100 protein-coding genes and 5 pseudogenes (2 of these 105 only partly in view) are annotated in these 115,343 nt (G+C 61.0%); 41 read left to right on the forward strand and 64 right to left on the reverse strand.

The features are described from left to right. Positions 1-1,103, reverse strand: the 5' portion of a protein-coding gene (locus J3P84_RS15640; protein ID WP_434624203.1) for an acyclic terpene utilization AtuA family protein. The gene continues 313 nt to the left of window position 1, outside the view; 1,103 of the gene's 1,416 nt are visible here — the first part of the coding sequence; its start codon is at positions 1,101-1,103; its stop codon lies off the left edge, out of view. Positions 1,104-1,364: 261 nt separating this feature from the next. Between J3P84_RS15640 and J3P84_RS15645 the strand changes: the two genes are divergently transcribed. After that, positions 1,365-2,234 carry a helix-turn-helix domain-containing protein gene (locus J3P84_RS15645; protein WP_434631351.1) on the forward strand — a complete coding sequence of 290 codons (870 nt, stop codon included), beginning with the start codon at positions 1,365-1,367 and terminating at the stop codon, positions 2,232-2,234. Positions 2,235-2,265: 31 nt separating this feature from the next. Here J3P84_RS15645 and J3P84_RS15650 read toward each other — a convergent pair whose 3' ends face one another. Beyond that, positions 2,266-3,168: a LysR substrate-binding domain-containing protein gene (locus tag J3P84_RS15650; RefSeq protein ID WP_434605113.1), complete on the reverse strand. Its 903-nt coding sequence runs from the start codon at positions 3,166-3,168 to the stop codon at positions 2,266-2,268. A 325-nt stretch (positions 3,169-3,493) separates the two neighbouring features. Between J3P84_RS15650 and J3P84_RS15655 the strand changes: the two genes are divergently transcribed. The 3 genes from J3P84_RS15655 to map all read left to right on the forward strand — a co-directional run bounded on the left by J3P84_RS15655 (position 3,494) and on the right by map (position 6,118). Beyond that, on the forward strand, positions 3,494-5,050 hold the full coding sequence (locus J3P84_RS15655; protein WP_434624204.1) for a TerC family protein: 1,557 nt from the start codon (positions 3,494-3,496) through the stop codon (positions 5,048-5,050). A gap of 79 nt (positions 5,051-5,129) precedes the next feature. Next, entirely contained in the window at positions 5,130-5,342 is a 213-nt protein-coding gene (locus tag J3P84_RS15660) for a ParD-like family protein (protein WP_434568766.1), read from the forward strand. Continuing rightward, entirely contained in the window at positions 5,339-6,118 is a 780-nt protein-coding gene (gene map, locus J3P84_RS15665) for a type I methionyl aminopeptidase (protein ID WP_434624207.1), read from the forward strand. The genes J3P84_RS15660 and map overlap by 4 nt, the downstream gene beginning before the upstream one ends. 148 nt (positions 6,119-6,266) lie before the next feature. Here the strand turns inward: map and J3P84_RS15670 are convergent, their stop codons facing one another. The 7 genes from J3P84_RS15670 to J3P84_RS15700 all read right to left on the reverse strand — a co-directional run bounded on the left by J3P84_RS15670 (position 6,267) and on the right by J3P84_RS15700 (position 12,417). After that, positions 6,267-7,586, reverse strand: a complete 1,320-nt coding sequence (locus tag J3P84_RS15670; RefSeq protein WP_434624209.1) for an NTP/NDP exchange transporter — start codon at positions 7,584-7,586, stop codon at positions 6,267-6,269. A 69-nt stretch (positions 7,587-7,655) separates the two neighbouring features. After that, the gene (locus J3P84_RS15675) at positions 7,656-8,711 is read right to left on the reverse strand and encodes an SDR family oxidoreductase (RefSeq protein ID WP_434624211.1); all 1,056 of its coding nucleotides are present in this window, start codon (positions 8,709-8,711) and stop codon (positions 7,656-7,658) included. Between the two features lie 44 nt (positions 8,712-8,755). Next, positions 8,756-9,016: a DUF2790 domain-containing protein gene (locus J3P84_RS15680; protein WP_434568770.1), complete on the reverse strand. Its 261-nt coding sequence runs from the start codon at positions 9,014-9,016 to the stop codon at positions 8,756-8,758. 296 nt (positions 9,017-9,312) lie between these two features. After that, a complete protein-coding gene (locus J3P84_RS15685) occupies positions 9,313-10,686 on the reverse strand; it encodes a heavy metal sensor histidine kinase (protein WP_434624213.1) in 1,374 nt (457 codons plus the stop codon). Further along, positions 10,686-11,390: a heavy metal response regulator transcription factor gene (locus J3P84_RS15690; RefSeq protein WP_434568772.1), complete on the reverse strand. Its 705-nt coding sequence runs from the start codon at positions 11,388-11,390 to the stop codon at positions 10,686-10,688. Before J3P84_RS15690 ends, J3P84_RS15685 begins: the two co-directional genes overlap by 1 nt. A 170-nt stretch (positions 11,391-11,560) precedes the next feature. Next, a complete protein-coding gene (locus J3P84_RS15695; protein WP_434624215.1) occupies positions 11,561-11,968 on the reverse strand; it encodes a VOC family protein in 408 nt (135 codons plus the stop codon). A gap of 23 nt (positions 11,969-11,991) precedes the next feature. After that, positions 11,992-12,417, reverse strand: a complete 426-nt coding sequence (locus J3P84_RS15700; RefSeq protein ID WP_434624217.1) for a YciI family protein — start codon at positions 12,415-12,417, stop codon at positions 11,992-11,994. 227 nt (positions 12,418-12,644) lie between these two features. On the opposite strand from J3P84_RS15700, the gene J3P84_RS15705 reads away from it, so the two are divergent. Together J3P84_RS15705 and J3P84_RS15710 are read left to right on the forward strand one after the other, a co-directional pair. Further along, entirely contained in the window at positions 12,645-13,541 is an 897-nt protein-coding gene (locus tag J3P84_RS15705) for an alpha/beta fold hydrolase (RefSeq protein WP_434624219.1), read from the forward strand. Between the two features lie 161 nt (positions 13,542-13,702). Further along, positions 13,703-15,646: a sigma-54-dependent Fis family transcriptional regulator gene (locus J3P84_RS15710; protein ID WP_434624221.1), complete on the forward strand. Its 1,944-nt coding sequence runs from the start codon at positions 13,703-13,705 to the stop codon at positions 15,644-15,646. A 225-nt stretch (positions 15,647-15,871) separates the two neighbouring features. Here J3P84_RS15710 and aldA read toward each other — a convergent pair whose 3' ends face one another. The 6 genes and pseudogenes from aldA to J3P84_RS15740 form a co-directional block, all read right to left on the reverse strand. Next, the gene (gene aldA / locus J3P84_RS15715) at positions 15,872-17,308 is read right to left on the reverse strand and encodes an aldehyde dehydrogenase (protein WP_434624223.1); all 1,437 of its coding nucleotides are present in this window, start codon (positions 17,306-17,308) and stop codon (positions 15,872-15,874) included. A gap of 66 nt (positions 17,309-17,374) precedes the next feature. Continuing rightward, a complete protein-coding gene (locus J3P84_RS15720; RefSeq protein ID WP_434624225.1) occupies positions 17,375-19,552 on the reverse strand; it encodes a PQQ-dependent dehydrogenase, methanol/ethanol family in 2,178 nt (725 codons plus the stop codon). A 302-nt stretch (positions 19,553-19,854) separates the two neighbouring features. Further along, the gene (locus J3P84_RS15725) at positions 19,855-22,008 is read right to left on the reverse strand and encodes a glycosyltransferase (protein ID WP_434631355.1); all 2,154 of its coding nucleotides are present in this window, start codon (positions 22,006-22,008) and stop codon (positions 19,855-19,857) included. Next, a complete protein-coding gene (locus J3P84_RS15730; protein WP_434624227.1) occupies positions 22,001-22,687 on the reverse strand; it encodes a 2OG-Fe(II) oxygenase in 687 nt (228 codons plus the stop codon). Before J3P84_RS15730 ends, J3P84_RS15725 begins: the two co-directional genes overlap by 8 nt. Then, complete coding sequence (locus tag J3P84_RS15735; RefSeq protein ID WP_434631358.1) at positions 22,681-24,201, reverse strand: polysaccharide pyruvyl transferase family protein; 1,521 nt, start codon at positions 24,199-24,201, stop codon at positions 22,681-22,683. The genes J3P84_RS15730 and J3P84_RS15735 overlap by 7 nt, the downstream gene beginning before the upstream one ends. Beyond that, positions 24,175-25,404: pseudogene (locus J3P84_RS15740) on the reverse strand (ABC transporter ATP-binding protein); the annotation flags it as partial. The gene J3P84_RS15735 and the pseudogene J3P84_RS15740, both read right to left, overlap by 27 nt. 182 nt (positions 25,405-25,586) lie before the next feature. On the opposite strand from J3P84_RS15740, the gene J3P84_RS15745 reads away from it, so the two are divergent. From J3P84_RS15745 to J3P84_RS15760, 4 genes are all read left to right on the forward strand, one after another. Then, complete coding sequence (locus tag J3P84_RS15745) at positions 25,587-26,405, forward strand: ABC transporter permease (protein WP_434624229.1); 819 nt, start codon at positions 25,587-25,589, stop codon at positions 26,403-26,405. Between the two features lie 146 nt (positions 26,406-26,551). After that, positions 26,552-29,002 (forward strand): glycosyltransferase, encoded by a 2,451-nt coding sequence (locus J3P84_RS15750; RefSeq protein WP_434624231.1) that lies wholly within the window; start codon positions 26,552-26,554, stop codon positions 29,000-29,002. A gap of 318 nt (positions 29,003-29,320) precedes the next feature. Continuing rightward, positions 29,321-31,630, forward strand: a complete 2,310-nt coding sequence (locus tag J3P84_RS15755; protein ID WP_434624232.1) for a phospholipid carrier-dependent glycosyltransferase — start codon at positions 29,321-29,323, stop codon at positions 31,628-31,630. Between the two features lie 11 nt (positions 31,631-31,641). Next, entirely contained in the window at positions 31,642-32,661 is a 1,020-nt protein-coding gene (locus J3P84_RS15760; RefSeq protein ID WP_434624234.1) for a glycosyltransferase family 2 protein, read from the forward strand. Between the two features lie 8 nt (positions 32,662-32,669). Here J3P84_RS15760 and J3P84_RS15765 read toward each other — a convergent pair whose 3' ends face one another. Beyond that, positions 32,670-33,143, reverse strand: coding sequence for a hypothetical protein (locus J3P84_RS15765; RefSeq protein ID WP_434624236.1), 474 nt, complete (start codon positions 33,141-33,143; stop codon positions 32,670-32,672). On the opposite strand from J3P84_RS15765, the gene J3P84_RS15770 reads away from it, so the two are divergent. The 6 genes from J3P84_RS15770 to J3P84_RS15795 are packed head-to-tail and all read left to right on the forward strand — an operon-like array spanning position 33,138 to position 38,930. Continuing rightward, positions 33,138-33,440 carry a hypothetical protein gene (locus J3P84_RS15770; protein WP_434624238.1) on the forward strand — a complete coding sequence of 101 codons (303 nt, stop codon included), beginning with the start codon at positions 33,138-33,140 and terminating at the stop codon, positions 33,438-33,440. The genes J3P84_RS15765 and J3P84_RS15770 overlap by 6 nt on opposite strands. 59 nt (positions 33,441-33,499) lie before the next feature. Further along, a complete protein-coding gene (locus J3P84_RS15775) occupies positions 33,500-33,850 on the forward strand; it encodes a GtrA family protein (protein ID WP_434624240.1) in 351 nt (116 codons plus the stop codon). Further along, entirely contained in the window at positions 33,847-35,130 is a 1,284-nt protein-coding gene (locus tag J3P84_RS15780; protein ID WP_434624242.1) for an NAD-dependent epimerase/dehydratase family protein, read from the forward strand. The genes J3P84_RS15775 and J3P84_RS15780 overlap by 4 nt, the downstream gene beginning before the upstream one ends. Next, a complete protein-coding gene (locus J3P84_RS15785) occupies positions 35,120-36,706 on the forward strand; it encodes an FAD-dependent oxidoreductase (RefSeq protein ID WP_434624244.1) in 1,587 nt (528 codons plus the stop codon). Before J3P84_RS15780 ends, J3P84_RS15785 begins: the two co-directional genes overlap by 11 nt. Continuing rightward, the gene (gene wecB, locus J3P84_RS15790) at positions 36,703-37,806 is read left to right on the forward strand and encodes a non-hydrolyzing UDP-N-acetylglucosamine 2-epimerase (protein WP_434624246.1); all 1,104 of its coding nucleotides are present in this window, start codon (positions 36,703-36,705) and stop codon (positions 37,804-37,806) included. Before J3P84_RS15785 ends, wecB begins: the two co-directional genes overlap by 4 nt. Further along, positions 37,803-38,930, forward strand: a complete 1,128-nt coding sequence (locus J3P84_RS15795; protein ID WP_434624248.1) for a glycosyl transferase — start codon at positions 37,803-37,805, stop codon at positions 38,928-38,930. Before wecB ends, J3P84_RS15795 begins: the two co-directional genes overlap by 4 nt. Before the next feature lies 1 nt (position 38,931). Here the strand turns inward: J3P84_RS15795 and metC are convergent, their stop codons facing one another. The 9 genes from metC to J3P84_RS15840 are packed head-to-tail and all read right to left on the reverse strand — an operon-like array spanning position 38,932 to position 49,052. After that, entirely contained in the window at positions 38,932-41,679 is a 2,748-nt protein-coding gene (metC, locus tag J3P84_RS15800) for a cystathionine beta-lyase (RefSeq protein ID WP_434624250.1), read from the reverse strand. A 45-nt stretch (positions 41,680-41,724) separates the two neighbouring features. Continuing rightward, positions 41,725-42,321, reverse strand: a complete 597-nt coding sequence (locus tag J3P84_RS15805; RefSeq protein ID WP_434624252.1) for a cysteine dioxygenase — start codon at positions 42,319-42,321, stop codon at positions 41,725-41,727. 13 nt (positions 42,322-42,334) lie between these two features. Next, positions 42,335-43,174, reverse strand: coding sequence for an amino acid ABC transporter ATP-binding protein (locus J3P84_RS15810; RefSeq protein ID WP_434624254.1), 840 nt, complete (start codon positions 43,172-43,174; stop codon positions 42,335-42,337). Beyond that, entirely contained in the window at positions 43,161-43,949 is a 789-nt protein-coding gene (locus J3P84_RS15815; RefSeq protein ID WP_434624256.1) for an amino acid ABC transporter permease, read from the reverse strand. Before J3P84_RS15815 ends, J3P84_RS15810 begins: the two co-directional genes overlap by 14 nt. Then, positions 43,939-44,673, reverse strand: a complete 735-nt coding sequence (locus tag J3P84_RS15820; protein ID WP_434624258.1) for an amino acid ABC transporter permease — start codon at positions 44,671-44,673, stop codon at positions 43,939-43,941. Before J3P84_RS15820 ends, J3P84_RS15815 begins: the two co-directional genes overlap by 11 nt. Further along, positions 44,670-45,881 carry an aminotransferase class I/II-fold pyridoxal phosphate-dependent enzyme gene (locus J3P84_RS15825; RefSeq protein WP_434624260.1) on the reverse strand — a complete coding sequence of 404 codons (1,212 nt, stop codon included), beginning with the start codon at positions 45,879-45,881 and terminating at the stop codon, positions 44,670-44,672. The genes J3P84_RS15820 and J3P84_RS15825 overlap by 4 nt, the downstream gene beginning before the upstream one ends. Next, the gene (locus J3P84_RS15830; protein ID WP_434624262.1) at positions 45,878-47,302 is read right to left on the reverse strand and encodes an FAD-binding oxidoreductase; all 1,425 of its coding nucleotides are present in this window, start codon (positions 47,300-47,302) and stop codon (positions 45,878-45,880) included. Before J3P84_RS15830 ends, J3P84_RS15825 begins: the two co-directional genes overlap by 4 nt. Continuing rightward, positions 47,299-48,150, reverse strand: a complete 852-nt coding sequence (locus J3P84_RS15835; RefSeq protein WP_434624264.1) for a transporter substrate-binding domain-containing protein — start codon at positions 48,148-48,150, stop codon at positions 47,299-47,301. The genes J3P84_RS15830 and J3P84_RS15835 overlap by 4 nt, the downstream gene beginning before the upstream one ends. 59 nt (positions 48,151-48,209) lie before the next feature. Beyond that, complete coding sequence (locus tag J3P84_RS15840; RefSeq protein ID WP_434624266.1) at positions 48,210-49,052, reverse strand: transporter substrate-binding domain-containing protein; 843 nt, start codon at positions 49,050-49,052, stop codon at positions 48,210-48,212. Positions 49,053-49,294: 242 nt separating this feature from the next. Between J3P84_RS15840 and J3P84_RS15845 the strand changes: the two genes are divergently transcribed. Then, a complete protein-coding gene (locus J3P84_RS15845; RefSeq protein ID WP_434568800.1) occupies positions 49,295-50,146 on the forward strand; it encodes a LysR substrate-binding domain-containing protein in 852 nt (283 codons plus the stop codon). A gap of 193 nt (positions 50,147-50,339) precedes the next feature. Here J3P84_RS15845 and J3P84_RS15850 read toward each other — a convergent pair whose 3' ends face one another. The 10 genes from J3P84_RS15850 to J3P84_RS15895 form a co-directional block, all read right to left on the reverse strand. Continuing rightward, positions 50,340-50,726, reverse strand: a complete 387-nt coding sequence (locus J3P84_RS15850; protein WP_434624268.1) for a hypothetical protein — start codon at positions 50,724-50,726, stop codon at positions 50,340-50,342. Positions 50,727-50,736: 10 nt separating this feature from the next. Further along, positions 50,737-51,969: an SfnB family sulfur acquisition oxidoreductase gene (locus J3P84_RS15855; RefSeq protein ID WP_434624270.1), complete on the reverse strand. Its 1,233-nt coding sequence runs from the start codon at positions 51,967-51,969 to the stop codon at positions 50,737-50,739. A 168-nt stretch (positions 51,970-52,137) separates the two neighbouring features. Beyond that, complete coding sequence (locus tag J3P84_RS15860) at positions 52,138-52,914, reverse strand: ABC transporter ATP-binding protein (RefSeq protein ID WP_434624272.1); 777 nt, start codon at positions 52,912-52,914, stop codon at positions 52,138-52,140. A 25-nt stretch (positions 52,915-52,939) separates the two neighbouring features. Beyond that, positions 52,940-54,274, reverse strand: coding sequence for an ABC transporter substrate-binding protein (locus J3P84_RS15865; RefSeq protein ID WP_434624275.1), 1,335 nt, complete (start codon positions 54,272-54,274; stop codon positions 52,940-52,942). A gap of 86 nt (positions 54,275-54,360) precedes the next feature. After that, complete coding sequence (locus J3P84_RS15870) at positions 54,361-55,425, reverse strand: branched-chain amino acid ABC transporter permease (protein ID WP_434624277.1); 1,065 nt, start codon at positions 55,423-55,425, stop codon at positions 54,361-54,363. 4 nt (positions 55,426-55,429) lie between these two features. Next, a complete protein-coding gene (locus J3P84_RS15875; protein ID WP_434624279.1) occupies positions 55,430-56,311 on the reverse strand; it encodes a branched-chain amino acid ABC transporter permease in 882 nt (293 codons plus the stop codon). After that, positions 56,308-57,078, reverse strand: a complete 771-nt coding sequence (locus J3P84_RS15880) for an ABC transporter ATP-binding protein (protein WP_434624281.1) — start codon at positions 57,076-57,078, stop codon at positions 56,308-56,310. Before J3P84_RS15880 ends, J3P84_RS15875 begins: the two co-directional genes overlap by 4 nt. Further along, positions 57,075-58,046: an AMP-binding protein gene (locus tag J3P84_RS15885; protein WP_434624283.1), complete on the reverse strand. Its 972-nt coding sequence runs from the start codon at positions 58,044-58,046 to the stop codon at positions 57,075-57,077. The genes J3P84_RS15880 and J3P84_RS15885 overlap by 4 nt, the downstream gene beginning before the upstream one ends. A 4-nt stretch (positions 58,047-58,050) precedes the next feature. Further along, on the reverse strand, positions 58,051-59,466 hold the full coding sequence (locus tag J3P84_RS15890; protein ID WP_434624285.1) for an LLM class flavin-dependent oxidoreductase: 1,416 nt from the start codon (positions 59,464-59,466) through the stop codon (positions 58,051-58,053). A 253-nt stretch (positions 59,467-59,719) separates the two neighbouring features. After that, positions 59,720-60,667 (reverse strand): ABC transporter substrate-binding protein, encoded by a 948-nt coding sequence (locus J3P84_RS15895; protein ID WP_434624287.1) that lies wholly within the window; start codon positions 60,665-60,667, stop codon positions 59,720-59,722. Positions 60,668-60,969: 302 nt separating this feature from the next. On the opposite strand from J3P84_RS15895, the gene J3P84_RS15900 reads away from it, so the two are divergent. From J3P84_RS15900 to J3P84_RS15910, 3 genes and pseudogenes are all read left to right on the forward strand, one after another. After that, positions 60,970-61,962, forward strand: coding sequence for an aliphatic sulfonate ABC transporter substrate-binding protein (locus J3P84_RS15900; RefSeq protein WP_434624289.1), 993 nt, complete (start codon positions 60,970-60,972; stop codon positions 61,960-61,962). 63 nt (positions 61,963-62,025) lie between these two features. Next, the gene (locus J3P84_RS15905) at positions 62,026-62,868 is read left to right on the forward strand and encodes an ABC transporter permease (RefSeq protein WP_434624291.1); all 843 of its coding nucleotides are present in this window, start codon (positions 62,026-62,028) and stop codon (positions 62,866-62,868) included. Positions 62,869-62,871: 3 nt separating this feature from the next. Further along, positions 62,872-63,585 (forward strand): annotated as a pseudogene (locus J3P84_RS15910) (ABC transporter ATP-binding protein). A gap of 54 nt (positions 63,586-63,639) precedes the next feature. Here the strand turns inward: J3P84_RS15910 and J3P84_RS15915 are convergent. The 6 genes and pseudogenes from J3P84_RS15915 to J3P84_RS15940 form a co-directional block, all read right to left on the reverse strand. Then, positions 63,640-64,404, reverse strand: coding sequence for an amino acid ABC transporter ATP-binding protein (locus J3P84_RS15915; protein WP_434624293.1), 765 nt, complete (start codon positions 64,402-64,404; stop codon positions 63,640-63,642). Positions 64,405-64,462: 58 nt separating this feature from the next. Continuing rightward, positions 64,463-65,193: pseudogene (locus J3P84_RS15920) on the reverse strand (amino acid ABC transporter ATP-binding protein). A 2-nt stretch (positions 65,194-65,195) separates the two neighbouring features. Beyond that, positions 65,196-66,698 carry an argininosuccinate lyase gene (argH, locus tag J3P84_RS15925; protein WP_434624295.1) on the reverse strand — a complete coding sequence of 501 codons (1,503 nt, stop codon included), beginning with the start codon at positions 66,696-66,698 and terminating at the stop codon, positions 65,196-65,198. Beyond that, positions 66,668-67,387 (reverse strand): amino acid ABC transporter permease, encoded by a 720-nt coding sequence (locus J3P84_RS15930; RefSeq protein WP_434624297.1) that lies wholly within the window; start codon positions 67,385-67,387, stop codon positions 66,668-66,670. Before J3P84_RS15930 ends, argH begins: the two co-directional genes overlap by 31 nt. Before the next feature lie 7 nt (positions 67,388-67,394). Continuing rightward, the gene (locus J3P84_RS15935; RefSeq protein WP_434624299.1) at positions 67,395-68,057 is read right to left on the reverse strand and encodes an amino acid ABC transporter permease; all 663 of its coding nucleotides are present in this window, start codon (positions 68,055-68,057) and stop codon (positions 67,395-67,397) included. A 12-nt stretch (positions 68,058-68,069) separates the two neighbouring features. Then, positions 68,070-68,915 (reverse strand): transporter substrate-binding domain-containing protein, encoded by an 846-nt coding sequence (locus J3P84_RS15940; RefSeq protein ID WP_434624301.1) that lies wholly within the window; start codon positions 68,913-68,915, stop codon positions 68,070-68,072. A 239-nt stretch (positions 68,916-69,154) separates the two neighbouring features. Here J3P84_RS15940 and J3P84_RS15945 point away from each other — a divergent pair, with 239 nt between their 5' ends. Continuing rightward, positions 69,155-70,057, forward strand: coding sequence for a LysR substrate-binding domain-containing protein (locus J3P84_RS15945; RefSeq protein ID WP_434624303.1), 903 nt, complete (start codon positions 69,155-69,157; stop codon positions 70,055-70,057). Here J3P84_RS15945 and J3P84_RS15950 read toward each other — a convergent pair. Continuing rightward, positions 70,029-71,300, reverse strand: coding sequence for an MFS transporter (locus tag J3P84_RS15950; protein WP_434624305.1), 1,272 nt, complete (start codon positions 71,298-71,300; stop codon positions 70,029-70,031). The two genes, J3P84_RS15945 and J3P84_RS15950, sit on opposite strands and share 29 nt — an antisense overlap. 101 nt (positions 71,301-71,401) lie before the next feature. Here J3P84_RS15950 and J3P84_RS15955 point away from each other — a divergent pair, with 101 nt between their 5' ends. Continuing rightward, positions 71,402-72,367, forward strand: a complete 966-nt coding sequence (locus J3P84_RS15955) for an AraC family transcriptional regulator (protein WP_434624307.1) — start codon at positions 71,402-71,404, stop codon at positions 72,365-72,367. Positions 72,368-72,500: 133 nt separating this feature from the next. Then, positions 72,501-73,403, forward strand: a complete 903-nt coding sequence (locus J3P84_RS15960) for a bestrophin family protein (RefSeq protein WP_434568826.1) — start codon at positions 72,501-72,503, stop codon at positions 73,401-73,403. Between the two features lie 30 nt (positions 73,404-73,433). Here J3P84_RS15960 and J3P84_RS15965 read toward each other — a convergent pair whose 3' ends face one another. Beyond that, positions 73,434-74,450, reverse strand: coding sequence for a LysR substrate-binding domain-containing protein (locus J3P84_RS15965; protein WP_434624309.1), 1,017 nt, complete (start codon positions 74,448-74,450; stop codon positions 73,434-73,436). A gap of 79 nt (positions 74,451-74,529) precedes the next feature. On the opposite strand from J3P84_RS15965, the gene J3P84_RS15970 reads away from it, so the two are divergent. Then, complete coding sequence (locus J3P84_RS15970) at positions 74,530-75,492, forward strand: DMT family transporter (protein WP_434624311.1); 963 nt, start codon at positions 74,530-74,532, stop codon at positions 75,490-75,492. A 134-nt stretch (positions 75,493-75,626) separates the two neighbouring features. Beyond that, positions 75,627-77,612, forward strand: a complete 1,986-nt coding sequence (locus J3P84_RS15975; RefSeq protein ID WP_434624313.1) for a M10 family metallopeptidase C-terminal domain-containing protein — start codon at positions 75,627-75,629, stop codon at positions 77,610-77,612. A gap of 140 nt (positions 77,613-77,752) precedes the next feature. Here J3P84_RS15975 and J3P84_RS15980 read toward each other — a convergent pair whose 3' ends face one another. Then, entirely contained in the window at positions 77,753-78,997 is a 1,245-nt protein-coding gene (locus J3P84_RS15980) for a serine hydrolase domain-containing protein (RefSeq protein ID WP_434624315.1), read from the reverse strand. Between the two features lie 524 nt (positions 78,998-79,521). Between J3P84_RS15980 and J3P84_RS15985 the strand changes: the two genes are divergently transcribed. After that, a complete protein-coding gene (locus J3P84_RS15985) occupies positions 79,522-80,205 on the forward strand; it encodes a calcium-binding protein (RefSeq protein WP_434624317.1) in 684 nt (227 codons plus the stop codon). A 44-nt stretch (positions 80,206-80,249) separates the two neighbouring features. Further along, positions 80,250-80,660 carry a hypothetical protein gene (locus J3P84_RS15990; protein ID WP_434624319.1) on the forward strand — a complete coding sequence of 137 codons (411 nt, stop codon included), beginning with the start codon at positions 80,250-80,252 and terminating at the stop codon, positions 80,658-80,660. A 199-nt stretch (positions 80,661-80,859) separates the two neighbouring features. Here J3P84_RS15990 and J3P84_RS15995 read toward each other — a convergent pair whose 3' ends face one another. The 4 genes from J3P84_RS15995 to J3P84_RS16010 form a co-directional block, all read right to left on the reverse strand. Next, positions 80,860-82,179, reverse strand: a complete 1,320-nt coding sequence (locus J3P84_RS15995) for a dicarboxylate/amino acid:cation symporter (RefSeq protein ID WP_434624321.1) — start codon at positions 82,177-82,179, stop codon at positions 80,860-80,862. Positions 82,180-82,406: 227 nt separating this feature from the next. Beyond that, positions 82,407-83,069 (reverse strand): HAD family hydrolase, encoded by a 663-nt coding sequence (locus tag J3P84_RS16000; protein WP_434624323.1) that lies wholly within the window; start codon positions 83,067-83,069, stop codon positions 82,407-82,409. Between the two features lie 24 nt (positions 83,070-83,093). Beyond that, positions 83,094-83,465 carry a RidA family protein gene (locus tag J3P84_RS16005; RefSeq protein WP_434624325.1) on the reverse strand — a complete coding sequence of 124 codons (372 nt, stop codon included), beginning with the start codon at positions 83,463-83,465 and terminating at the stop codon, positions 83,094-83,096. A gap of 42 nt (positions 83,466-83,507) precedes the next feature. Beyond that, entirely contained in the window at positions 83,508-84,638 is a 1,131-nt protein-coding gene (locus tag J3P84_RS16010; RefSeq protein ID WP_434624327.1) for an alanine racemase, read from the reverse strand. 87 nt (positions 84,639-84,725) lie between these two features. Here J3P84_RS16010 and J3P84_RS16015 point away from each other — a divergent pair, with 87 nt between their 5' ends. After that, the gene (locus tag J3P84_RS16015) at positions 84,726-85,631 is read left to right on the forward strand and encodes a LysR family transcriptional regulator (protein WP_434624329.1); all 906 of its coding nucleotides are present in this window, start codon (positions 84,726-84,728) and stop codon (positions 85,629-85,631) included. A 56-nt stretch (positions 85,632-85,687) separates the two neighbouring features. Here the strand turns inward: J3P84_RS16015 and J3P84_RS16020 are convergent, their stop codons facing one another. The 5 genes and pseudogenes from J3P84_RS16020 to J3P84_RS16040 all read right to left on the reverse strand — a co-directional run bounded on the left by J3P84_RS16020 (position 85,688) and on the right by J3P84_RS16040 (position 91,872). Then, positions 85,688-86,548: a sensor histidine kinase gene (locus J3P84_RS16020; protein WP_434631361.1), complete on the reverse strand. Its 861-nt coding sequence runs from the start codon at positions 86,546-86,548 to the stop codon at positions 85,688-85,690. Then, a pseudogene (locus J3P84_RS16025) lies at positions 86,549-87,154 on the reverse strand (ATP-binding response regulator); the annotation flags it as partial. It lies immediately after the preceding gene. After that, positions 87,146-89,410, reverse strand: a pseudogene (locus J3P84_RS16030) (ATP-binding protein); the annotation flags it as partial. The pseudogenes J3P84_RS16030 and J3P84_RS16025, both read right to left, overlap by 9 nt. A 28-nt stretch (positions 89,411-89,438) precedes the next feature. Next, on the reverse strand, positions 89,439-90,479 hold the full coding sequence (locus J3P84_RS16035) for an ABC transporter substrate-binding protein (protein ID WP_434631364.1): 1,041 nt from the start codon (positions 90,477-90,479) through the stop codon (positions 89,439-89,441). A gap of 226 nt (positions 90,480-90,705) precedes the next feature. After that, positions 90,706-91,872, reverse strand: a complete 1,167-nt coding sequence (locus J3P84_RS16040; RefSeq protein ID WP_305495217.1) for an MFS transporter — start codon at positions 91,870-91,872, stop codon at positions 90,706-90,708. 95 nt (positions 91,873-91,967) lie between these two features. Here J3P84_RS16040 and J3P84_RS16045 point away from each other — a divergent pair, with 95 nt between their 5' ends. From J3P84_RS16045 to J3P84_RS16060, 4 genes are all read left to right on the forward strand, one after another. Next, complete coding sequence (locus J3P84_RS16045) at positions 91,968-92,861, forward strand: LysR family transcriptional regulator (protein WP_434624331.1); 894 nt, start codon at positions 91,968-91,970, stop codon at positions 92,859-92,861. Positions 92,862-93,004: 143 nt separating this feature from the next. Then, on the forward strand, positions 93,005-93,529 hold the full coding sequence (locus tag J3P84_RS16050) for a transporter suffix domain-containing protein (RefSeq protein ID WP_434624333.1): 525 nt from the start codon (positions 93,005-93,007) through the stop codon (positions 93,527-93,529). A gap of 71 nt (positions 93,530-93,600) precedes the next feature. Then, the gene (locus J3P84_RS16055) at positions 93,601-94,722 is read left to right on the forward strand and encodes an HlyD family secretion protein (RefSeq protein WP_434624335.1); all 1,122 of its coding nucleotides are present in this window, start codon (positions 93,601-93,603) and stop codon (positions 94,720-94,722) included. After that, positions 94,712-95,758, forward strand: coding sequence for a DUF2955 domain-containing protein (locus J3P84_RS16060; RefSeq protein ID WP_434624337.1), 1,047 nt, complete (start codon positions 94,712-94,714; stop codon positions 95,756-95,758). Before J3P84_RS16055 ends, J3P84_RS16060 begins: the two co-directional genes overlap by 11 nt. Before the next feature lie 48 nt (positions 95,759-95,806). On the opposite strand, the gene J3P84_RS16065 is transcribed toward J3P84_RS16060, so the two are convergent. Beyond that, on the reverse strand, positions 95,807-97,129 hold the full coding sequence (locus tag J3P84_RS16065; RefSeq protein WP_434631367.1) for an APC family permease: 1,323 nt from the start codon (positions 97,127-97,129) through the stop codon (positions 95,807-95,809). A 277-nt stretch (positions 97,130-97,406) separates the two neighbouring features. On the opposite strand from J3P84_RS16065, the gene J3P84_RS16070 reads away from it, so the two are divergent. The 4 genes from J3P84_RS16070 (at position 97,407) to J3P84_RS16085 (ending at position 101,731) form a co-directional block, all read left to right on the forward strand. Continuing rightward, the gene (locus J3P84_RS16070; protein WP_434624341.1) at positions 97,407-98,384 is read left to right on the forward strand and encodes a helix-turn-helix transcriptional regulator; all 978 of its coding nucleotides are present in this window, start codon (positions 97,407-97,409) and stop codon (positions 98,382-98,384) included. Between the two features lie 131 nt (positions 98,385-98,515). Further along, positions 98,516-99,397 (forward strand): transporter, encoded by an 882-nt coding sequence (locus J3P84_RS16075; protein WP_434624343.1) that lies wholly within the window; start codon positions 98,516-98,518, stop codon positions 99,395-99,397. A gap of 22 nt (positions 99,398-99,419) precedes the next feature. Continuing rightward, the gene (locus J3P84_RS16080) at positions 99,420-100,583 is read left to right on the forward strand and encodes an MFS transporter (protein ID WP_434624345.1); all 1,164 of its coding nucleotides are present in this window, start codon (positions 99,420-99,422) and stop codon (positions 100,581-100,583) included. Positions 100,584-100,618: 35 nt separating this feature from the next. Next, positions 100,619-101,731 carry a class II histone deacetylase gene (locus J3P84_RS16085; RefSeq protein WP_434624347.1) on the forward strand — a complete coding sequence of 371 codons (1,113 nt, stop codon included), beginning with the start codon at positions 100,619-100,621 and terminating at the stop codon, positions 101,729-101,731. Positions 101,732-101,839: 108 nt separating this feature from the next. On the opposite strand, the gene J3P84_RS16090 is transcribed toward J3P84_RS16085, so the two are convergent. Together J3P84_RS16090 and J3P84_RS16095 are read right to left on the reverse strand one after the other, a co-directional pair. After that, complete coding sequence (locus tag J3P84_RS16090) at positions 101,840-103,231, reverse strand: ATP-binding protein (protein ID WP_434624349.1); 1,392 nt, start codon at positions 103,229-103,231, stop codon at positions 101,840-101,842. Beyond that, positions 103,228-103,890: a response regulator gene (locus J3P84_RS16095; RefSeq protein ID WP_434624351.1), complete on the reverse strand. Its 663-nt coding sequence runs from the start codon at positions 103,888-103,890 to the stop codon at positions 103,228-103,230. Before J3P84_RS16095 ends, J3P84_RS16090 begins: the two co-directional genes overlap by 4 nt. A gap of 145 nt (positions 103,891-104,035) precedes the next feature. Here J3P84_RS16095 and J3P84_RS16100 point away from each other — a divergent pair, with 145 nt between their 5' ends. Together J3P84_RS16100 and J3P84_RS16105 are read left to right on the forward strand one after the other, a co-directional pair. Then, positions 104,036-104,302: a PepSY domain-containing protein gene (locus tag J3P84_RS16100; RefSeq protein WP_434624353.1), complete on the forward strand. Its 267-nt coding sequence runs from the start codon at positions 104,036-104,038 to the stop codon at positions 104,300-104,302. Beyond that, positions 104,302-104,847 carry a cytochrome b/b6 domain-containing protein gene (locus tag J3P84_RS16105; protein ID WP_434624355.1) on the forward strand — a complete coding sequence of 182 codons (546 nt, stop codon included), beginning with the start codon at positions 104,302-104,304 and terminating at the stop codon, positions 104,845-104,847. The genes J3P84_RS16100 and J3P84_RS16105 overlap by 1 nt, the downstream gene beginning before the upstream one ends. Positions 104,848-104,876: 29 nt before the next feature. On the opposite strand, the gene J3P84_RS16110 is transcribed toward J3P84_RS16105, so the two are convergent. From J3P84_RS16110 to J3P84_RS16130, 5 genes are all read right to left on the reverse strand, one after another. Next, on the reverse strand, positions 104,877-105,176 hold the full coding sequence (locus J3P84_RS16110) for a hypothetical protein (protein WP_434624357.1): 300 nt from the start codon (positions 105,174-105,176) through the stop codon (positions 104,877-104,879). 114 nt (positions 105,177-105,290) lie between these two features. Then, complete coding sequence (locus J3P84_RS16115) at positions 105,291-105,710, reverse strand: group I truncated hemoglobin (protein WP_434624359.1); 420 nt, start codon at positions 105,708-105,710, stop codon at positions 105,291-105,293. Further along, on the reverse strand, positions 105,710-106,573 hold the full coding sequence (locus J3P84_RS16120; RefSeq protein WP_434568847.1) for a DUF3034 family protein: 864 nt from the start codon (positions 106,571-106,573) through the stop codon (positions 105,710-105,712). The genes J3P84_RS16115 and J3P84_RS16120 overlap by 1 nt, the downstream gene beginning before the upstream one ends. 5 nt (positions 106,574-106,578) lie before the next feature. Continuing rightward, positions 106,579-108,936, reverse strand: a complete 2,358-nt coding sequence (locus tag J3P84_RS16125; RefSeq protein ID WP_434624361.1) for a putative bifunctional diguanylate cyclase/phosphodiesterase — start codon at positions 108,934-108,936, stop codon at positions 106,579-106,581. Next, complete coding sequence (locus tag J3P84_RS16130; RefSeq protein ID WP_434624363.1) at positions 108,920-109,603, reverse strand: methylamine utilization protein; 684 nt, start codon at positions 109,601-109,603, stop codon at positions 108,920-108,922. The genes J3P84_RS16125 and J3P84_RS16130 overlap by 17 nt, the downstream gene beginning before the upstream one ends. Before the next feature lie 279 nt (positions 109,604-109,882). Here J3P84_RS16130 and J3P84_RS16135 point away from each other — a divergent pair, with 279 nt between their 5' ends. The 3 genes from J3P84_RS16135 (at position 109,883) to J3P84_RS16145 (ending at position 111,810) form a co-directional block, all read left to right on the forward strand. Beyond that, positions 109,883-110,425, forward strand: a complete 543-nt coding sequence (locus J3P84_RS16135) for a DUF3455 domain-containing protein (RefSeq protein ID WP_434624365.1) — start codon at positions 109,883-109,885, stop codon at positions 110,423-110,425. A 111-nt stretch (positions 110,426-110,536) separates the two neighbouring features. Beyond that, positions 110,537-111,091, forward strand: a complete 555-nt coding sequence (locus J3P84_RS16140) for a sigma-70 family RNA polymerase sigma factor (protein ID WP_434624367.1) — start codon at positions 110,537-110,539, stop codon at positions 111,089-111,091. Next, positions 111,088-111,810 carry an anti-sigma factor gene (locus J3P84_RS16145; protein ID WP_434624369.1) on the forward strand — a complete coding sequence of 241 codons (723 nt, stop codon included), beginning with the start codon at positions 111,088-111,090 and terminating at the stop codon, positions 111,808-111,810. The genes J3P84_RS16140 and J3P84_RS16145 overlap by 4 nt, the downstream gene beginning before the upstream one ends. Positions 111,811-111,895: 85 nt before the next feature. Here J3P84_RS16145 and J3P84_RS16150 read toward each other — a convergent pair whose 3' ends face one another. The 3 genes from J3P84_RS16150 to J3P84_RS16160 form a co-directional block, all read right to left on the reverse strand. Then, entirely contained in the window at positions 111,896-112,258 is a 363-nt protein-coding gene (locus tag J3P84_RS16150) for a response regulator (protein WP_434624371.1), read from the reverse strand. Positions 112,259-112,284: 26 nt separating this feature from the next. After that, entirely contained in the window at positions 112,285-113,727 is a 1,443-nt protein-coding gene (locus J3P84_RS16155) for an ATPase domain-containing protein (protein ID WP_434605097.1), read from the reverse strand. A 192-nt stretch (positions 113,728-113,919) separates the two neighbouring features. After that, positions 113,920-115,343, reverse strand: partial view of a RopAA-2 gene (locus J3P84_RS16160; RefSeq protein WP_434624373.1) — the 3' portion only. Its footprint extends 229 nt past the window's final position; the window shows 1,424 of its 1,653 coding nt (coding positions 230-1,653); the start codon falls outside the window, past its right edge — the gene reads right to left on this strand; it ends in the stop codon at positions 113,920-113,922.

Below are 115,343 nucleotides of genomic sequence, written 5' to 3' on the forward strand. Positions count from 1 at the left end.
CCGGTGACGCCGTTCCACCCATACATGCGCAGGGAAATATGAAACTCGCCCAGTTCCTCGACGGGGATGGATTGGCGGGTTCTTGTATAAAGCGCTTCAAGTAACCGATCATGGAAACCGTCGATATCCTTGAGTACATCGGGGTCTTGAATGCCCACCAGCATGATCGTTTGATATAAACCGGCCGCGGCGCCTTCCAACTTCATGGTGTACGGCATTTCCTCCCAGCGCGAACCTTCGACCCGGACAGCACGGCCATTGAGATCGGTGTAACGTGCCTCGGCTACATTCAAGATGCCACCGGGCTCGACCAACCGGAACGGGTCGCTGTTTTCGTAGAGCATGTGGGCCGAAACGCTATGGGGCGTGCACCGGTTATCCTGGCTCAACGGCTCGACTTCGAAGCCGTTCGCATCGACACTCAGCAGGATTCCCGAGCCTAGCGTGGGATTGACGGCACACTGTACGCCGCATTCGCCGGTCTTGCCAGCGTGCCACGAAGGCCCCCAAGGCGCGCCTTTCCAGATTGGATAACAGGCAATGACCGCGGTATCGGTGGAGCGGCCGGCCAATATGATATCGGCACCGGCCTCCAGCGCAGCGAGAAAGGGCTCCACCCCCAGCGCGGCGACAATATGTTCGCAAGCGTCCACCGTTGCGTCGTCCAACGCAGTATGTGGCGACAAGGGTTTTATACGCCTCTCGGCGTTCAAGTTCTTTATCGTGTCCTTGTCCTGCTCGCAATAAATGAGCGCAATCTTTGGCGCCACGCCCAACTCTTCGGCTATTTCCAAGGCGATATCACGCGTCCAGTTCAAATTAAGATCGCCTCCGGCCTGACCGGCGGTACCGACAATGATCGGCACTCCGGATTGCGCCTGGGCTTTCATCAATATCATCAAGTCACGCTTGACCGCGCCTCGGTTGTTCTTCGATTTACCCAGTGCAAGATAAGCCGCGCCACTGTCGGTTGAACCGGCATCGGTAGCGATAACTTGTGCACCGGCGGCCAATCCATAGGCTATTTCCTGTTCCCGAACGCCCGCGCCCAAAGAACCGCAGGGAACAATGACTTTTATACAATCTTGAAATACCGTTCGCATAAATCCCTCTTCTTTTTTACTTCTTCTTTGAGGCGATGATAAGGCTTGCAACGGTGTTGACAAGTGGACAGATTTTGTCCATATAACTACGCCAACGCTAACTTCGCCGCTTCGAAAAACTCGCAGCGAGTTGAGCGATATCAAAACTGTTTTCGGCGTGGACTCAGTAGGCAAAGGACTTCATTGATGGAGCAACACATGCGCCAGACCGGACCGGATGAACCGCCGCAGAACGCTCCCCAGCGCATCAGCGCCGAGTCGATGGCGCGTTTCATGCCGGGCACGCCGCAAGTCGTGCCGACGCGTGCGCAGGTCCAGGAAATGGTGGTGCAGCTGTTCAGCCACCCTACGGTAGTCGAGCCGATCCTGGTGCCCGCGGTGGTCGAGCCTCTGCTCGTCCTGGTGCTGACCGGGGGCGCCCGGATCGAGGAACGTTCGCTGGGCGGCGAATGGGAAGCCGTCGATGTTCAGGCCGGTGATTTCTACCTCACCAGCACGAACGAGCCTTACGAGATGCGCTGGCAAACGCAAGGTTGCGACACCTTTGAAGTCATGCACCTGTATCTCGGTTTGCCGTTGATCGAGCGCGCCGCGCGCGACGTGCTCGGGGAACGGGCCGGTCCTGTCACCTTTCGCGATATCTCCGGAGCCCGGGATCTGCGGGTGAGCTTCATGCTGGATCAGTTGCGCAACGAGCTGGTCGACGAACGCCAGCCCAGCCCACTGTTTGCACAGAGCCTGGCCCAGGCACTGGCGGTGCACCTGGTGCGTACCTACCTCGCGCCCCACAGCGGAGCCTCGCGCAGCAACGCGCTGCAGGCGTACAAATTGCGTCGGGTCCTCGAGACGATGAACCAGCGCCTCGCCGATGATTTCAGCCTTGCCCACCTGGCCCAGGTCGTGGAGCTGAGCGAGTATCACTTCAGCCGAATGTTCAAGCGCGCCACAGGCCTGTCGCCTTCGCAGTATTTCATACGCCTGCGCATGAGCCGGGCCCGGCAACTGCTGCTCGAAACGGACCGCAGCGTCATCGACATCGGATTGGAAGTGGGTTACTCAAGCCCGAGCCATTTCTCCCAGGTCTTTCGCCGGGAGATAGGCGTGACGCCCAGCGATTATCGCCAGGCGTGAGGCCTGTTTCAGCCACTGGCCAGCGCCCTGCTCACTCGTTGATGTAACGTTCACAGCGCGCAGACAGGAAGGCCCTGAGCACCTGGACCGACGGCGTCAGCGAGGTTCGATGGGCGCACACCAGTTGCAGCGGCGCTGGCTGGCCATACTCCGCTGGAAAAATCTCCACCAGGCGACCGCTGCGAAGGTCGTCCATTACATCGAGCTTCGATTTGTAGACGATCCCCTGGCCCGCCACGGCCCAACGCCTGGCAATATCAGCGTCATCACTGATGCGATCGCCAGCGACCTGAACCGTTTCCAGCCCATTCGCTGTCTGGAAGATCCAACGCTCGTAGGTTTGCTCACCCATCACGTAACGCAGGCAATTGTGCCCGCTCAGCTCACCCGGCGTCTTTGGCAGGCCGTGCCGCGCGATGTAGTCGGGTGAGGCACACACGGTCCTTCGGTTGGATGGAGCCAGCATCAGGGAGACGAGGCTCGAATCGGCCAACTGACCATAACGAATGCTCGCATCGAGATGCTCCCCGAACAGGTCGGCGACCTGGTCGCTGACCCGCAGCTGCAACAGTACCTTGGGGTGCATCTGCTGGAACTCGTCCAGCCACGGCAGCAGCAGGTTTCGCCCGATGTCCGAGGGCACCGACAAGCGCAGCGTCCCGGCCACTTCGTCACGTCCCTCGGCCAGGGCGAGCTCGCCATCCGCCAGTACCTCCAATGCCCGCCGGGCATGGGCCAGATAGCGCTCACCATCATCCGACAAACGCAGCCGCCGCGTAGAGCGCACGAACAGCCTCACCCCCAGGCTTGCCTCGAGTCGCTGTACCGCGACGCTGGCCAGCGCCGGAGAAATATCCAGCAAGCGCGCCGCCGCGGAAAAACTCCCGGCGTCAGTGGTCGTCACGAACACCTGTAGATCATCGACTCGAACTATCTTCTTCACGCTGCGCGATTCTTTACCTGGACAGGAGCTTTTCAGCGTAATGGGAAAAGCGCTCATTGCACAGGGCAGCCAGGCTCCGGCACGACGCAGCGCGTGACTTTTCCGCTCCGTCAGATCCTGTAATAAATCGCTTCATATGAAATGCTGGAAACCGTTGTAGGATTTCTTCCCCAATTATTGCCAGACCCGTATGAACACCCTTCAGGAACCTCCCAGTCGCTTTTCAAGAAACACGGTCTCCCCCGCTTCAGCGCCGCGCACATCGCGGCTGCAACCCTCTTCCCTCATATTGATCGCCCGAGGGAGCGAATAACCCATGGAATGGATCGTTGACCCCACGGCATGGCTCGGCCTGCTGACCCTGATCGTGCTGGAGCTGGTGCTCGGCATCGATAACCTCGTATTCATCGCCATCCTGGCGGACAAGCTCCCCCCCGCGCAGCGCGACCGTGCCCGAGTCATCGGCCTGTCCCTGGCGCTGCTGATGCGCCTGGGCCTGCTGGCGAGCATTTCCTGGATGGTGACCCTGACCAACCCGCTGTTCGAAGTGTTCGGCAAGACGTTCTCGGGCCGCGACTTGATCATGCTGTTTGGCGGCGTGTTCCTGTTGTTCAAGGCAACCATGGAGTTGCATGAGCGACTCGAGGGCCACGTGGCGCAACGTTCCGGCAACGCCGCCTATGCGCTGTTCTGGCCGATCGTTGCGCAGATCGTGGTGCTGGATGCGGTCTTTTCCCTGGATGCGGTGATCACCGCCGTGGGCATGGTTGAACATCTGTCAGTGATGATGATCGCGGTGATCTTCTCCATCGGCCTGATGATGATCGCGAGCAAGCCGTTGACGAAATTCGTCAATGGCCACCCTACCGTCATCATGCTGTGCCTGGGCTTTTTGATGATGATCGGCTTCAGCCTCACCGCCGAGGGCCTGGGTTTCCACATTCCTAAAGGTTACCTGTACGCCGCGATTGGCTTCTCGATCCTGATCGAGCTGTTCAACCAGTTGGCGCGCTCGCGGCGCAAGAAAAACCTGCAAGGTCTTCGGCCGATGCGCGAGCGTACCGCCCATGCGGTGCTGCGCCTGCTGGGCGGTCAAAAGCTGGGGGCCGATGAGGTCGGTGAAGAAATCGCCGACCTGCTGGAAGGCGAAAAAACCGAACAGGTTTTCCATCGACGCGAACGGGTGATGATCAGCGGCGTGCTGCAATTGGCGGAGCGCCCGATACGCAGTGTGATGACCCCTCGCGCGCAAATCGACCACCTCGACCTGGCGAACACGCCGGAAGACATCCGTACGACGCTGATGCACTCGTCGTATTCGCGCTTGCCGTTGATTCGCGACGGACGCGTGGATGAGCCGTTGGGTTTCGTCCACAAGAAGGAGCTGCTCAAGGAAATACTGGCGGGCAATCAACCGAATCTGGAAGCCATGGCGCGCAAAGCCATCAACCTGCTCGACAGCTTCACGATCCTCAACGCGCTGGAGCAAATGCGCAAGGAATCGACTCACATCGCCTTCGTGGTCAACGAGTTCGGTGACTTCGTCGGCTTGCTCACGATGACCGACATCCTCGAATCCATTGCCGGCGAATTGCCCGACGCCAGTGAAATCGACGGGCCGAATATTGTTGCGCAAGAGGACGGTTTCCTCGTCAGCGGGGCCCTGAACCTCAGCCAGGTTCGCGAACACATCGGTTTCCAGGCGTACGCGACGGAGGATTACCAGACCCTTGCAGGTCTGGTGATGAGCTTGCTGGATCGCTTGCCGATGATTGGCGATACCCTGAATTGGCAGGGATGGCGCATGACCGTCATGGAGGTTGAAGAGCGTCGGGTAACCAGGGTCTTGCTACGTATCGAGGAACAGGCGTGACCTGCTAGCTGCCAAATGGTGCTGGCGCCGCAGCATATGAAACGTATATCATCGATATACGAAACATATGGAGCCGCACATGGGCATTGTCAACATCGACGACGAACTTCACGACCAGCTACGCAAGGCCACCAAGGTCTCCTGCCGTTCGATCAACGCGCAGGCGGCCTTCTGGATCAAGGTCGGCATGCTGTGCGAGACCAACCCTACCCTCAGTTTCAACGAGATCATCCAGCGCGAACTCAGCGACGCCGGCGTTACGGCGCAACCGTTGGAGGCGAACTGGCAATGATCAAGCGACCCGAAGAACTGGCCCTGATGACCGAGTCTGGCCGACTGCTCGCCTTGGTGTTCGAACGGCTGGATCAAACCAATTTGATGGGGCTGTCAACGCTGCAGATCGATGCAATGGTCGAGGATTTCATCGTCCGTGATCTCCATGCGCGCCCCGCCAGCAAGGGACAGTACGGGTACGGTTTTGTACTCAACTGCTCGATCAACGAAGTGGTCTGCCATGGTGTGCCCTCGCGCTGGCGAGTGCTTCAAGACGGCGACATCGTCAATCTGGACATCACCCTGGAAAAGAACGGCTATATCGCGGATTCGAGCAAGACGTACCTGATCGGCAACGTCGACCCAGCCGCCAGGAAGCTGGTCCAGGTCACTTATGAAGCCATGTGGAAGGGCATCCGCGCCGTCCGCCCGGGCGCTCGCCTGGGCGACATCGGCTCGGCCATCCAAGGCCATGCGACACGCAACGGTTATTCGGTGGTCCGTGAATATTGCGGCCACGGCATCGGCCGGCAAATGCACGAGGAACCCCAGGTGTTGCACTTCGGCAAAGCGGGAACGGGCCTGGTCCTGCGCGAGGGCATGGTCTTCACCATCGAGCCGATGCTCAACCAGGGCACATGGGACGTCAGGACCGAAGCCGACGGCTGGACCGTGGTGACCCGGGACGGCGCGCTCTCCGCGCAGTTCGAGCATACCGTGGCCGTCACGGCGTCCGGTTTTTCGGTGCTGACGTTGCGGCCTGATGAATCGGACAAGATCACGGGCACGCTTTGAACTACTGCTTATTCATCTTGTGGGAGCGAGCCTGCTCGCGAATGCGGAGCCACAGCCGATAAAGATGCCGAATGTGCCGAACCCTTCGCGAGCAGGCTCGCTCCCACAGGGTCTTTCGAATCCGCCGGGCGAACAGCTCGATGGATGCCTAGGTTTCGGCAACGCCAGCTTCCAGCTCCAGTTCATCACGGCGATGGTCAGCCTGCCGTCCCAGCCGCCATCCAAGGCCGGCCCACAGCAACGCACACCCTGCGCCGATCAACGCGACCAGGCCGGCGCCCTGCCCCAGCATGTCGAGCGCCGTCTTGATCCAGCCGCTGACCGCATCACCGCCGCGATAGACCACCGTGTCGATAAAGTTCTTGGCTTTGTATTTATTTTCCGCATCCAACGGCGTGAACAGCATTTCCCGGCCCGGCCTCACGAACGCGTACTCGCCGATCCTTCGCACAATCATCAATGTCGCGAGGATCGCAAAGCCTGGCGCCAGTGCCAGACCGACGAAGCCGATGCACATGATCAGCGGGACGATCGCCAATAACGCACCGATGCCGAGCTTCGGGGCGATGCGCCCGGTGATGAACAGCTGGGACAGTAGCGCGCCCGCCTGCACAATAAAGTCGATAGTGCCGAAGACCCTTACCTGGGCCTGGCGGTCCGGAAACAGCTCGGCCACCAGACGTGCCTGCTCGAAGTAGAGAAAGGTGCTGACCGTTGCCAGCAGCACGACGAAACCGGCGATCCCCAGCAGGTACGGCGAACGGAACACCGCCGTCATGCCGCTGAACGGATTGCCAGTCAGGGGCCGCTGCGGGCTTTGCGTGGGTGCCGCGCCGGGACGCCCGGCCCCACCGGTTTCACGCCAACGCATCAAGGTTCGTTTCAATCCCAGCGTGGCCCCCAGCAACACGGCTGCCACGAACATCAACCCCGAGGCACCGAGGCTGTCGATCAGCAGCGCACTCAAGGCCGGCCCGAGCAGGCCACCGGTGCTGGCGCCGGCCGCGATGAAGGCGAACAGGCGCTTGGCCTGCTCGCTGTCGAATACATCAGCCATCAGGCTCCAGCCCACGGAGACGACGAACAGGTTATAGACCGAAATCCATACGTAAAAAGTACGCGCCAGCCAGACGTTGTCCGAATCGAACTGGAACAGCTCGACGAACATCAGCAAGTTCAAGACGAAGAAGCCATACACCCAATCGACGAGGCGCAGGCGCGGCACTCGCGCGCTGAGCCAGGCGAACAACGGCACGGCCACCAGCATGACGAGAAAGGTCGCGGTAAACAGCCATTGCAGATTCTCCACACCCGCGGCGATCCCCATCGACTCACGGATCGGACGCAACATGAAGTAGCCGGTGAACAGGCAGAGGAACAACAGGAACCCGCACATTGCCGGACGCAGTTCATCGTCACGGGCGTTGAGGGCCAGGCTCAGCCGATGCAAATAGGAAGGGGTACTCATGGAAACTCCTGGGAAACGGCAACAAGCCGGAGGTCGAGCGCGGGGACGAATGCCCGCGCCCAGGCTGCGTCAGCGATAGGTCACGCCGGTCAGTTGCTCGGAGATGGCCCAGAGCCGTTCGGCATCCGCCTGCGAGTTCGCGGCAGGCGGCGTCTTGGCGATACCCAACGGACCGCGCCTTTCATCGTCCCCAGTCGGGCCGTAATAAGCACCGCCCACGGCTCGCACAGCGGTAGCGGCATACAACGTGGGCAACGCGCCTTGCGCCGCCGAGTGGTACGCGTCGCGATCCTTTGCCCAGCGCTGGCCGAACTCGCTTTCGAGGCCGGGCCCGCGCGCGACCAACTCGGTGACCGCTACCCCGGGGTGCGCCGCCATGCTGCGAATACCCCAGTTTTCGGCGTCACTGCGCCGCTGCAAGGCAAACGCCCAGTGCAGGACCGCCAGTTTCGATTGCGCGTAGGCCGCGTACGGGTCGTATTTGCGCTCGAACTGCAGGTCATCGAAATTCATCGTGCCGCGCGTCGCCGCAATACTTGAAACGCTCACAACTCGGGCGTCCTGGCTCTGGCGCAAGAGCGGCACCAGCAGGCCGGTCAGCGCGAAGTGCCCCAGGTAATTGGTCGCCAGTTGCAGTTCGAAACCGTCGGCAGACGTACCGCGCTCTGGCGGCGCCATGATGGCGGCATTGTTGATCAACACGTCGAGGCGCGGCAGCTTGCTCTGGAGACGCTGGGCCAGCGCGCTTACCGATGAGAGATTCGCCAGGTCCACGGCCTCGAATTGCACCTTGGCATCGGGCACGGACTCGCGGATACGGGCGATGGCCTCCGCGCCGCGCTCCGGGTTGCGGGCGGCGATAATGACGTCGGCACCGGCACGCGCCAATGCCAGCGCATCTTCATAACCCATGCCGCTGGTGCCGCCGGTGATCAGGACAATCCGGCCTTTCTGCGACGGTATGTCGCTGGTGGACCAGTCGGGTTTGGGTGCAACGCGAGCCGATGCTTCGACGCTGATGGCGCTGAACAGCGCTACGCCCGCAGCGAGCGTCCGGGCCAGCGTGATGATTCGGCCCAGGTTGGGCGAAAGTCCGATTGCGGGGATTGTTGTTCTATTCCACATGACTGGCTTCTCTGTTGGGGGCGATGAAGGGGTATGGCCGGTGTTCACTGGATGGAGCACGCATCGGCCAGCTGCAGGAAGCTGACGTGCCGGAGTTCACCCTGGGTATCGACATAGGTCATCTTTGCCCGCACCACCTCGCACACCGACGGGCTCGGCGCCTCGATGCGAATGGCCTGGGCCACGTCCAGCGGCATGCCGTATTCGTAAGCCGGGGGATTGGTTTGCTCTTTCGCATAGAGCGGCGCACCGCCTAATGCGATGACGGCCAACAGACTGGCGATCGACAGGTTCTGAATGTTCATAGTGGTCTCCACAAATGCCCTTACCGGGATAGTGGTTGCACTTTATGAGGGGGACACTGACGTCAAGGTGACTGGCGCCTGACAGGAACATGTCAAACGCCGGCGCCGGGAAAAACGCGATGGCTCAGCCAACGGGATATTGATGTGCTGGCCTCTTCGCAAGCAGGCTCGCTCCCACAAGAAATCGATGGTTTACCTTGAATTTTGCGGCTACTGGAGATCCACTGTGGGAGCGAGCCTGCTCGCGAAAGCGCCAGTTTGGCTTACGGCGATGTTGAAGCTTCGCGAGCCAGTGACTAGCGCGCCGCCTGGCTCGTCAGGGAAAAGCCGAAGGTGTTGAGTCCGTCCTGGCTGTGGGCGAACACCCGCCCACCGTGCATCGACGCCACCGCCCGCACGATGGAGAGCCCCAGGCCATGGTGCGCGTCGCTTCGGGCCCTGGCGACGTCGGCTCGATAGAAGCGTTCGAACAAATGCTCCAGGTGCACGCTTTCGATCGGTTCGCCGGCGTTGGAAACGCTCACCCTGGCCTGCATCCCATGGTCTTCCAGGCTGACCGTGATGGTGCTTGCCGGCACCGCGTAGCGCGCCGCGTTTTGCAGCAGATTGGCCAGGGAACGGTGGAACAGACGCCGATCGATGCACACGCGCATGTCGCCCTGGATCACCACGCTCAGCTGTTTGTCGTGCAAGACCGGCTCGAGGTATTCCACGGTCTTCGACGCTTCCTCGTAAAGCGAGACATCGCTCAGCTCGGTTGCCCGCTGGCCGCTTTCGGCGCCCGCCAGGAACAGCATGTCGTTGACGATGGTGCCCATCCGTTCCAGTTCTTCGAGATTGGACTGCAACAGGTCCTGGAGCTCATTCACGTCCCGCCCGTGGGCCAACGCGACCTGGGTCTGCCCGATCAGGTTGGTCAGCGGCGTTCGCAGCTCATGGGCCACATTGGCATTGAACCCTTCGAGCTGGCACCAGGCGGCTTCCTGGCGCGCCAGGGCGCCGTTGAACGACACCGCCAGCTCCTGCAATTCGCCAGGCAGCGCCTGCGTGTCGAGTCGCTGCTTCGAATCCCCCGGCGGCAGACTGTTGGCCTGCCGGCTCAAGCGCCGGACCGGGCCCAGGCCAAAACGCGCGATCCAATAGCCGAGCAGCGCCACCAGCACGACCCCCAGCGCAGAAGTCAGAATCAATATCCGCGTAAAATCATCCAGTGTCTTCATGAACGGCGTCGAATCCAATCCCACGATAAAACGCAATTCCGGACGGCTGCCCATGGCCGCAATGGTCTCGACCATCAGCACCATAGGGCGGTCTCGGTCGGGCAGATCGAGGGTGGCGAAACCATCCGGGCGCTTCGACCAGTCCAGGCCGTCCGGCATCGGCCCGCCATAACTGTAGGCCGGGTCGTCGACCACCACCCAATAACGCACGCGCTCATCCGCGGGCGTCAGGCCATCGAGCTTTTGTCGCAAGCCGACCCAGAACGCCGGCGAATCGTATTTGGCGAGCACCGGATCGAGCACCGAATGGCGCAGGATCAACTCGTTCTGCATCTGCTCGTCGAGCGACTGCTTCAACGAACAGCGCAACAGCGTCGCACTGACCGCGGTGATCAGCGTGACTGCAAGCGCGAACATCAACGCCAGTCGCTTGGCTATCGATCCCTTCATCACGCTGTACCCGCTTGCCTGTCACTGAGTTCACGGCTCTCCAGCACATAACCCATGCCGCGCACGGTATGCAGCAACTTGCGCGGATACGGCGCATCCACCTTGGCCCGCACCCGCTTGATCGCGACTTCGACCACATTGGCGTCGCTATCGAAATTCATGTCCCAGACCTGCTCGGCAATCATCAACTTGGAGAGAATCTCACCCTGGTGTCGCGCCAGCAGGCTCAACAGGCAGAACTCCTTGGCGGTCAGGTCCAGGCGCAGCCCGGCCCGGGTTACCTTGCGCGCCTGCAGATCGACCTCCAGGTCATCGATGCGCAAATGCGTCGGGTCGGCGGCGTCATCGGCACGCCGTCGGATCAATGCCTGGACCCGCGCAACAAGCTCGGCGAAGGAAAACGGTTTGCCCAGGTAGTCGTCAGCACCCTCGCGCAGCCCCCGGACCCGATCATCCACCGTGCCCCTGGCCGACAACATGATCACCGGCGTCTTCTTGTGCAGGCGCAAGCCCTGCAACACGCCGTAGCCGTCCTTGCCCGGCAGCATCACATCCAGGATCACCACGTCGTAATCCATTTCCAACGCGTAATGCAGGCCATCGATACCATTGGTCGCGACATCGACAATGTAGCCAAGCTCGCTCAAGCCACGATGGACATAGGAAGACGTTTTTTCTTCGTCCTCGACGATGAGCAACCGCATCGGATATTTCCTCCAGCAAAGGGGTGCGCTGCACAGGCGCTCATGCATGTTTCAAGCGGCCCGGGCAGACGGGTACAGCGTCCAGCAGAGTATCGGGCCGAAGGTGTCCGCAGGCTGACCGCTTCCTGACATTCCTGTCAGAATTGGCGCGGCCGTGCCGGCGGTTCGACTTATGGCCGCCCCTCGAAATTGACCATCCAGGCGACCCCGAAACGGTCTTCGAACATCGCAAAGCGCTCCGCCCAGAAAGTCTTGCCCAAGGGCATCTGCACGCTGCCGCCGGCACTCAGGCCATTGAACAGCCGCTCGGCCTCCTCCGCGCTGTCGACATTGAGAGACACCGACACGCCTTGCGGCTTGCTGAACGGTTGGCCGGGCGCGCAGTCGGAAGCCATCAGGCTGAAGCCGCCCACGGTCAGGCAGGTGTGCATGATCAGATTGGGATCCTTGGGCATGCCGACGTCCTCGGGCGCCTCGGCAAAGGACATGGAAAAAAGCTCGCCGCCCAGCACCTCCTGGTACAACGCGAAGGCTTCCTTGCAGCGGCCGTTGAAGGTCAGGTAGGGAATGATTTTCATGTTCTGCTCTCCTGTCTGCGGTTTCACGATTGATCGGATATCTGCGCTCGCAAACGTTCTTCCTGCTCGCGCAACTCGGTGGTAAAAGACTCGCCGAAATCCTCAGCCTCGAAGATCTGGCGAATTTCAATCTCACTGTCGCTGACCATAGGGTTGGGGCAGCGCTTGACCCAGTCGACAGCTTCCTGCAACGACTGGACCTGGAAGATCCAGAAGCCGGCGATCAATTCTCCTGTTTGGGCAAACGGGCCCTGGACGACGGTCCGGTTGTTTCCGGAAAACTGTACGCGAGCACCCTTGGCACTGGGATGCAGGCCTTCACCGGCGAGCATCACCCCGGCCTTGACCAGTTCTTCATTGTAGGCGCCCATGGCGGTCAGCAGCTGCGCGCTGGGCATTTCTCCGGCTTCGGATTCGGGACTGGCTTTGACGATCACCATAAATCGCATGCTCATAGCTCCTCAGAATAGATGGATCAAGCCGTCCGTGTGGCGGCTCTGCAGGTTAATCGAATGGCGATGACGCAAATCGACAACCCGAGGCGATTTTTTTGAACCATCGCGTGTAGGGCGTCCAGTTACTCACGATTCGTGAAGAAAGCTTTCACGGGCCGTACCTTCGTACCACAGCGCGCTCGCCCTAGAATGGGTGCAACAACCAAAAGGAGTTTCGAGCGATGTTTGCCTCATTTGAATCGGGTCGATGCCACGTCAACGGTATCACCGTCAACTACCGAAAAGGCGGCAGTGGCCAAGGCTTGCTACTGCTTCACGGGCACCCTCAGACTCACGTGATGTGGCACAAGATCGCCGAGCCGCTGGCGCAGCATTTCACCGTGGTGGCGGCGGATCTTCGGGGCTACGGCGACAGCGAAAAACCGCCGAGCGACGCGCAGCACCTGGCCTACTCCAAACGCCAGATGGCGCTGGACGGGGTGAAGCTGATGCGCGAACTGGGATTCATAAAGTTTGACGTGTTGGCTCACGACAGGGGCGCACGAGTGGCCTGTCGGATGGCGTTGGATCACCCGGACGCAGTAAAACGCTTGATCGTTCTGGATATCGCTCCGACGCTGGCGATGTACGAGCAGACCAATGAAGCTTTCGCCCGAGCCTACTGGCACTGGTTCTTTCTGATTCGCCCAGCCCCTTTTCCCGAGACGCTCATTGAAGCGGATCCGCAGCTGTATCTGCGCAGCGTCATGGGTGCTCGCAGCGCGGGCATGGCGCCCTTCACCGAAGCGGCATTGGCCGAGTATCTGCGCTGCCTGAGACTACCGGGGGCAGCCCATGGTCTGTGTGAGGACTACCGGGCCAGTGCCAGTATCGATCTGGAGCACGACAAGAGCGACCTGCAAGCCGGCAGGAAACTCTCTATGCCTCTACTCGCCTTGTGGGGATCCGACGGCGTTGTGGGTCGCTGCTTCGATCCGCTTGGAGAATGGCAAAAGGTCGCTAGCGACGTCCGGGGAAAAGCCTTGCCGTCGGGGCATTACATTGCAGAGGAAGCGCCAGAGCTTCTGATTGACGAGGTGCTCGGGTTCCTGCTCCCACCGGTCCCCGGCGCCAGGTGATTTCACGCGGCGAAACTTCCGCGGCATCAATTGCGAACATTTCCAGAGGCTGAAAATTCACGCTCCAGCGTCTATGGTAGATACTTGCAACGGCGGCCATCGTCCAATAACAAGATCGCTGTGAAGGCCCTTCGCGGGCCTCACGCCTGATGGAGCAATTCATGACCCTGCATGACTCGCAGACGATCCCCGGCGAACTCGCGGCGTTCGTCAACGACCACTTTTCCGGGCGCGGCCTCAGGCCGGACGGGGTCATTGCGCAATCCTGGTACCGCAGCGTCGTGGAGCACCGGCTCGATCCTGGCGCGCCGAGCCGCAAGAATATCCTCAGCGCCGACGCCATACGGCGTCATCAGGAACAGCACCAGCAATATCTTTCCATCGCCAGCCAGGGCGTCAGCGGCCTGGCCCAGCGCGTGGTGCCAGCCGGTTTTGCCGTACTGCTGAGCGACGAGCATGGCATCACCCTGGATTCCCGGCTCCCCAGCCAGCACGACATCTACACCCGATCGGGGCTGGTAGTGGGCGCGCAGTGGGACGAGTCGGTGGTGGGCACCAACGGCATCGGTACCACCCTGGCGGCGGCGCAGCCGTTGATCATTCATCGTGAGGAGCACTTCCTGGCATCGAATTTCAGCCTGAGCTGCTCGGTGGCGCCGATCTTCGACGCCCAAGGCTTGTTACGCGGCTGCCTGAATGCGACCTGCATGAACAACGAGGGCCCTCGTGAAAGCCAGTACCTCACGCTGCAACTGGTGATCATGTACGCGCGGCTCATCGAGAACGCAGACTTTCGCCAGCGCTATCGCGACCGCTTGACCCTGTCCCTCAAACCCATCGATGAAATTGCCGACCTGGCCAACGAGCAACTGCTCGCGCTCGATGAAAGTGGTCGCGTCATCGGCGCCAACCGTGCCGCGTTTGTCGCGCTGGAGCTGGCAGATCAGCCGGCACTGCTCGGCACGCTCATCGACAGCCTGCTCCCGACTACGGTGGACGAACTGCTCCGGCTCACCAATGGCGGCGCCCAGGGTGTGCGCTTGCGCCGTCGTCAGGATGAAGCATTGCTGGACGTCGGCCTGCGTATCCCTTCCGAACGGCACCGCCCGCTGCCCGTCGCCCGCCCGGCCCCTGAGGCTCACCCGGATCTGCAGCAACTCGCCGGTCTCGACGCCCGGCTGCAACAAAACGTGCGACGCGTGCGCAAGGTGATCGACAAGGGCATCCCGATCCTGATTACCGGCGAGACCGGCACCGGCAAGGAGGCCTTTGCCCGTGCCATCCACCAGGCCAGCCTACGTCGCGCCGGGCCTTTCGTGGCATTGAACTGCGCGGCGATTCCGGAAACGTTGATCGAGAGCGAGCTGTTCGGCTATCGCGCCGGCAGTTTCACCGGCGCCAACCGCAAAGGCATGAAAGGCAAACTGGAGCTGGCGAACGGCGGAACCCTGTTCCTTGATGAAATCGGCGACATGCCCGCCCATTTGCAGACGCGTTTGCTGCGGGTGCTGGCGGAGCGTGAAATCTCGCCTCTGGGGGCCGAGGTGCCGGTGACTCTGGATGTCCAGGTGATTTCGGCTACGCACCAGGACCTGCAGGCGATGATCGGCGACAAGCGCTTTCGCGAAGACCTGTTCTATCGCCTCGCCGGCATGAACCTGGCGCTGCCGGCCTTGCGCGAACGCAGTGACCGGGCCGATCTGATCGACAAGTTGCTCGCCGCCCAACCTGGCGCCCGCGGGTTACGGCTGAACGCCGATGCGCGCCAATGCCTGATCGACTACCCGTGGCCCGGCAACATTCGCCAGTTGCTCAATAGCCTGCGCTACGCGGTGGCCCTGGCGGAAGACGGCGTGATCGACCTGGATTGCCTGCCCGGCGAATTACTCTCACCGCAGGCGCTGCGGTTGCCTGGCAGCGCCCAACCGTCGACCAGCAACCTGGGTGAACAACTCAGGAGCGAAGAGGCCCGTCAACTGCTGGGTACCTTGCGTCGGCTGCGCTGGAACATCAGCGCCGCTGCCACCGAACTCGGCGTTTCGCGCTCGACGCTGTACCGCAAGATGAAAAAGCACGGCGTCGTCACGCCCAACGATCAGCCCTGACGCTACTGGAAGGTTTTCGACAGCCCCGTGGCGAGGGAGCTTGCTCCCGCTCGGCTGCGAAGCAGTCGTAAACCAGCGGCTGCGGTGCATCTGATGCTCCGCGTTTCGCCAGGTTTGGGGTCGCTTCGCAACCCAGCGGGAGCAAGCTCCCTCGCCACGGGATCGCCGTTTTCCCTCGGACAGCATCAGGCGGGGAGCCGGCATTTTTCCAAGCACAGGTGATGATCAGATTTGGATGTAAACCACATGAGTATGGGTGTACTCATACAAACCGTGCTTGCCATCCGCGCCGCCGATACCGGATTTGCGCGCCCCCGCATGAAAACCCTGCATCGCTTCGAAATTCTCCCGGTTGATGTAGGTTTCGCCGAAATCCAGTTCATGGCTGGCGCGCATGGCCGAACTCAGGCTGCGGGTATAGATCGATGAGGTCAGGCCGTATTCGCTGTCGTTGGCCAGGGCGATGGCTTCGTCCAGGTCATCGACAATCTGGATCGGCAACACCGGGCCGAAAATCTCCTGGCGCATGATCGCCATGTCGCTGCCACACCCGGCCAGCACCGTCGGCTGGTAATGAAAGCCTTGGCCCTTGTCGGCCACCGCGCCGCCGGTGACCACTTCGGCCCCCTGCCCCGTGGCGGTCCGGACCATTTGTGCGACCTTGTCCAGCGCCGCCTGGTTGATCAGCGGGCCCATGTCCAGATTGTCTTCGGCCAGCGGGTCGCCGTAGCGGGTCGCGGCCATCGACGCGGCGATCTGCTCGATGAATTGATCCGCAACCTTGCGTTCGACGTACACCCGCTCGGCGCAGTTGCAGACCTGCCCGGTGTTGATCACTCGCGATGCGGTGACAGCTTTGACCGCCAGCGCCAGGTCGGCGTCCGCCAGTACGATCGCCGGGGCCTTGCCGCCCAGCTCCAGGTTGAGCTTGGTGATGTTCGGCGCCGCCGCGGCCATGATTCGCGAGCCGGTGCCGACGCTGCCAGTGAAGCTGATCAGGTCGATGCCGGCATGGCGGGTCAGGTCATGTCCCACGGTTGCGCCGGTGCCGCTGACCACGTTGAACACGCCTGCCGGCAAGTCGGTTTCGGCGACCAGGCGGGCGAACTCGAAGCAGTTGATCGGGGTTTCTTCGCTGGGCTTGATCACGATGGTGTTGCCGGTCACCAGCGCCGGCGCCATCTTGCGTGCGATCAGGAAGAACGGGAAGTTCCACGGCAGGATGCCGGCCACCACACCCAGGGGTTTGCGCAACAGGAAGATGCTTTCGCCGGCGCGATCGCTGGTCAGCACCTCGCCTTCAAGGCGCCGCGCCCATTCCGCCATGTAATCCAGATAGTCGGCGGTGAAGCTGACCTCCACCCGCGCCAGCCCCAGCACCTTGCCCTGTTCAGCGGTGATGATATGGGCGAGGCGCTCGGCGTTGTCGCGCACTTTGCTGGCGATCTTGCGCAGGTAACCAGCGCGTTCGATGGCCGGGCGGGCCGCCCAGCCTTTCTGCGCCTTGCGCGCCGCGGCAATGGCCGCTTCAACCTGTTCGCCGCTGGCTTGCGGCACCCGCGCCAGCAAGCGTCCGTTGGCCGGGTTGTGCACCTCGATGCTCGGTTCGCTGGGGACAAAGGCGTTGGCGATGAAGTTCTGGTAATCGATGATCTCGGTCATGGGTCTGCTCTCGCGGTCAGTGTCGAAAGCGATGCAGAGGCGCACCGGCCCCTGCGTCGCGGGCGTTCATTTGGCGCTGAAGGTTTTCCAGACGCCGCCTTCCTGCTGCAGGTCGTGGGCGCGCTTGATCAGGTATTGATGAATCTGCTCGACCTGTTCCGGCGTGAAGGCATCGGCAAAGGACGGCATGCCGTCAGGTACTCGGCCGCCATAAAGAATGCCGAGGAACATCTGGTGTTTTTCGCTGGTCAGCTTGCGCAGGTCCGGCAGCACGCCACCGCTGACGGCATGGATGCCGTGGCACTGCGAGCAGTAGCCGTCATAGAGCTTGCCGCCGGCGTCCACCGCCGCCATGTCAGCGGTTAGTGGCGGCGGTTTTGGCGTGTCGACAAGCGGCGCCGGCTCGTTGAGTTTCGCGGTGCCGCCCAGTTTGTAGGTCAGCACCTGGGAGAACGGCCGCACCCCGGCACGCAGGGACAAAGCCCCGGCAAACGTCGAGAAGGCTCCGCCCCAGCCGGCCATGAAGGTGACGTATTGCTCACCGTCCACGCTGTAGGTAATCGGCGCGGCCATGACGCCACTGGCCGCCGGCTGCTCCCAGAGTTTCTTGCCGGTGTCGGCGGCGTAGGCGATCACCCGGCCATCGGCGCTGCCCTCGAACACCAGGTTGCCGGCAGTGCTCAAGGTGCCGCCGTTGAAGATCGTCACATAGGGCACTTCCCAGGCCGGTTGCTGCTTGACCGGATCCCAGGCAATCAGTTTGCCCGACCAGCCCTTGGCCATTTCCAGCAGCCCGTCGGCATCCTCCGGCATCATCCCGGTGCGCAGGCCCAACTGGTACATGCTCTTGAACGGGTTGCGCTTCGGCGCCTCGGGGATGTGCTCGTAGTACGCCGACATGATGTGCGCCGGGATATACACCAGGCCGGTGTTGGGGTTGTAGGACATCGGCTGCCAGTCGTGGGCGCCCCAGAACGCCGGCGTGACCAGTTTGCGCTTGCCATCCTTCCAGTACGCAGCGTTCTCGTCGTCGACGATCGGCCGGCCGGTCTTCATGTCCATGCCCTTGGTCCAGCTTTGCGGCACGATCCCCTTGGCCGACAGCAGCTCACCCGTGGCGCGGTCGATCACGTAGAAAAAACCGTTCTTCGGCGCCTGCATCAGGACCTTGCGCGGCTTTCCATCGATCGGCAGTTCCGCCAGGATCATGTGCTGGGTGGCGGTGTAGTCCCAGGCGTCTCCCGGCGTGGTCTGGTAGTGCCAGGCGTACTCGCCGGTGTCGGCGTTGACCGCGACGATGGATGACAGGAACAGGTTGTCGCCCTTGGCCTGGCTACGCCATTTCGGGTCCCACAGCGAGCCATTGCCCACCCCGATGTACAGCAGGTTCAAGTCCGGATCGAAAGCGAAAGAGTCCCAGGCCGTACCGCCCCCGCCCTGGGCCACATAGGCATCGCCGTGCCAGGTCTTGGCGGCGATCGCCATGGCCTTGTCTTCGGGCGGCAGCTTGGGGTCACCCGGTACCGTGAAGAAACGCCAGGCCTGCTTGCCGGTTTCAGCGTCGTAGGCGGTGACGTAACCGCGTACGCCGAACTCGGCGCCGCCGTTGCCGATCACCACTTTGCCGTTGACCACCCGCGGGGCCCCAGTGATCGTATAGCTGCGCGAGTGATCGGCGCGGGTGTCCACCGACCAGGCGCGCTGGCCGGTCTTGGCATCGATCGCCTCCAGGCGCCCGTCGAGCACACCCACGTAGACCTTGCCCTTCCACACCGCCACACCCCGGTTGACCGCATCGCAACAGGCCTCGCCGGCGCGGTTGCGGTCAGACTTGGGGTCGTACTTCCAGATCAGCTTGCCGTCGCGCGCATCCAGGGCGTAGACCACGGAGAACGGACCGGTGGTGTACATCACGCCATCGACCACGATCGGCGTGGCCTCGACACCACGATCCAGGTCGAGCTTGTAGCTCCACGCGAGGCCCAGCTGGCCAACGTTCTGGTCGCTGATTTTGTTCAGGGGGCTGTAGCGCTGCTCGTCGTAGGTACGGCCGGTGCTCATCCAGTTACCCGGCTCCCGGTCGGCGGCAATGATGCGCTTGCCATCGACATTCGCCGGCATGTCCTGCGCCCAGCCTGGGGCGGCATTGAGGGTAAGCGCCAGCACGATAAATAACGTCTTGATGGGAACGCGCGGGCACGCGTTCGCAGAAGCAGTAGGCACGGCGAGGCCAATCTGTGTCATGGGAGACTCCTGGTTCTTATTAGTAGCGAAGCCATTGCGCTGCGCACCAGAAGAAGAGCAACCCCCATGCCACCGTTATGAATATCGCTGCAGGCCCCGCAGTACGGGGCCCTCATTCCTGGCCGCCGATTGCGTCGACGTGCGACAGCTGTCGCATTGGCCGCGACAGTTGTGCCGGACCTGACACAACGCAAGCCGACACTCAACGCTGTGGAGTATGACTGGCTCCAAGCGCACACCGGCCCAGAAACTGATCGAAGGTTACTGTCAACGAGGATGCCGAGGGGTGACCTTATCGCGCCCTACCCCTCCGCACCGGGCTCGTCGCGATGTACGTGGGTTTGCCACGCCCCCCATTTGCTTTCGAAATACGCCTGGTTTTTGTCCCAGAGCGCCTGGTATTCGCCGCTGGCGATCAGCTTGCTGAACGAGGCCTGCCCGTAGTGATGGATAAACGCATCTTCAGCGCAGACCGTGCGGTAGCCGGCAGCCTGAACACGACGGCTGTAGTCGTCATCTTCGAACAACCCGATACCGAACGTTTCATCCAGATACCCCACCTCATCGAAGGTGGTTCGGCGAAAGGCGACACAAAACATTGCGAGCATGGAGATATCGAACGACTGCCCCTTACGGGCTTCGGTGTAGTGGTCTGCAAACGCCTGCATCTGTTGGATGTCGGTATAGGAAATCTCGATCTTCGCTTCGTTTCCTACCGCATTCGTGACCGGCCCGACCAGGCCGATACTCGGGTCACGCAAATGCCTGACCAGCGGATCGAGCCAACCGCCCGGTACCACCGTGTCGTTATTGAGCAGTAGCAGGACGTCACCGTCGGCTTCTCGCAAACCCTGGTTGTTCGCCGTAGCGAAGCCCCGGTTGTCCGGGTTGAAGATGATCTTCGTGAACGGTACCTCACGGCCCAGGCGTTCAAGATAATCTTGCGTACCATCGTCCGAGCCGTTGTCGACGACAATCAGTTGGTAATTGGGCCAGGTGGTATTACGCAGAATGCTGTTGACACATTGAATCGTCAGATTGAGGTTGTCGTACGTCACGATGACGATGGAGACTTTCTCGTACAGCCCGACGATGGCAAGTTGCATGCTATTAAATCGATCCTTCCAATCGTTGGCCCGAGCGAGCTCCACACGCCGCTTGTAAAGGGCCAGATCGCGCTCGGCCAGGGCACGCTCGATCTGCTCGATGAACTCATCGACTCCGGTTGCGAAGTACAGCAGGTCCTTGTAGATGGCGATCTCCGCCAGTGGCGTGGAGATCACCGGTTTGCCGACGCTGAGGTACTCGTAGAACTTCACCGGATCGACCGCATGGGTCACGTTGTAGAGCCTGAAGGGAATCAGGCACGCATCGAAATGATCCAGGTACAGCGGCATGTCGGTGTACGGCTTGCGGCCCAACAACCGCACATTGGGCTTGTGCTCGAGCCCCGCCAGGTCCTCGACGAAAACATCCCCCACCAGGATGAAATTCCACGTCGGTCGCAGGTCCGCCAACGCCGCCAGCAGTGGATAATCGAGCCATTCAGCCAAGGCGCCGTAATAGCCAATCACCGGGCCGACCAGCCCGCTCAGCACATCGTTGGTAAAACAGTGCTGGTGGAAAAAAGCAAAATCCACAGCGTTTCGCACCAGCACGCAGCGAGGGTTATGAGCGCACCATTTCTGGTAAAGCACCGCCGCGGAAACGGTCACCAGATCGGCCTGGGCGACCAGCGTCTTTTCCTCGCTCAACAGTTGTTCGCCAATGTTCGGAAAACCATCCCAGTCATCCATGCAGTCATAGTGAATGCGCCAGCCATGCAGCGTACGCAGGCTCAGTACCACGGGACTCCAATAAGCAATATGCACCACCGAGAGGGCGGTTCTGATCTGCATGTCAGTGACCAATGCAGCAATCGCACGCAGCAACGCCTGATGGTTCTCAGGCGTCACTATCTTTTCGTAATAGGCCATTTGCACATCGCGATGCAGCGCCACCTCGAAAAGGTTGGACGCCACTGACGTCACTCGATAAAGCTGTCCCTGCTCCGGCACACTGGATGGAACGATATAAAACACCCGATAACCATTGCTCGCGAACTGGCTCATCAACTGCTGCGGTCGCTGGAAGCGCGCGGCCCAGTCGATATTGGCGAAGCAGAGAATATCCAGCTGCCCTCTGGTGGCGAAATCCGCTTGTACCTCAACGTTCGGCAACGGTTCCGGCGCTGCCGGGTAGACGATTGCCGGAGCCGTTTCGGGAAACTCCCGGTAGGCGGAAAATCCATAACGCAGCACCCGGAACAGCGTACGCAGTGGCCGGGTGAAACGCCACGAACGGGTGTTTTGCAGGAAGTCGACTTTCGCCAGCGCGGTATCGCGCTCATTGACGGCCGCATCTCGCTGAGCCAAGGCGGCGTTCCGGTCGAGCAAGGTGCTGTCGGGCTTAAGCATGCGGGTACCGATGCAGCGGCGTGCTGTCATCCGGCGGCCACATGGAACTGCGCGAGCCCGGCCGGTAGAACGTTGCGGTCAGGCTACGACGGGAAGAATGGCAGCCATTGACTACGGGCGTGACGGCATGCCAGGAATTATCCGAGCGCACCAGGATCGCCGAATTACCCACCAGGGGCTCGATCTCGGCCGCCACTGCGCTGGGATCGTTGCGGTGCAGGATGGTCAGGCAACCGCCGTCGTTGCGGTCCCAGGACTCATTGAAATAGAGGATATGGGTGACCAGTTTATCGGGCAGGTCCGGATGGGCGCCCAGGCTCGCACCCGGACCGTAATGAAAGACATTGACCTCCATCGGCACGCTGCGCAGATCGATTCCAGTCATTTGCGACATGGCTTCGCGATAACCAGCCGAGCCAAGATCCCGAGCCAGCCGCAACCATGCCTCGCTCAATTCCTGCGCATGAGCGATGGTATCGTCGCCCATGCCCAACAAGGCTCGTGCCTCGTAGTCATAGTTTTTTTCACCGCCATAACCACTCACGGTCTTGAAGTGATCATGAGGAAAAGACGCTGCCAACGCGGCGGCATCCTCGGCCGAGTAAAGGTTGCCGATTTCAGCCCATGAGAACGGCTGATCCTTTAGCGCCGCTGGCGTGAGACGAGAGAGATCTAGCATTGTCGGTCTTTGTTCGCTGTCAGGTTTCTGATACCACGGGCGATGGAACGCAGTGGCGCGGTCATTCGGAATGAATTGGAGTTCTGCAGCTCACGCATCCTGGCATCGCTGCGAGCCAGTTGCTCACGGAGCTGGATGATCCGTTGCTGTTGGGCAAGCTCTCGTGCTGCCAGGTCCTGCGCGGGTTCGTTGATCTGCGGCACAGGGATGACCGGACTCACCGGCGATTCAACTTGCACTGGGTCGCACGTCTCGGCCGCGGCTTCGAGCAGATTCGGCAGGTGCTGCAGAAAAGCCCCCAGCACCGGCTGTGACGCCGTTTTACCTTGGCGAATGATCTCAGCGACTCGGTCCCAATGCTCCACCAACTGATCCGCCGCCGCACGCGCCAAGGGCGATGGCTGAGTCTTGCCCACGCGGGCGAGGAACCATTGCGGATCGATCGTCGCGACGTTCGGCAACGCATGTAGCGTGTCGAACCCCGCCAGCGCCGTGTACTTGCCCGTGGTCAGGTCCGCCGAGCAAAACACCGGCACGCCAAACGCCAGGGCGGTGATCGCCAGGTGATAGCTATGGCCGATCACCGCTTGGGCCTGGCTGAGAATTTCGGCCATGAGCAACGGCTTCGGCCAGAACGGCAAGGTGATGGATCCGGGCAGCCGCCCGGCAATCACTGACGGATCGTCGCCCAGGACCGGTCCAATCGGCACCACCAGGAACTGGTAGCCCAGGAACGCCTCAGGGTGGTCTTCGAACAATTTTACAAAGGACTCCACCACATGAATGGCGTGGATCACGATGTAGGGCCCGGTCAGCCCGGCATGCTCGCGCAGCCGAACAAACTCGGCCGAGGGCCGTTGCTCATCGATCAGGCGCGGCAAGCCGAACGCGGTGTCGGGCAGCACTTCGATCTCGATTTGCTGGCTGAGCGCGCCGAGGGTATCGCGCGACAGGGCATCACGGACGCGCACGTACCGGCTCTGCTCAAGGGCCATCGTCAATAACGGCCTGGCCCAATCGGGGATACTGTTGCAATGCATCCCCGGTGCATTCCACATGACCGGAACCGCATGCTGCAGCGCGATGAGCGCGGGGGTCAGCCAATAACCGGTAGGGTGATGGATGTCGGCAGTGGTCGGACCATAGCCATGGGCAACGACTTTATCGAATCGGATCAGGAAACCACCGCCGATCAACACGCCATCCAGGCCTGCCGCTACAGCGGGCAGCTCTGTCAACGACGTCACCGCATAGGGCCATTCGGATGGGGTTTTCCCATGATAGGAAAACCGCTGCAGATTGACCGAACCCAAGCGCCGGGCCAGCTCTGCCTCGGCGATGATGGGGAACAGCAGGTCACCATAGTTTTCTACGTCGAAGGTGCCGAAGATAGCCACCTGCCACGTGCGCTCATCCAAGTGTTCCGCCAGGTCCTCCTCTGCTTGAATCCCGCAGGTCTTGGGAGGCGACTCGGCCGCTCGCGGGTCGACGCTCTGCAATCCCAGGTCAACCATACCCAGGAAATGCTTGTGGCTGGGCAACATGTCGAACGCCAAGGGCGCGACTTGCTTCTCGATCAGTTGCGAGGTGTCTTCCGTCGCGCCATGCAACAGCTTGAGCGTGACGTGGTAACGCCCCTCGGCGAGGTTGGCCGGGAAGCGCACCGTAATGGCCGTATGCCGCCAGCCGTTTTCGACCGGGCCCGGTTGCAGGGCGAAGTTGCCCCCGCCGATCACCAGCAGCCTCGCTTCCTGGATAGTGAAGCTGATGTTGGGCTGAGTGATCGACTCATGCAGTAACGCTTCAACGCGAATCTCGATGTCGTCGCCATACAGGTAACTCGAAGAAAGCTGCCGAGTGTTGGTGAAGCAGGCGGCGCTGATGTGTCCCTCCCCGGTTCCAAAGGCCATCCCCTGCTGACCGCCAATAAAGGATTTTTGTGTAACCGGTATGGCCCCGCCACTGGCCCAGCGACGTTGCTCGTCACGCATGTCGAGCAAGTGCAGCTCGGCCATTTCATCGGGCGAGCCGCTGGCAACGACGCGGCCTGCGCGCAGATAGATGACCCGGTGGCAAAACCGTTTGACCATGCTCATGTCGTGGGAGACGAACAGCAGCGTGGTGCCTTTGGCAGCCAGTTCTTCCAGGCGATTCAGGCATTTGAATTGAAAAGATGCATCGCCGACGGAGAGGGCCTCGTCGACGATCAGGATCTCCGGTTCCACACAGACTGAAACGGCGAAGGCCAGCCGTACCAGCATCCCGCTGGAATAGATTTTGGTGGGCTGGTCGATGAAGTCGCCGATGTTGGCGAAGGCAATGATGTCATCGAAACGAGCATCGATTTCCGCGCGACTCAAGCCCAGCACCGCCGCGTTCACATAGACGTTCTCGCGGCCGCTGAACTCCGGATTGAAACCCGACCCGAGCTCAAGCAACGCCGCAATCCGGCCATGCCCGCGAACACTGCCCCGGGTCGGCATCAACGTTCCGCAGATCAGTTGCAACAAAGTGGATTTGCCACTGCCGTTACGGCCGATTATGCCGACGGTCTCCCCCCTTGCGATGGTCAGGGAAACATCGTCCAGGGCCCAGAACTCGCGGTAGAAACGCTTCCTGCCGCGCACCAGCATCTGCAACAGGCGGTCCTTGGGCGCATCGTAGATCTGATAACACTTGCTCAGGTTCTCGGCGCTGATGGCCACTTCAAACGACATCGGCAAAGCCCTTCCATGAGTCACTTCCGTTAGCGGCACTACAGAATCACTCCTTCGCTGGGCACTGCCGATGAGTTAAGCACAAATGGGGAAAAAAACTTCGAATGCCCTGAACTTGGCCTACCCTCCATGAGGATGCGATTCACCGAGTTTCGATTTTTTGTCCTGAGGCCCCAGTACCAATGCAGTCGTTCAACACTTCCCCTGCCGCCATGATCAAGAGTGTGCTGGTCAATCGAATCCTGATCTACGTGTTGATCCGCAGGGAGATCATCGGTCGTTATAAAGGCTCGGTGCTCGGTATCCTATGGTCGTTCTTCACCCCGGCGTTCATGCTGGTGGTCTACACGTTCGTCTTCAGCGTGGTCTTCAAGGCCCGCTGGTCGGGTGGCGGCGAGTCCAAGAGCGAATTCGCCCTGGTGCTGTTCGCAGGCCTGCTGGTGTTCAACCTGTTTTCCGAATGCCTGAACCGCGCGCCGGGCCTGGTGCTGGCCAATACCAACTACGTCAAAAAGATCGTCTTCCCGCTGGAAACCCTGCCGATGGTGTCGCTCGGCGCTGCGCTGTTCCACATGGCGATCAGCATCCTGGCCTGGCTGCTCTTCTATATCGTGCTGTTCGGAACCCCTCCGGCAACCGCCCTTCTGCTGCCGTTGGTGCTGTTTCCGTTGGTGTTGTTGACGCTGGGTATTTCCTGGTTCCTCGCCTCGATAAGCGTATACCTGCGCGATATCGGCCAGTTCATTGGCATTGTCATCACGGCGATGCTCTTTCTCTCGCCGATTTTCTATCCCCTTTCGATACTTCCACAAAGCTACCAGGCGGCGTTGCAGGCGAACCCCCTGACGCTGCCGGTGGAAATGGTTCGTGACGTACTGTTCTGGGGCAGGACACCGCAATGGGCGCACCTGGCAACTTATTCGGCAATTTCCTTGTCGATTGCCTGTGCCGGATTCGCCTGGTTCCAGAGGACACGCAAAGGCTTTGCCGATGTCATATGAGTTTGTTGACGTGGCGCCTCGTCCAGCAGCCGCTATGCTGATGGATGGCACGGCTGGAACCTGGGCCTGCCTGGTTATTGAAGTCGACAACAAACCTGAACGACCCGGGGTGCGTTGCCGTAATGTCCAAGGGACTGGAAGAACGCATGGATCAGATCAACCGTCTTGTCGATCACATTGACAAACTGACTCGCTCAACACAGTCCAGATCCATTGAAGCCTTGCAGCTGGTCAAGGAAATCGAGAATCGGGACCGGCTGATCAAGCAACTGAACCTGGGCTCACAAGCGCTTCGCACTCGCCTGTCGCTTCAGGAAGGCAAGGCCGGGCGACTGCGCGAGCAATTGCAAGTGACCGAACGGCGCCTCAAAGACACCCAGGCATTACTTCGCGCAAAAGAACGGCAAGCGGTGGAGCTGTCCGATTGGGCGGTGGATCTGCGCGCACAACTGGCGGCGAAGCAGACTGAGCTGTTCAAGCTTTCTGACTGGGGCAACGCCATCGAACGCGCACCGCTGCGTTATTCGATACGCAAGCAGCTGTATAAATTATCGCGCCGGATCTACGCCTGGTTGCCGCTCACCGCACAGCAGAAAAGCAGGCTGGCCCAGCGGCTTCGAAGCTGGCTGAAACGCACCACGGCGACAGCCGGCGAATCATCGGCGTCCCCAAGCCTCGCGCCGCTGCAACCCCTGCCACCACCGATTGACCTTGCCGTGCCATCCGGTCACGGGCAGCCGACGATCCTGATGTTCGGCGTGATCGATTGGCACTTCCGCATCCAGCGCCCACAAAACCTGGCCAAGGAGCTGGCGCGGGCGGGACAAACGACGTTTTATATTTCCAACCACTTTATCGACGATGATGCCCCCGGCTTCGAGGCGGAGCGCCTGGAGGGCTCCGAGCGGCTGTTCCAGATCCGTTTCAAGGTGCGCGGGGCTCCGGCCATTTATCATGCCCCGCCTTCAGCGGCCGCGATCAGCCAGTTGCGCCAAGGCCTGGCCATGCTGCTGGACGCGGCGAACGTCGCCGCCGTGGATTGCATCGTCCAGCACGCCTACTGGTTCCCGCTGGCAAGACGTGTCCCCAACGCCACGCTGGTCTATGACTGCATGGATCATCACGAAGGTTTCGGCAATGTTGCCCAGGAACTGCTCGACCTGGAAATCGCCTTGATGCGCCGGGCCGATCTGCTGGTGGCGACTTCCGACTGGATCGAACAACACGGCAAGCGGGAAAACCGCAACGTAGAGGTGATCCGCAACGCCTGCGAATACGGTTTTTTCAGCCAACGTCCCGACAAGATCTACCGGGACCCGGCCAACAGAAAGATCATCGGCTATTACGGCGTCATCGCCGAATGGTTCGACCTGGAGCTGGTCAAACGCGTCGCCCAGTCCTTCCCACAGCAGCTGATCCTGTTGATCGGCAGCGATATCGTCCAGGCGAAAAAATATTTCAAGGCCTGCCCGAATGTGGTCCTGGAAGGCGAAGTCCCGTATGCCTCCCTGCCCTATTACCTCTACGCAATGGATGTTTGCCTGCTTCCGTTCAAGGTCATGCCCCTGACGCTCGCCACCAATCCGGTCAAGGTCTATGAATACCTGAGCGCAGGAAAACCGGTAGTGTCGGTGAAGCTGCCAGAGTTGAGCCAGTTCGGCAAACTGGTCTGGGCTGTTGAACAGCCGACTGAGTTCGTCTCGGCCATACGCGGTGTACTCGGTGCTCTGCCAGAGGTCGGCGCAACGCCAAAGGCGCGTCAATCGTTCGCCCAGGGCCAGACCTGGCAGCATCGGGCCGCCAGCCTGCGCAAGGCCATCGCGTCATTGCCCCTGCCCAAGGTCAGCGTCGTGGTGTTGACCTACAACAACCTCGAACTGACCAAGGCTTGCCTCGACAGTCTGTTGACCCAGAGCCAGTACCCGAACCTCGAAATCATCGTGGTCGACAACTGCTCCAGCGACCAGACCCCGGCCTATCTCACTGCCTGGGCCAAGGGACATCCCGAACGGATCGTCATCCTCAATCCGGACAACAAGGGATTCGCCGCAGGGAACAACCAAGGGCTCGCGGCAGCCAGTGGCGAGTACCTGGTCATCCTCAACAACGACACGGTCGTCACCGCCGGATGGATCAGGGGGTTGATCCGTCATCTGAAGGACCACGAGGAAATCGGCATCATCGGTCCGGTCACCAACAACATCGGCAACGAAGCCAAAGTCAGCACCCGTTATGGCCGGATGGAGGACATGCCCGCCGAAGCCGCGCAAATGACCCGTGCCCGAATGGGCGAGTGGTTCGAAATCAACACCCTGGCGTTTTTCTGCGTGATGTTCCCGCGCTCGACCTACGAGCAGATCGGCGGTCTGTGCGAGGAGTACGGCCTGGGGTTCTTCGAGGATGACGATTACTGCCGCCGCGTGCAGCGTCGCGGCCTGCGCGCGGCTTGCGCCGAAGACGTCTTCGTCCATCACCACCTGTCCGCCTCGTTCAACACCTTGGGTGCCAGGAAAAAACAGGCACTTTTCGAGAAGAACCGGGCGATCTACGAGAACAAATGGGGATCCTGGGTTCCGCACACGTACCGAGATGTATAGGCCCCTCTTGGATGCAACGCTGTTTACGAGCGTTGACCAACCGTGGCGAGGGAGCTTGCTCCCGCTGGGCTGCGAAGCGGCCCTGAACCCGGCCACCGCAGCGTGCCAGGTAGGTTGCATTCAGCTTTTGGGGCTGCTGCGCAGCCCAGCGGGAGCAAGCTCCCTCGCCACAATGGATCGAGAAAGCCTTAAGCGAGTTCCTTCAGCCGAGACGATATTTTGCCCGGATCAAGCCTGAAATACGCAGTGGTGCTGTTGGTTTTACTGGCGAGTACGGCGGTTGGCGTGTACGGTTTTTCGACGCTTGAACTGGCGTCCATGAACAGCAGTAGCCGCACGATACTGCTGTCAGTGGCAGTCCTGGCGGCCCTTACCGCTTTCACTCGCAAGCCGCCGATCATTCTTTGCCTCGGCCTGCTGGCGTGCCTGACCATTGCCTGCGCGCAGATCTGGCCGGTGGTTGTCGTCGCGGTCTTCGCGCTGTCTGCCACCGTGCTCGGCAGGTGGCTGCTCAGGCAAGAAAATCCGGCCGACTGGAGCATCCATCTGCTGATGGGCATCGGCACGTTCGGTACGCTGACAGGCCTGGCTGCGTATATGCCGATCAACTATCCCTGGCTGTATGGCGCGATGTTGGCACTGCCGCTTGTACTGGGGCGCAAACAGGTCCTGTCGATAGGTCGCGAACTGCTGGCACAAATCCAGGCCACCCGCTCGGCACAAACGCCCCTGCAAACCGGGCTCGATGTATTGATTGGCGGCTTCGCCTGCCTCTACGTGCTGGTAGCCTTCATGCCGGAGGTCGGCCACGACGCCTTGGCCATGCACCTCTTCGTCCCTTCACACCTGGCCCAGCGGCACCAATGGTCGTTCGATGCAAACACCTATGTGTGGGCCGTCATGCCCATGCTGGCCGACTGGATCTATAGCATCGTCTATATGCTGGCGGGCGAAACGGCGTCACGCCTGAGCAATAGCGCATTCGCCTTGCTGGTGGCGTGGCAGATTCGCAACATGACCCTCTGGGCCGGGGGCTCCGCCACGAGCGCTCGCGGGGCAAGCCTGATCTTTCTGTCGACGCCCCTCGCCTTCGCTGAAAGCAGCAGCCTGCACATAGAGTCGGCGTGGACCGCCTTCATGCTGGCCGGGACCCTGGCAATCCTGAAGGTCTCAGGCTTCACTGCGGATCCTCGGGAACGCCTGTCGCAACTGGTCCTGGCCGGTGTCCTGCTGGGCTTCGCCATGGCGACCAAGGCAGTGACCCTGAGTGTCCTGCCGGTCCTGCTGTTGGTCCTCTTGCTGCAGTACAAGGCCTGGGCCGTGCGAGGAATCGCCAAGACCCTCATGCTCGGCAGCGCCGGCCTGCTGCTGGCGGGCGCTACCCCTTACGTCTGCGCCGGGTACTTGACCGGTAATCCGGTGTTCCCGTTTTTCAATGGGGTTTTCCATTCGCCGCTCTGGCCGGACATGAACTTCGAACCGCCCGCCACTTTCGGTACCGGAATGACCTGGGACACCCTCTATCGAATGGTCTTCCAGTCGCCGCAGTTCATCGAGGGGCGGGTCGGCGCGGCGGGTTTCCAGTGGCTGCTGCTACCCACGGCGGCCGTCGCCGTGCTGCTGAGCGGCAACAAAAAAGCGCTGTGCATTCTCCTGGTCGGCGCCGGCGCGATGTTCATGACGTTCCAGTCAACGGCCTACCTGCGTTATGTGTTTCCCTCCTTTGCGCTGTTCTCGGTGATCCTCGCCCTGCCCTTTTCCGACGCCAGGGCCTTCCCCCGCAGCCTCGCCATCGCGGCCGGTGCCGTGTTGGTCCTGGCCAATACCCGCTTCATCCAGGCCGCGACTTACTATGGCGAAATCAAACCCTCGGCACTGTTGAGCCAGGCCGGTCGGGAGGCCTTTTTGCTGGAGCGCCTGCCGATCCGGAAAATGGTCGACACCGTCAACGCCTTGAACAGCGGTTATCAACCCGTGGCGGTTTTTGCGTCGCCCTTGATGGCGGGTTTGCATGGCGATGCCCTTTACGCATCGTGGTACAACCTGAAGTGGAAGGGCGAATTCGACGCAGCGACCTCGCCGGCGGAGCTTACCCGGCGCTTGCGCCAGCGCCAGGTGAACTGGCTGGTGATCGATCTCAAGTCTCTTCCCCAGGCGCAACTCGACCGCCTGCTCGCCGTGTCCACGTCATATTCCAGGCTGGGTAACCTGGACCTGCGCAAACTCAACGCCACCCACTACGAGCTCCTGCTCAATCCGGACCTGTCCAGCCTCGACGGCTGGAACCTGCTGTCGCCCTCGACCTATGACACCTCGCGCAAGATCCTGACCGTCAACGTCAACACACCCGCCACCCAGCGCGTCGACGTCACGCCGGGGCTGACCTACATCAACAGTGTGTCCGCACGCTGCGCGGAGGCAGCCACTACCGGAAGAATCCAGGCCAACTGGATTGACGACCAAGGCGACTTCATCAGCGCCAGCATCGCAACGTTTGATTGCACCACGCATTGGGAGACCCATGAGATGAGTGTCATCGCCCCGGCTAATGCCACGTCCGCGGTCATTTATGCGTCCGGGCATACCGACACTCCCCTGGAGTTCAAATCACTTTCATTCAGGCAATAGTTGGCGAGTCGATGAACACAACAACAGCGATTTTCACGGATGAACTACGCGTTGCCGTCGTCATCCCCAGCTATCGGGTCACCGCACACATCGTCGGCGTCATCGACGCCATCGGGCCGGAAGTCTGGCGCATCTATGTCATTGACGATGCCTGCCCGGACGGTTCGGGCGGGCATGTCCTGGCCTCCTGTGACGACCCTCGGGTCAAGGTGCTGCCCCATGACATCAACAAAGGTGTGGGGGGTGCGGTCATGACCGGCTATCGAGCAGCCCTCGCTGACGGCGCGAGTATCATCGTCAAGGTCGACGGCGACGGTCAGATGGACCCTACCCTGATTCCGCTGTTCATCGAACCGATCCTGGCGGGTGAAGCCGACTACACCAAGGGCAATCGGTTTTTCGACCTGGAGGAAGTCCAGTCGATGCCGCGAATTCGACTGTTCGGCAATGCCGTGTTGTCGTTGATGGCCAAACTGTCGACGGGTTACTGGGATCTGTTCGACCCGACCAACGGCTATACCGCGATTCACCGTGACGTCGCCAGGCTGCTGCCCCTGGACAAGGTCAGCCAACGCTACTTTTTCGAGACCGACATTCTGTTCCGCCTGAACACCGTGCGCGCCGTGGTGGTGGACATACCGATGGAAGCCCGCTACGGCGATGAGGTCAGTCACCTGAAGATCTCAAAAATCGTCGGCGAATTCCTCTTCAAGCACCTGCGCAACTTCACCAAGCGCGTGCTCTACAACTACTACTTGCGCGACATGTCCCTGGCTTCGATCGAGCTGCCGATCGGGATCCTGCTGTTCGTGTTCGGCATCCTGTTCGGCAGTTATCACTGGTTCGAGTCGGCGCAGCATGGCATCGCGACGCCAGCCGGCACCGTGATGCTCAGCGCATTGCCCATGCTCATGGGGCTGCAATTGATCATGGCGTTTCTCGGTTACGACATTGCCTCGGTCCCCAACAGGCCTCGGCATTCCAGGCGCAGGGCCACTTCATTGCGGGAAGAAAAGTCATTAAAGCGCTAAGAGATTTTTTATCGGACCCGTCGCTCAAGGCGCTGGATGTCGATGGCTGCGAACGCCTCGAACTTCACGGCAAGGTGCTTGAACGCAAGCAAATGCTCAGGGAAGTCTTCGTGGAATTCCACCACGCGTTCCGTCGACTGGCAGACCGCTATTTCCAGGTCGGGGGTCTGGAGGTGGAGTTGGGGGCGGGCATCGCGCCCATGCGCGATTCGTACCCTGAAGTCCTGGCCACGGACGTTGTCGCCAGCGAGAAACTCGACATGGCGCTCGATGCCCAGGCAATGAGCCTGGACGATGATTCGGTGAGAGCCTTTTATGGCCAGAATTGTTTTCATCATTTTCCTCACCCCGAGTGCTTTTTCACGGAGCTGGAAAGGACGCTCAGGATCGGCGGCGGGGCCATTTTGATCGAGCCCTTTCACGGCCCCTTTGCCGCGTTCCTCTATAGGCGCCTGTTCAAGTCCGAAGGCTTCGACATGCACTTCCCTTCTTGGCATACACCGTCAACCGGCCCCATGAACGGTGCCAACCAGGCCCTCAGCTACATCGTTTTCGTTCGCGACCGGCAGGCGTTCGAGCACAAGTACCCGGGCCTGGAGATCGTCCACCAGGAGATCTGTGGCAGCTACCTGCGTTACCTGATTTCCGGCGGCCTGAACTTTCGCCAGCTGTTGCCTGACGTATTCATCCCTGTGCTCAAGGTCATTGAAAAACTGCTGTATCCGTTGCACCGGATATTGGCCTTGCACCACATCGTGGTGATCCGGAGGACGTCTTGACCTTTATCCGATACGGCGCCATCCAACTCGTGGCCTATGGGTTGGACATGGGGACGTTTTTGCTGCTGCTCGCGCTATTCGATAATCAACCCGTGCTGGCCAACGTCGCTGGCAAAGTCGCGGCCGGGACGTTCGCGTTCTTTTCGCATCGGCATTTCACATTCCAGTCGACACGCGTTGGCAACAAGGCTCAAGCGCTGCGCTATTTTTCATTGCTCGCCATCAATATTCCGCTCGCTTCGGTGCTGCTCAGCGCGGGGCTGTACCTCATCGACAACCCTGTCCCGGTGAAATTTGTCAGCGACGTGATCTGCGTAGCGCTGACCTACTGGATCAGCAAGCGGTTCGTGTTTCGTACCGATACGCACCCGCCGGCTCCCGCTGACCGAGCCCAAGGCGCACGACCATGAAGCTACTGATCACCGGCGCGTCCGGCTACATCGGACGACGCTTGACTGCCCTCGCGGCGGCAAGCGGTCACGAAGTCATTTGCGCCACCCGCAAGCCGTGCCCTGCCCCCTATGCCTGGCTTCCTTATGACCTGCGGGGCCCGGCGCCCGAGTGCCCGGCCGGCACTCAGGCGGTGATCCATCTGGCGGCCGACACATCACCCGATACTGACACTAACGCGGACGCTGAAATAAACGCGGCCCTGGCGCTGATCGACGGCGCCCGACAAGGCTCGGCCAGGTTCATCTTCATTTCCAGCCAAACCGCCGTGGCCACGGCCCCGAGCGTTTATGGCCGGACCAAGTGGCGCATCGAGCAGCATGTGCTTGCCGCCGGGGGTACCGTGATCCGCCCCGGACAAGTGTACGGAGGCCCCGAATGCGGGCTCTTTGGCCTGTTGACCGGGCTGGTTCGCCGGAGCCCAGTCATTCCGATCCTCTTGCCGGCGCCCTGCGTGCAGCCCATCCATGTCGACGACCTCGCGGCCGCGATACTGGCCATCGCCGAGCGGGACGACATTCATGGCGAGGTCCTCAAGCTGGGTGCCGTAAAACCGATTGCCTTTGGGCGCTTCCTGAGCGCCATTGCGACGCACCGGGTCCGCGCCGTGCGCATGCCAATCCCTCTGCCGGTGGCATTGCTCAGGCTGTTGCGGCTGATACTCGGACGATCCTTGAACAGAAAACTGGGCCTGGAGCGGATCTTTTCCCTTATTCATCTGCCGCCCATGGACAGCGAGCGTTCCCTGGAAAAACTCGGCATCGCGTTGCGCCCTCTTGCCCACGGCATGCATCGCTCCGGCCATGGGCAACGTCGAGGCCTGCTTCAGGAAGCGGCGGTGCTCTTGGGCTACCTGCTCAAACGCCCGCCGCAAAAAAGCCTGGTAAGGCGCTATGCAAGGGCACTGGAGCGTGCGGGCAAAACCCGTCCTGTCATTCACTCACGCCTGCTGATGGGCCGGCCGATACTCTTGACGCTGCTGGACAACCCCGGCGTCCTGCGCACGCCCGAGGGCCAGGAACTGGCCTGGCGCCTGCAGGTTGCACTCGGTATCGCCGAAGCCAGCCCCCAAGGCGCGCAGGTATTTCTCGGCACCCGATGGCCGCGCAGCCTTGTCGCCACGCTGGCTGCGTTGGGACTCACCTCGGTCAAAGCGTTGGTGTGGAAGATAGCGGCGTTGTCGTGCCGTGCTTTTGCCCGCCCGCTGCTGCTTGGAAGTGAATCCCACCGTGAAGCCTGAGTTCGATGTGATCATTGTCGGCAGCGGCCCAGCCGGGACTTCAGCGGCCTTTCCGCTGGTCAAGGCGGGCCTGCGAGTGGTCATGGTTGATGCCCAGGCCAACAGCGACTCACCGGTGCCGCCGACCCGCCCATTCCTCAGTGCCAGGGCCGACGACGCGCATCAGTGGAAATGGATGATCGGCGAAAACTTCCACGCCCTGGACCAACTGGACGCCGTATCGCCCAAGCTGAAGACGCCGACCCACGCCCATGTCTTCGAAGGGTTCAGCGCCGGCAATCGCATCGAGACCAACAACTTTATCGGCATCGGATCACTGGCCACCGGAGGCCTGTCCAATGCCTGGGGTTGCGGCGTGGCAACGCTGGGCGCCGGTGACTTTGCCGGGCTGCCCATCGATTATTCCGAGATGCAGGCGTCCTACGAAACGGTCGCGCGCCGGATCGGTATCAGTGGCCGGTTCAACGACGATCTCTCCAGCTACTTCGGTCTGGATGAGTGGTCGCAACCGCCCCTGCCGCTGGACAGCCTGCATCAGCGCCTGCTCGACCGCTACACCCGGCGCCGAGCGGTGTTTCCCGACCTGGGGTTTCGTCTTGGCCGTTCAAGGGTCGCCGCCTTGAGCCAGCCCCTCGACGAGCGCAAGGCCTGCGATCTTTCTGGAAACTGCTTGTGGGGCTGTCACCACCAAGCCTTGTACAGCGCCTCGCAAGAGCTGCGAAAACTCAAGCAATACCCTGGGTTCCAGCACGTCCAGAATTTCCTGGTGGAGGATCTGCTGAAACAGGACGACTCCTGGACCATCACCGATCATCGCTCCGCCCGGCGCTTGCGCGGTGCGCGCCTGTTGCTGGCGGCGGGCACACTGGCCTCGACCCGGCTCGTCCTCAAGTGCCTGAACCATTCGGCACCGGTACCGCTGCTGTCATCGCCGACGGCGGCCTTCCTGCTATGGCTGCCAAGAATGCTCGGCACCCCGAGAGTGCCGGCATTTGGCCTGGGCCAGCTCTCGTTCACCCTGGAGTTGAAGTCCGGCGCCACAGCTTTCGGTTCGACGTTCAGCACCACGGGCTTACTCATGACCGAGTTCGTCAGCCGGATTCCCATGAGCAAACGCTACAGCATCGAATTGCTGAGGAACCTGCTCAGCGCGTGCGTCGTCGGCAACATCTTTCTTCCCGGGCAGCTGTCCAGCAACACGGCGGTGCTGCGCCTCGACGGTTCGTTGAGCATCACCGGCCAAGTGCATCCCGAACTCCCCGGGATCATGAAAGCCGCCGAGACCAGGCTGCGCCGGATCTATTGGAAGATGGGCGCGCTGTTGATGCCCATGAGCTTCACCGTCGGCAGACCGGGAGCAGATATCCACTATGCGGGAACCCTGCCCATGCACTCGACGCCGAAGATTGGCCAGACCGATCGCCTTGGCCAGGTCGCAGGCCTCGACGGCGTGCATGTCGTTGACGGCGCCTGTCTGCCCAGCCTTGCCGAGAAATCGCACACGTTGACCCTGATGGCCAACGCGGACCGGATAGCACGCTCTCTGACAACAATGATAGGAAATCAGCAGTCATGACCCGCAAAGTACTCTGCATCGTCGGTACACGCCCGGAAGCCATCAAGATGGCCCCGGTGATCAACGCCCTCAAGGCCGAGAAAAACATCGAGTGCCGGGTGCTCGCCACCGCCCAGCACCGCGGCCTGCTCGACCAGATACTGAAGGGCTTTGCGATCAATGCCGACCTCGACCTGGACATCATGCGTCCCAACCAGTCTCTGGCAGCGCTGACCTCACGCCTGCTGCGTGAACTCGACGGCGTTCTGCAAGCCGAGAAACCGGATGTCGTACTGGCTCAAGGTGACACGACCACCGTCATGAGCGCCGCACTGGCGTGTTTCTACCTGCGAATTCCCTTCGGCCATGTCGAAGCGGGCTTGCGTACCGGGGACCTGTACAATCCGTTCCCCGAAGAGGCCAACCGGGTCATCGCCGGCAAGCTGGCCCGCTGGCATTTCGCGCCGACCCAGGGCGCCGTGGCCAACCTGCTGGGCGAAGGTGTTGCCGCCAGTGATATCACCCTGACCGGCAATACCGTCATCGATGCCTTGCTGATGACCGCGGCACAGGACTCAGCCTTGACCGTCCCACTCGATGCGCACAAACGCATGGTGCTGGTGACCTGCCATCGTCGGGAAAACTTCGGCGAACCGTTCCAGGATATCTGCCAGGCACTCAAGCGCCTGGCAGAACGGAACCCGAACATCCAGATTCTCTATCCCGTCCACCCCAACCCGAACGTCAAGGACGTCGCGCATCAGTTGCTCGGCCGAACCCCGAACATCATCCTTTGCGCACCGCTGGACTACGCTCCGTTTGTCGCGGCAATCAAGCGCTCATACCTGATCATCAGCGATTCCGGGGGCGTGCAGGAAGAAGCCCCTGCCCTGGGTAAACCGGTGCTGGTACTCAGGACAGAAACCGAACGCCCCGAAGCGGTCGACCTCGGCGTAGTCAAGTTGGTGGGCGCCAATCGGGACACCATCGTTGAACAGGCACAGCATCTCCTGGATGACCCTGAGGCCTATCAGGGCATGGCGCGGGGCGTTTCCCCCTATGGCGACGGCAGGGCCGCAACGCGTATTGCCGACGTCCTGCGCCAGCACTTTCAGCCATGAGAATGATCTACCTGTCCCCGGTGCCATGGGCCAGTTTCAGCCAGCGCCCTCATCATTTCGTCAACTGGTATCACCACCAGACTGGCGCACAGGTGCTCTGGATCGACCCCTACCCGACGCGCTTGCCCATGCTGAACGATCTCAGACGAAAGGCGACTGCTGTCGATCAGCAAAGCGTCACCGTTCCGCCCTGGTTGAAGGTTTGCAGCCCGTTGAGTCTGCCCATCGAGCCCCTTCCAGGCTCGGCAATGCTCCTCAAGAGACTGTGGCGCAACGTGTTCAGGTTGGCCGCGGCATTTTCCGCGCAAGGGCCTTGCATGATCTGTGTGGGGAAACCTTCCGAACTGGCCTTGCAACTGCTGGCGCTCAACCCTGCAAGCCATGCCGTATACGATGCCATGGATGATTTCCCGGCCTTTTATCAGGGACTGTCACGCAGATCCATGGAGCGTCGCCAGGCGCAGCTCATTCAACGGGTAGACAAAGTGCTGGCCTCCTCCAGCCATTTGCGCGACAAACTCCTCGGCCTGACCGATCAGGTAGAACTTGCCCTCAATGCCTGTGACATGCACGGACTTGCGCCGGTCGAAAGCCTGGACCTGGCCGCCAAACAACAAGTACTTGGTTATGTCGGCACGCTCGGTCGTTGGTTCGACTGGGACATGGTCATCGCGCTGGCGCAGGCCAATCCTGGAAACCGCATCCGGCTGATTGGCCCCGTCTTCGCACCAGCGCCCTGCGTATTGCCTGCCAACATCGAGCTGCTACCCAGGTGTTCCCATGCCAGCGCAATCGCGGCCATGGCAACGTTTTCGGTAGGCCTGATTCCGTTCAAGCTCAACCGCCTGACCGCCTCGGTCGACCCGGTCAAATACTACGAGTACCGCGCCCTCGGCCTGCCTGTCATCTCGACCCGCTTCGGTGAAATGGCCCTGCGCGACCGGGAGCCGGGCATCTGGATCGTGGATCAGGGCACTGACCTGCGCAACACCGTCGTTGCAGCGCTCGCCAGTCAAAGCGACCATGCCACCGTTCAGCAATTTCGTCAGGCGCATCTCTGGGCCAAGCGTTTTTCGGCGGTCGACCTCATGCCTGCCTCATTGGAGAAACCAGAAGTCTGGTAAATCATCCGGCAGCCACAAAACCACGCTGCAGGTCCTCGATCAATACCTCGACATCCTCCAACCCCACATGCAATCGCACCACCGGGTTCAACGCCCGATCCTCGGCGCTCTGCCGATCCTGGGTATCGGCAACGGTCACCAGACTCTCGAACCCACCCCAGGACGCCCCCAACCCGAACACCTGCAACGCATCGATAAAACGCTCCAGGTACGCGTCGTCATTTTCGCGAAGCTCAAAAGACAGCAGTCCATTGCTGCCCTTGAAGTCCCGCAACCACAGACCGTGACCGGGATGATCGGGCAGTGCTGGATGGAAGACCCGTTTCACCTGCGGCTGCGCCTGCAACCAATGGGCGATCGCCAGTGCCTGGCGCTCATGAGTGTCGAGGCGTGGCGCCAGGGTGCGTGCGCCACGCAAGACCAGATAGGCGTCGTCGGGGCTGACGGTGTTGCCGAAGGTGTCGCTCATGGCCGCCAGTGCTGGCCAAGCCTCCTGGCGCGTGCACACGCTGCCCATGACCACGTCGCTGTGGCCGCTCAGGTACTTGGTCAGGGCCATGATCGAGATGTCTGCGCCCAACGCCAGCGGCCGGTACAGCACGCCCGAACCCCAGGTATTGTCCACCGCCAGCAGGATGCCGCGCGGCTTGCAGAGCGCGGCGATGGCCGGCAAGTCGCAGAGTTCGTACAGCAGTGAACCGGGCACTTCGGTGTAGACCATCCGAGTGTTGGCTTGCAGCCGTCCGGGCAGGTCACTGCCATCCGGGGCGAAATAGCCGACTTCTACGCCGAAGGCTTCGAGGAAATCCCGGGCCACGCGGCGTACCGGCGCATACACCGCATCGGTGATCAGGACATGATCGCCGGGCCGCAGGTAGGCCAGGAAGGTTTGCGCCACGGCAGCCAACCCGGTACCGAACAGCCGGGTCCGGTAGCCGCCCTCCAGTTCGGTAACGAGGTCTTCGAGGGCGAAGGCCGTCGGGTTGCCGCGAGCGCCATAGGTCAGCACTCGCTCGCTGTCGCGCCGGGAACGGGCGTCGCGCATCTGTGCGAGGTTGTCGAACAGCACCGTGCTCAAACGACTGACCGGCACATTGACGGTCCGGGCACCGGTGCCCTTTTCGCTGCGCGCGCCATGGACCAGGCGGGTGCGAAGCCGCTCATCGGCAGTGCCTTGAGGAGGGCCCTGCAGCGGCTTGAGGCTGGCGATCTCCGCTTCGTTCATCTGCGCCAGCAGGCCGATTTCCCACGCCAGATACTGGCGCGCCGCGTCCTTGTTTCCGGAATGGCGGTCGTGAGTGAAAAACAGGAAATCAATGCACTGTTCATCCGGCAACGTGTCGGCGCCTTCTCGTAGCGCCAGGCCGGCCGAGCGCCACGCATCGACCCCGCCATCGAGCCAATGAACATCGGTTCGCGATAGCTCCAGCGCCGCCACGGCCGCCAGCCGAGGATCATCGGCGACCAGCACCAGCGGCCGCCGCTCGCCCGCCAGCGCACCGGCCAGCAAGGGTCGGATCGACCAGCGCGCCCCGGCAATGTGACCTTTGCGATACGCGTTGCTCGAACGCAGGTCGATCAGCGCCACCGCGTCATCCCTCAGGGCATCCGCCACGGCCTGCGCGCTGATCCCGGGCAGTTCCGCAGGCGCGAAGACGGCTGAAAGCGGTAACGCCAGGCCACTGCTCAATCCGCCCGACAATACAAAAACTTCATGCCCGAGCTGCCGCAGCCAACTGGCGATGATCGGTGCACGCACGCCGTCGTTGTCAAACAGCACCACCCGCGCCTGACGAACGCCCACATACAGATCGGTGGATTGAATCAACTGTCCGCCCGGCGTGTGCTGCGCGCCCGGCAATGTGCCGGCGGCAAACTCCTCGGCGGTGCGCACGTCGCAGAGAAACAGGCTGCGCCCGGCCTCCGCCGCCCACCGCTCGACCTGGGCAGCCTCGACGGTCGGCACCCCGGCCCGCTCGGCCAGGCGTGTCGCCGCCAGACGCTGGGTCGGCAATGTGGCGCTCGACACTTGGTCGGCATAACGCCGTTGGCTGCCGTGCTCCAGGTGAAAATCTTCAAGATGCCAACCCTGCGTGCCGTTCTCCAGCGCATAGATCGGGTTTTTCAGACCAAGGTCGATCAGCGTCTGGGCGCCGATGATGCTGCGGGTCCGGCCGGCGCAATTGATCACGATGGGGGTTTGCTCGTCCGGCACCAGGTCATGCACGCGGTACCCCAGTTCGCCATTCGGGCAGCAGATCGAACCGGGAATGGTCATCTTGCGATACTCCTCCAGCGGCCGGCCGTCGAGGATCACCAGCGGCTCGCCCCGAGCCTGCCATTGCGCCAGTTGGCGAGCGCTGACGTGAGGCGTGTGACGGACCGCCTCCACCTGCTCGCCGAAAGCTTTGGACGGCACATGCACGCCAGCGAACAGCTGATAGCCGGCGGCCTGCCAACCGTCGGCGCCACCTTCCAGGATGTGCACGTTGGCGTAGCCCAGCGCGTGCAGGCGCTGCGCCGCGCGCTCCGCCAGGTCCCCGCCATCCTGGTCATGCAGCACCAACCGTACCTGAAGGTTTGGCGCCAGCCGTCGAGCCTCCAGCTCCAGGCGGCTATAGGGCAGGTTCACCCCGAAAAACAGATGGGCTTCGCCGTACTGGCCGTGCTCACGCACGTCAAACAGGGCGATTTCCTGCCCGTCGAACAACCACTGCTGCAGTTGCTGGGGAGTCAAGGTCTGGCTCATGGGAGTCCCGCTGGAAAAATTGAAAGACTGGAAGGCAAGAGGCCGTCAAGCGTAGGCCTTGATCGACGGCGCCATCTGCGAGGCGTTGTAGTTGAGGATTCGCCCATCGGCTTCGACGCCGTAACGGCCGTTGAGCGACTCCAGCGGCAGGCCATAAAGATGGAAATGCAGGGTCGGTTGCTCGCCTGCGACCCGAATGCCATGCAGGTCCTCGCCAAGGAAAGCGATGGAAGTTCCAGGCTCCACGATCACTTCCTTTTCCAAGTGCAGCGTGGTGAATCCGGGCTCGCGTCCTTCATCATCACGCTGGTAGACGTAGTTGATTTCCTGGCCTTCGATGGCGCTGATGATGGCCCAGGTCTCATGGTTATGGGGAATGGTGCTCTTGCCCGGCAGCAGCGAGTTCAGGTACAGCGTCGGGGTGTCGCCGTCATCGTTGAGGCGATAGCGAAACGCGGTGCTGCCCTGCCCCGGCTGCGGCGCCGGGAACGCCTCGAAATTGAACAGGTCGCGGCGTTCGGCCAGGTCTTCCAGCAGCACGACGATCTGCTTGAGCGCGGCGCGGTCGACGCCACGCTGATGAATGACGCGCACTTGCTTGAGGAAGTCCTCGATGACATCGACACGGTTACGGGTGTTCATGGCAGGCTCCTTTTCAGACGGACAGGCTGTAGCGGCTCAGGTTGGTCAACAGATATGGGTCGTCCTGGACGAGAGGCGGACGGCGCCCCGGGTCGCCCAGGGCGTGGCACAGGAATTCCCGGGTGCGCTCGCTGGCGGGATGCTGGAAGACTTGGGCGGCGCTACCGTGCTCGACGATCACGCCGTTCTCGGTGAAATAGACGACGTCGCTGATCTCTTCGGCGAAGCGCATTTCGTGGGTCACCAGCACGCAGGTCATGCCCTCCTCGGTCAGCTCGCGAATCACCGTCAACACTTCGCCGACGGTTTCCGGATCCAGGGCCGAGGTCACTTCATCGAACAGAATCAGCTCCGGGCGCATCGCCAGCGCGCGGGCGATCGCCACGCGTTGCTGCTGGCCGCCCGAAAGTTGCCCCGGATAGGCGTCGGCCTTGTGCTCCATGCGCACCTTGGCGAGCAAGGCCCGCGCGTCCTTTTCGGCATCGCTGCGGTTGCGGCCGAGCACCTTGCGCGGGGCGATCACCAGGTTCTCCAATACCGACAGGTGCGGGAACAGGTTGTACTGCTGGAACACGAACCCCACGCGCTTGCGCAGTTCGATGCGCTGGGCCTCCTGGGCCAGTGTATGAACCTCGGTGGCACCGACACGGATGCTGCCACGCTGGGGCTGCAGCAGCCCGGTGATGCAACGCAGGATTGTCGACTTGCCCGAGCCGGACGGACCGATGATCGACACGGCTTCGCCACGGCGTACGTCCAGGTCGATGCCCTTGAGCACCGGGTTGCTGCCGAACGACAGGTGCAGGTCGCGCAGGCTGACGAGGGGCTCGGCGACGGTTTCAGTAGAAGGCATAACGTCGCTCCAGGTATTGGGTAAGACGGGAAATCGGGTAGCAGTAGGCAAAGAACAGCACCAGCAGGCTCAGGTAGATCAGCACGGTGAAGCCCGTCAGGTTCACAGTGTTGCTGGCGATCTGCGCGGTATCGATCACGTCATGCACGCCCACCAGCGAGGCCAGCGCGGTGCCCATGGTGATCACCGCATAGAGGTTCATCCACGGCGGCAACATGCGCTTGAAGCACTGGGGCAGGATGATCGAGCGAAAAATCTGCCCACGGGTGAGCGCCAGGGATCGCGCGGCCTCCCATTGGGTGCTGGGGATCGAGGCGATGGCGCCACGGAAGATTTCCGCGACATTCGCGCTGGCTGGCAGGGCCAGGCCGAGGGTCACCTTGACCCAGTCGGGAAACGCGACATAGGCCGTGCCAATGCGAATCTCGAACGGGAACACATAGGTGGTGAAATAGATCAGCACCAGCCAGGGCGCATTACGAAAGACCTGCACCCAGATCCGCGCCGGCCAGCGCAACAGACGCAACGGCGACAGCACCATGGCGCCTACCAGCAGCCCCATCACCGAGCCGAGACCGATGGCCAGCAGGCTGATGAGAATGTTCTGGCCAAACCCTGCGACCAACGCCGGCGACCATTGCCACAGCGCCTTGAGCACCGGGCTGTTCGGCGCGAGATAAGCCAGCCAGCACAGCGCTCCCAGCCCCAGCAGCAATTTGCCGAGATGGCGACGCGGCCAGGCCACGGGCAGGACAGCGAAGGAATCAATGGCCATAACCGGGCATCCTCAGGCGGGCTTCGAGCCAGCGCCCGACGCAATTGACGGTAAAACTCAGCAGGCCGAAAAATGCCAGGATCAAAATCATCAGCTCCAGCACGTTGTCGCTCTGGGTCCAGATCATGATCGCCGCGTAGGTGATGTCGCCCACCGCGATGGCCGAGGCCACGGCGGTCATTTTCACCAGGTCGATCAGGTTGTTGATCAGCGACGGCAAGGCAAAACGCAGGGCCAGCGGCAGTTGCACGTTCCACAACAACTGGCGGTGGTTGAAAGCCAGTGAACTGGCCGCCTCCAGGGTCACCGTCGGCACCGCTTCGATGCCAGCACGCAGGGCCTCGGCGTGGAAGGCGCCTTTGTGCAGCGAGATCACGATCACCACCCACGCGAAGGGCGTCAGCGGGTTGGCCGCGCCGACGGCCTGGGTCAGCAGCATGTTCAGCACCAGGAAGGCGCAATACAGCTGCACCAGCGTCGGCGTGTTGCGGGTGACTTCGATAAACACTCGCGCAGGTCTGGCCAGCCAAGGCTTGCCGGAAGTCAACAGAGCGGCCAATCCGACACCCGCCAGCAAGCTTCCGGCAATCGTCAGCAGGCACAACCACAGGGTAGTCAGCGCGCCCTGCTCCAGCGTGCCGCGCTGATAGGCGTCGAGCAGAAAGTTGTAGTTGAGGCCGAGCCCGGCGCTCCACTGGACGAGTTGCTCCAGCCAATGGCTCATGGCTCGCGCCTCAATCGGCCGCAGGCGTGGGCGATACGCCGACCCGCTTCGACAACGGTTTCGGTCGCCGTGGCGATGGACAGGCGAAACCACGGCGACAAGCCATAAGCACGGCCCGCGACGCCGGCGACGCCCTCTTCCAACAGATACGCAACCACATCGGCGTCGTGCTGCAGGCACTGGCCGTCCGGGCGATAGCGCCCCAGTAGCCCGGCGCAGCAGACAAAAACGAAAAAGCCGCCTTGAGGCTCAAGTACTTCCAGGCCTGCGACATCGCGCAAGCGGCTCACCAGCACATCGCGGCGCTGACGATAGGCCGCGACCTGCTCCGGGAGAAAATCCAGGCCGCCCTCGAACGCCGCCAGCGCCGCCGCCTGGCCAACCGAGGAAGCGCCGGAGGTGGATTGCGATTGGACCACGCTCATGGCGTCGGTCAGCGCCTGCGGCCCGGCCCCGAAACCGATGCGCCAGCCGGTCATGGCATAGGTTTTCGAGACCCCGCCCACCATCAGGCACCGTGGTTGCAGATCCGGCGCGACATTGAGCAGGCTCTGGATGGCAAGCCCGTCGAAACGAATATGTTCGTAGAGTTCATCCAGCAGAATCAGCACGTCGGGATATCGGCGCAGCACCTGAGCCAGGCCTTGCAGTTCGGCTTCGCTGTACACCGCACCGCTGGGGTTGCCAGGGCTGTTGAGGATCAGCCAGCGAGTGCGCTCGCCGATATGCTGCTCAAGCTGTCGTGGCGTGAGCTTGCAGCCCTGCTCCAACCCGCACTCGATGAAGACCGGCTCGCCGCCATTAAAACGCACGCTGTCCGGAAAAGATGGCCAGTACGGCGTCGGTACCAGCACTTCGTCGCCGTCATCGAGGGTCGCGGCGAAAGCGTTGAAAATGATCTGCTTCGCACCGTTGGCAATCACGATGGAGGCCAGCGGATAGTCCAGTTGGTTCTCCCTGCGCAGCTTGTGTTGCACCGCCACACGCAAGGCTTTCACGCCCGACGTCGGGGTGTACTTGGTGGCCCCGGCTGCAATGGCGGCACAGGCCGCCTGTTTGATGTGCGCCGGCGTGTCGAAATCCGGCTCGCCGGTGGTCAGGTCGAGAATGTCCCGACCGGCTTCACGCAGGGCCGTGGCACGGGACTTGGCGGCGGCATTGGCGGACAGCGAGACACGCTGCACGCGCTGGGACAGATGAAGCGTCATGGCCGCGCCTCCTCCAGTACCTTGCCCGGATTGAGCAGATTGCGTGGGTCCAGCGCTTGCTTGATCCGGCGCATCAGGTCCAGTTCCACGGCACTTTTGTAGCGCCCCAACTCGTTCACCTTGCGCTGGCCGATGCCGTGTTCGGCGCTGATCGAGCCACCATGAGCATGGGCGCTGTCGTGCACCCGCTGACTGAGCGCGGCGTAATGGGCCATGTGTGCGTCAATCGTGGAGTCCAGCGGATGGGCAACGTTGTAATGCAGGTTGCCATCGCCCAGATGCCCGAAGGTGTAATGCCGCACGCCGGGAAAATGTTGCTGGAGCAACGCATCGGTATGGGCAACGAACGCGACGACCTGAGAAATCGGCACCGAAATGTCATGTTTCATGTTGCGACCGGCACGCTTTTGCGCATCGCTCATGTTCTCCCGCAGTTGCCAGAATGCCTGGCTCTGGACGAGGTTCTCGGCGATCAGCGCATCGGCCAGCAGCTGCTGTTCGAAGGCTTCGCCCAGCACCTGTTCGAAGATTTCCCGGGCATGGTTTTCGCTGTGGTTATCCGACAGCTCCAACAGCGCGAACCAAGGCTGGCGAGCATTGGCGAAGGGCCGCGGACCATCGGGAAACTGCTCGCGCAACAGCGCAAGACACTCGGCGCTGAGCAATTCGAACGCCGTCAGGCTGGCACCAAAACCGGCACGGGCATGGGACAACAACGCCACCGCCTGCTCTAGCGAGTCGAACGCCAGTAGCGCGGTGGCCTGGGCCTTGGGCAGCGGAAACAATTTCAGCGTCGCGGCGGTGATAATGCCAAGCGTGCCTTCGCTGCCGATGAACAGGTCCCGCAGGTCGTAGCCGGTATTGTCCTTGCGCAAGCCGCGCAAACCGTCCCAGATTTCACCCTCGGCGGTCACGACTTCCAGGCCCAGGGTCAATTCGCGGACATTGCCGTAGCGCAGCACCGCGGTGCCGCCGGCGTTGGTCCCCAGGTTGCCGCCGAGGGTGCAACTGCCTTCGGCGCCAAGACTCAAGGGGAACAGGCGTCCGGCCTGGCGGGCAACGTCCTGGACGGTTTGCAGGATGCAGCCCGCCTCGACGGTGAGGGTGTCGTTCTCGGTGTCCACGGCGCGGATCCGGTTCATCCGATCGAGCAACAGCAACACCGAGCAGCCACTGGCATCCGGGGTGGCGCCGCCCATCAATCCGGTGTTGCCGCCCTGCACCACCACCGGCATAGCCGTCGCGGCGCAAGCCCGGACCACCGCCGCGACTTCTTCGGTACTGCCCGGATGGACCGCGGCGATCACTCGCCCGACGTAACGCCCCTGTTTGTCGGTCAGGTACGGCGCGGCTTCCTCGCCGCGTTGCACATGCCTGGCGCCCAGCAGGGCCTGCAAGGTCGCAAAGAGTGAATGGCTCATGGCTGCGAGGCCAAGGGAGCCGCATCTTGATACCTGGCGTGCAGATCACGCAGGGCCTGGGACGGTGCCATGCCGGTGCGCTCGCCGAGTTCGATCAGCCAACCGCTGCGATGCCAGTCGCGCACGATAGCATCGAGTCTGGCCTGGGTGTCGTGCTCGCCCTTGCGCAGCCAGATCACCGAATTCGAAGGAATCAGGTCCCCCGGCAGCGGGATCTCAAAGCCTGACCACTCGGCTTCGCTCAACAGTGCGTGCATGGTCGGGCTCACGTGCACCGCAGCCACGCAGCCGTTGCCGCGAAGCGACAACAGCGACTCGGACTGGCTGCGAAAAGCCTTGATCTGTGCGCCATAGGTATCTTGCAGCGGCTTGATGAAATTGCTGCCCTGGGACACGCACACCGGTTTGCCCTTGAGGTCGGCCCATTGCGCTATGCCGGCCCCCTTGCGTATCAGCGCCGCGCCACCGACCTCTTCATAAGGTGTCGGCACGTAGTCGAGAATCTCGCCGCGTTCTTCGGTGAACTGCATGTTGGCGATCAGGATGTCGACTTTGCCCTGCTGCAAGAATTGCACGCGGTTCGGCGCAAGCACGGAAACAGTCTGCGTCGCCACCCCCAGCGCCTTGCCGATGCCCTGGGCCAATTCAACGTTGTAGCCCAGGTGCTCGCCGGTCTTGGGGTCGATGGTGCCGAACGGCGCGCCGCTGAGCATCACCCCGACGCTGATGGCGTGGCGCTGCTCGATCTTGTCCAGCGTGGCGTCCGCCTGGGCCAGGCTGGCAGCGCAGCCGGCGGCCAAGGTCAGGCACAGGGCGGCCAGCGTTCGAGGGGAGAAAAATGAAGACATGGGCGATTACCTTGCGCGTCGGTCGAGGGTCGTTGAGAAAGCTGCAAGTGCGCCGCTGCTCAGGCGCCGTTGGCCTGGAACTGCTTTTGCAATTCGACCAGGGCGGGTGACGCCGGGGTGATGCGATTGCGGGCCTGGGCGTCGATCAACCAGCCGCTGCGGTGCAATTGCTTGATGATCGGATCGAGCCTGGCCTGGGTATCGCTTTCGCCCTTGCGCGTCCAGATCACCGATGGGGCCGGGTTCAGCTCCGGGCTCAGGGCGCGGTAGCCCTGCCACTCGGCGTTGTCGGCAATGAGTGGATTGATCAACGTGGCGTCATGCACGGCGGCAACGCAGTTGTTGCCCCGTAACGCCAGCAGCGACTCCGAGGAACTCTTGAAGGCCTTGATCTGCACGCCCAATTCGGTGAGCGGCTTGATGTAGCTGCTGCCCTGGGAGGTGCATACCGGTTGATTCTTCAGATCTTCCCAGCGGCTGATCTGGCTGTCCTTGAGCACCGCCGCGGTGCCGCCGACACGGTAGAACGGCGTAGGCACGAACCCGAGGATTTCACCGCGCTCGGCGGTCCATTCCATATTGGCGATCAACAGATCGACTTTGCCCTGCTGCAGGAACTGCACGCGGTTGGCGGGCAATACCGGCACCAGTTGCACCTCGGCGCCGAGTTGCCGGCCCAGTTCTTGGGCGAGGTCAACGTTGAGGCCGCGAGGTTTCTGGGTCGTGGGATCGATGCCGCCGAACGGGCCGCCGGACAGCAACACGCCGACCACCAACTCGTGGCGCTGCTCGATCTTCTCCAGGGTGGCGTCGGCCTGGGCAATGTCGACGGCTGCCAACGAGACCAAGGCGCCCAGCAACACAGGCAGGAGATGTTTGACAGGTGAGCGCTCGAACAACATGGATTTCCCCTCATGGATGATCGGCGTACCCCGACCTGATGAGTGGGCATCCTAGGTACCGCTTGGAGCCAACGGAAATGCAAATATCTCATATCGTTATAACTCGCCTGGTTTGGTTTACAGGCGAAAAACATATAACCGTTATTTTATTAGCCCACAGCGAAGTTCACGTAAAGGAAATGCAATCAATACATAAAAAACTGTAATGTTTAGGTTTTCAGTCTTGATATGAAGCAATAGCCATGGCGACCCTGGATCTTGAATTGCTGCGCACCTTTATCGCCGTGGTCGATCACCACAGCTTTGCCGAAGCCGGCGCCCGACTAGCCCGCACGCAATCGTCGGTCACCCAGCACATGCAGCGCCTGGAACAGCAGGTCGGGGTCACGCTGTTTGAAAAACGTGGCCGGCAAAAGCAGCTCACCGAAGCGGGCCAGCAGTTGCTGCGGCATGCGCGGCAGATGCTGTCGCTCAACGACGATGCGCTCAATTCCCTGCGCGAAAGCAGCCTGAGCGGTGTGTTGCGTATCGGCTCGCCCCACGATATTGCTGACACGATCCTGCCGCCGATCCTCAGCCACATCGCCCGCTCGGCCCCGCGCCTGCGCCTGGAAATCGATGTCGGCCGCAGCCCGTTCCTGATGGACGACCTGCATCGCGGCAAGGTCGACATGGTCATTTCCACCCGCCAGGATCCGAACCTCGAAGGCTTCGCCTTGCGCACCTCACCAGTGTGGTGGATCTGCTCGGCGCAATACCTCCACAACCCCGCCGAACCGCTGCCGCTGATCCTTGTGGACGAGCCGAGCATCTATCGTCGCTATGCCCTCGAAGCCCTGGAACGCGCCAATATCCCCTGGCGCCAGGCCTACCTGGCCTCGAACCTGATCGGCATCAAGGCCGCGACCCGCGCCGGCCTGGGCGTCACGCCCCGCAGCATGGAAATGCTCGGCCCGGACATGCGTGTGCTCGGCGAGAACGATGGGCTGCCGCGACTGCCGGATGTGACCTATCACCTGTGGATCCGGCCGAATACCGTCAACGCACTGGTGCGCCGGGCTTATGAGCTGATCAGGAACAATCAGGGGCATTGAGTCATCGCTGCGCAGGCTCAGCACAATCACCCTATCCAGCGGGCAGCCAGGCACGTTCAGTTGGTTGCCGGAGCCCAATCAGTTCTGCTGGACATGCCTGCGCGGTGGCTACGCCTTGGACAGTGCCAGGGCGCATCGCGGATCAATTGACCCTCGATATCGTCCGGGCGTTGAAAGGACTTTTGAGCAGCAGTCATGCTTGCCCTCCCTGTCCATCAGCCAGCGCCGCGCCGTTGAGGTAATGGTCGCCCAGCAGCCGACGCTGGGTCAGCAACGCCGGCTCGGCTGCATCCGGCAACGGCCGCGGCAAGCTGCGCCCGGCCAGCTCGAAGAATAGATGGGCGCCGACACGCGCCGCCTCGGCAGCAGCCAGACGAAAGGCAATGGCGGACGATTGGGAAGCGTTGGCGCGTTCGAGCAACGCATCGGCAGCGTCGATACGGATACGCAGGTCACCGACCGCGGCGACCACCAGGGCTTCATGTCGCGCGCTCTGCCCGCGCAGGTAGTCAAGCAGAGCCGCCTCGACGTGGCGGGCATGGGCGAGGTCGCTGCGACCCTGGGAGTGTGAATGGGACATGCGCGATACCTCAGTTCCAGGAGTGACGTTGCGGCTTGATGTCGTTGAGAAGCTGGTTGCCGACCAGGTGGTATTTCCAGCGCACCGGGTCATGCAGGGTATGGGTCCGCGCATTGCGCCAGAATCGGTCCAGGCCCTGGCTGGCCGAGACGCTGCGCGTGCCGCCCAGCTCCAGGAGGCGGCTGGAAGCCTCCAGGGCAATCTCGGTGGACAGCACCTTGGCCTGGCCTACGACCACAGAGGCTTCGGCGACCCGTTCCTCACTGGGCTCGGCGACCGCAAGATCGACCGCTTGGGCCGCGCGCTGCAAAATCGCCTCGGCCGCTTGCAGCCGCCAGGCCAGCTCGCCGATCAGCGCTTGGCCTAGCGGATCCTGCCAACCGTGTTGCAGGCCGCTGTCGACCCAAGGACGCGCCTGGCGGGCGACACGCAGGGTCTCGGCGAAGGCACCCCGGGCAATGCCGGTGTCCACCGCGGCCTGGATGATCTGCGAAATCGGACCATCGGCAGTGGGCTGGTCATAGGCTTTCCAGGCAGGTACCACGTCGCGGGCAGGCACGCGTACGCCTTCGATGCGCACCTGGCCGCTGGCGGTGATGCGTTGGCCGAAACCGTCCCAACTGTCGATCACCGTCAATCCGGCGGCATCGCGCGGAACCAGCGCGATATGCACATGCCCCGCCTCGTCCACCGCGGCTACCGGCACGATATGAGCGAACAATGCACCGGTGCAGTAGGCCTTTTCTCCATCAAGTACCGCCGTGTCACCCTCGAAGCGAATCTGCGTCTGGAACGTGGTGACGTATTGGCTTCGCGCTTCGGAAAAAGCGTTACCAAAGCGATACCCCTCGAGCACCCTGGCGTAGTAGCGCCGCTTCTGCTCTTCGCTGCCGGTCAAACCAAGATTGCTGAGTACACCAAAATGGTTTTGCGGCAACTGGCCGAGGGAGGAATCGGCTGCGGAGATGATGGCGATCACTTCGCTCAGCGTGACATAGGACACCCCGGCGCCACCGTAGGCCTTCGGCACGCTGATCGCCCACAACCCGCTTTCGGAAAAGCGTTCGAGTTCTTCCCAGGGCAGTCGTCGTTCTTGGTCGCGGGTTGCCGCCTCGCGAGCGAAATCCCCGGCCACACGGTGCGCCACCGCGATCGCCTCGGCGTCGCTGCGAATGAGATGGGCCGGGCGCCGAGGCACCGGACGAACCTGCTCGGACGGATCAATAGTCGCTGAATGGCTCATGTGCTGCTCCTTTCGTAACGGGTTCCTCATCAGCCAGAGCACAGTCCGTACCAACCCGTTAAACCCTTTCTTTTCAAAGAGTTGTGAACCAGCAGCGGGCTGGACAAAGCCCCTGCAACAGCAAACTGCGGATTCACTGTTGCCCACAAGACAGCGGAAAACCGGCACTCAACCGGCCTTGCCGCCCAGATAGAACTGCTGGATGTCTTCCCGCGCCGCCAACTCCGCACCGCTGCCTTCACCCACGACTCGACCGTTTTCCAGGACGTAGGCGTAGGTGGCATGGCGCAGCGCAACGTTGATGTTCTGTTCGGCCACCAGGAAGCTCATGCCTTCCTGGGCATTGAGCTGGGCGACGATGGCAAAAATCTCCTCGACGAGGATCGGCGCCAGCCCCATCGAAGGTTCATCCAGCAATACCAGCCGAGGTCGGGTCATCAGCGCCCGACCGATGGCAAGCATCTGCTGCTCGCCGCCGGAGGTCAGCCCGGCCTGGGTCTTGCGCTTGGTCTTGAGACGCGGGAACCAGGCGTAGATGCGCTCCAGATCCTGTTCCAGTTCCCGGCGCGTCGGGTTACGCAGGAAACCGCCGGTGCGCAGGTTGTCCTCGACGGTCAGGTGGGCAAACACGTGGCGCCCCTCCAGCACATGGACAATGCCCTGGCGGGCCAGCAGGTTGGCGGCGACGCCGGCGGTATCCTGACCCTGGAAAGTGATCCGGCCGCGGCTGACTTGCGCACGGTCAGCCTGGACCAACCCGGAAATGGCCTTGAGCGTGGTGCTCTTGCCAGCCCCGTTGGCGCCCAGCAGCGCAACGATGTCGCCCTGCCCGACCCGCAGGGAAACCCCGGCCACGGCGAGGATCGCGCCGTCGTAGATGACTTCGATGTCGTGTACCGCCAGCAACTCGCTGCTTGCGGTGCCCGCAAGGGCCGCAATGGTCATGGGTTCTTCCTCCTCGTGCGCACGGCTACTGCGCCGCGCAATCGCGGGCCGTTACGCCCTTTTCTTTCGCATACTCGGCGGCCTTGGCGTCGATCAATGGGCGCAACGTCGCGCGGTCGGCCTGGACCCAGTCGGTGATCAGTTTCCATTGCTGGCCGTCCCATTGTTGTACCTTGGCTGCCCCGCCACCTTCATGGTCGCTGCAAGACAGCTTCAGCGGCTGCATCAGTCCAAGGAAACCGATCTCCTTGAGACGCGCGTCATCGAGGTAGAGATGCTCCAGGCCCCAGCGACCTTCCTCACCGTTGAGCGGGCGATTGCCGAACTTTTTCTGCCCGGTGCGGATCGCCTCGACGGCAATGGCGGCATTCACCAGGCCGGAGTTGTAATAGACGCTGCCGAAACTCTTCGGATCCTTGAGATCGCTCTTGCCGGTATCAAGGATGTACTGGCGAATGCGTTGGTGGATGTCGAAATCGGCACCGCCTGGATAGGGTGTCAACGCCAGGTAGCCCTTGCCGGCCTCGCCGGCCGGCAACACGTCCTCGTTGGAACTGGCCCAGATGTCGCCGACGATGCGCTCCACCGGGTAGCCGAAACGCGCCGCGGTCTTGATCGCTACCGGCGTGGATACACCCCAGGTACGCAGGAACACCCAGTCCGGCTTGAGCTGCCGCACCTGGCGCCACTGCCCGGCCTGTTCGTTGCCCGGATCCGCCACCGCGATCTGGATGTTCTCGAAGCCATACTTCTGCGCCAGCAGCGCCAGCGGCCCCTGGGTTTCCCGACCATAGGCCGAGTCATGGTAGACGGTGGCGATCTTCTTGCCCTTGAGCTTGTCCAGCCCGCCCTCACGCTCAGCCACATAATTGATGAATGCCGAGGCCTCGCTGTAGAACGTCAGCATGGCCGGGAAATTGTAGGGAAACACCCTGCCATCGGTGGCCTCGGTACGGCCGTAGCCGAGGGTGATCAGCGGAATCCGGTCGGCTTCGGCCTTGTCCGCGAGGGCATAGGCCGCCGGTGCACCGTTGGGCTGGTAGACCGCCACCGGCGCGCCGTTGAGGCCGTTCTTGAAGCGCTCGTAGCACTCGATGCCTTTTTCCGCCGTCCATTCGGTCTCGCACTCCTGCCAGACCAGCTTGACGCCGTTGATCCCGCCTTCCACCTCGTTGATGTAGCGCAGATAGTCGATCATTCCGGCCCACACCGGAATGCCGCTGGAGGCATAGGCGCCGACCCGGTAGGTGGCCAGGGGGAAGAACTGTTCGTTGGCCGCCTGGGCAACCGGTACCAGCGTTGCGCAGGCACCCAGTGCCAGGCCGATGGCAGCGAGGCTGCGTTTTAAAGTTACATGCATGTTGGTCTTCTCGATTGGGTCTTGTGCAGTGTTGGAAACCTCCTTTCCCTCGGTAGGGTCAAGGTCGTTGGGTTGTGGGGAGGCGCTCAGAACCGCAGCGGCCAGACCTTGATGCGTTCACGCAGGTCGCCGAGCAGGCGTGCCAGCCCTTCCGGCTCCTTGATCAGGAACCAGATGATCAGGCCACCGAAGAGCACCTTCTGCAGGTTCTGCAGTTGCCCGGCGTCGACGTTGCCGTTGAACAGCCATAGGCCGGCGTGGCTGAGCAGGATCGGCACGAGGCTGATGAAGGCCGCGCCGATGAAGCTGCCGGCAATGCTGCCCATGCCACCGATAATGATGATGAACAGAATCTGGAACGAACGATTGATGTCGAAGCTGCCTGCACTGGCCGTCCCCAGGTACGCGAACGCCCAGAGCGCCCCGGCGATTGCGAGGTAGAACGAACTGACGGCGAAGGCCATGCGCTTGTCGCGCTCCACGGCGATCCCGATGACAGCGGCAGCGGTGTCCATGTCCCGGATGGCCATCCAGTTGCGGCCAATCTGGCTGCGCACCAGGTTGACCGCCACCCAGGTCAACAGCACCACGCAACTGAGGGTCAACAGGTAGCGACCGACCGGGGTGCCGAGGTTATGGCCGAACAGCTCCAGGCGTGGCGCGCTGATGGTGCCGGACGAGGCGTAGTTGTAGAACCAGGGGAATTTGGCAAATACCCATTCCAGGAAAAACTGCGAGGCCAGCGTGGTGACCATCAGGTAAAAACCCTTGATCCGAGAACTTGGAATGCCGAACAGCAGCCCGACCAACCCGGCAATCACTCCACCGCCAAGCAGCGCCAGTGGCAACGGCAGCCCGGGCACGCGCAGCAGCAAGCCGTATGTGGCGAACGCGCCCACGGCCATGAAGCCGGCGGCACCGACCGAGGTCTGGCCGGTGTAGCCGGTCAACAGGTTCAGCCCCACGCCTGCCAGCGACAGCACCAGGAAGGGAATCAGGATCGCGTTGAGCCAATAGTCATTACCGAGCCACGGCAACCCGATAAAAGCCACCAGTAGCAGCAACAAGAGGCCCGGCCGCCAACGCCGGCGCACCAGGGTCAGGGGTGAGTCGTCGAAGCTGGCAGTGAGGCGCGCAACAGTAGCGGTCATGGCGTCATACCCGTTCAATGATCCGGTCGCCGAACAGGCCGGACGGACGGATGTAGAGGAAGATCAAGGCGAGGAAATAGGCGAACCAGGGCGTGATGCCTCCGCCGATCAGCGGACCGATGTAAGCCTCGGCAAGATTCTCCGCCGCACCGACGATCAGCCCGCCGACGATGGCCCCGCCGATCGAGGTGAAGCCGCCGATGATCAGCACCGGCAGTGCCTTGAGCACCACCAGCGAAAGCGAGAACTGCACGCCCTGCCGCGCGCCCCAGAGCAACCCGGCGACCAGGCCGACCACTCCGGCCACGGCCCAGACAATCTGCCAGATGCGATTGAGGTTGATGCCCAGCGACAACGCCGCACGGGTATCATCGGCCACGGCGCGCAGGGCGATCCCGATGCGGGTCTGGTTGAACAGCAAGGCCAGCACCGCCACCGTCAGCCCTGACACTCCAGCAGCGATCAAGTCGAACTGGCTGACCATGATCTCCCCCACGAACAGCGGGACGTCCTCGATGCCCAGGTCCAGCGCACGCACCTGGGCGCCCATCAGTCCTTGGGCCAGGCCCTCGATGATGAACGACAGGCCGAGGGTGGCCATGAACAGGGTGATCTGCGATCGGTTGACCAGCGGCCGCAGCACCAGGCGCTCGATCAACAATGCGCCGACGATCATCACCAGCACCGTCAGGACCAACGCGAGGGCAAAAGACAGGCCCTGCTCACGCAAGCTGACGAAGGTCAGCGCGGCGAACAGCAGCATCGCGCCCTGAGCAAAATTGAACACGCCGCTGGCCTTGTAGATCAGCACGAAACCGATGGCCACCAGTGAATACAGAGTGCCGGCCAGCAGCCCGCCAACCAGGGTTTCCAGAAAGAAATTCATGAGTGCGAGGCCCCCAGGTAAGCGGCGATCACATCGGGGTTGGCCTGCACCTGCGCGGGCGTGCCGTCACCGACCTTGCGTCCGTAGTCCAGCACCACCACATGGCTGGACAGCCCCATGACCACTGGAATGTCGTGCTCGATGAGAATCACCGTGGTGCCTAGGTCGCGATTGATATCGACGATAAAGCGGCTCATCTCCTGTTTTTCTTCAGCGTTCATGCCGGCCATCGGTTCGTCGAGCAACAGCAGGGTCGGCTGCGCGATCAGTGCCCGGCCCAGCTCCACGCGTTTCTGCAAACCGTAGGCAAGGCTGCCCACCGCTACGTCACGCCAGGCCTGCAGTTCGAGGAACTCCAGCACCCGCTCGGCCCGCTCGGCGAACGCCCGCGCCTCGCGCCGGGCGCGCGGCAAGCCCAAGGCCTGCTCGAGAAAAAACGTACGCTGCAAGCGCGACAGGCCAGTAAGCAGGTTGTCCACCACGCTCATTTTCTTGAACAGCGCGTTGTTCTGGAACGTCCGGCCGATACCAAGCCGCGCCGCTTTCAGTGGATGCGGACGGCGCAACGGTTCGGCAGCGAAGAACACCTGGCCGGCATCGGCCCGGTAGACCCCGTTGAGGATGTTCAGCAGCGAACTCTTGCCCGCACCGTTCGGCCCGATCAACGCGCAGATCTCGCCAAGCCTGACGCTGAACGAGAGGTCGGAAATCGCTTTCACGCCCCTGAACGACAGCGACACATTACGCACCTCCAACAGCGCATTCATGCTGCTCGCTCCAGATATTCCTGCAACCAGGCCTGGCGCGCCGAGCCTTGCAACAAGGCGTCTGCGGGCGCGCTTGGCACCTCGATCCGGCGCAGCCGCTGGAACCCGAGCAGACGCCGCACCCGCGCCTTGAGCCAGCGGCGCAGACCACGTCGCGGATCATCCAGGGTCCATTCGCAGAGGCGTCGCCGCCAACTGCCTGCAATCGGCAGCCGGGCTTCGATTTCCGCCGCCAGCGATTCGACTCGCGCAGCGGACAACAGCAAGGCCGTCGGGGCAATCTCGCGGCGATCGCGGCTGGCTGACTCGCGCGCTTCCGGAAAGGCCAGGCCTTCGCCGCCCTCCAGCCAGCGACGGAACAGATGAGTCAGCCCATCACGCCATTCAGTGCCCTCATCGATCCATACCACCGCGTCCTTGGCGACCTGGGCCCAGCCCTGGCGCTGCGCTGCCGGCGCCTCGGTGACGAACAGCACCGACAGTGACTGCACCTGCCACAGGCCACGACGCGCCGCACTGGCCTGGGCCGAATACAGCCGCAGCGGCCATTCTTCATCCAGGCCGCATTGCAGCCAGTGCGAGACACTTTCGCGGCGCTGGACAAAGGCGAACGCCGGGCGGATCAGACGTAACTGGCGTTGCAGATCCTCGCCCTGACTGTCGCGGTCGACGACCACGCTGTGTCCGCCCAGCTGGCGCGCCGCCAATGTCAGAATCAGCAGGCTCGGCTCGAAGGCACCGCTCAGTGCCAACCGCGCGCCAGGGACGAAGCCTTGCTGGCGCAGGCCATCGCAAACCCGCTCGACCTCGCGTTGCACATCGATCCACCGCCAGGCCTTCCAGACGCCGAGGCGTCGATGACGCATGGCGATCTGCGTCGGACGCTCCCTGGCCCAGCGCTGCAACGCCACGAGGGCGCTGTCCGTCACGCTTTCGGGCAATGGAGCATTGAGTTCGAAAATACTCATGCGCTTACTCCTCAACCAGGGCCGGCTCAGCGACACGAGCGCGCTGGGCCAGGCGATTCAAGTCCCGATAACCAGCGCCCGGGTGGCTGGCGGGAAGGCGCGGGCCGTCGCCGAACAGCTTCTCGCGCAGGGTGCCAGGGCGATAGTCGGTCTTGTACACGCCGCGCTGTTGGAGTTCGGGCACCAGCAGCTCGACCACGTCGCGAAAGGTCTCATGGGCCAGGGCGTAGGCCAGGTTGAAGCCGTCCACATCGGTTTCCTCGACCCAGGCCTGCAACTCGTCGGCGACGGTTTGCGCGCCGCCGACGATCAACGGACCAAAGCCGCCGATGCCGACCCAATCGGCCAGTTCCTGGACTGTCCATTGTTTGTCGGGGTCGGCGGTGGAGAAGGTTTCCACGGCCGATTGAATGGCGTTGGTATGGATGTGCTTGAGCACCTGGTCGGGTCGGTACTGGCTGAAATCGATGCCAGTCCAGCCGGAAACCAACGCCAGCGCGCCCTCATAGCTGCTGTAGGATTTCAGCTCCCGCCACTTGGCCTGTGCCTTGGCATCGGTCTCGTCGACGATCACCGTTTGCAGGTTGAAGATCAGCACCTTGCGCGGATCACGCCCGGCCTCGGCGGCACGTCGACGGATATCGGCCACGGTCTTTTTCAGGATGACCTTCGACGGCGCCGCGACGAATACACATTCCGCATGGCCGGCGGCGAAATCCTTGCCACGGCTCGATGCCCCCGCCTGGTAGAGTACCGGCGTGCGCTGCGGCGACGGCTCGCAAAGGTGGATACCCGGCACCTGGAAGTGCTTGCCCTGGTGACGGATCTCATGGACTTTGCCGGGGTCGCTGAAGATGCCGCGCTCCCGGTCGCGCACCACCGCGCCCTCCTCCCAACTGCCTTCGAACAGTTTGTAGAGCACCTCGAGGTATTCGTCGGCGTAGTCGTAGCGTGCATCGTGATCACTCAGCGCCTTCTGGCCGAGGTTACGCGCGCCGCTGTCGAGGTAAGACGTGACGATGTTCCAACCGATGCGCCCCTTGGTCAGGTGATCCAATGTCGACAGGCGGCGGGCAAAGGGATAGGGATGCTCGAAGGTCAACGAGGCGGTCAGGCCGAAACCCAGGTGCTCGGTCACCAGTGCCATCGGCGTGATCAGCGCCAGTGGATCATTGACCGGGACTTGGGTCGCCTGGCGGATCGCGGCGTCACCATTGCCGCCGAGCACATCGTAGATACCGATCACATCGGCAATGAAGATGCCGTCGAACTTGCCGCGCTCCAGCAGTTTGGCCAGGTCGGTCCAGTAATCCAGGTCTTTATACTGCCAGGCACGATCCAGGGGATGTCGCCAGAGCCCTGGAGACTGGTGGCCGACGCAGTTCATCTCGAAGGCATTGAAACGAATTTCACGTGGCATGGGAACTCCTGCTCGATGGGGTCAGCACCCTATCCGGGCGCTTTCTCGTTGCTGTCTCAACATGATTCATGCCAGTTCGTAAATTCCTTTATTTACAGTGGCTTACTCACGGAACCGCGCAATCAGGGTGACTACCTCCCAACACCGGTGTTGATCAATTGTTCGATAACAAACAGTTCGGACATTCGCTCGGGACCGTTTGCCAACACCCACTCGACGGCCTGGTCCGCAACCGGCCGACGCTCATCAATGTTCAATGGCTGAAGGCTTGGTTGAAGGACGTGTCGATAACGCCAGCAGTGGCCAGCGGAGCCGGCAGCGCCTTGACCTTGAACAGGAAGTCCGCCGTGCTCTGCAGGTCGGCGGCGGACTGCTGGTCCACCGGACCAACGCTCATGTGGGCCTGGCGCAACCAATGGCGCGAGACGTCCTGGTCAAGATTGGCCTTCTTTGCCCAGAGGTCCGCGTATTGGTCGGTGTGGTTGTCGACCCAGGCGCGGGCTTGTTTCACGCGGCCGAGGAAGTCGGCGATGGCTTCACGCTTGCTGTCGATGGCCGGCGTCGAGGCGGCAATGGCGCTGAGGCCGGGCATGAGGTCCTTCGCCGTCAGGATCGGCCGGGCGCCGGAGAAGAGGATCTGTTGCGAGATGTAGGGCTCCCACACCGGAAAGGCATCGATGCTGCCCTGGGGCAAGGCAGCGGCTGCATCAATGGGCATCAGCTTGATGAAGTCGACGTGGTCTTCCGGCAAGCCGGCCCGTTCCAGGGCGCGCAGTGTAAGTTGCTGACTCCACGCCCCGGGCCAATAGGCGACCTTCTTGCCCTTGAGGTCGGCGATGGTCTTGACCGGCGAGTCCTTGGGCACGAGCAGCGCGATGGTGTCAGGGTTCTGCCGCGAGACGCCGATCAACTTCACCGGTGCCTGTTTGGCGGCCAGGAACAGAAAGCCCGAATCGCCGAGGAAACCCAGGTCCAGGTCACCAGTACTCAGCGCCTCGGCCAGTGGCGCGGCCGCTTGGAAGTGCTTCCAGTCGACGCGATAGGGGGCGCCCTCAAGCACACCCGAAGCCTCCACCGAAGCCCGGACGTTGTAATAGTTCTGGTCGCCGACATGCAGTACCAATGGCTCGGCGGACTGGGCCAACGGTGCGGCAAACAATGTGCCGAGCAGTAGACGTTGCAAGAATTGGCCGGGCTTCATGAAAAGACTCCTGAATGAATTTCTTAGAACTTAACGCTCTTGTAGTTCAACTCAGAAATTCTTTTAAGGCATAAGCTCATAAGTCACTTGCGACCGCTGACTGCGCTGCAACAGCGCCGCAGCAGACTGTTGACAGGGCAACATTGCCCTCGAAACTTCCACCCCCTGGCGCCCCGCCAGCCGCGCGTTTTCCGGCTATGGCACAGAGCCTGCAATATTCCAATCCGGCGGGTTTTTTCCTGCCTTTCGATCCTTCGGAAATAAGAACATTGCCTTCTTGCCGCCTTGCCTGGAGCCGCTCGATGAAACCCGCCCTCCGCTTTTCCCTGGCCCGCGCCAGATCCCTGCTCAGCGCCTGCGCCCTGGTGCTGGGCCTGCCGTCCCTGACCCTGGCCGCAGAAAGCCCACCGACTGAAGTGCACCTGGACTACGCCTATTACTCGCCGGTCAGCCTGGTGCTCAAGCACTTCGGCTATCTGGAAAAGGCCCTGCCCCAGACCAAGGTGAGCTGGGTTTTGAGCCAGGGCAGTAACCGTTCCCTGGAATACCTCAACAGCGGCGGCGTCGACTTCGCTTCGTCCGCCAGCCTCGCCGCCGTGCTGAGCCGGGCAAACGGCAGCCCGATCAAGTCGGTCTACGTCTACAGCCGCGCCGAATGGACCGCCCTGGTGGTGCGCAAGGATTCGCCGTACCAGACAATCGCCGACCTCAAGGGCAAAAAAATCGCCGCCACCAAGGGCACCGATCCCTACCTGTTCACCTTGCGCAGCCTGCAACAGGCCGGGCTGGACAAGGACGACGTAGAACTCGTCCACCTGCAGCACCCGGACGGGCGCACCGCCCTGGAAAAAGGTGACGTCGACGCCTGGGCCGGCCTCGACCCGCACATGGCCGCCAGCGAAGTCCAGGCCGGATCGCGCCTGCTCTATCGCAACCCCGGCTTCAACAGCTACGGGGTGGTCAGCGTCACCGAAAAGTATGCAAAGGAGCATCCGCAGACCATCAACACCGTACTCGCCGCTTATGAACAGGCCCGTGAATGGGCGGTAGGTCATCCGCAGGAGCTGGCCAAACTTCTGGCCGACGAATCGGGCCTGCCGCTGGAAGTGGCCAGGTTGCAACTGTCGCGTACTGATCTGGGCAACCCACAACTGAGCGCCAGGGACGTGCTGGCCTCGAAGGCCGCCGCGCCGATCCTGGTTTCCGAGGAGCTGGTGCGTCGCGGGGTGAATGTTGACCAGGTCATCGAGCAACTGCTCGACACCGGTCACCAACAGGCCGTGGCCCGTCAATAACCGATTGCCCAGGCGACAACCGATCCGCGCCTGGCGCGGATTCGACGTTGCCGGAGAACCGCCATGAGCAGTAACAGCAAAGACCTTTCCAGCCTGCGCCTGGCCCTGCCCGCAACAAGCAAGGCGCCCCTGTTCAATGCCGACTGGCGACTGCGTCTCAAGGGGCTGGCCCTGCCGGTGCTGATCATCGTATTCCTGGAGATCATCGTGCGCATCGGTTGGCTGCCCTCCTACCAGATGCCAGCCCCCAGCGAGATCGCCCTGACCCTCGGCGACCTCGCCGAAGGGGCGCTGTGGAAACACATCAGCTCCAGCCTGTTGCGGGTATTGCTGGGCTTCGCCATCGGCGCCGGCCTGGCCTTGGTATTTGCCGCCTGGGTTGGCTTGAGCCGCGAAGCCGAAGCCTATCTGGAACCAACCTTCGCCGGCCTGCGCTCGATTCCCAGCCTGGCCTGGGTGCCGTTGCTCCTGCTGTGGCTGGGCATCGACGAAACCTCGAAAGTGGTGCTGATCGCCATCGGCGCGTTCTTTCCCGTTTACCTCAATGGCGTCGCAGCGATTCGCAACATCGACCGCAAGCTGGTGGAAGTCGGCCATATGTACGGGTTCAACCGTCGCCGCCTGGTGCGGCGGATTCTCCTGCCCGCCGCCCTGCCCGGCCTGTTCACCGGGTTGCGCAGCGGCATGAGCCTGGCCTGGATGTTTCTGGTGGCGGCCGAACTGATCGCCGCCACCAAAGGCTTGGGCTATCTGCTCAGCGATGGCCGCGAAACCTCGCGGCCGGACATCGTCCTGGCGGCCATCATCGCACTCGCCGTGCTCGGCAAGCTCAGCGACGGCATCCTTGCCGGCCTGGAAAAACGCTTCCTGGCCTGGCGCGACACCTTCAACGGCAGCGAGGACTGATCCATGACCCAAGCCCTGCTGGATATCCACGTCGAGCGCAAGACCTTTGCCGCCACCACTGTGCTCAATAATATCCACCTGCAACTGCAGCCCCGTGAAACCGTGAGCCTGCTGGGCCCCAGCGGCTGTGGCAAAAGCACTTTGCTGCGCATCGTCGCAGGCCTGGAAAAAGACTTCGAAGGACAACTGCTCAGCCACACCGAACAGCTCGCCTTTGTGTTTCAGGAAGCACGGCTGATGCCGTGGCTGACGGTGCAACAGAACATCGGCTTCGGTGATGACGATGATTACGACAAGGCCTGGGTCGCGCAGTTGATCGACGAAGTTGGCCTCAACGGTTTTGCCGACGCCTTGCCCAAGGCCTTGTCCGGCGGCATGGCGCAACGCGTGGCGATTGCCCGCGGCCTGTACTCGCGACCGCAAGTGCTATTGCTGGACGAACCCTTCAGTGCCGTGGACGCCTTTACCCGAATGAAACTGTAGGACCTCTTGCTGCAACTGGCCGAGCGGCACGCAATCGCCCTGTTGTTGGTGACCCACGATGTCGACGAGGCGTTGTACCTGAGTGACCGGGTCCTGGTGATGGACAACCGCCCCAGCAGCATCCGCCAGGAACTGACGGTGCAGCTGGACCATCCGCGGGATCGACGCGACCCATTGCTGGCGCAGCTCAAGGCGCTGGGCCTGACTGAATTGCAGCGTGCGCATGTGATTTGAACAGGCGTTCAACCAGCAGTGGCCGGCATCACCTGACCAGCGTAGCAAGGTCGATCAATGCAGGATCTGGCTCAGGAACAGCTTGGTACGGTCGTTCTGTGGGTTGTCGAAGAAGTCGTGCGGGGCGGCCTGTTCGACGATTTCGCCCTTGTCCATAAAGATCACGCGGTTGGCCACGGTGCGGGCGAAACCCATCTCGTGGGTCACGCAGAGCATCGTCATGCCGTCTTCGGCCAGGCCGATCATGGTGTCCAGAACCTCTTTCACCATTTCCGGGTCGAGGGCCGAGGTCGGTTCGTCGAACAGCATGATCTTCGGCTTCATGCACAGGGCACGGGCGATCGCCACGCGCTGTTGCTGACCGCCGGAGAGCTGGCCCGGGTACTTGTGCGCCTGCTCTGGAATGCGCACGCGCTCCAGATAGTGCATGGCGATTTCCTCGGCCTTGCGCTTGGGCATCTTGCGCACCCACATTGGCGCCAGGGTGCAGTTCTGCAGGATGGTCAGGTGCGGGAACAGGTTGAAGTGCTGGAACACCATGCCGACTTCCCGGCGGATCGCTTCGATCTGCTTGAGGTCGTTGGTCAGCTCGACGCCGTCGACCACGATGCGGCCCTGCTGGTGTTCTTCCAGGCGATTGAGGCAGCGGATGGTGGTGGACTTGCCGGAACCCGAAGGGCCGCACAGGACGATACGCTCGCCCTGCCTGACGTTCAGGTTGATGTCTTTCAACACGTGGAACTGGCCGTACCATTTGTGGACAGCCTCCATGCGGATCATGCCGTCGGCGCCCGCAGGCCCAGGGCTCACTTCATTCATCACAAACTCCCATGCTGCAGGCCCGCTCATGTCGAGCAACGGCCTGAATATCTGCGCTTCAATGAAGGACCGCTTGCAGGAATTGTCGTGTCCGAGCCTCCTGGGGCGCGGTAAATATCTGCGACGGCGGCCCCATCTCGACAATCCGCCCTGCGTCGAAAAATATCACCCGGTCCGCCACTTCCCGGGCAAAGCCCATTTCGTGGGTCACGACAATCATGGTCATGCCTTCGGCGGCCAGACCCTTCATCACGTTCAGCACGTCGCCAACGGTTTCCGGGTCCAGCGCCGAGGTGGGCTCATCGAACAGCAGCAATTTTGGCTTCATGGCCAAGGCACGGACGATCGCCACGCGCTGTTGCTGACCACCCGACAGTTCGGATGGGTACCCGTCAGCCTTATGCCGAAGTCCGACGCGGTCCAGCAGTGCCAGCGCAGCGCTTTGTGCCTCGGCCTTGGACGCGCGCTTGAGCTTGAGCGGCGCCAGGATCATATGGCCATCACCGACAGGTGCGGGAACAAGGTGTAGTCCTGGAACACCATGCCCACCTCCTCCCGCAACTTCGCCAGTGCCTTGCGATCACCCGCCTTGATCGACTCGCCATTGCCGATCACCACACTGCCGGCCGAGGGCACTTCAAGGCTGTTGAGGCAGCGAATGAAGGTGGATTTTCCGGAGCCGCTGGGACCGATGATCACCACCACTTCGCCTTCGGCAACGTCCAGGTCCACACCCTTGACCACCTCATGGTCACCGAACCGCTTGTGCAACCCACGTACCGTCAACATGCTCATAGCCCCGCCTGCGCCCGGGTCGCTGCTTGCAAACGCTCATGGGCAGCCGCCAAGCGATCACGACGAGCCTGGTTGGCTTGGCGCTCGGTGGCGATTCTGGCGTTGGCGCGCAGCAGGCTCGGCTTGAGTGAAGCCATCGACGGACCGCCCGCCGAAATCCGCGCCTGGACGTTGGCGGTCGGATCAAGGCAGTCGCGCACCTTCTGGGCCGGCAGGTTCAGCGCATGCCCCAGCTGCTCCAGGGCACAGACATCGACCATCGCGCTATCGATCTGGTGCGCCAGCATGCCCGCATCCATGGCCATGCGTACGACCCCACCGACGACATGATGGGCCTCGCGGAACGACAGGTCCGCTTCCTGCACGATCAGATCGGCCAGGCCGGTGGCGGTTGAAAAATCCTCTCCCGCCCGGCGTACCGCCAGCTCAATATTCGGCGTTGCGGTGCGCAATACCAGATCCAACAGTTTCAGGCAGCGCAGGCTTTCTTCGGCGGCCTCCCAGAAGCCACGGATGCCCTCGCGATTACCGTCGCCGGTATGGGAGAAATTGCTTCCCTTGATGCTGATACTCGCCCCCATCAGCAGGCCGACAATATGCCCGCTGCGGCCTTTGAGATACTCCAGCACCGTGGGGTTTTTCTTCTGGGGCATGATGCTCGACGTCGCGGCGACGCTGTCGGGAAAGTCGATCAGGCTGAATTCGTGAGTGCTCCAGACGAAATAATCCTGGGCCACGCGGCTCCAGAACACCGCCAACAGACTCAGGTGCGACAGGCTTTCGAGAATGAAATCCCTGGAGCCGACCGCATCCAGGGCGTTGTCCAGATAACCGTCGAAACCCAGCAGCTCGGCCGTGCGCCCCCGGTCGATGTTGAATGGCGTCCCGGCAAAGGCCGCCGCGCCCAGCGGACTCTGGTTCATCGATTCCAGGGTCTGGGTCAGGCGCTTGCAATCGCGCGCCAACGCCTGTTCCACCGCGGACAGGTAATAGCCATAGGTGATCGGCTGCGCCGGTTGCAGATGGGTATAACCCGGCATCACCACGTCGGCGAACATTTCGGCGTTGTTGACAGCTGTCTGGCGGACTTCCAGCAATGCCTCGATCAGGTCCATCAGCACTTCACGGCAGCGCAGCCGGTCGAGCGTGGCGAGGATGTCGTTGCGGCTGCGACCGGTGTGCAGGCGCCCGCCAATGTCGGTGCCAATTTGCCCGATCAGGTGGGCCTCGTAGTTGAAGTAGGCATCCTCACGGGACGGGTCGAGGGCCACCTCGCCAGGCCCGGCCTCCTCCATTTCGAGCACGCCCCTGGCCAACACAGCGGCGTGCTCATCCTTGATCAGGCCTTGCTCGGCAAGCATCACGATGTGGGCCTTGTTGATATTGCCCAACAGTTCGAAACCCTCGGCGAAGCCCTGCAGGCGCGGCCGGTAGATGTACTCGTTGACTTCCGGCGCGGTGGCTTCCTTCAGGCGCCGGCTGACTTTGGATGCTTGCATGTTGAAACCTCTTCAGGAGTGGCACGCGTCACTGGGCGACCCAGCCGACGTTCGAGATAGCGGCTGAGCCAGCTCAGCAGGGAACAGATGACGAAATACACCAGCAACACCAGGCCGTAGACCGTGAACGCAGGGCTCACACCAGTCATGACGGTGTCCCGTTCGATGATGATCTGGCCGACCTTGAGGAACTCGCCGACACCCACCAGCGCGCCCAGGGACGTGGCCTGTACCAGCATGGTCAGCAGGCCGGTGTACGCCGGAAGGATGGCGCGCATCGACTGTGGCGCGATCACGTAGAGATAGATTTGCCAGGGCCGCAGGCCCAGTGCCCAGGCGCTTTTCCATTGATGGCGCGCCACCGACTCCAGGCCACCGCGCACGATCTCGATGCCATTGGCACTGCCCCACAGGGTCAGGCCGGTGGTCACCGCCACGAACGGGCTCAAGTCCAGGCCCAACATCGGCGCACCGAAAAAGATGAAGAACACATTGACGATCAACGGGATCGAACGAAACAGCTCGACGTAACCGTGGATCGCCAACTGCAACAGACGATTCTTCAGCGTCGCCAGCACCCCGAGAACGACAGAGATCAGCGTAGTGAACAGCAGCACCACCAACGCCAGGCGCAAGGTCATCCACAGGCCCTTGCATACGAAGGCCCAGTTTTCGATCAGAAAATTCATACCGGCCTCAGTGTTGGAAAGGTCGTTGCAAGCGGGCCGAGAGCCGTCCCGTCAACAGCGCCAGGATCCCCACCAGCGCCAGGTAGATGACGCAAATGGCGCTGAACATTTCGATGGCACGAAAATCCGTGGCAATGCGGTCCACCGCGACGAACGTCAGCTCGGCCAGGCCGATGGCCTGCAGGTAGGACGAGTTCTTGAGCAACGAAATGGCGGTGTTCAACATCGCCGGCAAACTGGTTCTGAAAGCGATGGGCAAGGCCACCAGGAAAAAGTGATGACTTGGCTTGAGGCTCAGCGCCACGCTGGCTTCACGCATGCCGTGCTCCACGGTCGCCAGCCCTCCCCGCACGTTCTCGATCTGATAGGCCCCGGCCCAAAGCGACAGGCACAACACCCCCGACCAGAACAGCGACAGCCCCATGCCGATGGCGGGCAACCCATAGAAAATGAAGAACAACTGCACCAGGATCGGCGTGTTGCGGATCAGTTCCACGTACAACGCCACGACCTGCGCCAGCACCGGCACTTTCATCACCCGCGCCGCGCCGCCGAGGACACCCACGAGCAATGAGCAACCGATGGCGAGCACCGACACGCGCAACGTCATCTGCACGCCATCGAGCAGCGCCGGCCACTGGGCCAATAGATAGTTGAAGTCAAAGTCCATGGTGACGTCCGCTCAAAGGGCTTCGGCAGGCTTGGGCTGCTCGAAGACGCTTATGTAGTAGCTCTGGATGCCCTGGGGCACGAACTGCTGGATCCAGCCACGGAACAGTTTTTCCTCATGCATGCGCGCGATGGCGGCGCTGAGGTAGTCGCGCCATGCCTCGTCGTTCTTGCGCACGCCGATCGCCGCATCGGAAATCTGGAACGGCTCGTTGAGCAGGCGCGCGTCCTTGTCATTGTCCGCCACCACCACAAGCGTCGCCGCATCATGGGTGTAGGCATCGGCGCGGCCCTGGCGGAAGGTCTGCAACGCATCGGCGGCGCTGTTCATGCGCAAGGTCTTGACCCCCGGCATGTGGTCTTCGAACCACTTGGCCTGCACCGAGCCCTTGAGGGTAGCGAGGGTCTTGCCGTTGAGGTCGGCGATTTTCCTGATCGGGCTGTCCTTCTTCACCACCACGTCGCTGGCGCCCCAACGATAAGGCGTGGTGAAGTCGATGACGCGCAAGCGTTCAGGGGTGACGCCCAAGGTCGCGATCAGGAAATCGACCTTGCGCCCGAGCAATTGCGGGACGCGGTTTTCCGCCGTGACGCAGGTGAACGTCACCTTGTCTTTCGAGCCCAGCGACCACAGCGCGATCTGCCTGGCCATCTCCACTTCGACGCCGGCGAACTGGCCACTGCTGTCCTGAAAACCGTAGGGCGGTTGGTCGCAACGCACGCCGGCACGCACCTGGCCGGCCTCCTTGATCTCATCGGGAACCGCAGGCAATCCGCTTGCCTGGGCCTGGGTAAGACCACCCTGCGTCAGGCACGAGAACGCCAGCGCACTGCCAAGAATCTTGAATGAAAATGACATGATGCCTCCTGGTTTACCTATCGGTATCGAGCGGCTGAGGCGGCACGACACCGTGAAAATACAAGGGCAGAAATGAGATAAAGAGCGGCGTTTTTTTATGCTTATGACTGCCGTATGCTCGAACCGCATCGCCGTTCCCGCCTTCGCGCTCACGTCGATGGAAAGATTTATAAAGCCTGTGGCTCATGCAAACAAATGACAATTCATCAGTCATTCATACCAAATTGATATGGGACGCCATGAACTTCAAACAAGTCGAAGCCTTTCGCGCGGTCATGTTGAGTGGCTCGATGACCGCCGCGGCCGAGTCCCTGCATACCTCCCAGCCCAACATCAGTCGTTTGATCGCCCAACTTGAGCGCAACGCTGGTTTCAAGCTGTTCGAACGGGTCGCCGGACGCTTGCTACCCACCGATGAGGGGGCCGCGCTGTTCGCCGATGTCGAGCGGGCGTTCATCGGGCTGCACAGCCTGGAGAAAGCCGCGCAGAACATCCGCCGCGTCGGCACGGGGCGCTTGCGTATCGCCGCGGTCCCCTCCCTGTCGCTGACGGTGTTGCCTCGCGTGATCCAACGCTTTCGCCAGGAGAACCCGGACGTCGCGATCTCGCTCCATACCAATGACTCACCGATGGTTGCCCATTGGACTGCCTCGCAATTTTGCGATCTGGGGCTGGCGTCCTACGTCGGCGAGGACATGCCGGGGGTGACGACCCGGTTGATCTGCGACGTGCCAGGCGTGTGCATATTCCCCAAGGGTCACCGCCTGAGCGCACTGGCCTGCGTCGGACCGGAGGATCTCAAGGGCGAGGAATTCATTTCGCTGTCGCAAAACGACGGCTCTCGTGCCCGGGTCGACCGGGCATTCCCCGAGGACCGGGGCCACCGGAAACTGAGCCTGGAAACGCCCTACGCCGCCACGGTCTGCTCGTTGGTGGGTCTGGGCCTGGGCGTCAGCATCGTCAGCCCGATCGTGGCGCTGGAGTACCTGCATACTGGCATCGAAATCCGCCCCTTTCGCCCACAGATACGCTTCTCGACCTATCTGCTGCTACCGGCAGACAGGCCGCAAGGCTTGCTGACACAACGGTTCGGGCAACTGATTCATGAAATGCTCACTGCCGTTGCGACGGATTGGCAATGAGCGGCGCCGTCGTGGCCTGGGCACTGCCATGGACAGAACGAACCCGCACCCGCAACGCAATCAGCAACGCAGCCAGCAGCATCAGCACAGCCGCCGCGACGAATACGCCGGCGCTGCCACCGAGGCTGAACATTGCACCGCCAGCGGCAGCGCCCGTTGCGATGGCCGACTGCACGGACGCCACCACCATGCCCCCGGCGCTTTCCGCCTGATCAGGCACCGCGCTGGCGACCCAGTTCGACCACGCCACCGGCACACCGCCAAAGGCCAGGCCCCAGATTGCCAGCAGCACCGCCTGGCCCGGCACCGAGGCCGGCAACAGCACCAACGCCATTGAGGCAACGCCTACCAGCGCCGGCATCAATACCAGGGTGGCCAGCGGATGACGCTCAAGCAGCCACCCGGCCAACAGCGTGCCGGCGAAGTTCGCCACTCCGAAACCCAGCAGCAGCAGCGACAGCCCTTGCGCGTCGATGCCGGTAGTCCCTTCGAGAAATGGCCGGACATAAGTGAACATCGCAAAATGGCCGCTGTGCACCAGCACGCAAGCGAACATGCCCATGGCGATGCCCGGGCGCCGCAACACTTCAAGTACGGTGCGCAGGCGTGCCGGCCTGCGTGGCGCAAGGCGCGGCAGCGTGAACGACTGGAAAGCCAGGGTCACCACACCTACCGCCGCCGCTGCAAAGAACGCGCTGCGCCAGCCATACAGCCCGCCCAGGTAGCTACCCAACGGGACCGCAACCACCGTCCCGATGGCGATGCCGCTGAAAATGATCGAGAGCGCTCGGGGCAACAAAGCCGCCGGTACCAGGCGCATCGCCGCCGCTGCCGCCATGCTCCAGAACCCGCCCAGGGCAATGCCCAGCAAGATACGCATCAGCAACAGCACCGCGAGGCTGGAAGAAACGGCGACCAGTAGATTGGATGCGATCATCAACGTGGAGAAACCCAGCAGCACCCAGCGGCGGTCGATGCCGCGGGTCAGGCCTGGCACCAACAGCCCAGCGAACAACGCAACCACGGCGGTCACCGTTACCGCCTGGCCAGCCAACGCTTCGGACACTCCCAGGTCGGTCGCCATCGGCGTCAACAGGCTGGCCGGAAGGTACTCGGCGGTCAGCAATCCGAACACGCCCATTGCCAGCGAGAAAACGGCCATCCACGCGGGGGTTGTCGGCTCCACATCCGGCCCGACGCCGGAACGGCTGCCGGGTCCGGCATTACACACACAGTCAGTCATTACACGGATCTCCGAATTTCATTGCGACCCGCAGTCTAGGCGCGCGAAACCGGATGATCTATGATCGAAAACCTCGACTTTTTGACCGAAACACCTGAACCATGCCCACCGATCAGTTTGCCCTCTCCTCGGATCTCATCAACGAGCTGTTGCGCGGCATGCGCCTGCGTGGTGTCGAGTACCGGCGTATCCAGGCCGGTCCAGCCTTCGGCCTGGGCTTCGCTGCCAAACCAGGACACGCCTGGTTCCACTTCCTGGCGGTCGGCAATGCACTGCTGCGGATGGAAGACGGAACCACCTACGCGCTGTCGGCCGGCAATGCCGTGTTCATTTCCCATGGGGCGGCCCACCAACTGCTGTCCTATGTGGACGCGCCGGTTCAAGACATCGATCGCCTGGACGGCGCTCCCCTCGGCGATGCCGTCAGCGCGGTGGATACCGGAAACGATGCCAGCCCCACGCCGACGACCATTCTGTTCAGCGGCTGCATGGAGTTTGAACTGGGCAGCATCCATGGCCTGGGCAGGCTGATGCCGGGCCTGATGCTGATTGATGCTGGCGGCCAGCGTTACCCTGGACTGATGCCGATCCTGACCACCATGGAACGCGAAGCGAGCGCCGCACGTGTCGGCTTCGCCGGCATTCTCGCGCGGCTGGCCGACGTGGTGGCCGCCATGGTCGTTCGCGGTTGGGTGGAGTGCGCCTGCGGCAATGCCTCTGGCCTGGTCGCCGCATTGCGCGATCAGCGCCTGGCCAATGCACTTCTCGCGCTCCATCAACAACCGGGCCGCGACTGGACCGTTGCGCAGTTGGCGAAGCAATGTAATACCTCGCGCTCGGTCTTCGCCGACCGTTTCCAGGCGACTATCGGCATGGCCCCGTTGCGCTACGTCACCGAACTGCGGATGCGGCTCGCGAGCCAGTGGCTGACGCTCGAAAGGCTGCCAATCGAAGAAGTGGCGCAGCGCCTGGGCTACACCTCCCAGGCCGCTTTCAGCCGCGCATTCAAGCGCGTTACGGGCAAGACGCCTGGGTTGAGTCGTCAGTCGAGGCAGTCGGCTCTCTAGCCTTGACAGGCGGATAGGACGACGAAGTTGAGTCGGCAGTAAGGAGGCTGCTTCCTGCGCCAACCGAACCTTTGCGCCCAAGCATCGTCCGAGCTTAAGCGTTTAAGCTAACTGCTCGCCACGAGGTTTCCGTTTGAAAGCTGCCATCGTCAAAAATTACCGTCTCATCGTCAAGACCATGGGCTACGTGGGCTGGGCTTTGTTCTGGTTGTTGCTCTGGGACATCGCCGTCACGGTGGACTTCATGCTGTTTCTCAACGCCAAGTTGAACCTGCCGCTGATGCCGCTGACCTTGCTCGGCTCGGCTTTGGTGGTGTTGATCAGTTTCCGCAACAGCAGTGCTTACAACCGCTGGTGGGAAGCACGGACGCTGTGGGGGACGATGATCAACAATTCACGCAGCTTCGCCCGTCAGGTGCTGACGCTGCTGGACGACCCCGGCAGCGAGGTGAATCCGGTCAAGTCGACCTTGTTGCGTCGCCACGTCGCTTATGTGAATTGCCTCGCCGCGCATCTGCAAGGCCAGCCTTGTCCCGAGGAGGTGCGGGCGTTTATTCCGGACGAGGAGTTTGCCCGCAGTGGCACGACCAATAACTTTGCCAACGATATCCTCACCGGCTCGGCGACGTTGCTGGCACGCGAATACAAGGCCGGACACTTGGACAGTATTCGCCTGGCGCGTCTTGAGTCGACGCTGGTGGACCTGTCCAACAGTCAGGGCGGCATGGAGCGGATCGCGAATACGCCGCTGCCCTACCCTTATGTGTATTTTCCACGGCTGTTTATTTCGCTGTTCTGCCTGATTGTGCCGGTTGGACTGGTGGAATCCCTGGGCTGGTTCACGCCGCTGGCTTCTACCGTGGTTGGGTTCATGTTGCTGGCCATCGAGCGCATCGGCACCGATCTGCAAAGCCCGTTTCGCCACAGCGAACATCAGATCCAGATGGAAGCGCTGTGCGAAACCATCGAAAAGAACCTGCAGTCGATGCAGCGCGATTCCTTGGGTGATGTGCGCAGGATTGAAGAGAACGCTTGAAGAAAAACCCTGTAATGGCCCCTCAAGTCATCAATGTTGTTGAACTCGCCGCGCTACTTCACATAGCCACTGGCGCAACAGTTGGGCTGCCTCACCCAGCACCACATCTTTGGCCTGCACCAGATAATAGCCCTTGCCAGTCTTCAATACAGCGTCAACGACAGGTACAAGAAGGCCTTGCTCCATGTCGTCCTCGACCAGCCAAGGGCTGGTGAGCACCAAACCTTGGTCGCGCCGCGCCGCGTCGATTGCCAACTCGGACTGATCGAATTTGAGGCTGCTGGAGAAGTTATCAGGGGACATGCCGACCGATGACAGCCATTGAGACCAGTGGGCATGAGAAGTCGTATAAAGCAAGGTTGCTCCCGGCAAACAATCAAGGTCATGCAACTGCAGCCGTTCGCGGTAGGCCGGGCTGCAGTAGACCCTTACCTCGTCTGGCAAGAGCAGTTCTGCGTGCACGTCACTGGCATATCCATCGAAATGGCGCACTGCCAGGTCGCAGGCGGCGTCATTAAAATCCACGGTATCGGTAGATGCACTCAGGTGCAGTTGCACTTCTGGATAGCGCTCGGTGAACAACGGCATCCGTTTTGCGAACCAGGACTTGGCGAACGCCGGCGGCAGACTCAACCGTACCTGCCTGTCTCTAAGACCCCGGACAGCCAGGTTGGCTGTCTCCAGCTGGCGAAGAGCCGGCTTCACCTGCTCCCAGTAGCTCAGAGCTTCCGCCGTTGGTTGCAGCCTGCGCACACTGCGTACGAACAGTGGCGTTCCTAGCCAACCTTCCAGTTTGCGGATCTGTTGCCCTACTGCTCCCGGCGTCACGAACAACTGGCTTGCAGCGACGCTGACGCTGCCAGTGCGCATGACCGCGTCGAAGCAAGCGATAGCCCTGAGGGGCGTGTCAGCTCTCATGACGTAGTTTTTCTCTTCTATAGATCGAAAACACATGATTTGTAGCGGCTTGCGTACTTTCCCACAATCGAATTTCGCCACAGCGCAGAACGAATTCCGATTTCCGTAGGAAAAACCAATGCCGATCATCCGGCAGGTGGCCGGCTGTTCCCAACCGAGTGAGGAATAAATGGTTGTGCAAATCATCAGCGATAAAAGGTGCCAATAAGTGAGAAAGTCTGTAGACGGGGCTGCCACGGCGGTGATGGTGGTGCTGTGCCTCATTTGGGGTGCCCAGCAAGTGGCAATGAAGGCGGTTGCTGGTGACATGGCACCCATCATGCAGGTCGCCGTTCGCTCGGGAGTCGCTGCAGCCTTGGTCTGGCTGATCGGAAAATGCATCATGCGGGAGATGTGGTTGCCACGTGTCTGGTGCCGCTCCGGGTTGGTCGTGGCCGTTCTGTTCGCCAGCGAATTTCTGTTTATCGCGCAAGGGTTACGCTGGACAAGTGCTTCACATATGGCGGTTTTCCTTTATACAGCGCCCTTATTCGCTGCCATTGGTCTGCATCTACGCTTGCCGGAGGAGCGCCTTAGCGCGATTCAATGGTCTGGTATGTCTCTGGCGTTCGCAGGGATTGCCGTCACCTTCCTCATGCCACGGGACGGGACAGCCCTTCAAATCACCAACTCAAACAGTCTTCTAGGTGACCTGTTGGGCTTGTGCGCGGGCGCTACTTGGGGATTTACGACAGTAGCGGTGCGTACCAGTCGCCTTAGTGAAGCTCCGGCAACCCAGACCCTGTTTTATCAACTGGCAGGAGCCTTTCTCTTTCTGCTGCCTTTAAGCCTGGTAGCAGGCCAAAGCTCGATGACTTTCTCTACCGGCGCAGTGGCCAGCCTGGTTTTCCAGACATTAATCGTGTCAGTGGCAAGCTACTTGATCTGGTTCTGGATGCTTCGCCGCTACTTCGCAGCTCGTCTTGGAGTGCTGGCCTTCATGAGTCCGCTGTTTGGCGTACTGATGGGTTATCTGTGGCTCGGAGAGCAAACGAGCTTCGGATTTCTGCTAGGCGCAAGCCTGACTATTGTCGGCCTGCTCGTAGTGAATCTCAGCAAAGCGGTTGGGCAGACTGGGGTTGATAGAAGTTGCCCGCCCCCTGAAAATCGCAAGGAGAAGATGCAGTCCTGAAGACGGGTTGACGGACAGGCTGGCCGTCATCCGGTGATCCGCTTCGGGGTACGTCCAATTGCTCAGCTCACCTGGCAACCTGATTGAGCCCTGTCTATAGTTTTCGGCGCCAGATAGCTACCGGAGGCATGGACATGAGTCAGAGCATTTCGCCCGCCGCTTCAGCTGCGCGGAACACCGGCATGGTAATCACGACTTTATGGGGCTCGGACACCGTCGCAGGTATTACGGTCGATCCGGACGGTGCCATCTGGCTTGGCGCTTATAGTCGCCTGGGATTAGGAGGCGAAGAAGATTCAGGCTTCACCGCAAGCCTGGTTCGGTTCAATGCCGACGGTAGCCTGGATCGCAACTTCAGTGGAGACGGTAAGTCCCTCCTCCCCGTGTCGCTCGATATCGAGGACGGTGGTAACGCTGCGGTGCAGCCGGGAGGGGGCTACCTGGCGGCGCTCTACGTAAAAGTGGGCGATGCCTGGGTTTCAGGTGTAAGCCGTACCTTGGCTGACGGCAGCCTCGATACCAGTTTCGGGAATGGCGGCACCGCGACGGTGCCTTTCTACTGGAATGAAGATCTAGGCCAGCAAGCGTCGTTCTCCGTACAACGCGACGGCAGCTTTTTCGCAAGTGCCGGGTATCCCTCTGGAGAAATTCATATCGCTCGCTTCGACGCGACGGGGACCTTGGTCTCGTCTTTCGGCGAGGCTGGAGTCCTGCACCTGCCAGCGTCCGTGGGCATTCGCCCCGGCAGCGCGATCGACGTTTCGCTGCAGGGAGACGGGAAGGTATTGGTCACCGGGCGAGATACCCTGACCCGCCTCAACCCGGACGGTACTCTGGATAGCAGTTTTGCGAACGGGGGTAGCCTCGCCTTGGATGTTCACCCAGACGCCCTCGTCATTCAGGATGACGGCAAAATCCTGCTGGCGGGCGCCTCGGGCGGCGTGGCAAGCGTCATCCGCCTCAATGCCGACGGCTCGCTCGACACCGGTTTCGGTGATCAGGGTAAGGTGAGTTGGGGCTCGCAAAGCGCTCCTTTCGCAGTCGCCGACATGATCGTGCTGGCCAACGGCAATCTTTTGGTTGGTGGAAGCCAAGGAACGAGCGCGGACGGCTATCTGGCCGCCTTGGTCCAGTTGAACCCCGACGGTAGCCTGGACCTCGGCTTTGGCAATCCCGACGATGGCTATCATCACCTTGACGGTGGCCGCGAGGATGACTTCCTGCTCGGTACCGCCTCGTTCGACGATGCGATCTCTGGCGGGGCCGGTGACGATCTGCTCGATGGCCAGCAAGGTCGTGACCTGCTGACGGGTGGCACCGGGGCCGATACGTTCCGTTACCAGTCAGCCGCAGACAGCTACCGAACCGCAACCATGGCCCATAGCGACCGAATCACCGACTTCGACCCCAGCACCGATACGATCGACCTCTCCTCCCTCGGCTTCCTCGGGCTGGGCAATGGATATGACGGAACGCTGGCGATACGCGTCAATGAAAGCGGGACCCGGACCTACCTCAAGAGTTTCGAGGCCAACACGGATGGGGAACGCTTCGAAGTGATCTTCGACGGTAACCTGGGCCAGACGCTGAATGAAACCAACGTCCTGTTTCAGCAAGCCAGACTGGTGGGCACCGAAGGGGCTGATCGTCTACAAGGCAACGCTCGCGGCGAAATCATCGAAGGATTCGCGGGCGATGATCGCCTTAATGGCGCACTGGGGAATGATGTACTGGTTGGCGGAAATGGTCGGGACCTATTGGCGGGTGGCGGCAACAACGATGTGTTCCGCTTCGACGCATTGAGCGACAGCTACCGTACCGCCACCGAAAACCACACTGATCGCCTGATTGACTATACCGCGGGTGAAGACACGATCGACTTGTCCGCCTTGGGCTTTACTCGATTGGGAAATGGTTACAACGGCACATTGGACGTGGTTTTTAATGAGGCCAAGAACCTGACTTACTTGAAGAGCTACGAAACCAATGCATCCGGGGCTCGATTCGAGTTGAGCCTGGCAGGGGATCACTCCGGTTACCGTGACTTGAACATCATCTTCGCCGAGCCCTTGGAGGAGGATCTCTTTCAGTTGATCGGAGTGGCTGACTCCCTAGTGTGAAACGCAAGCCTAGTTAGTTCTTGTCTTAGGCAGTCAGCACTCCTGACGCGGGAATGTCATCCAACGGAACAGGTCGCTCTTCGTTACTCCCGCAGTCGTTCTTCCGCGCCGCGAAGCTTAACGTCATCCGATGCGCGAATTTACTTCAACGCAGCCACCACGGCATCGAAGAATACCATCGGGTCGATCGGCTCTTTGTCAACCGGCTTGGGCTGGGCACCGAAGGTGACAATCACGACGTTATTGGCAGGGTTGACGTAGATGTTCTGGCCCTGGATACCGACCGCCGAATAGGCGCCGTCTTTCACCGACGGCTCGGTCCACGCCGTCCACCACATGTAACCGTAGTCCAGGGACTTGCCGCCTTTGAGGGTGGTCGGCAGCGTCGCCTCCTTGACCCAGCCTTCGGGCAGAATCGAGGTGCCATTGATCTTGCCGCCGTTCATGAAAAACAGCCCGAAGCGCCCATAATCGCGCAGCGTGGCGCTGATACCACTGCCACCGATTTCCACGCCGTCAGGCGAATCGAGCCACCACCGGGCATCACTCTCCATACCGAACGGCCGCCAGATCTTCTGCGATAGATAATCGGCCAGCGGCATCTTCACAGCGCCACGGACGATCTCGCCGAGTACCTGCGTTTCGCCAGTGCTGTAAGTGTTGGCCGTGCCAGGCTCGGCTGCTCGCGGCAAACTTGCCATCAAGGCCATGGCCGAACGCGGTTTCTGCGAGATCTGCGCTTTGAGTAGCGCGCGACGATCGGACGCCGGATCGGTGTAGGTCTCGTTCCACTTCACGCCCGAAGACATCATCAGCACGTTGCGCACGGTCACGCCCTCGTAGGCGCTGCCCTTGAGCTCGGGAACGTAATCCACCACTTGCGCATCAAGGCTCTTGATAAGGCCGTCTTTGATCGCTGCAGCCGCCAGCGTAGAGGTGATGGACTTGGCTATCGACATCGACATCCATCGGGTTTTCTCGGTGTTGCCTCGCTGGTAGGTCTCGAACACGATCTTGCCGTCCTTGAGCACAAGCATCGCCGTAATGCTGTCCAGCGCGACGAAGTCATACAGGTCGTACTTTTTGTCCCCGACAGTGAAGCGAACGTTGGGCAACTGTTTGTCTGATTTCGGCAGCGCATAGGGGTGATCGCCGGCTTTGATCCTGTGGGTAGGGAACAGCCGGTCGATGTTGCGGTAGGTACTGACCGCCAGATCGGGGAGCATGGCGCCGTCATAGATCTGCTCCACGGTGCCAATCGGTTCCTGGGCGTGGGGATAATCCTCAGCCCATGCGCCCGCGGTGATACCCGCAGCGAGCAGACCAAGCGAGAGAAGCAGCGAACGACCAGCCGCAGCCACACCAAAAATAGCGGATGAGTGCATAACCTATCCTTATTTTGATTTGCTATTCACGCACGTCGAGACACGCGCCCGCTTGAACCATAGCCTACTCATTGAAATCACGCCCGGGCTGAAGGACGATGCTGTTGCAGAAAAGGCGACAGATTTATTTGCTGGAGATAAGGCTGTCCCCTTTTACCGCCTTTTACTGTCAGCATCCATCGGTCGTTCAAGCGAGGCCGCCCCCGGCCATGGGTTTCGATGAAGAGTTCGGAGACCTACATCCTTGGCCTCATCCGACAGTTCGTAACACTTTGTCATCACATAATTCCTTTCCGTTGATGGTGCAAACTCTACAAAGTCTCAGCATTTAAGAACAACAAACTGGGTTTATCGGAAGTTTCTTACAGACCCTAGAAGTTGTATACCCGGCAATACCTTTGTAGCTGGAGGAATTTAGTTTCACGATGTGCAAGTCACATGCTAGCATTCGTAGGCGCTCAGGATCTTCTTCCATACAGTGCTTAAGGACGAAATCTATACATTTTCAGGAGATAACTTTGGCTATGGCTATTGTTGAGGGCGACAACAGCGACGACGACTTGTGGGCTACCGAAGCTTCTTTCATGTATGGTTTCGGAGGAAACGACACCATACATGGAAGTAATTTCCATGACATCATTGAAGCAGGGACAGGCAATGATGTGATATACGCCAATGCTGGAAACGACATGGTAATCGGTAACGAGGGATCTGACCGATTATATGGAGGGGATGGAGACGATTTTATCGTCGGAGACAATACCCTCGATGCTACCGGAGCTGGAAACGACTTCCTATCTGGTGGCGCCGGCAATGATCGTTTACATGGCAATTACGGCAATGATAATTATCTTTATTCCGTGAACTCCGGGATTGATATCATCAATGATGGTCTCACGGCAGCCGGAATCGCGGGCTACGGCGGCGGAACCGACACGCTTGAATTTTCCAACGCAACTTTTAACGATATCTATTTTCAGCACCTCGCTTCCAGTAATGACCTACTGTTATTTACATCGGCAGGCGTGGACGAAAATGGATCGATCCAGCACGGCGTTATCATTCAAGACTTCTATTTGAATGATAACAACACCAATATTGAATATATGAGGGATAGCACCGGCGCCAGATTTGACCTATCCCAACTGTTGACTCCTGGCGAAACCTCGTACACCGAGTCCTCTTCGCATAGTTTGGCATTTGCGTAACTTGCCAGTGGCAGACCTCATATAAACAGAAGGAGATATATTACATGGACATTTCCAAAGGCATACGCTTAACGACAAACATGTCGCGCAGCATTGCAGACATGAATCCTACGCCAGCGAAAGCGACTGGTGATTTTGACCGCGTGTTAAGTGAGGGGCAAAAATTTGTTCTCAAGGCGCAAGCGATGGAACGAGGCGAAATTCACTTTGTTGCTGACAACGCCCCCGAGAACGCGGTTCAAACGGTTATGAAAGGCAATCAGGTTGTTGCCACAATTTATAAATCCGGTGCAGTAACGATTTCTGGTGAGTTCGCCGGATATATAGACCACCTCAATCTTCCTGAATCAGGAGCGATGCGCGCTAAAGTAATAGCAGAGGCTGTGGGCGGGAAGATTTTAGATGTATCTCCCGACTCTCGCTCTTCGAAATTTCCGTTTTCAACAATCGTTTAAGACGAGATTTTTTGGATAACCGCACACCGCGTTAAAAAAAGCCCAGTTTCGGCGGGGCTTTTTTTGAAATCTTCGAAGAAGAGAGTTGCATATGACTAACATGCAATGAGTATGACTGAAAAGGGGACAGATTTATTTGCTGGGAGTATCTTTTTCCCTCTTGATTCGCAGCTGTTGGCTAGCCATACCTGTTTCCGAATCAAATTCTGACGTTATGGGATGCCGACGAACCGACAGCCGCCGCCCCAGGGCCCTCTTCCAGCCTCTTTTGAAGCACCTTCTCGTCCAACTGCCCACACCACTTGGCAACCACGATTGTCGCCACCCCATTACCGATCAGATTGGTCAATGCCCGCGCTTCAGACATGAAACGGTCTATCCCCAGAATCAAGGCCAGCGCAGCAACGGGCACATGCCCTACTGACGACAGCGTCGCCGCCAAGACGATGAAGCCACTGCCCGTTACACCCGCCGCCCCCTTTGATGTGACTAGCAAGACCAGCAACAACGTAATCTGGTGCGTAATGTCCATGGGCGTATCGGTGGCTTGGGCGAGGAAAATCGCCGCCATGGTGAGGTAGATGGAAGTGCCATCAAGGTTGAAGGAATAACCGGTCGGGACGACCAGGCCCACGACGGACTTATGCGCGCCGAGCTTCTGCATCTTGACGATCATGAGTGGTAACGCGGTCTCGGACGACGAAGTGCCCAGGACGATCAGGAGCTCTTCGCGGATGTACTTGATGAACCTGAAAATGCTGAACCCATGCAGGCGCGCTATCGATCCCAATATCCCCAGTACGAAGACCACGCAGGTAAAGTAAAAACACAGCATCAGATAGCCCAACTGGACTAAAGAACCGACACCGTACTTACCGATAGTGAAGGCCATCGCACCCAGCGCACCGATGGGCGCGACTTTCATGACCACACCCATGATGCTGAACAACACCTGGGAGATGCTCTCGATGAACTCGAACACCCGACGCCCATAATCACCGATGCGATGCAGCGCGTAGCCAAACAGTACAGAGAAGAACAGCACCTGCAGGATCTCACCCTCAGCAAACGCGCCAACAATCGTGTTGGGGATAATGTGCAGGAGGAACTGAATGGTGCTCTGCTCTTTGCCTGCGGCAGCGTACGCAGCAATACCCGACGCATCGAGCGTGGACGGATCGATATGCATTCCAGCGCCCGGCTGCACGAAGTTGACCACAGCCAGCCCGATCAACAGGGCAATTGTCGAAACAATCTCGAAATACAGAAGCGCATAGCCACCGGTCTTTCCGACCGCTTTCATGTTTTGCATGCCTGCGATGCCGGTGACCACAGTACAGAAGATGATGGGGGCGATGACCATTTTGATCAGCTTGATAAAACCATCGCCGAGCGGTTTTAACGTGGTACCGGCTTCCGGATAAAAGTGGCCAATCAGGATGCCGATTGCGATCGCGAACAAGACCTGGAGATAAAGAATCTTGTAGAACGGTTTGCGGTTTTGAGTTTCAGCGGACATGACGGAACCTCGTTTGGGACACGTGCGAGGTCCTCGGACCACAGCACCCGTTACATACACCTTCCTTTGATGGAAGAATTTGTTTTGAATGAAAAACAGGAATAACTGAAGTTACGGGCCGCGTGTGTTCGCGGCAGGTTGAAGGTGCTGTCCTGTGGAGACGCCACTGTAAGCGCCCCCTCTATCGGGACTGATTCAGAGAATGACGGAGATGAGCAGCACCCCGTTTATTTGCCGCTCAGATTTTTAATATCCTCAACCAGGCTATCCAGTGTCGGGCGCATGATTAATGGATCAGGCGCACCTGCGGGTGCATCGAGCTCTATTCTGTTGTGCCAAAAGGTTGGCAAGCCAACTTTCTGCGTGCCAAACAGATCGTAAGCAGAGCCCGCCACGAATAGGGCGTGAGCGGACTCCACCCCTGCTATTTGCAGGGCGAGCCTGTAGGGTTCCGCATCGGGTTTGTAGAAGCCGGCCTGTTCAGAAGTGACAATGACGTCAAATGGCACTCCCAGAAGATCCGCTGCGATGCGCCCCAACCGCTCCGAACAGTTGGTCACCACACCGAGCTTGTAGTGCGGCGCCAACTCGGTGAGCACGCGTTTGGCCTCAGGCCAAGGTTGTAACTGCGTCCAGCGTGCCTCCAGATTCTGCGCGGCCTCCTTGCCTAGTCCGACACTGATCGCAGCCTCTTCGACTAACGTTTCATAAGGCCGGTAGGCACCACAGCCGTAAGTCGCCTTCAAATAAGCCATACGCCAGGTGCGGCCCATTTCATCGGAACCTGCCACGCTATTCCATAGCGTCCATGAGTCCAGCAGAGCGGTGAGCAGATCAAACAGGACGAGCTTCACAGGTGTTTGCTGAAGCTTGTTTTCAATCGAATTCATATCAACTGCCCTTCTTGAAAGTATTTAAAGTTCAGCCACTGCTGAAATTTCCACCAAGGCCCCGTGATGGAGTGGACCACACGGAATGATCACTCTTGCGGGACGGTGTTGCCCCATTAGCGTTGAATACACGAGATTCACGGTCGGCCAGCAAGCAACATCAACGATGTATATTTGCACGCTGACCAAGTGACTAAGCGAAGCATCCGCTGCCTGAAGCACCGCTTCTACATTTGCCATTGCCTGAATAGTCTGGGCTTCTACTCCTTTGGGGAATTCCTGGGCATCTGGTGGAAACGGCAACTGGCCAGAAATGAAAAGAAGTTTTCCTGCCATGACCCCGTGTGAGTAATGCCCACCGGGTACAGGCAACTTTTCTGCTGTGATCAACTTCATTGGCCCCTCCTTGATCGATCAAAGTGAGTTCAGCTGAATGAATTACCAACCCGCGATGCGTGGCCAGTAGCCCACACTGTGCCCCTCGCTGATAACGTGATAACCCGCGTGCTGCGCCGAGGTGGCGCAGGCGTGGTTCGGCAGGATCCGCAGCAGCGTGCCCAAGGGCAGTAAGCTTGAGGCTTCAAGCTTCCCGGCCCGCGATGAAATGACCCCGTGCTCCTGATTGGTGGCGCTGACGATCAGGTCGCCGATGGGCTGGCCGCTGGCGTCACAGACGATGCCATAGCCCTGATCGACCGCCTGTCTGGCGGTACCACGATCACGGGAAAGTGCCATCCATCCCGCATCTGTAATGATCCAGCCTTTTTCAATCTGATGACCGATTACAGTCGTCAGAACCGAGACGGCGATATCTTGCACCTGACAAACGCCCAAGCCCGCCATGACCAGATCGAAAAAGGCGAATACACCCGCGCGTACTTCAGTCACCCCGGATAGATCCTCGGTAAAAAGTGCCGTGGGTGTCGAGCCGACACTGATGATCGACAGGTCGAAGCCTGCATTCGTCAGCATTTGGCTGGCATCGATAATCGCCGCGCGTTCATGCCGGGCGCTGGCTTCGATTTCAGCGATTGACTGACTGTCGTAAGACTTGCCGGCATGTGTCATCAGGCCGCTGACCCTGACGCCATTGGCGCTCAGCAGCCGCGCGATTTCCACCAGCAGCGGTGACTGCGGGCCAAGACCGGAACGGTGACCGTCGCAATCGATTTCCAGCAGAACATCAAAAACATGACCCGACGTTTCGGCGAATTCGGCCAGTAACCTGGCGGTATCCAGATTGTCGAGTACCAACTTTAGCTGTGCGCCTTTACCGATCAATGCAGCGGCATGAGCGAATTTGTTGGGCGCAATGCCGACGCCATACAAGATGTCGGTGAACCCGGCCTCGAAAAAGAAATCGGCCTCCCGCAGGGTTGAAACGGTGATCGGGCCGCGCCCGCCTGCAAACAATCGCTCGGTAACTTCTAACGACTTATTGGTCTTCACGTGTGGCCGCAATACCACGTTGAATGCTGCCAGCTTATTGCGCATCCGTTGGATGTTCGCATCGAGTTGATCGCGATCCAGCAATAAGGCGGGGGTTTCGATATGAGTGAATGCTGTCATGTCTGGTCTCCTGGAATAGCGCTATTCTAAGCCTCCAGTTTCAGATTAAAATTTAAACATTCTAATTCTAATATTCAGTGGTTCTTAATGAACGAGACAATTGATCTCCGCTTTCTCTTGGTCATCCGGGAAAGCGAGAGCTTGTTGGCCGCGTCACGCAAGCTGGGTCTGACGCCTTCGGCGGTGACCCAGCGACTTCAGCAAATGGAGAAAAAACTGTCGATTCGATTGCTGGATCGGTCAGCCCGGCAGCTGCGCTTTACCGACGAGGGCGAGTTCTTGTGCCAGCGTGGGGCCGAGCTGGTCGAGCAGTTCGATTCCCTATTGGCGGATTTGCAAGAGCGGCGCAGTGGCTTCGTCGGCAAGTTGAAAATCAACGCACCGTTCGGATTTGGGCGACTGCACGTGGCACCCGTCGTGGCAGCTTTCCAGCGCCTGCATCCAGATGTAGAGATAGCATTGAGTCTGTCGGAACAGCCTATGGTCGAAGCGACTGACCGATTTGATGTGGTTATCCATATTGGGGAACTGCGCACCTCCAACCTGGTGGGCCATCCCATTGCCCCCAACCGTCGCTACGTATGCGCCTCACCCGACTTTATTGAACAGCACGGTCTGCCGGAGCACCCCGACCAGCTGGCTACCCTGCCTTGCATTGCATTGCGGGAAAACAACGAAGACGTCACGCTCTGGCATTTCACGCGTGCGCGTAAAACACACAACGTGCGAATCCGCCCAGCGTTGAGCTGCAACGATGGAAGTGTTATTCGGCAATGGGCTTGCGAAGGGAACGGCATCATCATGCGTTCTGAATGGGACGTTGCCGATGCTCTGGCGGAGGGGACGTTGATACGACTACTGCCGGGTTGGAAACTGCCAGAGGCCAATATTGTTGCGCTGACGCATCAACGCGAAGGGTTGCCTGCGAGAACGCTCAAATTTCTGCGCTTCCTCCAGGATCACTTCCGGCCGCAACCACTCTGGCGACAATAGATTTTGCACCGCAAGCCAAGATTGATTGTTACCGGGCTGGAGGCCAAGGGGGATGCCTAGCGTTTGCTCAGCGCAGCCTCAACGGGAATATCAAGGATAAAGGTCGCGCCCTGCCCGGCCCCGTCGCTGTGCACGCTCAAGCTGCCGCCCATTTCCTGCGCGGCGAGCGCGCAGCTGTGCAGGCCGAAACCGTGACCATCCTTGCGAGTAGTGAAGCCATGGGTAAAGATCCGCGCCAAGTGCTCTGGCGCGACCCCGTTGCCGTTGTCGGCCACCGTGATACGCAATACTGATCCGTCGACAAGGGACGCGCAGAACGTGATGCAGGGGCTGCGATCGCTCACGCCATCCAGCGCCTGCCTGGCGTTGCGGATCAGGTTCACCAGAATCAGCAGCATCCGGTGCCGGTCCAGCGACAGCAGGGGCAAGTCGGCGATGTCCTTGACCACCGTCACCTCCTTGCGTGCCAGTGATCCGGCACTCATACGCAAGGCATCATCGATCAGCTCCGGGACCGGTACTGTCTCGACGACGCTGACAGCAACGGCATAGGACTGCTGGGCAGCGACGATGGTTTTGATGTGGTCGATGCCCTTGATGAGTTGCCCGAGCTCTTCGATGATGCCCTGCTGCTCTTCCGTCACCACTTGCGCCAGCTTGAGCAGGTAATCGGGCAGCATCCTTCCCTTGTTGTCCGTGGTCAGAAAATCGCTCAGGTCGTGGACGTGTTCGTTCATCAGCCGCGCCACTTTCCCCAGCCCCTGGGCCTTGGAGGTGCGCATCTGGCTGCTGACCAGTTCTGCCGATACGTTCACGCTGTTGAGGACGTTACCGACGTTGTGCAGCACAGTCGTGGCGATTTCGGCCATGCCCGCCTGGCGGGATTTTGCCTGCAGTTCGCTTTGCACCTGGCTCATGCGCAGCGCCGCGCGTACGCGAGCCTTGAGCTCCAGCGGCGAGAAGGGTTTGGCGATATAGTCGTCGGCGCCACTTTCCAGCCCGGAGATGCAGGCCTCGCTACCGCCGCGGGCGGTCACCAGGATTACCGGTAAATGGGCAAAACCGGCGCTTGCTTTGATCCTGGCGGTCAGGCCGAAACCGTCGAGCTTGGGCATCATCACATCCGAGACGATCACGTCGATGGGTCGAAGCTGCAGCAGTGCCCAGGCCTGCTCTCCATCCGTTGCGGTGGCGACGATGTAGTCGTTTTGCAGAAGCTCGCTGAGATAACTGAGCATTTCCGGGCTGTCGTCCACCACCAGCACTCTGGATCGCAGGGCATGTTCCGGATGCGGCTCGTCGTCTGCGCCTTGCGTCGAAGCGCGGTCGTTGCGACTGCCCTGGCGGCCATCGTCAAAACGCAGGTGGCGCTGCTCCATCGTACTGGTTGTGCCCGCCGATGATCGCTCAAGCATATGGCTGACTTCGGTCGGCAGGGTGTTCTGCTCAGCCCCCAGCGGAAGCCGGACAAAGAAGCGCGAACCCCGTCCAGGCTCGCTGTTGACGCCAACTTCGCCGCCCATCAGTTCGGCCAGGTCCTTGACCAGGGCGAGACCGATGCCGGTGCCGCTGTAATGGCGCGTGGCGGAGTTGTCGATCTGGGAAAAACGCTGAAACAACAGCGGCAGTTTGTCCGGCTCTATGCCGATTCCCGAGTCTTGCACCGCTAACTCAAATCGCTCGCCTTCGATCGGCGTCACTGCCAGGTGTACGGTGCCGCCGCCGGGCGTGAACTTGATGGCATTGCTCACCAGGTTGAGGAGGATTTTCTCGAAGTGCCGGGGGTCCAGAAACACCGTGCCGAGCGCGGGATCGATGCTGCAAGTCAAGGTGCAGCCTTTGCCCTCGGCAACCATGGCGGCGTCCTCGGCCAGCACCCCCACCGCCTTGTTCAAATCAACCGGCGAGGGACACAACTCGAACTTGCCAGCTTCGGCCTTGGAAAAGTCGAGGATGTCGTTCACCCGGTTCATCAAGCGCAATGCGTTGCGTTGGGCACGTTCGACCTGCACACGCCAGTCCGCTGGCGGGGTGTCCGCCGCCGAGAGCTGCTCCAGGGGCGCGAGGATGAGGGTCAGGGGGGTGCGCAGTTCGTGGCTGACCGTGGCAACAAAATCGCTCTTTGCCTGGTTGGCCGTCTCGGCCTGGTTGCGCGCCTGAATGAGTTCGACGGCCTGCGCCTCCAGTATGTCGGTCTGTTGGTGCAACGTGTCGGTCCGTTCGGCGACCATTCGCTCCAAAGAGGCCTGGACCTGCTGTCGCTCGGCCTCGGCCTCGGCCTCCAGCACCCGGATGCGCAGGGCATTCTCCTGGAACACCCGTACGGCGCGGGTCATGATTCCAATCTCGTCACCGCGCGCGGCGCTGGCCATCTCGGCGTTCAGGTCGCCGGCCGCAAGCCGGCGCATGACCGAGGCCAAGGCCACGATGGGCTGCGCGACAAATCGTGACGTGCTCCAGGCGATGGCACCGGCCAGCAGGACGGCGACGGTGCCCGCAACTATCGTCGCAAGCATGCCGCGATCGTTGTGGACCAAGGCGTCGGAGCGCGCTTCACCCGCAAAGCGCGCAACCAACAGGCCGGCACTCCGTGCCTCGTTGCGAACCTCGTCGCGCGCCGCGCTCAAGGCATTGCTCGCCTGATGGAACCTGGCGAAGGCCGCCCGGTAGCCGGCAATCTGTTCACTGACCGTCAGGGGCGTCGCCTTGGCTTGCAGTCCTACGGACGAAGGCAGAACCCGAGCGAGACGGGAGAGCTCGTCGAGAATCAGGCCGACAGAGCGGGCGGTTTCGGCCGACGGTGACAGGCGAAACGACAAGGTCTGCGCTTCCAGCGTGGCGACACGCTCGGCGAAACGCTTGGATAACGCGGCGGCGTTGTGCAGCAAGCCGGTCGCTGCCTGAATATCGCTTGCGTCGTGGCCGACGAGCCCATCCGCGTCAGCCAGCATCGCCTCGAGGCGCGCGGCCGCATCCCCGACGGCGGCGAGCTGCCGCAAAGCTTCGTCTCCCTGGCGTCTGGGGGCCTCGCCAAGGTGCTCTACCGCGACGCTGGCAGCAGCGACCGCCGCCGCCAACTGGTCAAGGATCTCCGTTTCCTGCGGCGCCCCCATCACCTCGCGCAGTTGCTCGACCACCGGCAGGAGCGCCGCGCAGGCGTTGCGCGCCGCGATGGCAGCCGCCGCATCCTCGGTCACCAACATCTTGGCCACATGGGCGGTGATGATCCGTTCGCCGTTGCGCAGGACATCCAGGATGCGGTGGGCGCTTTCGATGTCGCTCACCCGCGCCTCGTGCCCGGCGGTGCGGGCATCGAGCCCCTTCAGGCCATCGGCGATGCCCTGTTCGACGAGGATCGTCGCCTCTCGCATCCGCCCGTAGTGGGCGGTCATGTTCTCCGTTTCGCCATCCATGGTCAGGGTCGCCGCGCGCAAGGCAGTGATCGCTGCGGCGAGCCGCTCCAGGCTGCCCTTGAGCGATTGCGCCTCGGCCGCCGGAATGGCGCTGAGGCCGGCGATCGCCGTCGCCACCATGCCTTCGGCCTGGGACAGGCTCTCAGGATCGCGAGTGGCGATGAAGTTTTCCACACGCCCGGTGGCGCCGTTGACCGAGGCCAGGATCTCCGCCGAATGGCTGGCGGAATCCACCGCGCGGACCATGCCTCGCAAGCCATAGAGGTTCACCAGCGACACCGCCAGCATCAGGAACACCAGCGCGGCGACCGCCAGCCCGATCCTGACGGCAATGGGCCTGTCGGTGACGGGCTTGAATGTCACCATGGCGCTGCGCCTCCCCACTCCCCCGCCACTACTGCTTCGTAACCTCCGGCAAAGGCGTCGCCGGCGGCGCCGTATTGTTGTTGGCCGCGTCGATCATCGCGGCCACGGAAGCCTGGCTGTAAAAAGGATTGGCGGCGCCACCCACCGGCATGGTCGCGAGCCAGGCGTCCAGGTCTTTCGCATCGATACGCACCAGTGGCACTTCGACGAACTTCGGCACCTGCTTGCCCGCCAGAATCTGCTGGGCTACCCAGAAACCTACCTGGGAAACGCTGGGGGAGGCAGAAACAGAGACGGTCTCGTAGCCGTTGGCATCGCGCTCCTGTTTCCACAGGGCGAGTTCGTCCTGACGATTGCCCATCACGATGATCGGCAAAGGCCGCCCCGCCGCCTTGAACGCCATGGCCGCGCCATAACCGTCGCCTCCTTGAGTCGCCACGGCATCGATGCTCGGCAGCGACGGCAGCGCCAGCGCCACCTCTTTGCGGGCGACGGAGGCCGTCCAGTTCCCGTACACGGTCTTGGCGAACTTCAGGCCCGGATAGTCGCTGGCGGCCTTGCGAATGCCGTCGCTGATGTTTTTATCGGTGGCATCGCCGGCAATGCCGCGGATCTCCAGCAGCGTTCCGTTGCCCTTGAGGCGCTCGGCGATGTAATCCATCTCCACGCGGCCCATGGCGGACCAGTTGTAATCCACGGTATAGACGCAACTTTCGCTGACCAGGCTGGCCATGACCACCACCACGATGCCGGCATTGCAGGCATCGCGGATCACCCCGTTCAGCGCCGTGTCGGACGCGGCCAGGATGACGATGGCGTTCACGCCATTGACGATCATGTCCTGGATATGGGCCGCTTGTTCCGACGCCGAGTTGTTGGCGCTGACCACCGGAGCCTCGCGGATCAACCCATCCTTCTGCGCCTGGAGCGCGATCTCCTGCCAGTTGCGCACCATCACCTTGCGAAAATCGCTGCCTGCGTATGAATTGCTGAAGGCAATGCTATAGCTTGCGGTAGAGCCGCCGGCGGCACCGCCGTCGGCCGCTTGGGCTGGATGGGCGGCAAGCATCGCCAGCCCGGTCACGCAACCGGCGAAGCGCCAAAGGACGCTGTGGATCAAGGGCCATTTCAATAATGGAACCGGGCATGAAGTATCAGACACGTACAGACTCCTTTCCTTGGCGGCGACTGAAACCCGTGCAACGACGGTAGTGGCAATGAGCATAGTCCCAACGTGCCCGCTTCGCGCGGCCACGGAGGATTTCAGCCAGCCGAGCCCCCTGATCGCGCCACCTTCACAACGCCGCAGCCGCAACCCCTCGGGCACGCCAGGCAAAAGCCAGCACCATCAGCAGCCCCAGACCCGCCATTGCCGCGCCGGCCAGGGAAATCGCCGGGTAACCCAACCCCGCGTTGATCACCGCTCCGCCCAGCGCCGCACCAATCGCGTTGCCGAAATTGAAGGCACCGATATTCACCGCCGAAGCCAGATTGGGCGCGTCCTTGGCGGCTTCCATCACGCGCATCTGCAATGGCGGTACCAAGGCAAAACTGGCGATACCCCAGATGAGGATGGCAACCGCGGCCGGCAGCGGCCAGCGCATCAGTACCGTGAACGCCAGCAAGACGAGAATCAGCACGCTAAGGGAAACGATCAGGGTACGGTCTATCGAGCGATCCGCGGCCTTGCCGCCCCACATATTGCCCAGCGTCAGCCCCACGCCGAACAGCACCAACATGGCCGTGATAAAGGCGCTGGAGGCATGAGTCTCGCTGGTCAGGATCGGAGCGATGTAAGTGAAGACGGTGAACATTGCGCCCGAGCCGACTACGGTCAGGGCCAACGCCCCGAGCACCGGGCCGCGGCCCAGTACACGGATTTCCGCCAGCACCCCGCTGCTTTGCGGCGCCGGCAGGTTGGGCAGCGCGAACCACAACGCGGCCATAGCCACTACGCCCAATCCGGTAATTCCCCAGAACGCGGTGCGCCAGCCAAACAAATCGCCAAACCAGGCCGCCAGCGGCACACCGCCGATGGTCGCCAGGGTCAGGCCCATGAACATGGCCGCGACCGCCCCGGCACGTTTTTCCGGGGCGACCACGCTGGCGGCGACGATGGAGCCAACGCCAAAAAACGCACCGTGGTTCAGTGAGGTCACCACCCTGGCGACCATCAGGCTGTAGTAATCGGTCGCCAGCGCTGACATCAGGTTACCCAGGGTGAAAATCGCCATGAGTCCGATCAGCAGATAGCGTCGGGGAATTCTGCCGGTGGTCAAGGTCATCAGCGGCGCGCCGAGCAGCACGCCCAGGGCGTAGGCACTGACCAACAGACCCGCGGCGGGAATGGAAACGCCGAGATCCGCGGCGATGCCCGGCAACATGCCCATGGGGGCAAACTCGGTAACGCCGATGCCAAAGGCACCAATGGCGAGTGCGACAAGCGGTGGATTGATACGCATGGGAAGCCTCCTTATCTATGCCGCAAATGCTACGATTCGGCCTTTGCAAGCGGTAGATAGCATTTCTGGCAAGCACCTTTGCGTGGGGAGCACAAATGGACTTCAACGGCAGATCAGGTGAAATGGCCATGTTCGCCACGGTGGCGCAGGAAGGCAGCCTGTCGGCCGCAGCGCGTGTATTGGGGCTGACCCCTTCGGCGGTCAGTCGGATCATCGCGCGAACCGAACAACGGCTTGGCACCCGCCTGCTGTTGCGCACCACCCGCTCGATCACCTTCACCGCCGAAGGCGAGGCTTACCTGCGCGCAGCCCGGCGTATCCTCGCCGACATGGCTGAGGTCGAAGAGGCCATCGCTGACCAGGGCGTGCCCAAGGGCCGTTTGCGGGTCAGTGCCGCCCTCGGCCATGGGCGGCAGACCATCGTTCCTCTGGTGGCCGCATTCAGCGCCCGCTACCCGAACATCGTCGTCGACCTCACCCTTGGCGACGAAGTGGTCGATATTCTCGGCGGCCAGGCCGATGTGGCGGTGCGGTTTGGCCACCTGCCCGACAGTCCGCTGACCGCGCGCAGGATCGGCGACACCGGCCAGGTGGTGGTAGCTTCTCCCGAGTATCTGCAACGACACGGCACCCCTCGGGAACCGGAAGACCTGCTGCGGCACAACTGTCTGCGCTTCAACTTCCGTCGCGCCGAACCCAACTGGCCGTTCACCCGCGACGGCAAAGAGTTTTCCCTGAAGGTCAGCGGCAACATCGAATGCAGCAGCGGCGAGGCGCTGGCACAGTTCGCACGGCTGGGGGCTGGCATCGCCCGTATCGGCGAGTTCAGCGTGGCCGAGGACCTGCAACGCGGCGATCTGGTATCGCTGCTGGATACCTGGAACCCCGGAGACCGGGAGCCGATCCATGCCGTCTTCGTGGGGGGTGCGGCGATGCCGGCGCGGGTACGGGTGTTTGTGGACTTTCTGCTGGAGCAGCATCGGATGTGAGGTTGAGCTGTATCTCACGCATGAACAGATTCGGCCCCTGCGCAGAAAATACCGACAGCGCTGAATGCGTTGACAATCCAGCTGCTAAGCTCAGTTTCGCTCCAGACCATAAGCCATAACAACTCAAAGAAAGGTAAGGCAGCATGAGCACGGTACAGCCTCCGACCACGTCAAAGTCCGCGAAATGGCGCTTCAAGGCAGGCATCGCGATTCTTTGCCTGATGCTCACGTTATGGTTGCTGGTGCCGCTGGCGGCGGCTGCGGATGTACCCCGCTCCACCATTGCGGCGATCACCGGCGCGCTGTTCATCATCAACAAGGTGCTGTTGCTGCTGGTCATCGCGGTGATGGGCAAGGCAGGTTTTCAAGAGCTCAAGCAGAAGGTGTTCGGTTATGTGTCGGGCCTTGTACCCAGTGCCGAGCAGGAGGTCAGCGTCACCCGCCACCGTATTGGCCTGGTGATGTTCTGCCTGCCGTTGCTGTGCTCTTTTCTTGAACCTTATATCGATGCCTTCGCGCCCGGCTTTCGCCCCAACAGCTGGGCGTTGCAACTGCTTGGCGATGTCCTGTTGGTTGGCAGCTTCTTCGTCCTGGGGGGCAATTTCTGGGAGAAACTGCGCGCGCTCTTTATCCGCTCCGCTCGGGTCACCACCGCCGACGCGATCTGAGGCAACGCCCGGATCGCCGCCCCGGCGCGCTATCAGTATTTCTTCAATGGCCATGACTTGCAGGTGCCGATATGCCCGATTCGCCCAGTTCCGTCGAGCCTGAGTTACAAACCGAACCGCTTCCTGAAAAGCCTGCGCCAGCCAATCCGCTAAGGCGCATTGCCCTGGGCGTTGCAGTGTTGATCGCCGTGCTGTTCACCCTCTCGATTTTCATGGAGCGCCGCACGCCCTCGACGTCACAAGCCGTGGTGCAAGCCTATGTGGTGGAAATGGCTGCCGAGGTGGGTGGCCGTGTGACAGAAATTACGGTGCTCGACAATGCCCGGGTGAAGACCGGCCAGGTGCTGTTTCGTATCGACCCGCAGCCTTACAGGCTTGTCGTCAGCGAGGCAGAGGCACGGCTGGAGGAAGCCGGCCAGGCAGTGGGCGCCAGCACCGCCTCGGTGGATGCCGCCCAGGCGCAGCTGGTGTCGGCGCGAGCGCAGCGCGACAACATTCGCGAGCAAGCCCGACGGGTGAATCAACTGGTTGAGCGTGGCGTGTTTGCCGCCGCCCGCCAGGATGAAGCGAAAGCCTCGCTGGGCTCCGCCGAGGCGGCCGTCAGCAAGGCCCAGGCCGACCTGGAACGGGCGCGCCAGCAACTGGGGCCCAAAGGCAACGACAATCCGCAGTTCAAGCAAGCCCTGGCCGCGCTGGAAAAAGCCCGGCTCGATCTGGTGCGCACCGAAGTCATCGCACCCGCCGACGGCGTGATCACCCATCTCCAGCTCGCGGTCGGTCAGGTCGTCAGCGCCGGCCAACCGGCACTGACCTTCATCGACAGGGGCACGGTATGGGTGTCTGCCGCGTTCAAGGAAAACAGCCTGGAACATGTGCAGGCCGACGATCCGGCGGAACTGGTGTTCGATGTATTGCCGGGCCGTGTGTTCAAAGGCCGTGTTGAAAGCGTCGGCTGGGGTGTCGCGCAACAGGGCAGCAGCAACTCGGCCCTGCCCTCGGTGCGCAACCAGAGTGGTTGGGTGCGCGACCCGCAGCGCTTTCCGGTACGCCTGATAGTGGAGGAACCGCACCCGATCGGCCCGCGTTACGGCTCGCAGGTGAGCGTGGTGATCTATACCGATGACAACCCCATGACTAACGCACTGGGGGCATTCATGACACGCCTGGGCGCCTGGCTGAACTATGTCAATTGACGGGCAGGCCGAACTTGAGCTGCTGCGGATCAAACGCCAGGGATTGCGTGTCGCCCTGGCAGTGACCGTGGGCTTGTGCGCGGGTCTGGTCCTGGGCGAGGTCCTGCCGTTTCTCGCGCCCTTGTTCGCCGTCCAGTTCCTCTTGGCGAGCCGCCGCGCGCCAGCGCTGTCTCAAGGGTTGATAACGTTGCTGGTGAGTATGCTCACCGGCGCGCTGCTGGTGGGTGTGACGGGTATGTTCGGTGAGCGGCCATGGATATTGCTGCCGCTGCTTTGGCTGTTTTATCTCGCCTGTTTTACCGCGCAAGGCCGGCAACCTGGCGGCGCGGGACCAGCGCTGATGCTGGTGATCGCCATTGTGGTGCCGATGCTCGATATCGCGCAGAGCGATCTGGGCGAGTCCATTGTGCTGGTACTGGTCGAGGCGGTCGGCCTGGGTTTGCTGCTGGCCTGGGGCGCCCATGCGCTGCTGCCCGACCCTGCTGGTGAACATGCCAAGCAGGCAGCCGCCCAGCCGCACGAGCAGACGCTGGTGATTCGCCAGGCCATGGCCAGCGCGACGATTCTGCTGACCATGGTTGCCCTGTGCCTGAGCGATCCACGGCTGGCCACGGCGATCGTCGTACCGATCACGGTGGCCTCGTTGCTTAGCCAGTTTTCCCTGGGCATGAGCAGCCGCACAGCCCTTGGCCTGGTGCTGGTCAACCTGCTAGGCGGGATGGCGGCGTCTGTAGCCTTCACGCTGTTTGAACTGCGCCCGACCCTGTGGCTGGTGGCGCTGATCCTGTTGCTGGTAAGCCTGCTGTTTGCCGGCAAAGCCGCCATCGGCAACGCCACTGGCAAGATATTCGGCGGCGGGCTTATCACCTTCGTTATTCTGTTCGGGCTCGGTGTATCGCCACTGCCAACAGAGACGCCACAGCTGTTTTCCAGCCGAATCGCCTACGTGCTGTTTGCAGTGGTCTATGCCATTGGCCTGGCCGCGCTGCTGTGGCCAACCGCGCGCGTATCGGCGCCTCGACCGCAATCGGTGTAGGTGATCCAATCCTGCAGGACGCGCGTCTGCTTGCGGTGCGGCCGTTGTCTAGTCTGGTTTTACAACAGCCGGCACAGCCATTCGGGCAAAGACATACAGCAGCATCCCCACCAGGATAAGTGCCCCGCCTCGCAGCCACGTACCCAAGTCTTGCTGACTCAGCAATAAGAGGCAAGACAGGATCGCCAGCCAGGGTACCCAGGTGGGAACCTGAAAATGTTCTTCCGCAACCTTGTCCTTGCGTAACACCAGCACGGCCATGTTGGTGCTGAGGAACACGAACAGTAAAAGCAGCACCACGGTTTGCGCCAAGGTCGCCAACGTTCCTGTCAGCGTCAGTGCGATGGCTACGAGCGTCGTTGCAATAATCGCCGCCCACGGTGTGCGCCTATGCGGCAGGACCCGTCCCAAGACATCCGGCAACAGCCCCAGATGGGCCATCCCATAAGTGAGTCGACTGGCCATGATCATGGTCAGCAGCGCTCCGTTGGCCACCGCGATGAGCGCGATAAAGGCGAACAGGCGCGGCGAAATGTCGAGCCCGGAAGCCCGAACCACTTCGAGTAATGGGGCCGATGTGGCAAGCAGTTTTTCCGTTGGCAAAACTGAAGACGCGGCGACCCCAACAGCCATGTAAACCACCCCTGCGGTAATCAGCGCCGCAAACAAGGCCCGTGGGTATACCTTGCGAACATCCTTGATCTCTTCCGCGAGATTGGCGGACGTCTCAAAACCGACAAACGAATAGAACGCGAGCAACGCCGCGCCCAATACCGCCAGCATCGGACTGACCCCAGGCTTGAACTCCAGCGCCCTTGCCAGTTCAGCTTCGCCAGAACTGAAAAAGTAACCCGCAGCAACGATGACCAACATCAGCCCTGACAGCTCGATCACGGTCATCAGCAGATTCGCCCCCAGAGATTCCTTGATTCCTCGCGCATTCAAGAGGGCAATGACCAGCAGGAAAATCAGCGCAGCAACGTGGGGTGATACCTGGATGAATGCGCCAAGATAGTCCCCCGCGAAGGCCAGCGAGAGACCGGCCGCGCTGGTCACCGCCGCGGCGAGCATGCAAAAACCAACCAGGAACGATATCAGCGGTGACTTGAAAGCCTTTTCGGCAAACACCGACGCCGCGCCCGCGTGAGGATATTTCGAGACAAGTTCGGCGTACGAACCTGCCGTCAACATGGCGAAGAACAACGCGATCAACAACGGCACCCAAATCGCCCCGCCTACCTCTCCGGCGATGGTACCCGCAAGGGCATAAACGCCAGCGCCCAGTACATCGCCCAGGATGAACAGAAACAGCATCGGCCCCGTGATGGCGCGGCGCAAAGAGGGCTTGGGTTGTGACCGGTTCACTGTCATTTGAGGCTCTGCCAGGGGGATTTTTTTCGCAAGATTCATTCGAGCGTCATGCCCTCGCATAACCTCTGAGCAGTGGAAAAATTCGCAGGGTAAAAGTTCACTAAATTGCCAGCGGAGGAAGAGCTCCCGCCAGGCACTATCATGCATCTGTAGGATGGCAGTCTTGCTTTAGTGGGCCAATAATCGCTCCCAGGCCCTGCCCACGTCCAAACGACGTTCCGGCCCTCAATGACTTCGTGACGAAAACAATAAGAACGTCGCATAGAGGTACATACGAATGAGCCGTCATGATCATGGTCACGCCTGCCTCCTTGAGGCCTTCAGCGCAATGACACTGGAGCTCCAGCGCCTGGCGCAGGACAAGAACATCGAGCATTTCCACGAAGCGGCGCTGAGCTGCATCAGCCAGCTGTTGCCCTTCGACAGCGCCTGGTGGGGCCGCGGCGCGTTGGTTGACGGACTGCCTGAAGAACACAGCTCCTATCTACATGAACTGCCCCGCAGCTACCTGTCGGACTGGCAGTCGATTCGCCATATCGATGTGACTGTCGCCAGGGCCCACGATGTTCCGGGGCGAGCGGTCATCGTCGACATGCGCAACCCTGCCAGCGGCTCCGGGCTTAACTGGCTCGGCCAGACGTACGCCATCGGCGAGTTGCTGTGCGTGGTGTACATCGACCCGCAAACCCACCTCAGCGACCACCTCGCACTCTATCGCGCCCCAGACGCGGCACGCTTCACCGAGCAAGACTGCCTGTTGCTGAACAATCTCATGTTGCACCTGGTGGCGGCGGTATCCGCCAATCAGATTCGCACCCTGGTGGCGATGCGCGAGGCCCTCACGCATCCGCGCAACCTCGCGCTTGCCGTGTGCGACCAACGCGGCACCCTGCACTGCGCGGAACGTGGCTTCGTCGACTTGCTGTTGGGCGAGTGGCCGGACTGGACCGGCCCTTGCCTGCCGGTGGCGATGAACGCTGACGGCTATGAAGGCAAGCACTTGCAGATCGAGGCATCGACGGTCGGCGACTTGCTCCTGCTGGCCGCCCGCAGCCGCACGGTGCTGATGCAGCTGAGCCCACGGGAAAACGCCGTGGCCCAGGGTTTCGGCGAAGGCAAGACCTACAAGGAAGTTGCCCGCGACCTGGGCATGTCCCCCAACACCGTGCGCCACCACATCCGGGCGATCTACAGCAAGCTCGGAGTCAAGGACAAGGCCCGTATCGCCCATCTACTGCATGCCCCACCCGACTGATCCGCACCGCTGACTTGCGCTGAATTTTTCGCTGTCGTTTTGACGGCCACGGGACGCCTTTGTCCTTTTTTTGCCCCTCTGCCATCGACAGGCGAGCCATTCGCCGCACAACAACTCAAAGAAGAGATGCAATGCCAATGACCAAGACTTTCACGCGCAATGCCGCACTGGCCCTGATCGGTGGCTTGTCGAGCCTGCACGCCAGTGCCGCCGACCTCAATGCCCGGGATTTTTTCGGCGCGCCTTCAGGCACCAACCTGGGCGTGGTGTATTTGCCGGCGAGCCGCGCTGACGACTTTCACGGCCCGGCCGACAGCACCGGCAAGGCCGACCTCAAGGTCAACGCCATGGCTTACCGTCAGGTATTTTTCACCGACGTCTGCGGCACCCTGTGCACTCCGCAGTTCATCGTGCCCTTTGCCGACATCAACGCACGCCTGCCAGGTGCCAGCCAACACACCGGGGAAAGCGGCTTTGGCGACCCTCAGGTCGGCGGCACGCTGTTCATCATCAATGACCCCGCCTCACGCACCTATAGCGGCTTGCTGACCCTGATCACCCTGCCAATTGGCGAATACCACGGCAAAAATCCAGACGTATCGCCCGGCGCCAATCGTTGGGGCGCGACCTTCGTTTACAACTACACCCAGGGCATCGGCGAAAAATGGGTATTGGAGGCGAACCTCGAAGCCCAGCTCTACGGTAAGAACGACGATTACTTTGGCAGCGAGCTGAAACAGGACCCGCTGTATCGCCTGCAGGCCTTCGCGTCCTACGACTTTACGCAAAGCACCTACGGCGCATTGCGACTGATCCACGCCGATGGCGGCGAGCTGCGGATCAATGACCAGCGCATCGATGACACTCACAAGCGCTACACCCAGGTGGGCTTCGAGGTCGGCCACTGGCTGGATAAACAGAACCAGGTGATGTTCGGCCTTTCGCAGAACGTTGCTACCGATAACGGCTATCACGGCGCCGACGCACTGCTGCGTCTGGTCCATGTGTTCTGAATTCATTCACCGGAGTTTCCCCATGAACACCCAGACCCAACCGCTGGTGCATGAGCGTCTGCGCGCATCATCTGAACGGGCGCTGCTGGCAGCCATCGTGCTGTTCGCCGCCATCACCCCGACCATTCTCATGGCCGCACCGGCCATTGCGGCGCAACTGGCGACTCAATGGCAGTTGAGCCCGTCACAGATCGGCGACCTTTTCTCCGCCGAACTTGGCGCCATGAGCCTGGCCACCCTGCCCGCTCTGTGGTGGCTGAAACGTATCGACTGGCGCCGCGCCGCATTGCTGGCGGGTGTCGTGTTCATTGCAGCAAACCTTTTATCAGTGCTTGCTGCCGACTACTCGATACTCCTGGCGTTACGCTTTTGCAGTGCCCTGGCGGGCGGTTCGTTGATGATCATCTGCCTGTCCAGCGCCGCGTCAACAGCCAATCCCGGTCGCGTCTATGGGTTATGGGTGCTGGGGCAACTGGTCGTCGGGGCGATCGGTTTGAGCATCCTGCCTCGGCTCTTCGAACACTTCGGGCTATCGGCGTGCTACGTGATCCTCGCAGGGTTGATGACGGTCTTTTTGCCACTGGCCCGCTATTTTCCGCAAGGCAGCCCATCGGCTGAAACAACCGCCGAGCATGTCGCCGTCGCCTCGCTGTGGAAAGCCGCGCTGGGCATTCTGGGGGTCTTGAGTTTCTACATTTGCCTGGGCGGCGTGTGGACCTTTATCGGCTCCATCGCCACCCAGGCAGGTATCTCCGCCGAGTCCAGTGGCAAGGTTCTGGCCCTCGCCACGGTGATGGGCATTGTCGGAGCGGGCTGTGCCTCACTGATCGGCGACCGACTGCCACGCTTGCTGCTGTTGCTGCTGGGCTACGCCCTGATGGCCGGCTCAGTGCTGTTGCTGCGAGGTCAACCCGAAATAATGCAATTTGCCGTGGCGGCGCTGCTGTTCAAGTTCACCTGGACCTTCATCCTGCCGCTGATTCTGGCCTGTCTGGCCGACCTCGACCGCTCCGGGAAACTGATGAACGCCTCCAACCTGGCGATCGGCGGTGGCCTGGCTATCGGCCCGACAGTGGCGGGCCGGCTGATCGAAGCCAGCGGCGGCTTCCAATCGCTGCTGATCGGCGGGACGTGCATCACCCTGCTCTCCCTGGCGTTGATGCTCGGCAGCCGCCCAAACGCATGAGTGGCCTTATTACCCCTAAAGAAAATGGAAAGACGATGAGCCGAAAAAGTGCATTTTTCTTCGACGAACTCAGCCTCTGGCACAGCGCCGGGTTGCATGCCTTGACCTTGCCGGTGGGAGGATGGGTACAACCACCTGCCGCTGCGGGCCACGCTGAATCGCCGGAAACCAAACGCCGTCTGAAGAGCCTGCTAGACGTTTCCGGCCTGACCCGTCATTTGCAGGTACGCAGCGCCAACGCGGCGACCGATGAAGATCTGCTGCGGGTTCATACATCCGGTTACCTGCAACGCTTCAAGACGATGAGCGATGCCGGGGGCGGTGAGTTGGGGCCGCACGCGCCCATCGGGCCTGGTAGTTATGAAATAGCCAAGCTCTCTGCCGGGTTGGCCATCGCCGCGGTCGATGCCGTGATCGTCGGGGAAGCCGACAACGCATACGCCCTGTCGCGCCCGCCAGGCCATCACTGCCTCGCCGAGAGCGCCATGGGCTTTTGCTTCCTGGCCAACATTGCCATCGCCATTGAAGCCGCAAAAGCCCGCCGTGGCCTGGGCAACGTCGCGGTGATCGACTGGGACGTACACCATGGCAACGGCACACAATCCATCTTCGAAGAGCGTGGTGACGTGCTGACCATCTCACTGCACCAGGACGGTTGTTTCCCGGCGGGTTACAGCGGTGAAGCTGATCGCGGCCGTGGCGCGGGGTTGGGTGCGAACATCAATATTCCGCTGCCGCCTGGCAGCGGCCATGAGGCTTACCTGTACGCGATGGAACGCATCGTGATCCCGGCACTGGAGCGCTTCGAGCCCGAAGTGATCATTATCGCCTGCGGCTACGACGCCAACGCCGTCGACCCGCTGGCCCGCATGCTGTTGCACAGCGACTCGTTCCGACAGATGACCTGCCTCGTGCGTAAAGCCGCCGAGCGCTTGTGCCAGGGCCGTCTCGTCCTGGTGCACGAAGGTGGATACTCAGAAGCGTATGTACCGTTTTGCGGGCTGGCGACCCTTGAGGAACTGGCGGGCGTGAGGACTGCCGTCACCGATCCCATGCTGGAATTTGTCCAACTGCAGCAACCGAAGGAGGCGCTTGCGGCGTTTCAGCGGCAGTTGATCGATGAGTTGGCCCACACGCGCTTGGCCTAGGCGCTGGCACGCCTGAGCGAGAGACAAGAACCGATGCCATGACTGGCATCGGTTCTTGATACGCGCCTGACCCTTCTACGCCCGCATGCTGCGAAGCCAACCCTCGAGTCAAGCGTTGGAGGTCGGGCTTGCAAGGTCACTGTTCAGACAAAGTTCCGCACAAACGCCACCGCCCGCCAGGTTGTAAAGGCGTAACGTGCAGCCAATCTTGTTTGTCACCATCTGCACGATGGCCAATCCCAGGCCCGCGCCATTGACATTGCCGCGACTGTAAAAGCGCTCGAACAGCCTTGCGATTTCCCCTTCATCGATCCCCGGGCCGGCGTCTTCAACCCTCAAGCAGACCCTGCCCGCCTCATCCTTGCGCACCACTACAGCCACCTCGCTCCCTGGGGGAGAAAAGTTGAGGGCATTGGTCACCAGGTTCTGCAGGACAATGGCCAGTGCTACCGGCTCGGTTTGCACCCAACACTCTTCATCACACTCCAATACCAATTCCACGTTCTTTTCCATGGCCAGTGGCGTGAGTTCGGCCAATTCTTCACGGACCAGTTCGGCGAGTTGCACGCGTTGATACACGGGGTTGTTCAGCTGCGGTTCGATGCGGGCCATGGTCAAGAGCTGGCTGGCGATGCGGGTGGCGCGATCGACCCCGTTGACCAGGAAATGCAGCGCCTCGCGCCGCTGTTCTTCAGTCACCGCGGTTTGCGCGTTCTGCGCATGGATGCGCAGGATCGCCAAGGGTGTACGCAGCTCGTGAGCGGCGTCGGCGATGAAGCGACGCTCGCGCGCCAATAGACCATCGACCTGGTCCAACAGGCGATTCAGCGCGGTTTGCATGGGCTCAAGGTCGCTGGGCAGAGGCTTGAGATGCAACGGCTGCAGAGTCTCGGTGGTGCGCCCACGGATAGAAAGGGCCATGGCCCGCAAGGGGCTGAGGCCCCAACCGATGACCAGCCAGATCAACAGCGCCAGCAGCGGCACTCCGATCAGGCTGGGCCAGAGGGTATGACGCACGATGCGCTGGATCAGGTCCTGGCGAATGTCGTCGCGCTCGCCCACCCAGATCAGCAGGTCCTGTTCAGGGTCGGCAAGGAGAAAGGCGCACCAGTCGTTGCCGTTATCGACGATGTCGTGGGAACCCAGGGTGGCCAGCGACGCATCGAGAACCGGTGCGCCGGCGGAGCGCACCAGTAGCTGACCATCCCTGCGCCACACCTGGAAGGTCAAGCGCGTTTCATAAGGATGGGCAACGCCGTTTTCACCGACGCGACTCATGGCCTGGTCGAAGGCCTGGTACAGGCGGTTCCAGTCAGCTTCGCCGGGGTCGCGTTGGCGCAGCACGCCTTGCAGCAGCCGCGCGCTTTGGGCCAGTTGGGCGTCGTAGACTTCTTCTATTTCCTGGTGGCTATCGCGCAGCACCAGCCAGCTGATCAGGGCGTCACCCAACAGGATCAGGGCCAATACAGGAATTAGGATGCGCGCCCGCACGGAGGTCATGGTTTGAGCGCCAGTACGTAGCCGACGCCGCGCACGGTGCGGATCAGCTCGCTGGATAACTTTTTTCGCAGGTTGTGGATCAACACTTCCAATGTGTTGCTCTCGACGCGGTCCTGCCAGCCGTACAGCGCGCGGGACAAGCGCTCGCGGGTTACCACTTTGCCGGGGCGCACCATCAGTTGGTGGAGCAGTTGATATTCCATGGGGGTGACGATGACGTCCGCATCCTGATAGCGCACCTGCTGAGTGGCCGGGTCAAGGCTGACGCCGGCGTGTTCAAGCATCGGTTGCGCGCGGCCCTGGCTGCGGCGCAGCAAGGCGCGCACGCGGGCCTTGAGTTCTTCGACGTCGAAGGGTTTCACCAGATAGTCGTCGGCGCCAGCGTCGAGCCCGGCGATGCGTTCGGCGGTGCCGTCGCGGGCGGTGAGCACCAGCACCGGTAAATCGTGCTGCTCGGCGCGCAGTTGTTGCAACAGGTCGAGGCCGTCGAGGCGTGGCAGGCCGAGGTCGAGCAGCAACAGCTCAAAGCTTTCGCTGCGCACGGCGTGCAGGGCCGCGACGCCATCCTGCAGCCAGTCCAGCGTGTAGCCTTCGGCACCCAGGGCTACGCGAATTCCCTGGCCGAGGGCACGGTCATCTTCGACAAGGAGCAGGCGCATGGCAAAATCTCTGTAGGAATCGGCGGCATCATGCCGAGTTCTGGCCGGGGGCATTTCAGCAAATGTTACGACTCGTTGCCAACTAAGGTTGCCCTAAGGTTGGTTTTGCACTGTGCAATCTCCCACATCCGCTGAGAGCTTTTCCATGCGCAAAATTCTCCTGTTGTCCCTGATTATCGCCAGCCCCCTGGCTGTCGCCGGTCCGCAATGCACCACCGCGGAGCGTTCGCAATGGCAAGACCAAAAAGCCTTCCAGGACAAGCTCAAGGCCGAAGGCTACGAGATCAGCAAGTTCAAGGTGACCGATGGCAACTGCTACGAGATCTACGGCTTCGACAAGGACAAGCGCAAGGTCGAAATCTACCATGACCCGGTCACCGGAAAAGCCGTGAAGACCGAGATCAAAGGCTGATGCCAGGCGAATCCTTACGCCTGTGGGACCCGTTGGTGAGACTGTTTCATCTGTCTATCGCCGGGGTCTTTGTCGCCAACTACTTCTTCAACGAAGCAGGCGACGACTGGCACGTCTGGCTGGGCTATTACGCCATGGCCTGGCTGCTAGTACGAACGGTTTGGGGATTTGTCGGACCACGCAGCGCACGGTGGGCGGACTTCTGGCCCACGCCAGAACGTCTGGGTGCTCACGTGCGCTCGTTGCTCAACGGTCGGCCACAACACCGCCTGGGCCATTCGCCGCTTGGCGCGCTGGTGATGTTGTCGATGTTGCTGGCATTGCTGACTATCGGCATCAGCGGCTTCCTGATGCAGGAAGTCGATGCCCTCTGGGGCGCCGATTGGCCGCTGCAACTGCACGAAACCGCCGCCAACACGCTGCTCGGTCTGGTGTGTGTGCATGTGCTGGCAGCCGTTATTGAAAGTATCCAGGTCCGCGACAACTTGCCGTTATCCATGCTCACCGGTCGCAGGAAGCGCCTGCCGGACGAACGTGCGCAGTAACATTTAATGACGCCGAGCTTGCAGGGTGACTATTGATGGGTGTCCGCTTCCTCAGCCGGATAAAACTCGCCCTCCTTCCCCATCTTGTTCAGCCGTTCGCGCGCGATCAGCTCAACGCTGGCCACGGCGGCCTGATCGTCAGGGTTGACCCACTGCAAGCACAGGCGCTGGACATTCTGATCGTGGGTGCCCTCGCTGAGCATTTCGTGGGTGAACACCTGGGCACCCCGCCATAGGCATAGCTGGGTATGAGTCCCACCGAGCCATATCTCGTTGAATGGTCCAAGGTCGGTGGTAGCCAGCTGATCCACGGTGATTGTCTTATCCATTGCGCTGTACCTTGCCAATGAGTAGATTCAGGTAGACTTACAGGCGCAGCGGGTCGTTCCCTGCGTCTGACGAAAGCCCAAGACAGGTCTGGCTTAAAACACGGATTGAACCCCTTACTTCTCGATGATCTCGCCGCGCATCGGTGCCAGCCGTGCGATCAACCGATTTTGCACCGGCACCGGAACACGCTGTTCATCCATTGCAGCGATCAGGTCTTCAACCAAGGCATTAAAGTCACTGCGGCTGATGTTCTGCCCCTTGTGACTCTCGGCCATGCTGTCACCGGTGTAGGTGCAGGGGCCGCCGGTTTCCAGGCAAAATTGCTCGATCAATTTGTCGCGCAGCCGCTCGATATCAATCTTGCGAAAGCGCTCTACGATACGTTCATCACGCGCGATGTTCAGCAGCATGCCCTCGACGATCCGGGTGATCCCGGCCTGTGCGCCGAGGTCTTGATAGAGCGAGTCGTCCCTGGGCAAGGATTGTGCGCAGGCGCTCAACAGCCCGATCAGCACCAGCAGGACAATGCGCATCAAAAACTCCCCTGCACCGAAAGATATGTGCCGTTCTGGCGGTCGAGCGTCGCGATTTCGCCCAGCCGCGCGTAGGCCAGCACCACCGACAGATGTTTATTGGGAAAGTAACCGACGAACAGATCAGCCCAGTCACTTTCCCCGGCAAAGGACAGGTTGTCCGGTTTCTGCCGATACTCGACGCCCAGTGCCCAGCGCGGATTGAGCAGCACCGCCAGGGAGCCCTCCTTCAGCACGCTACGAGTATCGCGACGGTCACCGCCGAACCCGAGCAACCCCAGCTCATTGGCACGGCTGTAGCGCAGGCTGCCATTGAGCAGCAGGTTGTAGCCAAACGCCCCGCCCATGAATAACCGACTGGCAGCCAGATAGCCTTCGGTGTCGCTGTCCCGCCTGGCGCCGACCAGGCTCGGGATCAGGAAGTTGTTCTGGTGTTTGTACTCCAGACCAAGGGAAACCTGCGGCAAATCGTCGTAGATCACGTCACCGAACAAACGCACCTTCATGGCAAAGATGTCCTGGCCGAGGTTATCGTCGGGCAGGTTCAGCTTGTTCACCAGCGAACCCAGGTCGAAACGCTGCCGGGCAAAAGACAGCTCGACCCGGTTGTCGTAGGCCACGGCCAGCCCGGCGACATCCAGCCGATAATCCGGCAGATTGACCGAGGTCGCGAACGCAGTCGCCCCCCATTCGTTTTTTTCGCCGTAACCGGCCAGCACTGCCCACGGCGTGATCCCGCCGCCGGCGGCACCCTCCAGGCTGCTGGCGCCACCGGTCGCGATCAAACGCCCGCCGTCGGCAGAAACAACCTGAAGGGCGAGTCCTGTGCAACAGGCGATCGATAGCCACAAACGTGAACTCATGATGTTCAATGAACCAGCGAAGAATGAAGATTCAAAGGCAACGCCACCCAGGCCTCGAACGCCGCGGCGGTCAGCGGTCGGCTGATCAGGTAGCCCTGCGCGGTATCGCAATGCCAACGCTCGAGTAATCTCAGGCTGTGTTCATATTCAACGCCTTCGGCAACGACCTTGAGCCCCAGGTTATGACTCATTTCGATGGTCGAGCGGACAATTACCGCATCTTCGCTGGTGTCATGCAGGTCTCGGACGAACGACTGGTCGATTTTCAACTCTTGCACCGGCAGTCGCTTGAGGTGCGCCAAGGACGAATAGCCGGTACCGAAGTCATCCACCGACAGACTGATGCCGCAATCGCGCAACAGATGGAGGTTCTTCAAGGCCCGCTCGGGCTCGCGCATGACAGCGCTCTCGGTGACTTCAAACACCAGCTGCTCGGCTGGCAGCCGATGCGTGCGCAGCAACACCACGACCCGACCAGGCAGATCGTCGCTGATCAGGTCTTCGGCGGATATATTCAATGACAGTTGCAAGCGTAACCCTCGCCCATTCCACTCCGAGAGCTGGCGCATGCCCTCGTTGATCACCCAGTGGGTCAGCGCCTGAATGCTTCCGGTCCGTTCTGCCAAGGGAATGAATTCGGCTGGAGAGATCGGGCCCAGTTGCGGATGCTGCCAGCGCAACAGCCCTTCAGCCTGGCGGACATGACTCTTCAGAATGTCCATCTTGGGCTGGTAATGCAGGAGCAGCTCACCGTTGTTCGCCGCGTGGCGCAAGTCTCGAATCAGGGCGATCTGGCGGCGGTGAGCCAAATCACGCCCGTGCTGATAAATCTGTAGATGACCCGGCATCTGCGCCGCGTCTTTCATGGCGATGGAGGCGCGTTCCAGCAGGGTCTGCGCGCTTTGCCCATCCGCCGGGTAGGCCGCTATTCCAAGCCTGCAGTCCAGGGCCAGGTCGTGGCCGTTGATGTGCTGGGGCTTGAGCAATACTTGCTGCAACCTGTCCGCCAAGGCGACCGCCGCATCGCTGTCCATCCCATCGAGCAGAACCAGGAACTCCTCGGCGATCAGATGCGCCACGGTGTCGCCAGGGTGCAACAGGGCTTGGGTTTGCTGGCCGGTCTGACGGAGCAGCCGGTCGACCGTTTCGGGGTCGACCGTTTCGTTGATGGCCCGCAGGTTATGGATGCCCATGCAGATCAGGGCAATCGGCCGGTTGGCGGCAATTGCACTGCCCAGGCGCTCCATGGCCAATGCGCGGTTGGGCAAGCCAGTGACGGGGTCATGGAGGGCGTTGTGGGCCAGCTGCTGCTCCCGCTCGGCGATGCCGCTTTGCATCGAATTGACGGCTTTGGCCAACACCCCGAGTTCATCCTCCCGCTCCAATACCACGGGGGTCTGGTAATCGCCTTGACCGATGCGCTCCGCCGCCAGGGCCAGTGACTTGACCGGACGCGACACACCTCGTGCCAATAGCAAAGCGCCGACCAACGAGGCGATCAGTGCGACCAGGGTAATCGCCAGGATTTTTTCGTCCAGCGGAGCAAACGCTTGCATGGCCACGTCCAGCGGACTCTGCAAGAGTGCTATTACTTGCCCATCGTATTCGTTCGAACCGTCAGCCAGCAGCAGAAACTGACTGAGGAAATTGCGATCCAGGTGCTCCGTCAGTACCGCGCTGTTGCGGTTGGACGAGTTGAGCATCAAGCTGGAGACAGGCCCGCGCAGAACGTCTGGTTGCGTGCTGACAAGCTCACCAGGCCGTTGTTGATCAACAGCAAGAAACGAAACCTCAAGGTTGGTGAGTGAGCGCAACTCATTGGCAAAGGCCTTGTCCATGCTGAAACCCATCACCACCCTGGCAACAGGCAGCGGTGCGAGTACGGGCGTTTCCACCAACAGATGCGGTTTACCCTGCAACGGTACGATTACCATGGCCTGGCGCGCACGTTGTGCCAGGCGCAGCGCGCCATCGTACTGGAACAATGAACCTTCCGGCATGTTGTCGAGGGTACTGGCGAGCACCTCGCCGTCCATGCTCAGCAGAATCATGTCGCTGGCATTGATGCGCTTGCCATGGTTGACCAGCACTGAACGGATGGTTGCAGCATCCCGGCTGGCCACCGCTTCGCGAAAGCCGAAGTCGGCCGCCAATAACTGCACGCCATCGGCCAAGCGTCGGCCCTGCACTTCCAGCAGCCGCTCGAAGACGCGCGTACCGACGTCCAACTGCGCCTCGGACTGGCTACGCACCGCAGAACGGGTCGCCGCATTGACGCTGAAATACAACACGCCGATCACCCCCAGCGACAACAGGATCATCACCGCTGCGACTTGCGCCTGGAAACTATTGCGCAGTTTCACGAGCCGCTCGCTTGAATGTATCGCCGAAGGCACTCGAAGCCGGAGCGGTTGCGGGCTGCTCAGGTAAAGGCTCCAGCGTCAGGGTGTAGTTCTGCTTGAGGCCGGTCGCAGGAAGTTTCACAGAACCGGCATCGATCGGTTGCATCCCCTTGAGCCGGGGATGCCAAAGCGTCACGCGGTACTCGCCGACTGGCAAATCGTTCAGCACCACATTGCCTTGGGCATCGCTGACGGCAAAACGCGGATCGTCGGTGACAAAGACGTAGCCGAGCATCCGGTCATGGATGTTGCAGCCCAGTACCACCACGCCGGGCTTATCGAACAGCACCGGCTCGGAGGGGGTGCCCTCGTACAAGCGCAACTCAAAGCGCTTCGCCGGCGAAAACGAGTAGACCTGGTGGCGGATGTTGTCGCTGTTGGGGAATTTGATCGGGGTGCCGGTGTGCACCGCCAGCACATGGGGCGCAAATTGCTGGTTGCGCTGATCCATATTGGCGGCGGGAGGCGCCAACGGCGCACCGATCGGGCCTTGCAGCGTGACCACCGCGTCGGGCAGCCGCTGGCCTGTGCCTTCGTGCATCGCCACATCAAGCTTGGCCACCCCCGCCCACCCGACAGGGCACGCGAACAGTAACAGCAGTGCAAAAAGCGGGTTATTCCTGGACATGCCCATTCCATTGAAAACGAGGGTGAATCGTCCTGGTGACGAGACTCCTGATGGCGGCATCGGCAGTCACGCACTGATCGCCCATTTACCTAGGTATCGACCGCGTAGCAAAAACCTGAACAGGCAGGCCCGACATGACCGACTGCCGGCCTTGCGAGCCCCGCTGAAACGGCCGTCGATATTTTTATTCAGCCAAGTGCATCCAGTCCGCGTTCCAGAGGGTAGTACATGTAGCGGCCATGAACCGCTGCGCTGATCAAATCCTCAGGAGAAGCTTGTATGAACGCTAAACGATTGTTCCGCATTGTCGGTACTGCATTGACTGCCAGTTGCCTGTTCGTCGCGATGCCTGCTGCTTACGCGCAAGCAGGCTTGCCTGAAAGCATCAAGGTCCCGGCCGGGCACAAGGTCGCGCTCGAAACTGCAGGAGTCGGAGAAATCACTTATGAATGCCGTGACAAGGCCAATGCCGCAGGGCAGACAGAATGGTTTTTCATCGGCCCGAAAGCGCTGCTGAACGATCGAAGCGGCAAGGCTATCGGCACTTATTTCGGCCCACCTGCAACATGGCAAGCCAACGACGGTTCCAAAATCACCGGAACCCAATTGGCGGTCGCATCGGTCAGCCCCAAAGACCTCCCCTTGCAGCTGGTCAAGGCCAACCCCGCCGAAGGGAAAGGCGCAATGAGCGGGGTCAGTTACATCCAGCGGCTGGCCGTGAAGGGTGGCGTAGCGCCGATGGCCGAATGCTCCAGCGCCAACAAAGGCAAGCGTGAGGTAGTGAAGTATCAAGCCGACTATATATTCTGGGCTGCCCAATAGATCACGCTCGACGGCCAGTGGTCAGGGCAAAGTCGGCTACTCTTCTCCCATGAATACCCCCTTGCCTCCGGGCTTGGGGTCATGTTGCTGCCAATGGCTGGAAACCTGTCCTTGCCCGAACCTTACTTCGACTATGAAGCCCACCTTGCGGCATGCGCCCAAGGCGACCAACAGGCGTTGCGCGCCTTATACGATCAGGAAAGCGCACGCGTGATGGGCGTTGCTCAGCGAATCGTGCGCCATAAGGCGTTGGCGGAAGACATCCTCCATGACGTCTTTATCAAGATATGGACTCGCGCCGCCAGTTTCGATCCGACCAGAGGCTCTGCCCGTGGCTGGATATTCAGCATAACCCGACATCTGGCCCTCAATGTCGTGCGCGACAACGCCAGGCAAATTCAGCTCGACGAGCACAGTGAAATGGCCTCGGACGCTTTGGCGTCCGTTGACGCGCCCAACAGCGACACGTTTGAGTACCTGACTCGTTCAGGTCGTATTTATGCCTGCCTTGAACGATTGGAGCCGGCCCGGCGCAACTGCATACTTCATGCGTACGTGGACGGTTATTCACATTCCGAAATATCGAAAAAAGTGGGCGCACCGCTGGGAACCGTAAAGGCGTGGATCAAACGTAGTCTGGTGGCGTTGCGGGAGTGCATGGGATGACGACGAGCGCAGAGGATGATCTCCCCGAAAACATCGAAGAACTGGCGAGCGAATATGTGCTGGGGACATTGCCGGCAGATCAGCGCAAGCAGGTTCGACAGCGTCTGGCGCACGAACCCGCCTTGCGCGACGCGGTCGATGCCTGGGAGCAGCGCCTTGCGGCCTTGACTGAGCAGGCAGAACCGCAAACACCTGGGCCCCTTGTCTGGAGGCGTATCCAGAACAGCCTGGACAGTCATGGCCAGCGAGCGCCGAATGCCCCACGGTCGAGATCATTGTGGGATTTTCTTCCGTTATGGCGCGGGCTCGCCGGGGCAGGAATCGTTACAACACTGCTGCTGGGAACGCTGCTACTGACGCGCACGACCGCGGTCAGCCCAACCACTTACCTGGTGGTGCTGGTAGCGCCGCAAAACCAGGCACCTGGATGGGTCATTCAAGCGACCGACTCCAAGGAAATTCAACTTATACCGCTGGCGGTGGCTCAGGTCCCCAGCGATAAAGCGTTGCAATTCTGGACCAAGGCGGACGACTGGAAAGCGCCGGTATCCCTGGGTTTGGTCCGGCCTGGACAAACGCTGTCGGTCCCGCTCGATAAATTACCGCCGTTGGAGCCCCATCAACTTTTTGAACTGACTCTTGAAAGCGTCAATGGCTCGCCGACCGGAAAACCCACAGGGCCGGTGCAGTTCATCGGCCGGGCCGTGAAAGTCCTCTAGCACCCTCCTCAAAAAATCATGCAGCCCACGCTGGGCATCGGTGGGCACTCGATTGACTCGCTCTCGTGACGCCTACCGGAACGAACTACTGCGCAGACAATAGCTTTTTCACTTCTGCGATGATGGCGCCTATCTCGAATGGCTTTGGCAGGACTGCATCAAACAAATCCGATCTCTGCATACCTATGTGCGCCTGAGCACCGCTCATGAGGATAATTGGCAAACGATTGACGGACGGAAGTGCTCGCACAGCCGTGGCGAACTCCAAGCCGTCCATGACGGGCATCATGAAGTCGGTAACAATCAACGCTGGACGCTCCCTTTCGAGAACTTCGAGTCCCTTCCGACCATTGCTGGCTTTTACGACCATGAAGCCTTCATCCTCCAGCGCGAAGCTGAGGATGTCAGCGATCAGATACTCGTCGTCGACGACCAGGATGGTGGTCATGTTAATTTTTCAACCTGCTCAAAGACTTATGAAATCGAACCAGGCAAGGACTCAGTGGCAACTGAAGGTTCATTCCTCAAAGCCTTTTTCAGGAAAACATCTTGATCACGAATCACCACCTCGAATCGCGAGGGGTCATAGGAGCTATCTCGTACCTTAAGAATGGAAAGCGTCCTGCTTAGTTCAGCGCGATTCTCAAAGAAACGCATCAGCATCAGGTTGTCGACGATGCTCGACAGGTCGGAGTTCGGTGAGCTGACCTCGGAACCGAACAGGTCGCGCATTTCCCAGGATGCAAATACCGTAACGCCTCTGGAGCGCAGCTCATTCATGAGCGCACTGTAGAAATCGGTAATCCGTCCCGGATTTGTCGAAACGCGTGTCATCCCGCTCAGACTGTCGATGAACAGGCGTTTGATACCCTTTTCCTTGACGATGCTCAGCAGTCTTGAGCCGAGTCCATCCAGCAGCCCTTCGGTGGTTGGCTGCCAGACAATGCTCAACGCCCCGCTCTCCTCCATGGCTTCGATGTCGATGCCCAGTGAGGATCCTTTCAGGCGCAGCCGCTGTGGACTTTCATAGAACCCAAAATGCAAGCCTGGGGCATCAGGTGTGGACTTGGCCAGGAATTTGAGACCCAGCGTGGTCTTGCCGATCCCGGAGGGCCCCATGACCAGAGACACACTGGAGCTATGCAGTCCTCCGCCCAAGATATCGTCGAGTGAATCAATCCCACTGGCGATACGCGTCATGTCCGCACTGTCGGACGAGGAAGGACGGCTGTACAGGCTCTCGAGACGCGGATAGACAACCAATCCGTCATCAGTGATTTCACATTCGTGAAGACCGGTCAGTGCGCTGCTGCCTCGCGTCTTGCGTAGTTGTATACGTCGTACGGAACGAGTGCCGAACAGCTCCTCTCCCATTTCGATCACACCATCAACCATCGTGTGCTCTGGGCTACCGTCGTCAAGCCGTGAACTGGTGAGGAACAGTACGGTACATCCGGCAAACGCTGCGTGGCCTTGCAACTCCAGGATGAATTTCTTGGTGTCGATAGGCGAATCGGCTTTGGAGCGCGCATTGAGCAAACCGTCGACGACCATGACCGTAGCCTTCTGCCGACTGATCTCACGCCGAAGCAGTTTTACTACTTCATCGAGACCTTCGTTTTCCAACGTATCGAATGCGCTGACGAACTGGATTTCAGCGCCCACTTTGGATGAGTCGAAAAAGCTCAGGGTAGAGAGAAACTGAAAGAGACGGTCATGCGACTCGGCCAGCAGTGTGGCGACTAAAACACGGCCTCCATTACGCACGTGATGGAATCCAAGCTGATTGGCGAGGATCGTCTTGCCCGAACCTGGACGACCTTGAATTATGTATGAAGCACCCGCGACCAGCCCTCCGTTAAGCAGAGCGTCGAGCCCTTCGATTCCGCTTTGAAGGCGTTTTAGCTTTTCCACAATGTGACCCTGATCTAAAAAAAACAGGCTTTTAAGCCGGATGAATGAAATGCTAACGCCAATTCGAATTCGAGGCCATTCAGGTTCAATAGAAAGTAGACGCGGGAGATCGTTCGCTTTGGGTCGTAAGTAATCATTTGCAATGTCCGATCCCTGGACATCAAGGAAACTGAAGTGAGCGACAAGGAAAGGCTGCTAGACGATATCTCCGTCATCCTGGGCAGTCGGACGCGCAGGTGCTGAGGAAGATGCCTGGACCTGCGTACCCGCGAGGGGCTGCATCGGTATGCTCTGACCCTGAGCGGCCTGGCTTTGAGGGGTGACCGCGGAGCGTTGCCTCAGGGCCCCAACGCTTTTATTCCAGGCTGACTGGGAGGTGGTGCCAATGGCGCTGGCAACGCTAGTGACTCCATCCCCTACCGCTTGAGCTGCATTTTTTGTGTGGTTGGTCGCTGACACAGCTGTCTCTTTGGCAAATCTGGCGCCGGTGAGCGATGTCTTGAGCGCAAGCTCACCGCCCTTGACCGCCACCCTGCCCGCCGCATCTGCGCCCCCTTCTACTGCTTTTGGTACATGGGCATCGACCACAGCGGTGGCTTTTTTCGGCACTGATCCACCTAGCGAAGCGCCAGCTGCCCAGAGCCCGAAAGCCAGGGTACCCAATACGTTTTTTACACCCTCCGAGGCTGCGGTAGCCGCCATTTTTCCCAGCTCCGTGGACTTTGCCAGGTTGGCTGTGGCGGTTGTAGCCGCGCCCATTGCAGAAAAACCGCCAATCAGCAGACCATTTCCTACGACACTGACCGGGTCTACTATCTCTTTCAAGGCATCGCCGCTGATGACCGCATTCAGCGCCGTCGCCGCGCCTTCACCCAGCCGCGCGGAGACCATCTTGACCAGGGCAGTGGCATCGAGATCCTTTAAAGTCTCGAAGTCATCCAGCCATTCGGTATCTTGATCAATAGGCTTATGAGCCTGCCCTTCCGGTACAGCATCTCGACGACCATAGAGCATTGCAGGGTCAGCCAAATGGTTACTGCGATCACGGCTCACGTTGTAATGCTCGATTGCAATACCCACGATGATAGCCGTGACCGGTCGTAGGGCGGGCTGCAGGATTGCATCCAGTTCCTCTCTGCCTGCAGCCGTCATGGCAAGCGTTGATGCGTACATTGCAGTGTTACGTACTGCAAACCCGGCAAGCCATTTATTAGCTTCGTCGAAAGCATTACGCAATGGACCTTTGTCCAACGCCAGCAGCTTGTCCGCCACCGATGCTTGGAGCGCCGGGTGCAGTGTATTGCTCTCGGGTTTAAGGTAATAACCAGGCTTGAAGCCCGCGATCGTCTTGTTACCGGCGGCATCCGCCATACCCGCATACAAGCATGACATAGCGTTCTCTATAGCCGCTTGGCGTACCGTATTGGCATGCTGGCCCGCTACCTGAAGGATCGACGGTTTGAAATTACCGGCCTCGGTCAGCGCCGCAAAGGGCGTCCCCCCCATCCCTGACTTTATGGACGCAAACAATCTGTCGGCCCTGGCTGCGTTTTTTTCCGCCTTCTCCATGTCATGGACGGTATAACCCCCGGCCTCCAGCCGTTGGGCACGGTCATCGC

The sequence above is a fragment of the Pseudomonas sp. Z1-29 genome (assembly GCF_051131995.1).
Classification (GTDB): domain Bacteria; phylum Pseudomonadota; class Gammaproteobacteria; order Pseudomonadales; family Pseudomonadaceae; genus Aquipseudomonas.

Bases quoted from the DNA above. Each gene is read 5' to 3' on its own strand.
- J3P84_RS15880 (WP_434624281.1), bottom strand. From the start codon at position 57,078: ATGAATGCGCTGTTGGAGGTGCGTAATGTGTCGCTGTCGTTCAGGGGC.
- wecB (WP_434624246.1), top strand. From the start codon at position 36,703: ATGACCCGCAAAGTACTCTGCATCGTCGGTACACGCCCGGAAGCCATC.
- J3P84_RS16000 (WP_434624323.1), bottom strand. From the start codon at position 83,069: ATGAATTCGATTGAAAACAAGCTTCAGCAAACACCTGTGAAGCTCGTC.
- J3P84_RS16005 (WP_434624325.1), bottom strand. From the start codon at position 83,465: ATGAAGTTGATCACAGCAGAAAAGTTGCCTGTACCCGGTGGGCATTAC.
- J3P84_RS16120 (WP_434568847.1), bottom strand. From the start codon at position 106,573: ATGAGTTCACGTTTGTGGCTATCGATCGCCTGTTGCACAGGACTCGCC.
- J3P84_RS15955 (WP_434624307.1), top strand. From the start codon at position 71,402: ATGCCCACCGATCAGTTTGCCCTCTCCTCGGATCTCATCAACGAGCTG.
- J3P84_RS15845 (WP_434568800.1), top strand. From the start codon at position 49,295: ATGGCGACCCTGGATCTTGAATTGCTGCGCACCTTTATCGCCGTGGTC.
- J3P84_RS16020 (WP_434631361.1), bottom strand. From the start codon at position 86,548: ATGAGCCAGGTGCAAAGCGAACTGCAGGCAAAATCCCGCCAGGCGGGC.
- J3P84_RS15875 (WP_434624279.1), bottom strand. From the start codon at position 56,311: ATGAATTTCTTTCTGGAAACCCTGGTTGGCGGGCTGCTGGCCGGCACT.
- J3P84_RS16145 (WP_434624369.1), top strand. From the start codon at position 111,088: ATGACGACGAGCGCAGAGGATGATCTCCCCGAAAACATCGAAGAACTG.
- J3P84_RS15750 (WP_434624231.1), top strand. From the start codon at position 26,552: ATGGATCAGATCAACCGTCTTGTCGATCACATTGACAAACTGACTCGC.
- J3P84_RS16055 (WP_434624335.1), top strand. From the start codon at position 93,601: ATGCCCGATTCGCCCAGTTCCGTCGAGCCTGAGTTACAAACCGAACCG.
- J3P84_RS15935 (WP_434624299.1), bottom strand. From the start codon at position 68,057: ATGGACTTTGACTTCAACTATCTATTGGCCCAGTGGCCGGCGCTGCTC.
- J3P84_RS15680 (WP_434568770.1), bottom strand. From the start codon at position 9,016: ATGAACATTCAGAACCTGTCGATCGCCAGTCTGTTGGCCGTCATCGCA.
- J3P84_RS15945 (WP_434624303.1), top strand. From the start codon at position 69,155: ATGAACTTCAAACAAGTCGAAGCCTTTCGCGCGGTCATGTTGAGTGGC.
- J3P84_RS15820 (WP_434624258.1), bottom strand. From the start codon at position 44,673: ATGAGCCATTGGCTGGAGCAACTCGTCCAGTGGAGCGCCGGGCTCGGC.
- J3P84_RS15830 (WP_434624262.1), bottom strand. From the start codon at position 47,302: ATGAGCCATTCACTCTTTGCGACCTTGCAGGCCCTGCTGGGCGCCAGG.
- J3P84_RS15760 (WP_434624234.1), top strand. From the start codon at position 31,642: ATGAACACAACAACAGCGATTTTCACGGATGAACTACGCGTTGCCGTC.
- J3P84_RS15770 (WP_434624238.1), top strand. From the start codon at position 33,138: ATGCACTTCCCTTCTTGGCATACACCGTCAACCGGCCCCATGAACGGT.
- J3P84_RS16075 (WP_434624343.1), top strand. From the start codon at position 98,516: ATGCCAATGACCAAGACTTTCACGCGCAATGCCGCACTGGCCCTGATC.
- J3P84_RS15825 (WP_434624260.1), bottom strand. From the start codon at position 45,881: ATGACGCTTCATCTGTCCCAGCGCGTGCAGCGTGTCTCGCTGTCCGCC.
- J3P84_RS15855 (WP_434624270.1), bottom strand. From the start codon at position 51,969: ATGAGCCATTCAGCGACTATTGATCCGTCCGAGCAGGTTCGTCCGGTG.
- J3P84_RS15950 (WP_434624305.1), bottom strand. From the start codon at position 71,300: ATGACTGACTGTGTGTGTAATGCCGGACCCGGCAGCCGTTCCGGCGTC.
- J3P84_RS16010 (WP_434624327.1), bottom strand. From the start codon at position 84,638: ATGACAGCATTCACTCATATCGAAACCCCCGCCTTATTGCTGGATCGC.
- J3P84_RS16105 (WP_434624355.1), top strand. From the start codon at position 104,302: ATGCCAGGCGAATCCTTACGCCTGTGGGACCCGTTGGTGAGACTGTTT.
- J3P84_RS15990 (WP_434624319.1), top strand. From the start codon at position 80,250: ATGGACATTTCCAAAGGCATACGCTTAACGACAAACATGTCGCGCAGC.
- argH (WP_434624295.1), bottom strand. From the start codon at position 66,698: ATGCAAGCATCCAAAGTCAGCCGGCGCCTGAAGGAAGCCACCGCGCCG.
- J3P84_RS15885 (WP_434624283.1), bottom strand. From the start codon at position 58,046: ATGAGTATTTTCGAACTCAATGCTCCATTGCCCGAAAGCGTGACGGAC.
- J3P84_RS15840 (WP_434624266.1), bottom strand. From the start codon at position 49,052: ATGTTGTTCGAGCGCTCACCTGTCAAACATCTCCTGCCTGTGTTGCTG.
- J3P84_RS15795 (WP_434624248.1), top strand. From the start codon at position 37,803: ATGAGAATGATCTACCTGTCCCCGGTGCCATGGGCCAGTTTCAGCCAG.
- J3P84_RS16065 (WP_434631367.1), bottom strand. From the start codon at position 97,129: ATGACAGTGAACCGGTCACAACCCAAGCCCTCTTTGCGCCGCGCCATC.
- J3P84_RS15725 (WP_434631355.1), bottom strand. From the start codon at position 22,008: ATGCTTAAGCCCGACAGCACCTTGCTCGACCGGAACGCCGCCTTGGCT.
- J3P84_RS15975 (WP_434624313.1), top strand. From the start codon at position 75,627: ATGAGTCAGAGCATTTCGCCCGCCGCTTCAGCTGCGCGGAACACCGGC.
- J3P84_RS16060 (WP_434624337.1), top strand. From the start codon at position 94,712: ATGTCAATTGACGGGCAGGCCGAACTTGAGCTGCTGCGGATCAAACGC.
- J3P84_RS16130 (WP_434624363.1), bottom strand. From the start codon at position 109,603: ATGTCCAGGAATAACCCGCTTTTTGCACTGCTGTTACTGTTCGCGTGC.
- J3P84_RS15905 (WP_434624291.1), top strand. From the start codon at position 62,026: ATGAGCAGTAACAGCAAAGACCTTTCCAGCCTGCGCCTGGCCCTGCCC.
- J3P84_RS16070 (WP_434624341.1), top strand. From the start codon at position 97,407: ATGAGCCGTCATGATCATGGTCACGCCTGCCTCCTTGAGGCCTTCAGC.
- J3P84_RS15705 (WP_434624219.1), top strand. From the start codon at position 12,645: ATGTTTGCCTCATTTGAATCGGGTCGATGCCACGTCAACGGTATCACC.
- J3P84_RS16015 (WP_434624329.1), top strand. From the start codon at position 84,726: ATGAACGAGACAATTGATCTCCGCTTTCTCTTGGTCATCCGGGAAAGC.
- metC (WP_434624250.1), bottom strand. From the start codon at position 41,679: ATGAGCCAGACCTTGACTCCCCAGCAACTGCAGCAGTGGTTGTTCGAC.
- J3P84_RS15675 (WP_434624211.1), bottom strand. From the start codon at position 8,711: ATGTGGAATAGAACAACAATCCCCGCAATCGGACTTTCGCCCAACCTG.
- J3P84_RS16040 (WP_305495217.1), bottom strand. From the start codon at position 91,872: ATGCGTATCAATCCACCGCTTGTCGCACTCGCCATTGGTGCCTTTGGC.
- map (WP_434624207.1), top strand. From the start codon at position 5,339: ATGATCAAGCGACCCGAAGAACTGGCCCTGATGACCGAGTCTGGCCGA.
- J3P84_RS15865 (WP_434624275.1), bottom strand. From the start codon at position 54,274: ATGCATGTAACTTTAAAACGCAGCCTCGCTGCCATCGGCCTGGCACTG.
- J3P84_RS15815 (WP_434624256.1), bottom strand. From the start codon at position 43,949: ATGGCCATTGATTCCTTCGCTGTCCTGCCCGTGGCCTGGCCGCGTCGC.
- J3P84_RS15985 (WP_434624317.1), top strand. From the start codon at position 79,522: ATGGCTATTGTTGAGGGCGACAACAGCGACGACGACTTGTGGGCTACC.
- J3P84_RS15755 (WP_434624232.1), top strand. From the start codon at position 29,321: ATGAACAGCAGTAGCCGCACGATACTGCTGTCAGTGGCAGTCCTGGCG.
- J3P84_RS15810 (WP_434624254.1), bottom strand. From the start codon at position 43,174: ATGCCTTCTACTGAAACCGTCGCCGAGCCCCTCGTCAGCCTGCGCGAC.
- J3P84_RS15695 (WP_434624215.1), bottom strand. From the start codon at position 11,968: ATGAAAATCATTCCCTACCTGACCTTCAACGGCCGCTGCAAGGAAGCC.
- J3P84_RS15870 (WP_434624277.1), bottom strand. From the start codon at position 55,425: ATGACCGCTACTGTTGCGCGCCTCACTGCCAGCTTCGACGACTCACCC.
- J3P84_RS16110 (WP_434624357.1), bottom strand. From the start codon at position 105,176: ATGGATAAGACAATCACCGTGGATCAGCTGGCTACCACCGACCTTGGA.
- J3P84_RS16150 (WP_434624371.1), bottom strand. From the start codon at position 112,258: ATGACCACCATCCTGGTCGTCGACGACGAGTATCTGATCGCTGACATC.
- J3P84_RS15895 (WP_434624287.1), bottom strand. From the start codon at position 60,667: ATGAAGCCCGGCCAATTCTTGCAACGTCTACTGCTCGGCACATTGTTT.
- J3P84_RS16100 (WP_434624353.1), top strand. From the start codon at position 104,036: ATGCGCAAAATTCTCCTGTTGTCCCTGATTATCGCCAGCCCCCTGGCT.
- J3P84_RS15700 (WP_434624217.1), bottom strand. From the start codon at position 12,417: ATGCGATTTATGGTGATCGTCAAAGCCAGTCCCGAATCCGAAGCCGGA.
- J3P84_RS15940 (WP_434624301.1), bottom strand. From the start codon at position 68,915: ATGTCATTTTCATTCAAGATTCTTGGCAGTGCGCTGGCGTTCTCGTGC.
- J3P84_RS15835 (WP_434624264.1), bottom strand. From the start codon at position 48,150: ATGTCTTCATTTTTCTCCCCTCGAACGCTGGCCGCCCTGTGCCTGACC.
- J3P84_RS16095 (WP_434624351.1), bottom strand. From the start codon at position 103,890: ATGCGCCTGCTCCTTGTCGAAGATGACCGTGCCCTCGGCCAGGGAATT.
- J3P84_RS15995 (WP_434624321.1), bottom strand. From the start codon at position 82,179: ATGTCCGCTGAAACTCAAAACCGCAAACCGTTCTACAAGATTCTTTAT.
- J3P84_RS15850 (WP_434624268.1), bottom strand. From the start codon at position 50,726: ATGTCCCATTCACACTCCCAGGGTCGCAGCGACCTCGCCCATGCCCGC.
- J3P84_RS15655 (WP_434624204.1), top strand. From the start codon at position 3,494: ATGGAATGGATCGTTGACCCCACGGCATGGCTCGGCCTGCTGACCCTG.
- J3P84_RS15780 (WP_434624242.1), top strand. From the start codon at position 33,847: ATGAAGCTACTGATCACCGGCGCGTCCGGCTACATCGGACGACGCTTG.
- J3P84_RS15745 (WP_434624229.1), top strand. From the start codon at position 25,587: ATGCAGTCGTTCAACACTTCCCCTGCCGCCATGATCAAGAGTGTGCTG.
- J3P84_RS15860 (WP_434624272.1), bottom strand. From the start codon at position 52,914: ATGACCATTGCGGCCCTTGCGGGCACCGCAAGCAGCGAGTTGCTGGCG.
- J3P84_RS15915 (WP_434624293.1), bottom strand. From the start codon at position 64,404: ATGAATGAAGTGAGCCCTGGGCCTGCGGGCGCCGACGGCATGATCCGC.
- J3P84_RS15685 (WP_434624213.1), bottom strand. From the start codon at position 10,686: ATGAAGGGATCGATAGCCAAGCGACTGGCGTTGATGTTCGCGCTTGCA.
- J3P84_RS16115 (WP_434624359.1), bottom strand. From the start codon at position 105,710: ATGCGCATTGTCCTGCTGGTGCTGATCGGGCTGTTGAGCGCCTGCGCA.
- J3P84_RS15805 (WP_434624252.1), bottom strand. From the start codon at position 42,321: ATGAACACCCGTAACCGTGTCGATGTCATCGAGGACTTCCTCAAGCAA.
- J3P84_RS16090 (WP_434624349.1), bottom strand. From the start codon at position 103,231: ATGACCTCCGTGCGGGCGCGCATCCTAATTCCTGTATTGGCCCTGATC.
- J3P84_RS15690 (WP_434568772.1), bottom strand. From the start codon at position 11,390: ATGCGGTTGCTCATCGTCGAGGACGAAGAAAAAACGTCTTCCTATGTC.
- aldA (WP_434624223.1), bottom strand. From the start codon at position 17,308: ATGACCGAGATCATCGATTACCAGAACTTCATCGCCAACGCCTTTGTC.
- J3P84_RS15720 (WP_434624225.1), bottom strand. From the start codon at position 19,552: ATGACACAGATTGGCCTCGCCGTGCCTACTGCTTCTGCGAACGCGTGC.
- J3P84_RS15710 (WP_434624221.1), top strand. From the start codon at position 13,703: ATGACCCTGCATGACTCGCAGACGATCCCCGGCGAACTCGCGGCGTTC.
- J3P84_RS15730 (WP_434624227.1), bottom strand. From the start codon at position 22,687: ATGCTAGATCTCTCTCGTCTCACGCCAGCGGCGCTAAAGGATCAGCCG.
- J3P84_RS15660 (WP_434568766.1), top strand. From the start codon at position 5,130: ATGGGCATTGTCAACATCGACGACGAACTTCACGACCAGCTACGCAAG.
- J3P84_RS15735 (WP_434631358.1), bottom strand. From the start codon at position 24,201: ATGGTTGACCTGGGATTGCAGAGCGTCGACCCGCGAGCGGCCGAGTCG.
- J3P84_RS15670 (WP_434624209.1), bottom strand. From the start codon at position 7,586: ATGAGTACCCCTTCCTATTTGCATCGGCTGAGCCTGGCCCTCAACGCC.
- J3P84_RS16045 (WP_434624331.1), top strand. From the start codon at position 91,968: ATGGACTTCAACGGCAGATCAGGTGAAATGGCCATGTTCGCCACGGTG.
- J3P84_RS15930 (WP_434624297.1), bottom strand. From the start codon at position 67,387: ATGAATTTTCTGATCGAAAACTGGGCCTTCGTATGCAAGGGCCTGTGG.
- J3P84_RS16080 (WP_434624345.1), top strand. From the start codon at position 99,420: ATGAACACCCAGACCCAACCGCTGGTGCATGAGCGTCTGCGCGCATCA.
- J3P84_RS15980 (WP_434624315.1), bottom strand. From the start codon at position 78,997: ATGCACTCATCCGCTATTTTTGGTGTGGCTGCGGCTGGTCGTTCGCTG.
- J3P84_RS16050 (WP_434624333.1), top strand. From the start codon at position 93,005: ATGAGCACGGTACAGCCTCCGACCACGTCAAAGTCCGCGAAATGGCGC.
- J3P84_RS15965 (WP_434624309.1), bottom strand. From the start codon at position 74,450: ATGATCGGCATTGGTTTTTCCTACGGAAATCGGAATTCGTTCTGCGCT.
- J3P84_RS16085 (WP_434624347.1), top strand. From the start codon at position 100,619: ATGAGCCGAAAAAGTGCATTTTTCTTCGACGAACTCAGCCTCTGGCAC.
- J3P84_RS16035 (WP_434631364.1), bottom strand. From the start codon at position 90,479: ATGCTTGCCGCCCATCCAGCCCAAGCGGCCGACGGCGGTGCCGCCGGC.
- J3P84_RS15645 (WP_434631351.1), top strand. From the start codon at position 1,365: ATGGCGCGTTTCATGCCGGGCACGCCGCAAGTCGTGCCGACGCGTGCG.
- J3P84_RS15890 (WP_434624285.1), bottom strand. From the start codon at position 59,466: ATGCCACGTGAAATTCGTTTCAATGCCTTCGAGATGAACTGCGTCGGC.
- J3P84_RS15900 (WP_434624289.1), top strand. From the start codon at position 60,970: ATGAAACCCGCCCTCCGCTTTTCCCTGGCCCGCGCCAGATCCCTGCTC.
- J3P84_RS16135 (WP_434624365.1), top strand. From the start codon at position 109,883: ATGAACGCTAAACGATTGTTCCGCATTGTCGGTACTGCATTGACTGCC.